Here is a 115,343-nt window from a genome sequence, read left to right as displayed (position 1 = left end):
GCTCACCCAATAACGACGTTTTGGTGGATTCGCTGGTGGGGAAATAATTCCAAGTATATGCCCTGATGTTGCTAACACGTAACGCACGGGGCTTTTGACTAATCCACACATTTTGAACGTTTCTTTCCAAGGTGCGATATGGTCTTGCTCCGCGCCAACAGCATATAGGGGTTGGGTAATTTTTCGGACATCAATGGGACGACCCCCTAATGTAACCCCATTAGGTTGCATGAATTTGTTATGTAAGTAAAATTCGCGCAAGTAGAAGGAGTGCATGGCTTCAGGTAAACGTGTGCTATCCATATTCCATGCAAGGACATCAAATTGTGGCAATTCTTCACCATACAAATAGTTATGGACGTAGTAGTGCCAAATCAAGCTGTTAGAACGCAACATTCGGAAAGAATCGGCTAAGTTATCGCCTGACAAGTAGCCATGTTCACTCATCATTTCTTCAATGTGTTTAATCGTTTCTTCATCGATAAATACTTTGATTTCACCCGGATTCTCAAAATCCACCAGTGTTGCGAATAAGCTCCATGAATGAATTGGGCTGGTAATGTCACCTTGTACGTCTGCATCCAGCCATGCCATCAATGCGGTTAAAATAATTCCACCGATGCAGTAACCTACAGCATGAATATGGGGGGCGTTCGTAATTTGTTTGGCAACATTTGCGGCTTCTAACACGCCTTTGAGCATGTAGTCATCTAGCGAGGTATTCCGCATCGCTTCTGTTGGGTTTTTCCAACTGATGATAAAAACGGTATAACCTTGTGCAACTAGCCAACGGACAAAACTTTTTTGTTCGCCTAAATCCAGTACGTAAAATTTGTTAATCCATGGCGGGACAAATAACAGCGGAATTTGGTGAACATTCTCTGTTTGTGGTTTGTACTGAATCAATTCAAATAAGGGTGAGCGATATACCACAGAACCTGCCGTATTGGCTAAATTACCGCCAACGGTAAACGCGGTATTATCCACCATGCGGATGGTTTTATATTTGGTGTCAGTAATGAAATTTTCTAAGCCCTTAACCAGACTTTGTCCGCCTGTTTCGATAAACCGTTTGACAGCAACAGGATTGGTCCAAAAATAATTACTGGGTGAAATTGCATTTAGCACTTGCCGCATCCAAAACCCTGCTTTATCTCGGGTTTTTTCGGAAATGTTGGGTGTTTTATAAATGCTGTCTTCAATCCAGCGGGTATAAAGCAGGTAAATTTCTTTAATCGTGTCTAAATAAGGGTTTTCTATCCATTCTGGTTCTTGAAAACGTTCATCATATTCATTAACAGGAACAGAATCTTGCACAATAAACCCGCCAAACCGTTCCCATGTTTGCAATTGTACTGCCCAACTGTCTTTACTCAGTTGTAATAAACCATCTGACAGTTCTTTTGGGTGATTAAGCCATGCTTTTTGTACATCTAAATAAGATTGGGTAATCCCAAAAGGGTCAACCGATTTTAATAAGTCTTTAGCGACTTTTTCTGATTTTTCTGAAAAAAGTCCAAAAGGGTCAAAAACATTACCAAATCGTGTCATGAACTCATCTTGGCTTATGCCAAAGGGTTCAAATAATTTACTCATTTGTACCGTTAGTTCGTTGAGTGGCAAGGGGTTGGAATAAGGCATACATACTCCTTGATGGTGATTGATTGTAGTCACTATATATAGTGTATTTTATATTTTTAAATCAAAACACTTAGAATTATCACCGCTTGAGATATAACTTTTTTTATTCTCTGATGTCGTCAAAAAGGTGAGGTAGTCCTCCTGATAATATACGCTTAACCTAAAAGTCACTACAGTTTATCTGTTTTTAATGGACGTGAACGCTCGTTATTGCATACTTAATCAATTTAATACGATGACTTATGAGAATAAAGTTAAGTATGCGTTTAATCGATTACTTTGAGAATAATTAAACACCTTGTGCGAATAAATGCACACTAAATTGATACCAAACAGGTAAAATATTATGAGCGATTTATCAACAGGTTATCTTATTATATTGGCGAGTATTGGCAGTATTGCATTTGTACTGTTGTGGAGCATGATTTTACTACTTATCGCATTTTTAAGCGGTTGGCTGACTTTAGCACGGCATTATGCCGCACCAATCCCGCTACCAACGACAATATGTCATTGGTCATTCCAAAGCATGGCATTACGCTGGTTTTTTTGGGGATATAACAATTGTTTAACGCTGGGAGTAACGGCGGAAGGGCTTTTAATCAAGGTTATTTTACCCTTGCGAGTAGGACATAAACCTTTATTAATTCCTTGGTCAGAAATTCAACAGATTGAAGAATTAACAGTTTTTCTAAAGATAGCGATTATTAAAATTACACTACGCCAATTGCCGACAATTCCCTTATTTTTTCCAAAGAAAATATTGGCTCAGTTACAAATATATTGTCCTGCGGATTGCTTAAATATGTTGACAAAAAACGTTTCTATCGTGGACTCAAATTATAACGCTAATACGTGATACGTTGCGCCTTGTTCAAAAATCTTAACCCCACCGCCTTCGGCAACGGTTTGTCGCAACTGAGTGGGGTTTTCTATTTTCACGCCCGCCAAAAAATCCACGCCAAAGGTAGCTAATTCTGGTAGCCAAGGCACTGTTGCCCCCATCAACACAAGTTTTGCCTGTTTGGATAATTCAGCTAAACGCGGAAAAGTTTTGTTTGGAATAGAGCTTGCGGTTAAAAAAACCCAATCGGCTTCAGGTAGCAGAAATTCGCAGGCAGGGTCGGGATAGTCATCAGCCGTCGGGTTGCGTTCTAAAACGGTTAAATCCATTTGCTGGCTATAACGTTCTAAAAAGGGGTAACGTCCAACGACGACAACTTTTTGTCCTTGCAAATCGGGAAGAAAATAATCAAATACAGCAAGATTCGCCAATGTCGTATTGGGTAAGCGTCGCGCTTGAGTATAAAGCGCGTCTGCACCTGCATTAATCACGGCATTAATCGCGGCCATTCCAATAACCGCTTCATGTGGATTCCATGAGCGCACCCAACTAGCCAAATCCATCGCGTTTTTACCCACCAAACTGCCTGACCATGCCAGTGTGCGACTCAGCACGGGCGGACTCATGGCTAATCCTGTGTAGGTATCTGTACGACACAATGTCCATGTTAAGCCAATCAAGACTTCTTCAATCAAAGCGGAACTGACACGATCTAGCAGACATTCATAAATTGCATGTGGGTTTGTTGTCATGCTAATCCGTTAAAGACGGCAACAAGCGCGGTTCAGTTTTTACTTGGTCACCCCGTCCCCAAGCGGTGACGGCTTCAACAAACCATTTTTCTTGTGAGGGATGGGGACGAACGATATCGTATTCGGCATAAAACGCGCCGTCAGGATAAAACAAAATACTCCCAACGCTATGCCCTTTACCGTTGCGCCATGTCCCTTTTAAACTTTCTTGCCCATCATAGGGGTCACGACTTAACTCAAAATGTGCCATGTCAAACCGACCAACAAGCGTATCAGCGTCTTTAAAACCCATTTTATGTAATTCGTTACACATCGATGCGCGAATTGCTTCACCGAGAATGCGAACTTGTTTTAAGCGTTTTTCTACTTCTTCACTCATCATAGTGTCAATTGTTATAAGTTGTAGGTGCGAACGGATTCGCACGAATTGAAATAGCACAGTGTGCGAATAAATTCGCACCTACAATCTTTCAGTTTATATGACGATAACTTTATGCAGCAAGACCTTGTGGCTCATGCGTATGACAATTCTTTGGACAAACCCGCGCACAGGATTGACAACCAATACAGTCCATTGCGTCAACAATCGCCATGACCATCATGTTATCATCATCTTCGTCCATGTCTTCATCTTCAAGGACATCGCTACGTTCAACTAATTCAAAAACATTGCGTGGACAGACCTTGTAACAGCGTCCACAGCCAATACAGGTGGTTTGATTTAATGCGGTAATAAAGGCAGGCTCCCAAGCTGTGCCGCCACGTGTGATTCCTGTGATGTTTGACATGATTGATTTCTCACTGATATTAACGAATAACTGTTGCAGAATCATGACCTACATCTCATCCGATGCAAGCCATGTTTTTAACAGCAATAACAAAAAACTAACCACCCGCCGCTTTTAATGCCTTGTTTGCTTCTTCCCAGTCTTTACAAGCATCATAAGTGGATTGGGCAATACCGGGGATTTCTTCAAACCCTGCGGGTAAACGGTCTTCTACTAAATCATGCAGTTGAGAAGCCCACTCACTGGCAATGCGTTTTCTTTTTGCAACTTCTTTTTGCAGACTTTTTAATTCTTCTTCACTCATCGGGCAAGCTCCTTAATGCTTATAACTCCGCAACCTCACGATACTTATTCAACCGTTCTACCGCAGCAGCAACAATTTTAGTCGCTTCTTCGTGCATTCCTTCTAAGGTTTTAAAACCAAAACGGTGAATATCACGCAATGTTTTATCAACAACCACTAATTTACCAGTAGTAATAATGGCACGACCAAAACCTTCATGACTTAAATTAATCATGGGAACTGCCATTAAACCATTACTATCCTTTTCAACCAGGCTGGCGATTGCATTGTAATAGGCTTTCACCCGTGACATGGTGATGTCGTCAGGGTCGCCGATAACAGGAATTTCAGCCTTGCGCTCTTTGGTAAGGACGAGTGGGGATAAAATCCGTGCAGGCGACCATTTTTCATACATATCATAGGTATCTAACGCCCGCATTTGTTTGACCATTTCTTTACAGAAATCAGATTCTAACAAGGGATTTTCATCTTCAATGGCTAAGGCTAATCCAGTACTCATTGTGTCATTACTCCTAAGAAGAGATTATAAAAATCAGATTGATATTTACACAAGCACAAAAGCCTGCAAAAACACCTACATTTATTCGTTCCAGCCTTCTGCTTCCATCTCATCAAAGCGATTGTTATTACTATCACCGCTTTTCTGTTGTTTCTGTACTGCTTTGGCTAACCAATTTGTCGGGCCATTGCGTAATTCTGTTTGTAGGCTTTCCAACAATTCATGAATCGTTGCCCCTTCGCTCACTTTGACAGGCTGAATACCCTGTACAGTCAATTGACGAATGGCAGAACCACCAATTGCTTGGCAATAAACAGCGGCACACCCTTCTAATAATTTAAACTTTTCAGCTAATTTATCTTCATTACCATCTTGGGCGTAGGCTTGAAATTGTGCCGCCTCTCTTAGCGTGGCACTGGTTGCAGTGACTGAATAAATCACAAAAGATTCCGATGAACCAAAATGTTGATTAACGGTTTTCATGTCAGTGCTTGCAAAAGCGACTTGAATCGCGCTGGTGTCCATGGCGTGTTCCTCAGTGTTGCAGGCTACTATCCGTAAATGTCGTTGGAGAAGCATAAGCCGACTCCTGATAATCCTGTTTTTGCGCGTAACGGGAATAATAGGGTTTAATTTCATGGTTAGCATGTTGACTTAACATCAAATTTGCTAAATCAAACAAGGTTTGCCGACTGCCTTTATAGCCAATCCATGTGCGTTGATAGCCACCCACAAAATCATATTGTGGAAAACCCGCCCGCAGAATAGGAATGCCTAAACGCGCCGCAGATTCAACCGCATGAGAATTTCCAATTAGGATTTGTGCGTGTTGGGCTTTTGCTGACTTTTCCACATCTTCCAAATCACCCACTTTAACACTTGCGGTTGGGATTTGTTCTAAAATCCCTGTATGCACGTGGCTAGACACGACTGCGGTGACAATTTCCGCGCCCATTCCAACCAAAAACTGGCTAAAGCCATACACTTCATCAGGGTCGCCAGCAACGGCAATGCGGGCTTGTCCTAACATAAAATGCGTATCCAACATCGCATCTTGTAATTGCGTGCGTTGTCGTTCGTATTTTGCGGGAACGGGTGTTCCCGAAATGGTTTGTAATGCGGTTAAAAAACGGTCAACAGCTTCAATTCCCATTAAACTATCAAAGCGATAATCGGGTACGCCTGTTTTTTGTTGCAACAAATTAGCGGCTTTGGTTAAAGAATGTCCAATAACCAACGTTGCAGCAGACATACCCAGCGTTTCAAACTCAGAAACCGCCGTGCCACCCATTGTTAATGAGGTATATTCTAAATATCCATCACTGACATGTCCGTCGAGCGAATCGCCTAAATGGGGAATAAAAACAGGACGTAAACCAAAGCTTTCAATGGTTTCTTCTAAATATTCGACATCACCCGGTGTTAGCGTTGAACCTGCTAAAACAGTGACTTGACGAGGACGCATTGCGGGCTGGGTTTTAGCTTCTTCTGCGGTTGGCACTAAATACTCAATCATTGCCGTCACCGCTAAAGCAAAACCACTTTCTAAACAGCCAACGAAATCGGGGGTATTGACAGGAACAACTTTAACATGATTAAACTCAGGATATTGCTCACGAAAAACTTTTACAGTACGGCGAATATCCGTCCCTTGTGTTTCGGATAAACCCGTTGTTACCACACCGATTAAGGCGGGCTTACTTTTTTCTGCAATCGCTTTCAATCCTTCTACGACACTGTCGTCTGCACCCATAATCGAACTAACTTGGTCCATTGCAGTTGTTTGTAATGGAACAGGTTCACGAAAATGGCGCACAAAAAAGACTTTGCCAAACGCAGTACAACCCTGAGAACCGTGCATCATCGGCATAGATTTTTGAAAGCCGAGAAAAGCGAGCGATGCCCCAATAGGTTGGCTGGTTTTTAAAGGACTGACCGAGAGAGCTTTATTGCGTTTTAGAATCTCAGCCATATCAACAACCCCTTGCTTATTATTACGTACTCATCATTTTTATGAGTTATGAGGTCTGCAATGGATATGCCAATAAAAATATGATATTTTTCAGTTTATTATCGTTTGTCGTTTTGTAAGAAACATGACAATTACCGCGATTATGGCTTGATTGCACCATTATTGAACAGTGGACTGAATAAACTTGTTTACAACAAGATGCGCCTAATACATCTTACAAGGGGGGTGTGGACACGACTGCTTTGCGCGGTATTATCTATTGTTTTTCTTTATTTTTTAGGGTTAATAATAGAGAATACCGACATTTTTTACAGAAATGGTTACACTATTAATAATGAAAAATAACAGTACCAATCATTTAAGCTATTCTCTTTAAAAATTACTTTAATTAAGAGGTTTTAACGATGCGTCATTATGGAAAAATCGCGTGTTGGCTGGTTATTCTGAGTGGCTGGTTATGGGTGCAAACGGCAGCCGCCGCGCTCATTCTTGCTAGTGGAGGCAATCAAACGATTCCTTCTGATGCACCTTCAGAAGTTGTTGTGTTTCGAGCGTTAGATACAACGGGGAATCCTTTAAGCGGGGTTGTTGTTGATTTTACTTTAACAAATATGGCATGTAATCAAGCTAACGGTAGTTTACAGGTCTTTACAGCATTAACCGATGCGCAAGGTGAGGCAATTACTGCGTTACGCGCAAATAATACGCCCGGACGTTACACCCTAACCGCACATCTTGCGGATGACCCCAGTCAGATTGCAGGTACAGGCATTACAGTGAGTGGCGTTGACACAGTATTTTCCGTTGATGGCGTGTGTCAAACCGTTGCGGCGGGGGAAAATTCAACCCCTATTATCTTTCGTGTGGTCAATGCGAATAATGAATTAGCCAGCAATGTGACGGTGAATTTTACCTTAGTTAATGCGGTGGGTATTACGATTAGCAATGGGGTGACTGTTACAACCGCCATTAGTGATGCACAAGGTTTAGTGCGGACACAAGCCATTGCTGCGCAAAAAACAGGAACATATTCTGTGGTTGCAAGCCTTGCGACGAATCCCAGTAAAACAGGGAGCGCGGGCGTAACTTTTCTTGCAGGTGCGCCTGCATTAATCTCTTCATTAACCTCAGATTTTCGTTTACCCGCAGGACAAAGCTCGGGCAATGTTGTCTTTAAACTAACCGATGCTTATGGTAACGCCGTGACAAATCGCAGTTTAAACTTTTCTGTGCTAACGCCAACAGGGACGACGCTAACAACAGGAGTGTCCCCCTCCAACGCGATAACCGATACCAATGGAGAAGCGAAAACCCGTTTTACTGCACCAGAAACACAGGGTACATATAGACTTGTTGCAACACTTGCTAATTCAACCGTTACAGGTAGCGTGATGGTTAATGTTGTTTCTCCTTTATTGGCATTACCCAGTTTGGGGTTTTCTGCCACGTTAAAACCTGATGGCAGTTTATTAAATACCAGTGCGACATTTAGCGGTGGAATTGCCGTTAATGGACAAGCCTACGTGCAACAAGTAGAGCAAGTGTTAAGTGATAGGGTGGTGATTGAAGGCTCTATTTTAGTGCAAGAAGACCACATCGGCGCGACTGCTGATATTTTAGTTATCGCAGGTTATACGCCTTTGCCCATAGAAAGCAGTGCAACCTATTTCTTTATGTTAGAAACGGGGGGAGTCATCGCAAGTTGGGATTTAAACCCGACAACGTTAGAACCGTTTATCAATGATGTGAGTTTAGCCTCTGCACAAGAAGTAAAAATGTACACAGGCTATTTTGTCGGAACAGGCTTATTACAAGTCTTTTTTGGCTATCGTTTGACAGATGGAACGATTGTTTTTAATGCAGAAATTCCTATACGGATTTTAATTAATCCATAAACCTTACTGAATTAAATTAATAAAACAAACCTTCTAAGCCTTTAAAACTTAGAAGGCTTTTGTTTTTACATTTCTAGCGCATGTTCTGCGACAATAACGCCATCCGCATCGGCATAAACATAATGCTCAGGAAAAAATGTAACCCCTGCAAAACTAACAGGGAAATCTTTATCACCGCGCCCATGTTTATAACTTTTTAATGGATGCGTGTTTAACGCTTTAATGCCAATTTGCATTGTGTCTATCATGGCAGAATCGCGGATACATCCATAAACAATGATACCCGCCCAACCGTTATCAACCGCCGATTTTGCGATGATGTCCCCAACCAATGCGCAACGTAAAGACGCACCGCCATCAATAACCAGCACTCTTCCCTCGCCCGCTGTTCCTAATAATTCTTTAACCAGCACATTATCTTCATGCACTTTTAGCGTTTTAATTTGTCCGCCAAAAGAGCGTTTTGCCCCAAAACTGCGGAAAATAGGGTCAGCAACTTTTACCACTTTAGGGTATTTGTCACATAAATCAGCCGTTACATACTCCACAATAATATCCTTTTAAATGAATAGATAAAGATTGTCTGAACCAGAATTTACTGAATTAACAGAATTTTCAGAATTATTAAAGGCAAAAAATTGACGCTTTTAAATTCTATTAATTCTGAAAATCCTGATTCAGACAATCTTGATAAAGATAAAGAAAATACTGTCTGAACCAGAATTTACTGAATTAACAGAATTTTCAGAATTATTAAAGGCAAAAAATTAACGCTTTTAAATTCTGATAATTCTGATAATTTTGAAAATCCTGATTCAGACAATCTTGATAAAGATAAAGAAAATACTGTCTGAACCAGAATTTACTGAATTAACAGAATTTTCAGAATTATTAAAGACAAAAAATTAACGCTTTTAAATTCTGTTAATTCTGAAAATCCTGATTCAGACAATCTTGAAATCCTGAAAATCCAATTTTAAACCCTTTCAATGGCGATTGCGGTCGCTTCTCCACCGCCAATACATAAGGATGCAACACCCATTTTTAAATCGTATTGTTCTAATGCCGCTAGTAATGTGACGATAATGCGCGCACCTGATGCCCCTATCGGATGCCCTAGCGCGCAAGCACCACCATGCACGTTTACTTTTTCAGCGGGCAGTTGCAAGGTTTGCATGGCGGCCATCGTTACAACTGCAAAAGCCTCGTTAATTTCGTATAAATCAATTTGTTGTGCGGTAAGGCCTGTTTTTTGAAATAAGGCATTGATTGCGCCAATGGGTGCAGTGGTGAATAAATTGGGTGCTTGTGCGTGGGTTGTGTGTCCGTGAATGACGGCGAGCGGTTTAATGCCACGCTGTTCTGCGGTGGAACGGCGCATTAATACTAAGGCAGCAGCACCATCAGAAATCGAGCTGGAATTAGCAGGCGTTACCGTCCCATCTTTTTTAAAGGCAGGTTTTAATGAGGGAATTTTGCTGATATTGGCTTTATTCGGTTGCTCATCTTCTGCCAGTAATACATCGCCTTTTTTATCGGTTAATAAATAAGGGGTTATTTCTCGTTGAAATAATCCCTCAGCAATGGCTTTTTGGGCGCGATGTAAAGAAGTAATTGCAAACTGGTCTTGGTCTTCACGGCTAAAGTGATACAGACTTGCGCAATCTTCGGCAAATGTTCCCATTAATCGCCCTTTGTCAAAGTACGCATCTTCTAAACCGTCAAAAAACATGTGGTCGATGATTTGTCCATGTCCTAAACGGTAGCCAGCGCGTGCTTTAGGGAGCAAATACGGTGCGTTGCTCATGCTTTCCATACCGCCCGCAAGGATGATGTCTTGTGTGCCTGCTACTAATAAATCATGGGCTAACATCGTCGCTTTCATGCCCGAGCCACAAACTTTACTAATTGTTGTGCAACCCACATGAACAGGTAAACCGCCCAATAATGCGGCTTGACGTGCGGGGGCTTGTCCTAATCCTGCGGGTAATACGCAACCCATTAATACTTCTTGAATATCGTCAGCTTGCAAGCCTGCACGTGCGACAGCGGCTTTAATCGCTGTGCCACCCAACTCGGGCGCGCTGACGTTGTTAAAAATGCCCTGAAATCCACCCATTGCAGTACGGGCATAACTGACAATAACAATCGGGTCTATGGTCATGTGTTTTTCTCCTTTGGTAATTTTTAGGGATTGTTTTTTATAATCAGTAAATAGGGTTATTTTTCACTTCGGGCTAAATTTAACGCGAGTAATCGCGCTAACACGTCGTCATCACTCAAATGATGTTCCCAGCCGTAAGCGGTGGCGACTGCGTTATCTAATACTTCATGCGCTTTGACAAGCCATTGTGGTTTTAGGTTGTATAAATTAGTCAGCGTGCGTTTTTTTAGTTCTTTTTCGGCTTCGGCGTTCATCGGTAAAATTCGCTCGGGATAACCTGCGACGATTTCGGGAACACGTTGCACCAGATTAGGCGGATTTAGCCAATTATCCCGCAATTCGTTTAAACGTTGCGCGGCTTTGGCTATCGCTTGGGCGTGAGGATTGTCAGCGTATTCGCTGGCGGGAATGTTGGGGCTTAGACCATCGGGAAAGGGGAATGTTTCAAAACATGAATGTGCGTTATAAGTTGGGTCGTTGCCTACACCGTGCCATGAACATGTTTTTAAACTCCATAACTCATGAAAACGACAATGTAAGATTCCAAAAGTTGTATCATCCTCGCGCGCAATCGCATAAAGTCTTGAATCTGGTAAAACAGTTTTGTCCATCCAAATAAAAAGACGGTATTTTGAAACTCTGGAAGTAATAATAAAACGAAATAATGGTTTAAGTGCTAAACGCATTTCTGGGCGACTTCTTTGTAAAATCCACCATTTTTCATTAGCACGCTCTTCTCGCTTACCTACACGTTTTGGTTTAACATTTTTTACAACATATTCAAATGGTTTTTCATACAAACTGGCATCGTCTTCAGACATATTTACGCCAAAATCAATAATCCAAGTATCTGAATAACGACGTACAACATCCATGCCATTTGCCCAAGGACGCAAAACATCACTATTTGGCTTTCCATTAGGATTAAAAGAAGATTTAACCCACTCGCGGGCTAAATCGCCAGCAATATCAAACGCCCCAACTTTTATTGTTCCTTGAAAAGCGACGCTCGCATTTTCTGCCAATGGTTTCGCTTTCGTTAAATCTAAAGTTTGCGCTGTATTCGGCGTGGTCAAATCGCTATAAATTTCAGAAGTTACCTGATTATCTAACGTTGTGATGGGATAAAACTGCTGTTTTTCTGGGCTAGTAAAACAAACCAACGACACCCGCACCGCAGCCCCTTCATTAATCCAAGGTTCATCACTCCACGCCTGAAAAATTTGCCCCGTTTCGCCGATTCTATCCAAGACTTTACGATTACTACCGCCACGAATAGAATTTGTGGAAACCAGCCCGACCGCTTGCACTCGCCCTTGTTCCAACTGCGCCCGCGCTTTTTCAAACCAATAACAAACTAAATCCGCACCACCCGCAACCCGTCCTTGAAACAACGCCCGTAATTGATTAACGTAATCCTCACCCAGAATAGAAATCATTTTTTTATTGCCCAAAAATGGCGGATTACCTACAATAAAATCAACAGTTTTCCAATTTTTTTCTATCCCTGTATGGGTTAATAAAGCATCGCAACATTCAATATTATCCAATTTCTCTAAAATAGGATTTTTTGGTAAATCATAACCATGTCCCAATACCCACTGAATTTGTCCAATCCATACCGTAACGCGCGCTAATTCTGCGGCGTAAGGATTTACTTCAATCCCATTTAAACTTTTTGGACTGACACGCGGAAATTGTCTTTCTAAGCCCATCATTTCTGCATCAATCAATACTTTATTTTCTAAATCTTTTAAGCCTAGCAAAGTTAAATATAAAAAATTCCCAGAACCACAAGCAGGGTCAAGCACTTGCAGATTATTTAACCGCTCTAAAAAGCCATGATATAAGCCATCTGCTTCAAGCTCATTTTTAGATTTTTTTGCCTTGCGCGTTCCTTTACCTATATTTTCTAATAAAGACTGAATTTGTAATTTTATCTGTTCCCATTCTGTATTTAACGGGGCAAAAATAACAGGCTCTAAAATCCGTAAAATAGAATCACGGTCAGTATAATGCGCGCCTAATTGACTGCGTTTATCGGGGTCTAAACCGCGCTCAAACAACGTTCCAAAAATAGAAGGTTCAATATCTTTCCAATCATGACGTGCTGCACGTAATAAATGCTCAACATCGGCTTTTTCTAAAGGTAATGCACCATCATCATCAAACAAACCGCCATTAAACCAGTCGATTTCTTCCAGTCCAAAATCGCCACCTGTTTGCATAATGGCGAATAATTCGCTCATCCGCTGTTGAAAACGATTTTTCCCTGTTCGTATCTGCTTTAAAACCGACTCTAATAAAGTTGTAAATAAACTTTTTGGTAAAATGCCTATATCTTCAGCAAACATGCAAAAAACAAGGCGATTGATAAAATGAGCGACTTGATGCGGGTCATGTCCACGACTGCGTAAACGTTGCGCTAACTCGGTGAATTGCTCCGCCATTTCTAAGGTGACAGCATCGCGGGTTTTAGCAGGTTTAAAAACTTCATCAATTTTGTCTTTATTAAATAAAGTTTTAAGCAGTTTAAACTGTTGTGGGTCGCGTAAATCCTCTAGCTGAATCAGATGAACTTCAGCAACTGTATTTGTAAAATTGGTATGAATTTCTATAGTTTCCATATCGGAAACGATTAATAATGGCGGATTTTCTAAGGCGAGCGCGTATTGTTGTAATTGTACGAAGGCCTTTTTTAAATCTTTGCCTTTTCCTTTATATTCCCAAGCAAAACAGCCTTTTAGCCAGACATCTGCCCAGCCTCGCGTGCCTGTGGTTTTATTCGCGCCTTTTTCAAAGGTAAAAAATACGCCATCGGGGTCAAGTTCGGCGGGGGTTTTTTCGCCTAATAAGTGACAAAGTTGTAAAAAATGTTCTTGCGAAGCAGAGCGTTCTGTCCGTGTAGAATCGCGCCAGATTTGAATAAACTCGTCAACTGTCACAGGATTTCCTTGCGTAAAATTTATTTTAAAAAAGATTGTCTGAATCAGCGTTGTTTTTAATTCTGTAAATTCAGTGAATTAAGATTACATTTAATTTGGTACATTTTTAAAGGTTATCAATGCCAATTCAGACAATTTTTTCGCTTTATGCCGCGATATGACAAGCGGTTTTTTCTAGTAGTAATTGTTTAATTGTCAGCCCTAAGCGTTTAATACCTTCTTCGATAATATGCGCGTCGGCATTGGAGAAGTTTAAGCGTAAGGTGTTGTTACCACTACCATCTACGTAAAAGGCTTTTCCCGGTACAAAGGCAACATTGGCTTTGGCTGCGTGATTAAATAAATCCATTGCACTGAGGGGGTTTGGTAGTGTCACCCATAAAAACATTCCCCCTTCTGGGCGGGTGTAGGTTACTTCGGGCGGAAAATGTTGTTCAATCGCCGATACCATTAAATCTCGTTGTATTCCGTAATGGTGTTTGATAGTGGCAATGTGTGCGTCTAAATCGTTATCAGTAACATATTGATAAACTAGGCGTTGTGATAAGGTGTTTGATTGTAAATCGGTTGCTTGTTTGGCAATGACTAATTTTTCAATAATCTCGTTGTGTGCGCATATCCAGCCTAAACGCAGTCCGGGCGCGACAATTTTAGAAAAAGACCCTAATAAAATGGCGTTGTCGCCTAAGTAGCTTTTTAGGGGCGGTAGGTCTTGCCCAATAAAGCGCAGTTCGCCGTAAGGGTCATCTTCTACAATGATGGTGTTGCGGTGTTGAAAAACTTGTGCAGTTGCACGGCGTTTTGCGTCGGAATAGGTAATGCCTGAAGGATTTTGGAAGTTGGGAATGGTATAAAACAATTTGCTGGGTTGTTGGTCTAGTAACGCGCTTAGTTGTTCTGTATCAATGCCATCATCGCGCAGGGTAGCGGTGTGAAATTGGGGTTCGTATAGGGAGAAGGCTTGTATTGCACCAAGATAGCTAGGTTTTTCTAAGGCGACAAAATCCCCTTTGTTTAGGAAAATTTTACCAATTAAATCTAAGCCTTGTTGTGAGCCGTTGGTAATAAGAATTTCGTTAGGGTTTATTTTTAGGCCGTGACGTTTTGCGTAGCGGTGGGCGATATATTCGCGTAAGGGTGCGTAGCCTTCTGTCGTACTGTACTGTAAAGGATTGGCAATTTTATCTTGCATGACTTTAGCGGTAGCAGCGACGATTGATTCTACAGGGAAAAAACGCGGATTGGGTAAGCCTCCCGCGAATGAAATTATCTCAGGATTTTCGGTTACTTTGAGAATTTCACGGATAAATGAACGGTGCGCGCTACGCATTCTGTCTGCAAATTGGGAATTCATGATGAAATGTCCTACAAAAATAAAGAAACCAGTGCTAACTATAAATTAGTCTGTTGTTGTCGTTAATAACTTAAAATAAAGAAACTTGCATTAGGCTTAATAAACTCGGGAAAATCTTTCTCAATTCCTCTTTTTGAAAGAGGTGGTTTAATTATTGTGGTCTTTATTAACCGTTGTTCTACTCTCATTATAAAATGAAAAAGTAGTTGTGTTTTTGGTAAACTTTCAAACTATCTGTGAAAGGCTGTCTGAATTGGAATGTTATATGTCTTTTAGTTCTGATTTGGGCAGTCTTTCTTGTTTGTGTTCTTCAATTGGAAAATACGTTTATTAAAGGTAATGAAATGACTGAGCAACTTGTACCGACTGCTGAACCGCAAGACGAGAATGAGCAAATTGCGTTAAGACGTGAAAAATTAGCCGCCATCCGTCAAGCGGGTATCGCGTTTCCTAATGATTTTCGTCCTAATAGCACCGCGCAATTATTGCATGATGAATATGCAAGCCAAGACGCATCAACGTTAGAACTCCGCAATGTCCATACTAAAATTGCGGGGCGTATTATGACCCGTCGTATTATGGGTAAAGCGGCTTTTGTGCATATTCAGGATATGACAGGGCGGATGCAGTTGTATTTAAAAAAAGAAGACTTGCCTGAAAATTTGTATGAGACGTTTAAACATTGGGATATTGGCGACATCATCGGCGTACAAGGAACGGTATTTAAAACGAAAACAGGCGAGTTGTCGGTTAAGGTCAGTACAGCCCGTTTGCTCAGTAAAGCCTTGCGTTCTTTGCCTGAAAAATTTCATGGATTAACAGATCAGGAAACTTGTTACCGTCAGCGGTATCTTGATTTAATCATGAATGAAAAAACCCGTAATACGTTTAAATTACGTTCTCAAATCATTAGTTATACGCGGCAATTTTTAATCGAGCGTGATTTTTTAGAGGTGGAAACACCGATGATGCACGTTATCCCCGGTGGCGCGGCAGCACGTCCTTTTGTAACGCATCATAATGCCTTAGATATGCCCTTGTATTTGCGTATTGCACCTGAGTTGTATTTAAAACGCTTGGTGGTGGGTGGTTTTGAACGGGTTTTTGAGTTAAATCGTAATTTTCGTAATGAGGGTGTGTCCACACGGCATAATCCAGAGTTTACGATGTTGGAGTTTTATCAGGCGTATGCGAATTATCATCATTTGATGGATTTGACTGAGGAGTTATTTCGCGGGTTAGCCGAAACGTTGTTAGGTTCAACACTCGTGCCTTATCAAGAGGATGTGTATGATTTTGGTAAGCCATTTGAGCGAATTTCGGTTAAAAACGCCATTTTGAAGCATAATCCTGACATTTGCATAGCGGATTTAGAAAGTTTAAATACTATTCGTGCGTTAGCAAAACGGCTAGGGGTGCATCCGCATGAGAGCGATGGTGTTGGTAAGATTCAAATTGAAATTTTTGATAAAACTGTCGAGCATTTGTTAAAAGACCCAACCTTTGTCACGGAATATCCTACGGAAATTTCACCGTTAGCACGGATGAATGATAAAGACCCAAGCATTACTGACCGTTTTGAGTTGTTTATTGGTGGACGGGAAATTGCGAACGGTTTTTCTGAGTTGAATGACCCTGAAGACCAAGCCGAGCGTTTTCGTCAACAAGTGGAAGCTAAACAAGCAGGTGATGAGGAAGCAATGCATTATGATGCTGACTATATTCAAGCCTTAGAATATGGTTTACCACCCACCGCAGGGGAAGGTATCGGGATTGACCGTTTAGTGATGTTGTTGACGAATCAACCTTCTATTCGTGATGTCTTATTATTCCCGCATTTACGTTTGAAACACGAGTAGCACATCATGCAAGTACGGATTAAATGGGTAGAAAATGCCTGCTTTGTTGCGGAATCAGAAAGTGGTCATGCGATTGTGTTAGATGGTTCACCTGAAATTGGCGGGCGAAATTTGGGTGCGCGTCCTATGGAGTTGTTGCTGATAAGTTTAGGCAGTTGTTCAGCAATGGATGTCGTGAGTATTTTACAAAAATCACGGCAGGATATGACGGATTGCGTTATTGAGGTGCAAGGTGAGCGGGCAGAAACCATTCCTAAAGTCTATACAAAAATTCATCTGCATTATGTTGTAACAGGGCGACAGTTAAAAGAGGCGCAGGTTAAACGGGCGGTGGATTTATCAGCGGAAAAATATTGTTCTGTTTCTGCTATGTTAAAGCTAGCGGCTGAGTTGACTTATGATTATGAAATAGTTGATGAAGTGCCAAAAGCAGAATAAGTAATGGTGTGCATGTAAAGGGGGTTTTATTTGCTTGCATCGCAGTGACAAAAGCATTGCTATTCCCGCCTATTCTGATTAGAATGTTCGGCTCAACTGTTATACCGCAGTATGATTACATGTACATTAAAGTATTATTTTTTTTCTCCTTGCTTTGTCACTGTGATAAAGCTGCATAATCCGTAGGGAGTCTGAATGAAGCATTACGAAGTTGTGTTTCTGGTGCATCCAGACCAAAGTGAACAAGTCCCTGCTATGGTCGAACGCTATCGCGCGATGATCGAAAGCAAAGAAGGGCTGATTCACCGTTTGGAAGACTGGGGTCGTCGCCAATTAGCATACCCCATTAATAAGATACATAAAGCCCATTACGTATTGATGAATATTGAGTGTGGCACTGAAGTATTAAGCGAATTAAAAAGCGCGTTCCGTTTTAACGATGCCGTCATTCGTGATCTGATTATTAGTCGCAAAGCGGCTGTAACTGAGCCATCTCCGCTGTTTAAAGCGAAAGATGAGCGTGAACAGCCTTTAAAAGCTGATGACGATTATGATGCTGATGATTTAGACATAGACGAGGATTACGATGACGATGTATCAGAAGAACAAGTCTCCTAGAAGAAATGCAAGTTCTTCACGGTTTTTCCGTCGTAAGAAATATTGCCGCTTCACCGCCGAAAAAGTTGTGGAAATTGATTACAAAGACCTCAACACGTTGAAAGGTTATGTGACTGAAACAGGTAAAATTGTTCCCAGTCGGATTACAGGCACAAAAGCCCGTTACCAACGTCAATTAGCGAAAGCAATTAAACTTGCGCGTTATCTGGCATTATTGCCCTATACCGATACGCACGAGTAAGGTGAAGCAAGATGGAAATCATTTTACTGGAAAAAGTCCCGAATTTGGGCGGCTTAGGCACGATGGTCAAAGTCAAAGCGGGTTATGCCCGTAATTACCTGATTCCTCATGGTAAAGCGGTTTTAGCCACTAAAGACAACGTTGCAAATTTTGAAGCGCGTCGTGCGGAGCTTGAAAAAGCACAACATGATAAGTTAGCCAGTGCCCAAGATCGTGCTGCACAATTACAAGAAATGACGGTTGTTATTTCTGGTAAAGTCGGTGTAGAAGGCAAGTTATTTGGTTCTGTTAGCGCGGGCGATATTGCGCAAGCTTTAACAGGCGCAGGCATTGCGGTTGATCGTCATGAAATCCGCTTGCAAGAAGGTCCTATCCGTTTCGTGGGTGAACATGAAGTTGCTGTTCATTTACATCCTGATGTCAATGTGTTATTGACTGTACAAGTTGTTTCGGAAAATTAATTCCTAGATAACTCAATGGACAGGGTAAAAAGGGGATGTAAAACTCCCCTTTTTATATGGCTCGTTGTATCATCATCAATCCTGAGTCGTTTTCTTTAGAAAATATCACTCATCAACCTTTAGGTTTCTGATCGCCTTGTTCGTTTATGCAGGAACCACCTCCTTATCCCGATCAAGAATTAGTTTCTTCTCTTAGAGAAACTGTTTCTCCTCATAAAATACCGCCCCATTCTCTTGAGGCTGAGCAGTCTGTATTGGGTAGCTTGCTATTCAATAATGGCGCGTGGTATTCCATTGCTGACCGTTTAGCTGAACGTGATTTTTATCGTCCTGAACATAGACTTATTTTCAAAGCCATTAAAACGTTGTCCGAAATGGGACAGCCTTGTGATGTGATTACTTTATCCGAATGGTTGAGTAAACAAGGTAAGTTGGAAGTTATTGGCGGAATTGGTTATTTAGGATTATTGGCAGACAGCACACCGAGTGCTGCAAATATTGCCGCGTATGCCGATATTGTGCGCGAAAAAGCAATATTGCGGGAATTGGTCAAAGTGGGTTCTACCATTATGGACAGTGCGTTTCAATATAATGGTAACAACCCTTCAGAATTATTAGAAAATGCAGAAAAATTAGTTTTTGAAATTGCCGAACAAGGGGCAAGGATGGGCGGTGGATTTCGGGAAATTAAAGAGATTCTAACCAAAACCTTAGACCAAATAGACTTGTTATATCAATCGGGTAACGCTATCACAGGTGTTCCGACAGGCTTTAAAGATTTTGATGAGCAAACCAGTGGCTTGCAACGTTCTGATTTAATTATTGTTGCGGGTCGCCCTTCTATGGGCAAAACCAGTTTTGCCATGAATATTGCTGAATACGTAGCCATTCAAGCCAAACATCCCGTTGCGGTTTTTAGTATGGAAATGCCTTGCGAACAGCTTGCGATGCGTTTAATTTCTTCTCTTGCCCGTATTAATCAACAAAGTGTCCGTACAGGTAAATTAGAAGACCATGATTGGCCTAATATTACTTCTGCCATCGGTTTATTATCTGAATCCCCTTTATTTATTGACGATACCCCCGCTTTAAATCCAACTGAATTACGCGCCCGTGCGCGACGCTTAGCCAGTGAACACGGTCAATTAGGTCTGATTGTTATCGACTATTTGCAGTTAATGCAAGTTCCTGATAGCCGCGAAAATCGTGCAACTGAAGTTTCTGAAATTTCGCGTGGACTGAAAGCACTGGCTAAAGAATTACAAGTACCCGTTGTTGCCCTTTCACAATTAAATCGTAGTTTAGAACAACGTCCGAATAAACGTCCTGTGATGTCAGACTTACGTGAATCAGGTTCTATTGAGCAAGATGCTGATTTGATTGTTTTTATCTATCGTGATGAAGTTTATAATCAGGATAGCGAAGATAAAGGCACGGCAGAAATTATTGTCGCAAAACAGCGAAATGGTCCTATTGGTACGGTACGTTTAACTTTCTTAGGACATTTAACCCGTTTCGAAAACTTTTCCCCCATGGATTATTATCACGGAGAACATTAAGTATGACACGTCCAACGCAAGCTATTATTTATTCATCCGCTTTGCGTGCTAATGTGCAGAGAATTCGAGAGCTTGCCCCTCAACAAAAAGTAATCGCTGTCCTGAAAGCAGATGGTTATGGTCATGGGGCGGTAAGAGTTGCTAATGTACTAGCAACGTTGGTCGATGCTTTTGCTGTCTGTTCGTTAGATGAGGCATTGGTATTACGTCATGCTGGAATAACGACACCTATCCTGTTGTTAGAAGGTTTTTTTTCTGTTGATGAATTGCCAATTATTGCTGCTCAACAATTGGAAACCGTGGTTCATACTCAGTGGCAGATAGAGCATATATTGGCATCACAATTGCCCGTAAAAGTCTGGCTGAAAGTTGATACAGGAATGCACCGCTTAGGATTTCTCCCTGAAGAAACAGAAGCAATTTGGAAACGTCTCAATCAGTGCGATACCCTCTTGAAACCAGTTCCGTTGATGAGCCATTTAAGTTGTGCGGATGAGCGACAAAATAAAACAACGATTGAGCAACTTTCTGTTTTTAATGAGTTATTACGACGAATTTCAACTGAAGCTTCTTTTGCAAATTCGGCGGGCATTTTAGCATGGCAAGCAACTCATTGTGATTGGGTGCGACCGGGCATTATGTTATATGGTGTATCCCCATTTCCTGATACTGTTGCTAAAGATGAGGGATTACAATCTGTTATGCAGTTACAATCTGCATTAATCAGTGTAAAACAGTACCGTAAAGGGGATTCTATTGGTTATGGCGCAACATGGCGTTGCCCACAAAGTATGCCCGTTGGTGTTGTAGCCGTGGGTTATGCTGATGGTTATCCGCGTCACGCGCCTTCTGGTACGCCTGTTTTAGTGAATGGCAGACGAGTTCCGTTAATCGGACGGGTGTCAATGGATATGTTAGCGGTGGATTTACGATCGCAGCCTAACGCAAAAGTAGGGGATGTCGTGGTGTTATGGGGGAGAAATCTACCCATTGAAGAGATAGCAACACTTGCAGGAACAATTCCTTATCAGTTGCTTTGTAATGTTAGTCAGCGCGTACCCCGTATTGAGCGGACATAAAGTAAAGGCATAGGGTGAGAAATTTTATGTCCACGCATTAAAAAATATCAATATATTGAATTTAAAGGGAGTATTGCAATTAGACGGGCAGTTGTTATACTCTACGCAACTGACAGGCAAGTATCTTATTTAGCTTGTTTGTTGTGGTTTGTTTGTTGCAGTTGTTTTGCAACTCGTCCTGAGTTGGAATAAGGTGATTTTGAATACTTGACTTCGGGATGAAAGGATACTATATTTCTAATCAAATGTTGCACTGCACAAAACACTGTGCTAGTATAACCAGCAAGTAAAGAATTGAGTAAAGCAGATTGCTAAACCAAGCCAGTGTGACGAAGTGAACACTGCGTTGGTAAAAGTAAAAGACTCCTCCATCCTCCTTTGGTGGTTTGGCGTGACTCCCAGTCACGCCCCTTTTTAAGAATTTTATAGTTGTCGTTCCACAAAAACAAAAAAAAGAGGAAACGGCAATGCAGTAACCGACTCCTCCATCCTCCTTTGGTGGTTTGGCGTGACTCCCAGTCACGCCCCTTTTTAAGAATTTTATAGTTGTCGTTCCACAAAAACAAAAAAAAGAGGAAACGGCAATGTAGTAACCGACTCCTCCATCCTCCTTTGGTGGTTTGGCGTGACTCCCAGTCACGCCCCTTTTTAAGAATTTTATAGTTGTCGTTCCACAAAAACAAAAAAAAAGAGGAAACGGCAATGCAGTAACCGACTCCTCCATCCTCCTTTGGTGGTTTGGCGTGACTCCCAGTCACGCCCCTTTTTAAGAATTTTATAGTTGTCGTTCCATAAAAACAAAAAAAAGAGGAAACGGCAATGTAGTAACCGACTCCTCCATCCTCCTTTGGTGGTTTGGCGTGACTCCCAGTCACGCCCTTTTTTATTTCTAAACTAACCTATCTAATACAACGTAGGTGTGTACAACTTGTTTTCTCAACATAATATACAGCTTGTATTTTTATAGTTAAGGCTTCCAGCCTAATTCCTTGTCTTCCCTGAATCTCCTCAATCATCAGTGGTTTGGCGAAACACCCAGCGTGCCTCTTTCTGCGTGCTGGTTCAGCATAACACTTATCCTATACTGTTTAGATCAGTGACTACTCAAATTTCCCATGCTGTTTTTGTTTTACAGGGAAATATCGCCTGATAGTTAATGTACTATCAAAAACACTTCATTTTAACACTTAATCGCCTTAACGAAACACCACCTATAGTTGAAAATATAGGTGATATTTCCTTAAAACCGTTGGCAGTATAACATTAACCAAGTAAATCTGCGATAGCTGAACGCTCTTCTTCTAACTCATTTTGCGTTTTGGTTAGACGATCACGACTAAACTCGTCAATCTCTAAGCCTTGGACGATGCTATATTCACCGTTTGCGGTGGTAATGGGGAAGGAGTAAATTAATCCTTCAGGAATTCCATAGCTTCCATCACTAGGAACGGCCATGCTAACCCATTCGCCATTGCTACCTAACGCCCAATCATGGATATGATCAACTGCAGCGTTAGCGGCAGAAGCAGCACTGGATTTACCCCGTGCTTTAATGATTGCAGCACCACGTTGTTGTACGGTTGGAATAAAATCATTGGCAATCCAGTTTTGGTCAACTAGTGATTTAGCCGCTTTACCCGCAACGGTTGTATTGGTGATGTCTGGGTATTGTGTAGAAGAATGATTGCCCCAAATCACCATTTTCTTAATGTCAGTGACTTTTGTACCTGTCTTGGCAGATAATTGGCTCAATGCACGGTTATGATCGAGACGAGTCATTGCTGTGAAGTTTTTGGGGTTTAAATCAGGAGCAGAACGCATTGCAATGTAAGCATTTGTATTTGCTGGATTACCAACAACTAATACTTTTACGTTACGGTTTGCATAATCGTTTAATGCTTTGCCTTGCGTGGTGAAGATTTTGCCGTTGTCACGCAAGAGGTCGTTTCTTTCCATGCCAGGACCACGAGGTTTTGCACCCACTAATAGGGCATACTCAATATCAGTAAAGGCTGTTTTTACATCATCAGTGGTCACGATGCCATGTAAGAGGGGAAAGGCGCAATCGTCTAACTCCATTGCAACCCCTTTCAATGCTTCCATTGCAACGGGCATTTCTAACAATTGCAGAATAATGGGTTGATCAGGTCCTAACAATTGACCAGACGCAATTGCAAACACTAATGAATAAGAAATTTGACCTGCTCCACCAGTCACTGCGACACGGACGGGTTTTTTCATAGCGAATTTCCTTTATGTTGATGTTGAATAGACAAAAATCATGCGAGAGGGTAAATCAGACTTGAATTCTTTTCGTTTGTATTTCAAGAAAAATCAACTACATTATGCACCTACTTATAAACATTAGGTACTTCAGTTAAGGCTTGATACTGAACCGATATAATACTCTTAAAAATGGTTTCTCTGCTAGAGAATGTATAATGATCATTCACAGTTTATGATAAAATATCGTTATAGTTGCACACAAGCCTTTCGGTCAGCCACTTGCTTAGAGGGAGCATTTGAAGAAATGTCCACACCCAACCCCCAAACTCTTTTATTTAATGCCGCTTTTGTTGATGAATTATATGAAAATTATTTAGCTGATCCTACTCAAGTGAGTGGAGAATGGCGTGCTTATTTCGAGCAATTGCAAAAAGAAGAAAAATTAAGCAAACCAGACGTTCCCCATGCTCCTATCCAAGCCCGTTATTACGACTATAAACCCAGCCGTAATGCAGGAAATGGACAGGGCGGTTGTGACCAAGAATCATTATTTGGTTTTGCACACAAACAAGCTGCGGTACTCAGATTAATTAATGCTTACCGTTTTCGCGGGCATCAATTAGCGGATATAGACCCCTTAAAACTCAATGCAGTTGAACCATTAGAAGACCTAAGTCTTGCCTTCTATGGATTGAGTGATGCAGATATGAACACCGTATTTGACACGGGTTCATTGTATGGCAAAAATCGCGCAACTTTAAAAGAAATTATCGCGTTATTACAAAAAACCTATTGCCGTTCTATCGGTGCAGAATATATGCATATCACCGATACTAAACAAAAACGGTGGTTGCAGGAACGTTTAGAAGGTACTTTAGCAACGCCTTCCTATGTCAGCGATGAGAAAAAACGCATTTTAGAAAAGCTCACTGCTGCGCAAGGCATTGAAGATTACATGCACACGCAATACGTCGGACAAAAACGCTTCTCGCTAGAAGGCGGTGAAAGTTTAATTCCGATGTTAGATGAATTAATTCAACAAGCTGGTAGCAACGGCATGAAAGAAATCGTGCTGGGCATGGCGCACCGAGGACGGTTAAACGTCCTGATTAACATCATGGGGAAACGTCCTAAAGACTTATTCTCTGAATTTGAAGGTAAAATTAAAGACCATCAAGGTTCAGGCGATGTTAAATATCATCAAGGCTTCTCCTCCGAAGTCATGACTCCCGGTGGCTATGTACATCTTGCCCTAGCATTCAATCCCTCCCACTTAGAAATTATTAATCCTGTGGTTGAAGGCTCCGTGCGGGCGCGTCAAGAACGACGTGGCGACAAAGACCGTAATCAAGTTTTACCCATTCTTATTCATGGGGATGCCGCATTTGCTGGTCAAGGCGTGATTATGGAAACCTTAAACCTTGCTGAAACTAGAGGTTATGGCACGGGTGGTACGGTACACATCATTATTAATAACCAAATTGGTTTCACCACCAGTGACCCCTTTGAAGCACGTTCCACCATGTACTGCACCGACGTTGCTAAGATGGTGCAAGCCCCTATTTTCCATGTTAATGGAGATGACCCAGAGGCTGTTATTTTCATTACCCGTTTAGCCTTAGACTACCGCCTAGTTTTCAAAAAAGACGTAGTTATCGACATGGTTTGCTATCGTCGTCACGGACATAACGAAGCTGACGAACCCGCCGCTACCCAACCTATTATGTACCAAAAGATTGCCAAACAAACCAAGGTACAAAGCCTCTATGCACAACAATTAGTCAAAGAAGGCATTATCGGTGTAGAAGAAGGCGAAATGCTGTTACAACAATATCGCGCTGACTTAAAAACCAAAGAAGTCGTTTCCCGTCCTGTGAGCCTAGATTTTCAATTTTCCGTTAATTGGAAGCCCTACTTAGGGACAAAATGGAACGAGCCTGCAAATACCAGCCTTAGCAAAGATGCCGTGAAAAATCTTATGCAACGGGCAAATACCGTTCCTGAAGGCTTTAAGCTCAACCGCAGTGTCGAGAAAATTATTGAAGCACGCAATAAAATGGGGGCGGGTGAATTATCTTTTGATTGGGGTGCTGCGGAAGTTTTAGCCTACGCTGCCCTAGTAGAAGAAGGACACCCTGTTCGTTTATCAGGACAAGACTGCGGACGTGGTACATTCGCTCACCGTCATGTGGTTCTTCATGAACGCGATACAGGTGAATCCTACTTACCTCTCCGTAACCTTTCAGAAAAGCAAGCAAACTTCCTTGTTATCAACTCATTACTATCAGAAGAAGCTGTTTTAGGTTTTGAATTTGGTTACAGCTCCTCCGACCCAGAAACCCTTGTGATTTGGGAAGCGCAATTTGGTGACTTCGCCAATGGTGCGCAAGTCGTTATTGACCAATTCATCAGCTCCTCCGAATCCAAATGGCAACGTATGTGTGGATTAGTCATGCTTCTCCCACATGGTTATGACGGACAAGGCCCTGAACATTCTTCCGCCCGTTTAGAACGCTACTTACAACTGTGTGCAGAAGACAATATGCAAGTCTGCGTTCCCAGTACCCCTGCGCAAAACTTCCACTTACTGCGCCGTCAAGTCCTGCGTCCTTACCGTAAGCCATTAATTATCATGAGTCCTAAGAGCTTGTTACGGCATAAACTCGCTGTTTCCAGCATAGAAGACTTTACCGAAACCAGTTTTCAACCAGTGTTGGATGAAGCCGACAAGAGCATCGTGCCAGAAAAAGTGCGGCGTTTACTCTTCTGTAGCGGTAAAGTTTATTATGACTTGGTTGAAGCCCGTACGGAACACAACATTAAAGATATTGCAATCATTCGTTTGGAACAACTTTACCCACATCCTAAAGAAGAAATTGCCAAAATTGTTGCCCGTTATCCCAACGCAAAAAGTCGAGTTTGGGTACAAGAAGAACCCAGAAACCAAGGTGCATGGTGGTTTATGCGTGCGCACATGGATGTCAACCTGCAAGAGTTTGAAGGCGGACGTATTGAATACGCAGGTCGCCCCTCTTCTGCTTCTCCTGCTGTTGGTTATTTATATTTACACCGTCAACAACTGCAAGAATTCTTGGCAGAGGCTTTAGAACTCAACACCGAAGCCAAGCGCGTTGCCGTATAAGTTTGTCAATTCACTGCTTCTTTCAACAGCAAAAATCTGTTGAAAGAAGATGGTATAAATAATTGTCCATTTATCCTAAACTATTACCGCCAAAAGGAAAATAAACAGTGTCTATCGTAGATGTAAAAGTCCCTGTGCTATCAGAATCCGTTGCCGATGCAACGGTACTAGAATGGTATAAAAAAGCTGGCGATGCTTTACAAGAAGGCGACAAATTAGTTGATATTGAAACTGATAAAGTTGTCCTTGAAGTGGTTGCCCCCAAAGCTGGTGTATTGACCAGCATTGTTAAAGACAAAGGCGCAAGCGTCCTCAGTGAAGAACTCTTAGGTTCCATCGACACCACCGCCACCGCAACAACAACCAGTCCTGTCGCCGCTGCACCCGTTGCAACAGCACCCGCCGCTGTTGCTAGCAGTGCCGACCCTAAAACCAGCCCTGCTGTGCGTAAAATGGCAACTGAGCAAGGCATCAATCCTGCCGATGTACCCCATTCTGGTGACCGTGTTACTAAATCAGACATGTTAGCCGCAGGACAAAAACCCGCAACTGTCGCTCCAAAAGCCCCACCGCTTGTTGGTTCACGCCCAGAAGAACGGGTTGCAATGACACGGATGCGTAAACGGACAGCCGAACGTTTATTAGAAGCTCAGCACCAACATGCCTTGTTGACAACATTTAATGAAATCAACATGAAACCCATGATGGACTTGCGGACAAAATACAAAGACGAGTTCGAAAAGAAACATGGTGCAAAATTAGGCTTTATGTCCTTCTTCACCAAAGCCACCGTTGCAGCATTACAAAAATTCCCGATTGTTAATGCCTCCACTGAAGGCGATGACATTATTTATCATGGTTACTACGACATCGGCATTGCTGTTAGTTCCCAACGTGGTTTAGTTGTGCCTATTCTGCGCGATGCGGATGCACTTTCTTTTGCCGACATTGAAAAGGGTATTGCTGATTTTGGCAAACGCGCCCGTGATGCCAAATTAACCATTGAAGAATTAACAGGTGGCACATTCAGCATTACGAATGGTGGAATTTTCGGCTCAATGATGTCCACCCCCATTTTAAATCCGCCACAAAGCGCGATTTTAGGGATGCACAACATTGTTGACCGTCCCTATGTTGAAAACGGACAAGTCGTTGTCCGCCCTGTCATGTATGTTGCTTTAACTTACGACCACCGCATTATTGACGGACGTGACGCAGTACAATTCTTAGTTGCGATTAAAAACGCCATTGAAGACCCTGCTCGTTTATTATTAGAAGTCTAAGAAAATCCTAAACCCCTCTTCATGAGGGGTTTATAACAACAGAAAACTAAAAAATATCAAGGAGTAAAACAATGGCAGATTTTAACGTCATCGTAATCGGTGCAGGTCCTGGTGGTTATGTCGCGGCTATCCGTTGTGCGCAACTCGGCATGAAGGTCGCTTGCGTAGAGAAATATCTCAACCCTGAAGGACAAAACTCTTTAGGTGGCACATGCTTAAATATTGGATGTATCCCCTCCAAAGCCTTATTAGACTCTTCTCACCATTACTACCACATTAAAAAACATGCGGGTGAACATGGGATTAAAGTCGACAACGTTAGTATTGACGTTGCTACCATGTTAGCGCGCAAAAATGACGTGGTAAAAAACTTAACACAAGGTATTGCTGGGCTTTTTAAAAAAAATAAAGTCACCCGTTTAGAAGGTTCTGCCAGCTTTGTAACGGCTGATAAAATCAAAGTAACCACTAAAGAGGGTGGTGAACAAGAATATACCGCTGATAAAATCATCATTGCCACAGGTTCTGTGCCAACCAATATTCCTGTTGCTCCCATTGATAACCAATACATAGTTGATTCCACAGGCGCTCTCTCCTTTGACAGTATTCCTGCGCGTTTAGGTGTGATTGGTGCGGGTGCTATCGGTTTAGAATTAGGCAGCGTTTGGAATCGTTTGGGTAGTCAAGTGACGATTTTAGAGGCCTTACCCGAATTTTTGTCTGTTGCTGACCGCAAGATTGCAACGGCTGCATTTAAAGAACTGCAAAAACAAGGTTTAAACATCCAACTTAGTGCGAGTGTTACCAATGCTAAAGTGGTTGGTAATGAAGTCCATGTCAGCTATAAAGATGTAAACGGTGCAGAACAACAAACTATTGTTGATAAACTAATTGTTTCCGTCGGACGCAAACCTAACACAGCGGGTTTAAACGCCGAAGCCATCGGTGTAAAAATTTCTGAACGGGGTTTTGTGGTGGTTGATGAACATCGTCAAACCAATGTCCCGAATGTTTATGCGATTGGTGATGTGATTGGTGGCCCTATGCTCGCACATAAAGCCTCAGAAGAAGGCATTATGTTGGCTGAACGTTTAGCGGGTCAAAAAACTGAAATGCACTACGATATTATGCCGTGGGTGATTTACACATGGCCAGAAATTGCATGGGTAGGTCGTACGGAAGAAGAATTAAAAGCAGCAGGCATTGAATACCGTGTTGGACAATTCCCCATGTTAGCTAGCGGACGCGCACGTGCGCATGGCGAAACGGCAGGGATGATACGCATGATTGCGGATGCAAAAACTGACCGTATTTTAGGCGTGCATTTATTTGGTATTTCTGCTTCCGAATTGTTATCAGAAGCGGTATTAGCGATGGAATGTCAAGCTAGCAGTGAAGACTTAGCCCGTACTATTCATGCACATCCAACCTTAGCAGAGGGAATGCATGAAGCGGCGTTGGCGGTTGATGGACGAATGATTCATGCTTAGTTATTAACTAACTATTTTTGAGCAGAAATAAGAGTAGTGCTAAAAGAACATTTCAACATTTATATTGTTAAACTGTTTTAATAACTTTAGCACTACTCTATTTTTTTTAAAAAAAGTATAACCAACTAATTAGATAAAATTAAAACAGGCTTAGTGGTACTGTAAGACATAGGATTTTTAAATGAAGAAAAATATCAATGTATTATCCATAATAATTGTTGTTGCTGTATTTATTGCGGGAGTTATTACTGTTTATCTACCCATTAGTTCTTTTCATGATCTAACAGTAGAGAACGTTTATTTTACACAACCATCTCAATCTCAATTACATACTTTTGATAGTACCCCTCAAGTAAAAGCGCATCGTGTTGTATTAATAACATTATTTCTTGCTATATGCCTTGCGGGGTTTTTATTAAAAATAAAATATATTAAAGACTTAACTTTATCTAGTTATCAAAGGAATATTTGGGGATACTTCGTAGGAGGAGCAATAATAGTAGGGGGAATTTATAATTTATTTCTCTTAGGAGGAGCAGCTAAAACTCAACTGCTATATATGCTAGTTTATGTAGCTTCTTATTTGTTCTTTTTACTAGGAATAAAAAATTTAAATAATTTGACGAAGAAAAATAATTTTTTTTTAATTTTACTGGCTATAGCTGTTTGTATTATCACACTAGCTCTCTCAAATAATATTCTTTATTTTAATGATATTGCTGGATTTATTTTCTTAAATGCCCATTACGATTTAGCTTACTCATCAACAGCACGTCTTGTACATGGACTTAATTTATACGAGGAAATTACTACTAGCGGTTTTGGTATCATAGTGCCTATTTTATTTTCATTTTTTATAAGACTTGGGCTTTCCATAGATTTTCTAATTAATTTAGCATGTCTTTTTTATTTCACTAGTGCGTTAACTATCCTCTATTTATATAACTCAAAAAACACATTATTTATTTTATTTGTCATTTTCTGTGCGTCTATCCTTATTTATACTGGCTTTAGCATTAGATATTTGTGCTTTCCGATTAGCTTAATCATGATTTTTCTTGTAAGGGGAAATATATCTGGTTTTGTTTTAGGTAGCGTATCCGCTTTTTCCGTTTTATGGAATCCTGAAACGGGTGTATCAATTGCTTTTGGCTGTCTAGTATTTCTAATACTACGAGAAAATAAAAAAGTATATACATTAATATTATTATTTATCAAGTTCGTAACAGGTCTTACTACCACATTCTTAATATTCTATTCTATCTTTTACATAATACTTGGATACTTACCAAATCCACCAATGGGATTTCTAACGTATTTGATAGAACGCTCATCAGGATATGGCGGCATTCCTCTTCCATTTAACACTTTGATGTTAGTTATTTTTATACATAGCCTCTATACAGTTACGAATAATACATTGTTATGGTTATCATCAGAGACCCCCTTAAATATCAAACGTAGTTTCAAATCAGCAGTTGCAACTATGTTGCTTATTTGGTTTGCATATTATGTAAACCGTCCAGAAATAACAGCACTCAAATTGAGTATATATTGTTTCTTATATATATTTTTAATAGCTGATATATTTAATACACGTTATCTCTATGTTTTACAAAAAGAAAAAATTTCTTTCAAGTTAATCCACGTTAGTATTGCCATTGTTTGTATACTAATGACATATCTAACATATTTACAAACACGAGAACTGTCTTCTTTTATACAAGAAAATAATATAAAAAAGCTTATTATGAATTCTCCTCTGCAATATAACCCTATTGATGGTTTTACTTCTCGATTTTATCTGCCAAGTGAATTAGTGACTATTTTGAATAAAAAAATAGTCTTTATAAAAAATAGTGTTGAGTCAGAAACGGCATTTCATTTTTCTCTATACGGGGATTTTATTTCTTATTTATCAAAAAATTATCAGCTATTACCATACTATAATGTATATGCAGAAGTAATGAATGAATTAAAATATGACAAACTCGCACAACAGATTGAACTTAAAAAGCCAGAGTTATTACTTTTTGATGATTTTTCTAGTGATGAAAAACAAAGTTTAAGTAAGTTCCATTATGCCAATTTAATGGAAGGGTATGGTATTTTTTATGATCAAGTTACTAAGCGAATGAGTCATACCTATTACTTAGATAAACAAAAAGATGGATGGATTGTTTGGCGCAGAAGGCATTGATTTTTCCACGTATTAAATAAAGATAAGGGTAATGTTTTGTTCATCCCTGTTTTTTGTTTACATTTAAATTTTGTCATTAAATAAAAAACTGTCACGATTATCTCCAATACAACCTATTCCTATACCAAAGCGTTCTGTGTTTTTATGGGTTAGCGTTTCTTTATTCTTTGATTGCAAAAGTTTATAGCGTAAGTCATGGCATTCTTTCCCATACCGTTTAGAATTGCTTATCATCACTGACTTCTTTGGGGTTTACTATAACCATGATGGAAAATGCTACGTTTAACCCTAAACGTTTTTTAGCGACGCTTACCACAAAATCAGGGGTCTATCGGATGTTAGACCAAACGGGTGGCATTCTTTATGTTGGGAAAGCGCGTAATTTAAAAAAACGTGTGGGTAGTTATTTTACCCAGTCCGACCAATCGCCAAAAACCCGCGCCCTTGTTGCCCAGATTGCCGCCATTGAAATTACTGTGACTCACACGGAAAGTGAAGCCTTAATTTTAGAAAATACCTTAATTAAAGCCCATCAACCACGTTATAACATCTTGTTACGAGATGATAAAAGTTATCCGTTTATTTATCTTTCTGCACATACCTTTCCACAATTAGGATTACATCGCGGTACAAAACGCGGTAAGGGAAAATATTTTGGTCCTTATCCACATGCAAAGGCGGTGTATGACAGTTTGAATTTGATGCAGAAAATTTTCCCCATTCGTCAGTGTGATGATAGTTTCTTTCGTAACCGTTCGCGTCCTTGTTTGCAGTATCAAATCAAGCGTTGTACCGCGCCCTGTGTGGGTTTTATTGACGAAGCGAGCTATGCGGAGGAGGTAAAACACGCGACTTTATTTTTAGAAGGTAAAAGTCATGCGGTTATCAGCGAATTAGTGGAGAAAATGAAAACAGCGGCTGATATTTTAGATTATGAAAAAGCCGCGCGTTATCGTGACCAAATTAATAGTTTACGTGTTATTCAGGCTCAACAATATGTTAGTACGGATGCGGGTAATGTGGATATCATTGCGTGTTTAGTCGAGAATGGTATTAGTTGTGTGCAGGTTCTTACAGTACGTGATGGGCGACAATTGGGCAGTCGTGCTTATTTTCCGAAACAAGAAGGTGACGAAGACGCACAAGTCGTGTTAGACGCATTTCTGCCGCAGTTTTATTTGGGTAATGCGCATGATATTCCTGATGAAATTATTTTATTTCCCGCAATAGCGGATACAAAAGCCTTAGCGGAAGCTATCCAGCAACAGCGCAAACGTCAACCGCGCTTTAGCATTCATGTACGCACGACGCGCGCTCGTTGGGTTGAAATGGCTGTGGAAAATGCGAAACAGAGTTTGCAACAACGTAAACCCAGTCATCATCGGGAGCGACTTGCTGCATTAAGTATCGCTCTACATTTAGAAACGCTACCACAACGTTTAGAATGTTTTGATATTAGCCATACGCAAGGGGAAGCAACGGTGGCTTCTTGTGTGGTATTTGATGCGGATGGGGCGTGTTCTGGTGCTTATCGTCGTTATAATATTACAGGTATTACGGGCGGAGATGATTACGCGGCAATGCAACAGGCATTAAGTCGGCGTTTTAGCAAAGTAGTGCAGGGGGAAGGAGCATTACCTGATATACTCTTTATTGATGGTGGTGCTGGTCAGGTGAAAGTAGCGCATGATACACTTATAAAGTTAAGTGTTTTTAACGTTCAGATTATCGGTGTTGCTAAAGGAACGGGACGGAAAGCAGGGTTAGAAAGTTTAATATTTCCTAATGAAGAACACCCGCTTTTTTTACCGAAAGATTCTCAAGCCCTACATCTTATTCAACAAATCCGTGATGAAGCCCATCGCTTTGCTATTGCGGGACATCGACAACAGCGCAATAAAGTCCGTCAGAAATCCGTGTTAGAACAGATTGCGGGCATTGGTGCGAAACGTCGTAAACTGTTACTCAATCATTTTGGTGGCTTACAAGGGGTATCGCGGGCAGGCGTAGAAGAGCTTGTCCGAATACCCGGCATTAGTCGACAATTAGCGCAAAAAATTTACGATTTCTTTTTAACGACGTGACAACTCCTAACGCCCTTACTCTTTTACGTATCGTTTTAATTCCCTTGTTTATTGGTGCTTGTTATTTACCCGGTACATGGGCTAATGAATTAACTACTTTTATTTTCGCCTTGGCTGCGATTACTGATTGGTTCGATGGTTATTTAGCGCGACGCTGGAATCAACTGTCTGCTTTTGGGGCTTTTCTTGACCCTGTTGCGGATAAATTGATGGTGGCTGTTGCCTTGGTTTTTCTGGTTGAAGCGAATCCTAGTCCTTGGATGTCAATTCCTTCCGCAATTATTATCGGGCGCGAAATAACCATTTCCGCACTGCGTGAATGGATGGCTGAATTAGGTCAGCGTGCGACCGTTGCAGTGTCTTATATTGGTAAAGTTAAAACGACTGCACAAATGTTGTCGATTACCTTGTTACTTTATCGTGAACCGTTATGGGATTTTCCCATTTATTATGCGGGATTTGTCTTGTTGTATATCGCGGCGGTGTTGACGATTTGGTCTATGCTGGTTTACCTACGGGCAGCATTGCCGTTGTTGTTAAAAGATGGTTTGTAGTTGGGTGTTATTTGTATCAGGATTTTCAGACCCTCCCTCACTCATGGGGTAGGGAGGGGAATATTTCTTCCACACGTCCTCAATCTGGCATCATGAGGTTAAGCGATTTCAATCGTTACTTCGGTTTTAACGGATTGTCCAATAAAACAATTACGATGCGCACTTTCATGCAATTTTTCTAATTGTTCATGTGTTGGTTGATTATCCCCCATAAAGGTAACGCTAGGGTGTAATGTAACCCGTGTAACTGCCATTTTTCCTTCTGCATTTTTTTCTAAAATACCAATGGCTTGGTCAAGATAATGCGCAAGCTGATAACCACGTTTTGCCGCAACGGCGAGAAAGGTTAGCATGTGACAGTTAGATAAGGCAGCGACTAACAATTCTTCAGGATTGGTACAAGCGGTGTTACCATTAAATTCAGGGGCGGAAGAGGCGTTGATTTGAATACCACTGGGAAATGTAACTGTGTGGTCACGGCTGAAAGAATCCGCATTAAACGCTGTTGTTGGATTTTTCCATTCAATGGTTGCTTTATGTTCTGACATGAGAAACACTCCTTTTTTGTCAAGATGATGGATAAGTCAATGCCTGAATAATGTTTGTATATTGGGGATATTGTGTCAATAAATCATCACGACGCGCTAATGTAAAGTCGCTAAAATCAAATGCTGGTGCAACAGTACACCCTAATAAGGCATAACTATTTGTCTGAACAAGTCGCGCACCAAACCAACAACCTGCAGGAACAACCGCTTGAAAAACTTCTCCAACCGTTGGATTTGACCCTAAAATAATTGTTTGTAATATGCCTTGTATATCAATAATATACAGATTAATGCTTGAACCTGCATAAAAATGCCACAATTCATCAGACTTAATCTGGTGTAATGCAGAAAATTGTTCACCGCAGAGTAGATAATAAATCGCACTGCTGATAAAACGATTTGCTCCGAAACGTGATGGCAATGCTTGTGCGGCTAAAGATTCTGTCGCGCAATAAGTACGGCGATAATATCCGCCTTCTGGATGAGCTTGTAAATTCAGAGTACGAATCCAATAGTGAGCATCTTGCATAAGATTTAATGCCTTATAATGAATGTAAATAATAAGGATTTATACTGCATAGCAGTGGTTTTTTGATAAAATGCGTATGGTTGCTGATTTTTATAAACTGGCATAGAGTTGGCATAATTGAACATTATTCAATTATCCAATTGTTACTTTTTCGAGGTGTTTATCATGAAGTTGAATGTCATTAGTTTGTTTGTTGTTATATCCATTTTTACGATAGGATGTGCTGAAGGCCCTTCTAAACAAACGATGGGTGCTGCAGTGGGGGGGGTTTTGGGCGGTATTGGTGGTTCTCAAATTGGGGGCGGTAAAGGTAAAACAACAGCCATTATTGCGGGTACATTATTGGGCGCAATTATTGGGGGTTCTATTGGACAATCGATGGATACTACAGACCGTCAACAAGCCTATAACACATTAGAAAATGTGCCTGATAACCAAGCTGTCGCATGGAAAAACCCAAATACTACCTCTCAATATACCGTTACGCCAACTAGCACTTATACGGGCAGTAGTGGCAATCCTTGTCGCGATTATTCCACCGTCGCCGTTATTAATGGTCAACGCGAGACAATTTATGGAACCGCCTGCCGTCAACCAGATGGTTCTTGGAAATCCTCTTCTTAATTTACCCTTGTTTCTAGGGAGCTTACTTCTCAAAGCGACTTGTGTTATCAATACGCAAGTCGCTTTTCTCTTTAACCGCCTTATGATAATTATTTGTAAATGATATACGCGCCCTTTTTTTCACATAATTGTCATAAACACTTCTTAGCATAAACACACATGGCTTCTTTCTCTTTTAACACAGGCAAAACAATGTCAACACCAGAATGGGATATTAATCAATCTAAAGCACTCTATAGTATCGAACATTGGAGCGGTGGCTACTTTGATGTGAATAATAAGGGCGAGATACAAGTCACCCCTATCCCGTCTAGACCTGCTATTAGCTTGTATGAATTGGCACAAAACTTTACGGCACATGGCTTGTCATTGCCTGTTTTAGTCCGTTTTCCCAATATTTTACATCACCGTGTCTATACCATCCGTGAAGCTTTTGCACGGGCAATTGCTGAAAATAAGTATCAGGGAGAATATACCGCTGTTTACCCTATCAAGGTAAATCAACAACACCATGTTGTAAAAGAAATTATGAATGCTGGCGTGAATGGTGGTGTCGGATTGGAAGCGGGTAGTAAATCAGAGTTGATGGCAGTGCTTGCGCTTGCCCCCTTGCAAGGTGGAACGGTTATTTGTAACGGTTATAAAGACCGTGAATACATCCGTTTAGCATTAATTGGGCAACAAATCGGATTACATCCCTACTTAGTCATTGAAAAAGCTTCAGAATTACAGATGATTATTGAGGAATCTCGCAGTATGGGCATAGTGCCTCGTATTGGTGTGCGGATTCGCCTTGCCTCTGTCGGAACGGGTAAATGGCAAAATAGTGGTGGTGAAAAATCTAAATTTGGACTTTCTGCGGCAAAACTACTAGACGTTATACAAGCGATAAAAGATGAAGGCTTAATTGAATCTTTACAACTTATGCACTTTCATCTGGGTTCACAAGTTGGCAACATTCGTGAGTTACAAAAAGCCTTACAAGAAGCAGCACGTTGTTATGCGGAACTATTAGCCATTGGTGTGCCTATCCAAGTGGTTGATGTTGGCGGTGGTTTAGGGGTGGATTATGACGGCACACGCTCACGACATTCCTGCTCGATTAACTATTCTGTGCAAGAATATGCAAATAACGTCGTTTATGAACTGAAAAAAATCAGTGAATTACACAACTTACCACATCCCAATATTATCAGTGAATCGGGACGTGCGATGACGGCGCATCATGCCGTATTAATAGTTAATGTCAACGATATAGAACCCGCACCGGGTTTAACCGCCCCGCCCCCCGTCGCGGATGATGCACCAACGATTTTAAAAGACATGGCGGAAAATCTGAAAACCATCAATCAACGTTCAGCGATTGAAGTCTATCACGACGCAATTTACTGGTTAAATGAAGCACATACATTATTTACTCATGGGATTATTAATCTAGCACAACGCGCCCATGCAGAACAATTGTATTATGCTATTTGCCGTCAAGTGCGCGAAATGTTACAAGCAGGCTCACGCACTCACCGCGAAATTTTGGACGAACTAAATGATAAGCTAGCGGATAAATATTTTTGTAACTTTTCATTATTCCAATCAGTACCAGATGCGTGGGCAATTGACCAATTATTTCCGATTGTTCCCCTGCATCGCCTAGATGAATGTCCAGACCGTCGCGCGACGCTACAAGATTTAACTTGCGATTCAGATGGACAATTTGACCGTTATGTTGATGGCGCGGGTGTAGAAACCAGTATGCCTGTACATATTCCTAGAGAAGATGAACCCTATTTATTAGGCGTGTTTTTGGTTGGTGCATATCAAGAAATTTTGGGCGATATGCACAACTTATTTGGCGATACCTTCTCGGTTAACGTGTATGTTACAGAAGATGGTGGCTATGAATTGGTAAACCCAATGGAAGGTGACACAGTGCAAGAGATGTTGCGTTATGTTAATTTTGATACCGACTTTTTACGCAATACCTATCGTAAACGCTTACAAGCCGCTGCCATCACCCCTGAACAACGCGCCGCTTATCAACGCGAAATTGACTCAGGACTAGTCGGTTATACTTACCTAGAAACCTAAATATTCACTTTGTTAAACATTGATTTGTAAAATATTACCGACGGATTAATTACTTTTTACGTCGCATCAACAGACTGCTTGTAAAAGTAGCACGGATACCACCGCCTCAAACGGTGCTATCCGTATTCTTACCTAGTTTTCAGAATAACCCCATTAATATTCCCTACTTTTCATCCAACCGTGTTACGCCTCGCCATAACTCATTGGGTGGATTAGTAATAAAGTATTGGCAACGCTGAATATAAATATTAATGACCTTATCGTCTTGTAAAAAAACTTTCAATGCTAAAAAGTGTTCTAATGCCTCTTCCCATTGACGAGATTTATACAACTGCATTGCGATTTCATAACGGGTTAAATGGGCTAATTTCACCTCGCGCAACGCCAGCGGGTCAACGTCAAACACTTCATAAACCGTAATAGCTTCTTCTTTTCCCTTAACTTGTACGGTGTCTATCTCACGGATTAAAAAGCGTTCAGGATGTTGCAATTGCTGATAAGTAGAAGAAGTAATGCCGATTATAATCCCATACTGTTTAGTCAAGCCTTCCATACGTGATGCTAAATTAACCGTATCACCAATAACGGTACTTTCCATCCGACTTTCAAAACCAATTGTGCCTAAAATCAATGCGCCCGTGTGAATACCCACTCCAATTGACAATGGTTTTTCCCCATTATTTTGTCGATAAGCATTGTACTCATGTAAACGCATTAACATCCCAACAGCCGCCAATACGGCATCATCCGCAACCCCAACATGCGTACCGGGAAATAACGCCATGATGGCATCGCCAATATATTTATCGATAAAACCACCATTTTCTGTGATATTAGGACCAATAAAATCCAAATAATCATTTAAAAAGTGAAAGTTATCTTCGGGAGTCATGGTTTCCGATAAAGTCGTAAATGAACGAATATCCGAAAACAAAACCGACATTGTTTCCTGAGACGCATCCCCTAAAACAACATCTTCGATTTCCTCCCTTCCCAAACGTAATAAAAACTCGGTTGGAACAAAACGTTTAAAGGCAATATTTTTGCGTTCAATTTTTTCATAATTACGCACATTTTCAATAGCGACGGCTGCTTGTGAGGCTAAGGAAAACACGATTTCAATATGGTTATTCGCAAATGGCACACAATCACCCGTTTTCGGGTCTAGCGGATTAATCAGTTGCAATACCCCAACTGCATTTTGTGTACGGTCTAAGAGTGGTACAACTAAAATTTCTTGAATACGATAGCCTTTAAACAGCGTATAAATAGCCTTATCCCTCTCGGGGTCAAATACTTCTTTAAAATCGGCTTTACTGGTTAAAATTTGTTTAGTCCGCGCACTATAAGCAACATATTTCTGCTCATGAATATTAATAGCGGGTAAATCAATTGACTGCGTATAAGCACCGCCTAAAAACAAATTAAGGGATTTATTTTGGATAATTTCAAAGCCCAATTGCTCATCCTCCAAAATATACAATGTTCCCCCATCCGCATTTGTTACATTACGCGCCTCAGACACAAATAACTCTAATAATTTCAGCAGACTATTTTCAGCAGATAAGGCGGTTCCAACACGTGTTAGCGTTTCAACTGTATTCTTAAGAATGCGGTCAGCCTCTTTTTCTTTCGTAATATCCCGAACTAAAATGACCGAACCGATATATTTAGAACCAACATATTCACTGGTTTCTGAAAGGGTGTCTTTTTGAATAATCGCGGTTGCAACGGCTTGTCCCACTCGATTATCTACAAGGCTAATTTCCGCGCCATAAACCTCACCAATACTATTCATGACTTTGCGGGCTAATTCGGCGGCTTCCGCATCATTAAAAATATCTTGGCAATCTTTCCCCAACATATCGCGCCGCTTAGGAAACATCGCCAATAATGCAGGATTATAACGAATAATTTTACCTTGTTTATCAGTTACTAATAAACCATCCGCCATATTATCAATAATGGCTGTCATGTGCGCGAGGGTATTTTGTAATTTACGTGTAGCATCTTGTACCCGTTGCTCTAGTGTATTAAACAACTCCTGTAATTGTCGTGACATACTATTAAATGAACTGGCTAATGTCCCAAATTCATCTTTTAAATCCATAATAATTTCATACGACAAATCGCCAGAAGTAACCCGTCGAACCCCATTAAGTAATTTATAAATAGGAATCAATATACTACGCGCCAGCAAATAACCAAAAATAGAAGCGACAACAATACACAACAACATTAATCCAAGTAGATTAATCACCGCTTGCTTTGTGGTTTCTACATACCTATCAGCAGGAATACTAACGCCTAAAACAGCAATTGGCATTTTATTAATATCATTAATCGTTGCATATTCAGCTAATTGTCCACCATAGCGAATATCAATGTCATGTATTTCTTGCTGCGCACGAATAGTTCTAAGATAATTTTCTGCCCTGATTTGTGGCTTATTTTCTAAATGTTCTGTTGTAAAACTGATAGATTCTGCATCAGCATAAATTGCCGCTGTTACCTCTAACAGATTTTCAATATCAGCGACTAAAATACGATCTTGATTTAACACATAACGGGCTAAAAGTACGCCTATCACTTCGGGTTGTGTTGCTATTGGCGAGTTATTATTTGCACTGCGAACCGCCTCACTTTTAAAAATAGGGCTTGCTACTGAAATCGCTAATAATTTTTGTAAATTATCAATTTCAATTAATTCCGTTGCAGTAATGGTTTCCCGTTGTTCTAAGGCTTTTTTTATTAAAATATTATTGTGTAAAGCCGTTTCTTTTTCCAAACGGGCATAATCTTTCCGTATTGTTTGCGCTAATAGGTTTTTTTGCGGGTCAACAATAATAAGCTGCGATAATTTTTTACTGTCTAATGCATCAGTTAAATATTGATTAATCTTATTTTTAATCAAAAAATTAACTAACACTTGTAAACTTCTATCGGTTGCCAATGTATGCGTTGTACTTTCAATTTCTTTAACCTTATTCTGATAAATTAACTGTGCAACCCGCATATTTTTTTTCATATTTTCAACGGCTTCTACCTCAATTTTGTCGGAGAAGTAATAAATTGAAAAAATAGTTGTAGAGATAGTGGAAATACACGTCACAATAAAAAAAGAAAGTAGTAACTTACTTTTTAATTTGAGATTTTTAAACACAAAAGGTTCTCCCACCGCCACCATATTGAATACCATCGCACGTTGTTATCATTGTTAATTTTTCTGGAAAAATTATTAAATTAAAAGCATCTAGTAAATATGCAAGATACATGCGCTGTTTAATTACGCCAACGATAATACCATCACCAATTAACTCACACTCACTTGGATTATAATACTTATAAATCATACAAATAAATTCACCCTTGTTATAGACTATGAGTTAATATTATCCGATTGATATACAATTTGATGCACTTGAACTGTAAAAATGTGCGTCAATCCATCACTCCTTTTCTGCAAAAGCCTTAATCCTATGCACTATACTATAATTCGCTTTATTAAAAACGTACTAATTTTATTATTTTTAGTAAGTTATGCAGCAATTGCTGAACAAACTAAAACCACTTTTAAAACAGATAAACCTTATGCAAATAATAAAAACCTGCGAGAAACTTTAGTAATTCCCAATGCAGAAGCCTTAGAAGTAACGGTTAAAGGGATGACTGAAGAAAAATATGATTATCTGCTTATTGTGGATAATGCGGGTAATGAACAACGTTTTACGGGTGCTTTTGATACGCGTTTTAGCGTACTTGGTTCTAGTATTCGAGTACAGTTTCGCTCCGATCCTGCAACCGTTGCTGATGGTGTAACGGTGAGTATCGCCCCTATCAGTTTGTTTAAAAAAATAAAGTTTCAATTATTAGCTGCTACAGAGGTTATTTTACGAGAGGGAACGGCGGGGTTAAATGAGCGATTTACAAAAATCACCCAAAATTTAAGCCACTTACGCGAACAAATTGGACAAATACAAGACCTAGATAGTGTAGCAACGCCAGTGAAAGAACAATTAGTGTTGATAGCACAAACTTATCATGACGCGGCAAATTCAGGCGGAGAAATCATAAAAAAACATCAGCAACAGTTTGAGTTATTGAGACAATTACAGAAAATCACGAATGATAATATAGAAAATATACTTAAAAAACAGCGCGAAAATCAAGATCAAGTGACAAACTTTCAAAGTTTATTAAGTAAAATCACTGACCCACTTGAACAGCAAAAGGTGCAGATTTCGCTTGAGGGAACACGCAATATTTTAAGTACCTTAGAAGCACAACGCATTATTTGGACAGATTTTCAGCAGGTAGAAAATGAATTAATTCGCCTCCTACAAGCCCATTCAAAATTGATTGAAGTGTTATTGTATAGCATGAATATTTCAGCACAAGTGTATGACCAAGCAGTAAATGTGGTGTCATTACAAAGTAGCAAGTTGTTGTCATTGGAGCGATTAAATAATTTGAGTGAACTGCAAAAAATCGTCAGTGAAATTCAAAATAGTGAGGCGGCAATTATGCAGATTACTAAACGCATCGAACAAACGGATGCTAATTTCTAAAGAAAATACTATTTTTTCTGCTCTGCACCATTCCATTCTCAATGAGGTGTTTTTATGACTGCTCCTGCGCCCCCCAAAAAATCACTCCCCAAAGAAATCCTGAGTAATACAAAAGGGTTGATGATTCTTGGAGGAATTCTATCGGTTGCTCTACTTATCAGTGGAACAATTTATTTTATATACGATTCAATTTTTGGTACAAATGAACCTGTGGCAAAAGTAGTTCCCCCCCCTAAAGTAGTAGAAACTGCCACAAAACCCGTACCTACACCTGCACCCACAACGTCACCACCCAACAAATCCACTGAACAAATAGAATATGAGGCAAGGATTAATCGTCGTGTTACTGTTAAAACGCCACCCCCAGATATTTACTGGACAGAAGCGAATCAGGTTATTCTCAATTTAGAAAATGAACGGCGCGCATTAATTACTGAACTCAGTGAACATTTAGGGGTTTCGCCTGCACAGATAAACGCACCTCAACCCAAAACAGGTGCTTACTCTTTGCAACAAGCCTCAACACAAGCCCCTGTTCCTGTTGTAGAACCAATATTGGTTACAAGCTCATGGATGAGTTTGAGTGAGCAGCTCATTCAAACAGAAAAACTATGGATAGCACTTGTGAATACGGCGAAACAACGTTTTTCACCAACATTGCCTGTAGAACCAACACCTGCACCTGTTGAAAAAATGGGAAATACTAACGAGTTACATGCGCAAGCGACAACAAATGCAACACTTTTACTACCAACAACCTCGCCCGCAGAATCATCAGAAAACTCGTCAGAAACACAGTTAACAACAATGGGTTATAGGTTAGTTTTGGAGGATATTTCTTTTGAAGCGGATAGTGCTGATTTGCTTGCGGGAACGTTGCATAAACTAAACAAATTCGCGGCCATTCTTGAGCAGTATCCCAACCGTTTTGTATTAATTGAGGGTCATGCAGATGATCAGGGGGATAGCACGCGAAATATAACATTATCACAACAACGTGCTGAAGCAGTAAGGTTTGCATTAATGACTAGCGGTGTTGCTAAAGAACGAATGATTTTAAAAAGTTATGGCGATACATTACCTCTTGCCAATAACAACACGGAAGCAGGACGTTTAAAAAATCGTCGTGTAGAAATAACGCTTTTAAACGAGGGTATTCGTACCCCTTAATTGCAAAAATTTAGCAATTATTTTTTATTTTTCATGTGGTTTAGAGCCACTTAAAAAAGCAGAAATCAAAAATAACCCAAGTATCTGTAAGCAAATAACAAAAAACACTAATGTAACCATGATTTATCTCTTTTTTATATTTTATTTTCATTTTACCTCAAAAAATTGAGGTTTTATAGCATCACTTATGAACAACTTTACGCAATAAAACTGCCATAATATAGAAAATTAGTGAATTGATTTATATAATAATTATTTACATTTCCTACGTAACATAAAGATATATAATTAATTTTATTAAGCAGTTCATTTTTGTTTGTTATCACTTTTCTTTCAGAAAATAAAAATCGGTTGATTACGCTGTGTTTTTTCATTAATAAATCTTTTGCAGATGTAGTATGGATAATATGGCTTTTTTCTTATCTTTGTTTTTCAAGCGGTTTAATGCTTATCTTCAATTTAGGACGATTGAATGTCTATAGAAATAAATGTGCCTGTCGCAGAACAGGAAAATATCTTAGAAAAAATGCTTAATCGACAGATATTATTAACATTACTTGTTTTAGTTGGGTCGTTATTGTTTTTTGAATTAAGTGGTCTTGATATTTGGGTGCAAGATTATTTTTATAATGTTGAGTTATCACAATGGCTTGTGGACAAGGATGCAGCATTAGCAAAATTTATTTTTTATGATGGAATAAAAAAGTTATTTGTTTTATTTGTTGTTGGATTGTTATTAACTTTATTATTCTTTAGAAAAAATAAGTATGTGCAGGCGTATCAACAAGGTTTATTGATTGTGTTTTTTGCTGTGATTTGTGTGCCGTTGGTCATTGGTGTTTTAAAGGCAACAACAAATATCCCTTGCCCTAAAAATATTGTGCATTATCAAGGTAATTACCCCTATATTACTCTTTTTAAGGCTTATCCTAGCGATTTTCATCAAACTGAAAAAATAAAATGCTTTCCCGCAGGTCATGCTAGCGGGGGATTTGCGTTATTGTCTTTGTTTTTTTTATTTCGTTCTCAACGGAATAGACGTATTGCGCTTGTTGTCGCGATGGGAATTGCTTGGAATATTGGCATTTATAAGATGTTAATCGGTGACCATTTTTTGAGCCATACGGTGACGACGATGATAGTCGCTTGGTTGCTAATTTTATTAATCGCTAAAGGGGTTTACGCTTATTTTGAACGGGGACAACCCGTTAATTAATCTAGTCGTGAAACGGGTAGTTGTGCAAAATGTGTTTGGGCGTAGGTTTGCCACGGTTTGCGCCATTTCCACCAATGTTTGATTTGTTGTCGATTTAGAGAGAAAACCCGTTCATCGCAAAAATATAGGTGAATTTGTTGGATTTTACCTTGTTTAACCGCTTGATAGAGTGGTAATAGCCATTCTTTGTCTATTTGTGTCAATCTTGTTGACCCGTCCGTTTCTTGTGTTGGTGTTAAATTGAGTAGGTATTCTCCCGTTTGTTGTGTCATTTGTTGTATGCAGCTTTGTATGCTGTTGGGTACGTCTGCCTGCGAGACGGTGCTGAGTGTTGCTAGTCCACGCACAAAAGGGTCGTTACTCCAGACATATTGCCAACGGGGAGCGGGTGGGGGGGGCAATTTACCCAGTCCCCAAAACCATAGGCTGTTAATGAGTGGCTGGCGTTGTTCTGTACGAGATTGATTAACAAGGTGTTGGTGTAGCAACATTTGTATTTCGTTGAGAATAGCGCACCATTGGCGTTTATCTGTTCCCGTTGGCATAAAGGCTTGAATATCTCGTCCAATCACGTCTAGGAGTGGCGTGGTATTTAAAGCGGGGGTTTGTGTCAGGCGAATATACCAACGGTTGGGCGTAGCGGCATAAAATTGTAAGCCATCTGGTTGATAAAAGGTGTTAAGACTGTTCAGGAGTGCGTCTGTTTCTGTTGTACTGGGTGGGTGGGTGCTAAATACATCAAAAAGAATGAGTTTATCGCGGTCTGCTTGTAAGTAAACGGGGTCAGCGCGTAAGTAAGTGGTGTCTTTTTGTACAGTACCGTAATCGTGTAAGTAGGTTATCGGGGCGACTGGTAAGTGTGTCTCTATGGGAAAGTTAAATAGTTGCCAAAAAAGTTGGTTAGCTGTTGCACTGTAAGGTAATGGCGTAATCAGTGATTTTGGCAACCATGTTGCTAGGGTATCTAAACGCAGGCTTGAATCGCTACGCACGGCATACGCGAAAAAATCGGGAATAATGAGGTGAAGTGTTGTTACATTAGGAGTCATGCGGATTCTGGTATCGATGAGTCGTTGAAAAAGGGGCGGTCAATCAGCGGTTTTTTTATCCTGTTTAACTGACAATCTGTTACATTTCCAACACAATATTTTCATGTCGACATAATTCAGTAAGTGCTTCTTCCATTAAAACCCGTGCTTGTGCAGTTTTGCGATGTAACATGGCATGTATGGCGGCATCTTTCTCATTTTTGTTTTGACAGCGTTGTGAATAGTCTTCAAAACTTTGTAAAGAAAGCACTAAATCTGCTAGGTGATTTGGACATTCACAGTCAACCCCTGATTTAATTTCCTGTAGGCGACTAAGTTCATTGGCACTATAGCGAAACGTGGGAATGGGTGCAGTAGCGATTTTTGGATTCATGGTCGTTGAAAACGTGTTAAATAAGCTGGCTTGTAGTAATCGGAAGTTAATGGGTGCTTTGATGATACGGACACCATTAGTAATTAATTGTTGAATTAATTCCCACTTAGCAAACGCATAAATCACAATAATTGTTGTTGCTTGGGCTTGTTCTTTGAAGGTGTGAATTGTTTCTAAAGGGTTTTCACCTAATAGGGTTAAATCAAGAATCAATAATTCGGATTGATGTGCGCTAATCTGTTGACGAAATGTCGCTAGTTCTTTTTCAGCACAAACAAGGGTTAGTGATGATAATGCGGTTTCATGTTTGGCTTGTTCTGCTAACGCTTCATGTAAGATGGCAAAGGTTGCCATAAAGTTTGTCTCCTATTTGTTTCTCTTAAGAAATGTAAGCATCTATTTTCCTACACCTTACAAACATAACAATAAAATACCACTAATGGCTTGTACCACTCCATCGTGAGGATAATCAGTATGGGTGTGATACCTACTTGTGCAACTATGAAAACTTACACGCAATTATCGCATTTATCTTGGGGAACATTATGTTTTGTTGATTTTAACGGGCGATTAAAACAACTTTCCCCTGCTTGCACACAACAACTACAGCAATTTATCCCGTTAAAGCATAAAAAATCCCTTATGAATGTGTCTTGTTGGACATTTATCCATAAAGCGGATCAGTCTGCTATGCGCCACGCGTTGCAACAATTACAGGATAATCAGCTTGCTAGTTTTGAAACCCGCAGTCTTGATGTAACAGGGCATTGGCGTTGGTTATTGTGGCAAGCGCAACCTAGCCCAACAGAGCAGGGATTTTATGCACAACTCACGGATATTAGTGCTTATAAAACTGTTGCCCCTCTTGAGTTACCCCATATAAATGATGATGCACCTGATATTACAATGGTTTTTGACGCAGTACCAACCATCATTTGTTATAAAGACAAATATAATCGTATTGTGCGAGCAAATCATGCTTTAGCCAACACGTTGAATATGCCACTGTCTGCTATTGAAGGATGTTATTACGATAAATTAGTTTCCCAACAAGAAGCTCAACAAGCCTATGCTGATGATATAGAAATTATACAGACTCGACGGGCGAAATTAGGGGTTATCGAATCGCTCACGATTGCAGGTAAAACCCATTGGTTACATACGGATAAAATCCCTTATTTTAATCAACAGCAAGAAGTTGTGGGAACGCTCATTGTCGCAACGGATATCACAGAGTATCAACAAGTTAATCAATCTGTTCTAGGTGCTGTTGAGAAAAAATATCGTGTTCTTTTTGAACAATCACCCTTTGGGATTTTTCACAGCACAATTAATGGACAACTATTAGATGCAAATCCAGCACTTGCACAAATATTTGGCTATGATTCGCCACACAGTATGAAAACCCATATTCAACACATAGGCAAACAATTATCGATTTACCCCGAGCAAAGCCAACAGATAATTGATTTTATAAAAGATGCTTCACAAACTATCGAACAACGGATGCACTGTTTAGAGATTCATCTTTATCGGCATGATAGAACACATTTAACCGTTAATATGTACTTAAGCGTTGTGCGTGACGCAACAGGTGTACCGCGCTATTTAGAAGGCTTTATTGAAGATATTACCAAGAAAAAACAAGCCGAAATTCAGCTACAAGATAGTGAAGCACGCTATCGTCTGTTGGCTGAAAATGTAACGGATTTATTATCTAAACACACCGCATCAGGGATTTTTTTATACCTTTCCCCTGCATGTATGCCCTTATTAGGTTATCGAGAGGATGAGTTATTAGGACGCAACGCCTACGATTTTATTCATCCTGATGATAAAAATCAGGTACAACAAACACATGCACGTCTTTTTCGGCGCAAAACTAATCAAGCGCAAATCAGCAGCCAAATGGTTACCTTTCGGGTACGAAAAAAATCGGGGGATTATATTTGGTTTGAGAGTAATAATCGGTTACTGCGCTTTGCCAATGGCTTGGTTAAAGAAATTATTTCTATTTCCCGCGATGTGACGGCCCGCAAACTGGCTGAACAAGAAGCCGCACACGCTTATCAAATGCTGTTACAAGTGCTGAATGGTTTAATGGCATTAGTCTATGTTGCTGATTTAGAAAATTATAATATTTTATACATTAATCAATTTGGACGCGAACTATTTGGTGATATCGCGGGTAAAGTTTGTTGGCAAGTGCTTTGTCATCAACCGCCTGAAAACGCACCTTGTCACTTCTGCCGTAAAAATATGCAACATAATGACCCGATTATCAATGATATGTACTTATGGGAACATTATGATTTACAAACTAAACAATGGTATTCCGTTAATAATCGCGGTATTGAATGGATAGACGGGCGCACCGTGCGGTTAGTGATTGCCTATAATATCACCGCGCAAAAACAGACAGAAACCGCCTTACGCATCAGTCAAGAACGTTATAGTCTTGCCGTTAGTGCAGGAAAAACAGGGGTGTGGGATTGGAATATTCGCAATAATAACTTGTATTTAGACGACAATTTAAAAGCCCTGTTGGGCTATACACCTGAAGAATTACCCAGTCGGATTGATGCGTGGATGGCATTAGACCACCCTGATGATGTGCAGGGTGTGTTAGCGGTGTCAGAGGAATATCTCAAAGGACAACGCGATAGTTACGAGTTTGAACATCGGATGCAACATAAAAATGGGCATTATCGTTGGATGTTGACACGTGGAACGTTAGTTGAAAGTGGTCACAACAAACGCATGATAGGCACAAGCACCGATATTACTGAACGTAAACTCGCCGAAGAAAGTGCGCAAGAACAAACCCGTTTACTTAATGGGCTTGCAATGGTTAGCCATTTTCTACTCACTATTCCTGAATATTATGAAGGCATTAAAACCGTATTGAATATTTTAGGGCAGGTGATGAATGTTGACAGAGCCTATATATTTGAAAACTTTACAGATGATTACTCTGCTGAAACGCTTACTCGCCAACGCTTTGTTTGGTTGAATGATGATTTTAAACGCCATTGCTACATTCCCCAACGCCGTTGTTTTTCCTACACGCAGGATTTAAACGGTTGGTACACATCGCTTTCAGAAAATCATCCTATTAAAGGCTCAGTCAACCAACTGTCACCTTTACTTCAAGAGCTATTTAAAGCCAGCCAAATTCAAACCATTTTTATTATTCCTATTCAATCCGAAGGGCGATTGTGGGGATTTATTGGGGTAGATAGTCGACAAGCACACCGAGAATGGTCTGAATATGAAAGCTTTTTTATTCAAACCGTAGGTAATAGCATTCGCAGTGCTATTGTGCGGTATCAAATTAAACAATCATTAGAAGCCAGTGAAAAAAAATTTCGTTCTCTGTTTGAATCCAATCAAGATGCTATTTTTATCATTGATAAACAAGGATTAACTTGTTTTGTGAACCCTGCGGCAGAACGGCTATATAAAGTACCTAAAGGGCATTTACTGGGTAAACAATTGGGTTTACCGACAGAAGCAGACCTAAATACAGATGTCATCTTGATTGATTATGAAGAAAATTATCATACAGTTGAGTTGCAAAGCGTCCAAATTGAATGGGAAGGTGAGCAAGGGTTAATGCTGACTTTGCGCGACCTGACAGAACGTAAACTAGCCGAGCGAAAAATTTTAGAAGGGGAAACCCGTTTAACAACCGTTATTAACAATTTACCCGTTATTTTATTTGCCATGGATATGTACGGGCGTTATACCCTATTGCGCGGTAAAGGCTTGGATATATTGGGATTAAAAGATGATGCTCTACTAGGCACATCCTGCTTTGACAGTCTTAAAAATCCGCATTTATTACAAGATGTTCGTCATGCCTTAAGTGGATTAGCGTTTAACAGTGAAACCCATTTGCGCGGACGTGTTTTTGAAGTCCGTTACAGTCCACAATTCGATAGTTTTGGTAAACAACAAGGGATTATCGGGGTTGCAACAGATATTACAGAACTAAAACAAGTTGAAAAAGCCTTACGCGAAGCGAAAGAAGCGGCTGAAGCAGCAAATCGTTCAAAAAGTGAGTTTCTTGCAACCATGAGCCATGAAATTCGCACCCCGATGAATGGGGTTATTGGTATGACTCAACTGTTATTAAATACCAAGCTAACCGCTAAACAACGCCATTATATTGAAATTATTCGTAGTTCTGGGGATGGATTACTTACCGTTATTAACGATATTTTGGACTTTTCCAAAATTGAAGCGGGCAAGCTGACGTTAGAATTGATTGAATGCGATGTACGCGGCTTAATTGATGAAATGATGAAACTTTTTGCCGCGCCTGCCCAGCATAAAGGCGTAGAATTACTTTACCAATTACCGCCAAACTTCCCCAGCCGTTTACGTTGCGACCCCGTGCGTTTGCGTCAAATTCTAAATAATCTGGTTGGCAACGCCATTAAATTTACAGAAGAAGGACATGTTTTACTACGGCTACACTGTTTAGAAGAAACCATAAATTCCATGCAATTACATATTGATGTAGTGGATACAGGCATTGGAATAAGTCCATTAGTGCGTAATAATTTGTTTCAACCCTTCTCACAAGGAGAGTCTTCTACAACCCGTCGCTATGGTGGTACAGGTTTGGGGTTGGTGATTACCCGTCGGTTAATTGAAATGATGAATGGGACTATGGGAATATGCGATACAGATACGGTAAAAGGGAGTCATTTTTGGGTAAATTTGCCCTTAACTAAAATTCCTAGCCCGCCAGAATTACCGCCTAAAACTGAATTATTAACAGGGTTACGGGTGTTAGTCGTTGAAGATAATCTGGTTCATCAAACTATTTTGCAGACAGAACTTCAATACTGGCAAATTCAAACGACAATAGTCAACAATCCCATTGTTGCATTTGAAGCCCTGATTCAAGGGATGGAAAAGCAAACACCTTACCATCTGATTTTATTGGATGAAACCCTGCAACAGGGAGAAAGTTTGTTGTTTCTTAAATCCGTCAGAAATGACCGACGATTTCATAAATTGCCAATTATTTTAATGGCAACCGTTCAGTATGAATTACAATCAACGATTTCAGAACGGTTAGCTGTTGCCTTAACAAAACCGATACGTCAAATAGAGTTACTCAGTACATTACTCAGTGCCGTTGTTCCCTGCCATACACCACCAGCTTCCCTTCCCTCCACAAAAACAATATCTTTATCCCAACAGTCTTATCGTTTATTGCTTGCAGAAGATAACATAATTAATCAAGAAGTTGCATTAAGTATGCTCAGCCAATTTGGGTGTCAAGTTCATATCGTCAACAATGGACATGAAGCCCTGCAAGCGTTAGAAAAAGAAACGGTTGACCTTATTTTAATGGATTGTCACATGCCTGTTATGGATGGTTTTGAAGCCAGTTTGCGAATTCGGGAACGAGAACGGCGATTAGGATTACCACCCGTTCCTATCATCGCGCTCACCGCAAATGCCATGCAAGGTGACCGTGAACGTTGTTTGAGTGCAGGGATGAACGATTATTTAAGTAAACCTGTGATGTTTCAACAATTGCAAGATATGCTTAATGTCTGGTTACAACCTGCACAACAACCTATTATTAACTCATTAGCGGGTGTAGATACGCAAAGTCTTGCCCAATCTCAAAAAAATAGTCCTTTTAATCTTGTTTACACGAAGGAATTAGTTCCCATTGATAATAATTTAATTGATTATATGCGTGAGCATTCTCAACGGAATATCAATTGGTTATTGGACTTATTTATAAAAGAGTTACCGAATTACTTAGACGAACTAGAACAAGCGGTAATACTAGAAAATAGTGAAACTATTTTTCTGGTCGCACACAAGCTAAAAGGGGCGAGTGCTAATATGGGTGCATACCCATTAGCCAGTTTATGTAGAAGTATGGAGGAATATGGACGGACACAAGAATTTAAACAAGCTGTTGAGTATATGGAGTTAATGCGTTATGAATGTCAGCGGGTTATTCAAGCATTAGAACAGGAAAAAGCGCGTCATTCGTGATTCATAACGGAGACGGATAACGCTGTGTAAGGCTATGATATTGCTCGTTACAAAGTTTCACTTGGTAATGCCTATTCGCCAAGCTCTGCTTGACTGGTACTTGCTTGAACGCCCCACGCTTAAGTCCGCTTGTACTCGGCAAGCGGAGCTTGCAAGGCAGGCATTACCAAGTGAAACTTGGTAACGAGCAATACTTTTTTACGGAAATCTGTTGAATAGGTTATTTCTTATTCTCTTTTTAAAATACGATTACTATAACGGAGGCGGATAACGCTGTGTAAAGCTATGGTATCCGTTTTGAGATATGTCTGAAGGGATTTTCAGACGCTGAAGATGGGATAAATAATGCTGTTGTGTACTTGCTTTAGATAGGCTTTCAGGCGAATAACACCGCGCAACGCGGTGTTATCACAAGATTTACTGATATTTATGAGCCTGATGCGTTTGTTGATTCTATTTCGGCAGAATTAACTAAACAATGTTCGGCACTGAGTGCAACCCGTAACGGGCGTACTTGTTGATTTAAGCGTGCATCAAAAACGCTGGTATAAAAAAGTACGCGACGAACATAAGTGCGTGTTTCATCAAAGGGAATCATTTCAACCCACACATCCGCAGGCAAACAACCATTCATTGCCGCCCACCGTTTTGCCCGTCCTGGCCCTGCGTTATAAGCAGCCGTTGCTAACATGTAATTACCGTCAAAAAAATCTAACATTTGTTTAAGATAGGCCGCACCTAACGCAATATTGTTGTCAATATATAGAATATCTGCATTACTTTTTACAGGTAGCCCTATTTTTTGGGCAACATGACGACCTGTTGCTGGCATGAGTTGCATTAATCCTAATGCACCTGCACCTGAGCGGGCTTCTTGAACAAACGCACTTTCTTGGCGTGTAATACCATAAACCCATGATAAATCAACATCTTGATTTTTTGCCCCTGTAACAATGTTTTGGTAATACGCTAGGGGAAAACGGACTTCTAAATCATCATAAGAATTGGCTTTTGCTGCTGTAAAGATGGCGCGGTCGTACCATTTCCAACGACTAGCCAGTGCTGCGGCAATGGCTTGTTCACGTTGTGGCATGTTATCAGTGACATATTGCCATTCACGCCGTGCTTCAGGAATCATACCCAATTGATAAAATTCGTAGGCTGAGTAGAAGCCTACTTGATTCATTAGGTGTTTTTCTTCAGCGGCAGAAAATTGAATGGGGTGGTGTTTTACGTCGTAGGGGATTCCTAAACGGTCGGCAGCGAGGAAACCGTAATAGTCACGTTCTTTGGCAAGGTGTTGATAAATATCTTTAGCGGTTTGTCCCTCATTGGTTTTGCCATTAATTTGTTCTAGGGCGCGGGCTAACCAGTATTGCCATTGTAAACTGTCGCGTTCTTCTATGGGTAATTCGGTCACAAAATCTGCAATAGCTACCCATTCTTGACGCTTTAGGGCTAATTTTAAACGGGTTTCGGTGATTTCGTCGGTTAAATAGTTTTTATTAACGGCGGTAAGGCGTTGGAGTGCATCGGAACGGTCTTGTTTAGCACTAGCAAGGGCAATATTACGTTGTGCTTCTCCCAGTTGTTCAACGGAAAAAGCATAGCGTTTTTGAAAGTCGTCCCAGTAGCTCAGTGCGCTATTAAAGGTGCTGGGGTCAGTGGCAAGTCGGCTAATGCCATGCACAATAATATCACGCGCAAGTGGAACATCGGCTTGACTGAAGGATGAAAGTGTTGCGCTGGGGTTGAGGTGCATGGTTTGCCATAATCTAAGCCATTGCTTTTCTGAGTCGTTGAGGCGATTGCTTAGGGTATCTGCAACTTTTATATTTCCTGCTTGCATCACAAGGTGAATTCTTTGCCAGAGCAGGGCGTTATTTTGCATTTCTTTGCTGTTATATAAGACGGCTGCAAATAAGGGTTCGCAGGCAGAAGGTTGGGCTTTACTGACTAGGTAGAGTTCTTTGGTTTCTGCCATAAGTTTGGCAGGTGGTGTACCTGTCATTAGTTGTGCATAGAGATAATTACATTGTAGTGCTTGGCTTTTTTGTGGTTTATAGCTGTAGAGAAAGCCTGCCCATTCGTTTTGTGCAGCAAGGCGTGCTAACCATTCTTGTCTTATTTTATTGCCATTAGCCGTATCGCCATAACGTTCTACAAAAGCGAGGATTTCTTCAGGACTGGCGTTTTTTAAGCGGGGGCTTAGTTCTAGGTAGCGGAGGTAGTAATTAAGTGGGTAGTTATCTAGTTGGGTAGAAAGTTGTTCAAACGTCGCCATGTTGCGTGACTTGAGGGCTTGTAATGCCGTTAAAAAAGCCTGTCTTTGTTGCGTAATATCTGTGGCGTGAACAGTGATACTATTTAAACCAATGAATAACATTACACTGGGCAAGAAGAGCGAGATAAGAAAGGAACGTTTCATGGGGTAAACATCCAAAATTTAAGTTTTAAAGAATTAAGTAGTGCCAACGTTGATGAGGATAATCGCCGAATTCCACCGCACCCTCATTCTTTCTGTCAAGAAAAAGGGTATATCAGCACTGGAAAACTTCCCTAATTGAAGGGAGGAAGTTTATTTATTGAACACTATCGAAAATGGGGTTAAGTCAGTCGCAATAGGTTCAGCAAATAATATGCCGTTTTGAAATCAACGCATTAACTTAATGTACACGATGGACAATGACGAGATGACCTTTTTTAAAAGATAATTTGTAAGCGGTATCATTTCGTGGAGTCAACGACTCTTCGATGAATGAGAAGAATGCTTTTATTCGCATTATCCATCACTGTGGTTTTATTCTGTACATCTGCCTACAGAATTGTCTATTCTACACAGCCGTTAGGCATAAGGTAATTGTGTAGAAATTCACACACCTGTGGTTTTATAACCACTTTGTGTGATGTACGTTTATGTTACTTTAAGCAATATTGGATGTTTAACACATAAGCGTTATGCAGGTAAAAAATATGGTTGGTACAAATAAAGTTCGACGGATAACGTAGGCATAACGTTTAATACGGTAAGGAGTTTGACCAATGAAGATGATTTATAAATATTGCATGGTTTGTGCGTTATTTTTGTTAGTGGCATGTACAGAAACAATTTCACATTCAGGTTGTTGGGTTGCCGATGCCTATTTGAATGGACGTTATACGGGTGAGTGTAAAGACGGAAAAGCACATGGCACAGGAACGGCAATTGGCAAGGATACGTATAAAGGACAGTTTTCTGTTGGTGAGTTACAAGGGTATGGTTTATATACTTGGTCGGATGGGGATAGATATTGTGGTAGTTTTAAAAACGGTAAAATTGAAGGGGTTGGTGTGATGTTGTATATCAATGGCTCACGTAAGGAAGGCATCTGGCAAGATGGCAAACTGACTAAAGCCTATGCAACTAATCAAGTGAATTGTAATATTCGTTAAGCAAAACGTTTTAATTATTAATATTCCCTTTATGGCTAAGGATGCTCGATTATGGACAAACCCAGTTCACCGTTTTTTAATTTTTTTCGTAAAATTTTTGATTCGCGCGAGACCAGTACTACACCAACGACAAGTACGCCAACAACGCAAGCAGGTAGGTTTCCAACAACTTACGATTCAAATAATACAACGATGTTGCGTCAGCTAACGGAAGCGAAGAAATATATTACATATATTAATGAAGCTGTTCGTTTATATCCGTTTTTAACCCCCGCTATTTTAGCGGGAATTGGGTCGCGTGAATCACATTGGGGATTAGCATTAACCCCACCAACACCTGCTGGACGGGGTGATTTTGCTCGTCGTGCGCCACGGGGTGGACGTACAACGCCAGAACCACCAGATGGTGGGGGGTATGGACGCGGTTTGATGCAAATTGATTATGATTGGCATGAATTTGCCCGTGTTGGTAATTGGCAATCACCGCGTGAGAATATTTTGTATGCGTGTAAAGTATTAGATGAGTCAAGACGTTTTTTTCAACAACGGGTGAATTTACGCGATGCGGATTTATTGCGTGCAACCATAGCCGCATATAACGGTGGTGCAACCGCAACGTTGAATGCTATTAATGGCGGACAAGACATTGATGCAAATACAACGGGTAAAGACTATTCTAAAGATGTTTTAAATCGAGCTGGTTGGTTTCAATTGCAAGGTTGGAAGTGATAGGGTTGCAAGAGGAAGAGGATGATAAATTGCTATTGAATTAGGCGATAGACATTATCAATCCTAAAAGGTGTAAGGTGGTAGCACAGTTTTAATTAACTGTGCCTGTAGATTGCTTAGTTATAAATTATTAGCAATTAAAATCAGTGTGTTAAATTAGTTATACTAACACTTTAATTTTATTTTAAAATTTTTGCTTGAGTGTATTTTGTGAAATCGTTATTTTACCCTAAGCCATTAAATAAATACTCTTTTCTCTGGGCTATTCCCTGCGTTTCTTTTTTGTTTACTGCGGGGATTTGGTTTATTACCCAGCGGGGCATTGATAAAACGATGCATAGTCAATTCGCATCTCAAATTGAGCGGATAGAACATGCCATTCAGGAGAAAATGGCAAACTATCAGGCGGCATTATTGAGCCGCGCTGGCTTATTTGCTTCTTCTGAGACGATAACGTTGGGGGAATGGCGTAACTATTTACGATACTTAGATGTTAATAATAACAATTATTTAGGGATTAAAATGCAGGGGTATGCACCTTATATTCTAGGGGCAAAAAAAGAGACTTATCTTGCACAAGTGCGTGCAAATACCTTCCCTTATTACATGATTCAGCCTACGGGTGAACGTGACGAATACGCGCCAATTCTCTACATAGACCCGCCCTCCGATTTTATGAAACTATTGGGTTATGACTTGCTCAATGACCCACAACAACAATTGGCTATTCATCAAGCCCGTGATACAGGACTCGTTACATTAAGTGCTTATCAAGTAGCCAATCCACAAGATGAACAATATTCTGATTTTATTATATATTTGCCTATTTATCAACGTGGGGCTTCGATAAAAACCCGTGCAGATAGACAATCTGCTTTAGCAGGATTGCTCTTAGCAACGTTCAAATTACAAGATGTGATGGATAGTGTGTTGACCGCACACACGCAACAAATTGCTTTTAAACTGTATCAAGTAACTAATAACACAGCAACAACACTGTTATATCAATCAGCAGGGCAGAATACTAACGCAGGTCTGGTAGAAAATCGTTATATGTATGTTCATGGGCAAACATGGTTATTTACATTCACAACCCAACCCAGTTTTGATGCTTTATTTAATAGTAAAGTACCTTCTGTTCTCCTTGCTGGTGGAGTTATTGTTAGCTTTCTTCTGCTGTTGGTCGCATGGTCGTTGATAAATACGCAACATCTGCTTATCTCTCTGCGACACAATAAATTATTAGTTGATAAAGCCAACACAAGCCTGCAACAGTTTAAAACCATCTTGGATATGACGGTTGATAGCGTATTTATTTCTGACCCGAACACACTGGCTTTAATCTATGTGAATCAAAGTGCTATTAATGAGTTTGGTTTTTCAGAAGCAGAATTGATGCAAATGTTGCCCAACCAATTGGCAGTTAATTATCAAATTGATAATTTTAAGGTTTTAATTCATCCGCTTCTCACAGGGGAACAAAGGGCATTAACTCAACAAGGGATGATGTATCACAAAACAGGTAGGCTTATTCCTGTAGAAGCAACCTTGCAATATATTCATCAACCAGAGCAAACAGGACATATTGTTTCTATTGTCCGCAACATTAGCAAACAGAAAAAAAATGAGGAAATGCTCCGTAAACAAGAGGAAATACTACGTTGTGTCATTGATAGTATTCCACAAATGGTTTTCTGGAAAGATCGAGAATATCGCTTTCTAGGTTGTAATCAAGTAGTAGCGCAACTGGCTAAATGCCACCCCAGAGATATTGTAGGCAAAACGGATGATGATATGCCTTGGCGAAATCAAGCGGAATATTATCGTCAACTAGACCAACAAGTGATGGAAAGTAATACCGCACAACTGCATATTATTGAAACAGTTGTAACAGCAGAGGGGGCTGCACGCTGGTTAGAAACAAATAAAATCCCGTTACATGACACAGATAATAACGTTATTGGCATGTTGGGTACGGCTGAAGATATTACTGAACGTTTATTGGCAGAACAACGCTTACAAGAAACCAATAAAGCATTACAAGGACGTGAACAACAATTACGCGCAATTTTTGAAACCGCAGGCGAAGCCATTGTCGTGATTAATAACTACGGCATTATTGAATCCTGTAATCCCGCTGTAGAAAAAATGTTTGATTACGCAACTTATGAACTCATCAATAAAAATATCATCATCCTGATGATGCCTGAATATGCAGAGAAACATGATGGTTATTTACAACACTATCGAGAAACAGGTGAACATTGCATTATTGGCACACGACGAGAAGTCATTGGACGGCGTAAAGATGGAACGGCCGTTCCACTAATAATCAGTGTGGGTGAATTTGAAGTGGGTGACCAGCAAAAATTTGCAGGCATTCTTCATGATATTAGTGATATTAAACAACAACAAACAGAACTACAACAGGCGAAGAATGCGGCTGAATTTGCCAACTATGCCAAAAGCACCTTTTTAGCCAATATGAGTCATGAACTCCGTACACCACTCAATGGCATTCTCGGTTATGCACAAATTTTGTTAAAAGATAATACCTTGACTGATGAACAACGTGATGGTGTGAATATTATTTTACACAGCGGTGATTATCTGCTGACGCTTATCAACGACGTATTAGACCTTGCAAAAGTTGAAGCCAATAAAGTTGAAATAGCCCCTGTAGAATTTGATTTGCAAGAGTTTTTATCCAGCATTGTTGATTTATTTACCGTTCGCGCCCGCCAAAAAAATATCGTTTTTACTTATCAGGCCGTCACACAACAGCCACAAGGAATTAAAGCGGACGAAAAACGCTTGCGCCAAATTCTACTCAATTTATTAAGCAATGCGATTAAATTCACTGAACAAGGACATGTAATTCTTAAAATTGGCTATGACGAACAACAGTTTTTACGCTTTCAAATTGAAGATACGGGCGTAGGTATTGCCGAACAAGATTTAGAACATATTTTTCAACCTTTCCGTCAAACAGGTGAGCAACGCTTTAAAGCACAAGGCACAGGATTAGGGCTAACCATTACGAAACGTTTAGTTGAAATGATGGGCGGAGAATTACATGTTGATAGTCAATTAGGACAAGGCAGTACATTCTGGTTTGCACTCCAATTACCCAGCGTAACCCTAGTCAATGCGCGTGATAAAGTTCAACCGCGTATTTTAGGCTACACAGGACAACGTCGCCGATTATTAGTTGTTGATGATAAAGAACAAAATCGGCAAGTATTGAGTAAGCTACTTAAGCCACTGGGCTTTGAAATATTCGAGGCAGAAAATGGTGAAGACGCGATAAAACAAGCTATTGCCTTACATCCAGACCTTATTTTTACGAATTTGGCAATGCCTATCATGGATGGGCTGACAGCCGTGCGTCATTTAAAAACATTGCCTGATTTTTATAACACCCCAATAGTTGCCGTATCCGCAAGTGTATTTGAGCGTCATCAAGTTGATAGCAAACAAGCGGGTTGTACCGCGTTTATTCCACAGCCTGTGCGGGAAAATGAATTATTAAGTGTATTACAAACACAATTACAACTCGTTTGGGATTATGAAGTCATCGTAACAGACGCTGAAACACAAGACGTTTTTGATGCTAAAGCAATTATTCCGCTCAGTGCTGAATTAGCGCACTATTTGCACGATTTAGCCATGATGGGCGATTTAAATGGTTTATTTGATAAGTTAGACGAGATTGAAGTACAAGAGCATAAATTACGTCCATTTGTGCGTCATGCGCGTGAAATGGTTAAAGAATTTCAATTAGATGAGTTAGCTAATTTAATTCAACCGTACATGGGGTAATGCGCACTTATAAAGAATCTATGGTAGTACAGCGGTAGAACGTAACCGCTTTCTACTCTTCTTATTTAATAACAGAGGGATAAAAACGTAAATCCTTTTTGTGAGAGAAAACTTCCCCTGTTGACGAGAGTCGCGGGGAAATTTTTTATCTTGCATTATCTAATGGTGTTCTTTGCTGACACGCCCCATAACAATGCTTTACGCATTTAGCATTTTTAATAAAGAACACCTATTATTCGAACGATTTATGGTTTTTACGCATCAGGCATGATATATGCCTTTCCCGATTTATCACTCCTTACTGAGCTAATAGACAGTTATGCCGCCTGTTACACTGAATGCAATTAAACGCCTGCGTGAAAAAGCCCATTATGTAGAAGCACAAATTAACTTACAGCATGATGCGTCGCAATTATGGCGTTATATTATTAATACTGACATTATCGACAAAAAAATTGGTTTATCCCCCTTAAAATATACATTTGTTCCCAAAGTACAAGGTGGTTCATTGATTTATGTAGAATCATCTGATGGATGGCTTAAAGAAGCTTATCAAGAAATCCCTTATCAATGGTTGCCACCGCATACGTTTTCTGTAGAACGGGCATATTCAAAAGGGCTATTTCGATATTTTCGCGGTGAATGGCAACTAACGAATAAAGCGACGGGCGGTTGTTTATTAACCTGCCGATATTACTATGTTGGAAAATATCTCCTGCCTTTAAAAAAATCTGTTCAGAATGAATTAGATAAAGTTGTTGCTATTTATAAAGATATTGATAAGCGACTACCGTCTCATCAAACTGTAACGACAGATGTTTTTTTTCAACCCGCTACAGAAACCCAAGAGAAAATAAAAGCCTTACAACAAGCATGGGAAACGCTCATGCCTAATAGCATCATTCCTGCTAACGTGGCTGAATATGTTTGCACTGCGCCAGATAAAAAAGTTTTTATCCTTCGCCCGTTTGAAATTGCGGATTATTACAAATTACCGCGTATGGACGTATTACGTTTTTGTCTCTTAGCCACCAAGCAGGGGTTTTTAGAAATGAGCTGGGATATTTTATGTCCTAGTTGTCGGGGTGCGGGTAAACATACTTCACGACTTATCGAATTCTCGCCAACAGCCCATTGTACTGCCTGCAATATTCAATACGATGCGCAATTTGAACAAAATGTAGAAGTTACTTTTAGACCCAAACCGCAATGGCGTACATTAGACACGGCTAGTTATTGCGCGGGTAGCCCTGCTGCAACGCCTCATATTTGGGCGCAAGTGACGATGGACCCGCAAGAACAACGCACTGTGCAGTTAGATTTACCTGAAGGAATGTATCGTTTTACCAGTCCTACGATGCAAGGTGATTTACAAGGGTACGTCACCGATGGTATTGATGATAAACAAGCGATTGAAACACTCAAACTCACCTTAGGCGAGGCTTTTCCGCTACGGCATACACAACGTTTTGCCTCTTCTTTACACGTAGAAATAGAGAATATACAAGACGATTGGCAAATCTTAAAAATTGAAAAAATGGATTATCAGGGGCGTATTGCAACGGCTGCATTGGTAACAACGTTACAAGATTTCCGCGATTTATTTAGCTCGGAAGTGTTGCGCCCCGGTGTGCAACTGGGTATTTCTAACATCACCCTGTTATTTACTGACCTTAAAGGTTCTACGGAATTATATGAAAAACGCGGCGATGCGAGCGCATTTGCGTTGGTGCAAGCACATTTCGACATCATGACAACCATCATTGCGCGTTATCATGGTGGGGTGGTAAAAACCATCGGGGATGCAGTCATGGCAGTTTTTACTGACCATCTTGAAGCCGTACAAGCCAGTGTTGATATTTTACGGGGCTTTACTAGCTATAATCAAAATCATAGTGTAGAAGAGCAGTTAATCATTAAACTGGGGTTACACAAAGGGGCGTGTATTGCGTTAAATCTTAACGAAAAACTGGATTATTTTGGCTCTACTGTTAATCTTGCTGCTCGAGTACAAGGAATAGGCGAAGGGGATGACATTATTTTATCCGCCGTGATTTATCAAGCCGCACAAGCATGGCTAGATACCTGTACTGACCTAACTGTCAACGCATTTACCGCTAGACTCAAGGGTATTCAAGAATCACATACTTTATACCGTATCAGTTTGAAACCGTCTTCTTAAAATAGATTTTAGATAACGTTTACATTTGTTCTGTCTTTATTAAATGTTATCTAACTTAATATTGCTAACTGTAGAATTTAATTATGCAACTTAATATTTTAACACCCTATCAGCGTTTAGGTGGTGAGCCTAAAATTCACGAACTCGTCAATCGTTTTTATGAATTGATGGATACATTGCCAGAAGCCCAGACCATTCGGGCAATGCACGAGCGTGATTTGTCCGCAGTAAAACAAGTCTTGTTTGATTTTTTAAGTGGTTGGTTGGGCGGGCCTAATTTCTACGTTGAAAAATATGGACATCCGCGTTTACGCGCTCGTCACTTACCCTTTGCGATTGGTGAGAGAGAGCGTGATGAATGGTTGCTATGTATGTATCAAGCAATGCGCGATATAGGCTTATCAGAGGAATTACAAAAAGAGTTGCAACTCTCTTTTTTCCGAACGGCTGATTTTTTACGGAACAAAGAAGAAGTCAGCAATACATAAATTGATAGTCAACACTTAATCAGACAGGATGTCTAAGCCGTAACGGATGTAAAGTGCGCTAGACACCTGTTTTTTTACCATAATACATCCGTTTTAAAATTAGCGCGCCCGTTTAGCCTTCATTTCCCCTTCAGCGAACTTCCTACAAAAATAGTACGGACACCACCGCATCAAACGGTGGTATCCATCTTTAAAAGATTGCCTGAATCAAGATTTTGCTCGTTACCAAGCTCTGCTTGGTAATGCCTGCCTTGCAAGCTCCGCTTGCCGAGTACAAGCGGACTTAAGCGGGGGGCGTTCAAGTACCCGCCAAGCAGCACTTGGCGAATAGGTATTACCAAGTGAAACTTGGTAATGAGCAATACTTTTTTACGGAAATCTGTTGAATAGGTCATTTCTTATTCTCTTTTTAAAATACGGTTACTATACAATATTTATCAATAATAGAATCTTATCTATTTCTTATAATTTACAGGGATTTTTGAGAAGAAAACCGACGAGTGCAGTAAAATAGAGCGGGTTCTCGACTCAGACTAGGATTTATTATGCGTTTATCTCGTTTTTTTCTCGCTTCTCCGCTTGCAACAAATACCGTTTTTGACTTACCTAAAGAGGTGTTGCATTACATGTTGACCGTGCTACGTTTGCGTGAGGGCGATAGATTACGAGTTTTTAACGGGCAAGGGGGGGAATATGATGCCTGCTTGATTGACGTAGGCAAAAAATCTGCACGGTTGCGGGTAAGTGAATGGCATACAATAGAACGCGAATCCCCACTGTCTTTAACACTTGTACAAGCTATTTCCCGTACCGACCACATGGATTATGCGTTGCAAAAAGCCGTTGAACTGGGCGTAACTTGTATTGTTCCCATCATGACGGAACGTAGCGTGCGTTTAGACCCTATCACCGCAACCAAACGCACCCAACATTGGCAAAAAATCCTCATTAGTGCTTGCGAACAATCAGGACGCAATCGCCTACCACTGCTTAGACCCGTTACGTCTTTAACACAGTATTTAACTGAACCCGCAGACGGTTTGGCTTATGTCCTTTCTCCTACGGCTAATCAAGCACTGCCCTTGCACATGGCAACGCCACCCACTGCAATACGGGTCTTAATTGGGGCAGAAGGTGGCTTAAGTGACACGGAAATAGCTGATGCAGAACAAGTGGGCTATAAAGCGGTGAGTTTGGGAACACGCATTTTACGCACAGAAACAGCAACTATTTCTATTTTAACCATTTTTCAAATGCTTTATGGTGATTTAAGTTGAGAATAAGTTGCATCAATTTGCGTCATCAGCCAACGGGGATGGGCATTAAAATTTAATGGGCTTTGCTGTCCTGCTTGCAAGCGTAAACAACCCGCTAACGCTATCATCGCGCCGTTATCCGTACAAAATTCAATACGGGGATAAAAGACTTTTACGTTTAATTCTTGACCCAACACTTGCAATTGATGCCGTAATTGTTTATTTGCCCCCACGCCCCCCGCGACAACCAGCCGTTGCAAGCGCGTTTCTTTTAAAGCACGGCGACATTTAATGACCAATGTATCAACTACTGCATCTTCAAATGCGCGGGCAATATCAGCACGTGTTTGTTCTGATGGATTTTCCTGACTTTTCCAAGCGGTTAAAACATGGGTTTTTAAGCCACTAAAACTAAATGCTAAACCCGGACGATTCGTCATTGGGCGGGAAAAATGAAACACATTAGGATGACCTTGCTCGGCTAAATGCGCTAGTGCAGCTCCCCCCGGATAGCCTAAACCCAGTAATTTAGCTGTTTTATCGAATGCTTCCCCTGCGGCATCATCCACCGATTCACCCAATAATTGATATTCACCCATTCCACGCACAGCGACTAATTGCGTGTGTCCCCCTGATACTAATAATGCTAAAAAAGGAAAAGTGGGCGCGGGGGTTTCTAACAGAGGGGCGAGTAAATGCCCTTCTAAATGATGCACGCCAATGGCAGGCACTCCCCACGTCCACGCGATGCTACGCCCAACAGATGCACCCACCAATAACGCGCCAATCAGTCCGGGCCCTGCGGTATAAGCAACCCCTGCTATTTGTTGTGGACGTGTTGCTGTTTTTGCTAATAATGTTGTTAATAAGGGAATAATTTTGCGCACATGGTCACGCGAAGCTAACTCAGGCACAACCCCGCCATATTGTGCATGTAGTGCTACTTGGCTATATAATTCATGTCCTAACAAGCCCTGTTCACTGTCATACAGCGCAACCCCTGTTTCATCACAAGATGTTTCTATACCTAACACACGCATAATTGAGCAATCTATTGATTAAAAGAAAAGGCGTAGTGTATAGCGCACAAGCACTTTGCGCTACTTATTGACCCCAACCCATGAGGTACATAACAATGAAAAGTATTAGCGTATTTACTGGTGCGAATAAAGGCAGCCATCCTAATTACAGCCATGCCGCACAGACGTTAGGTAAAGCCTTAGTTAAACGCGATATAACACTGGTTTATGGCGGTGGCAATATTGGTTTAATGGGGGTTTTAGCGGATGCGGTACTGGCTGAGGGCGGCAATGTTATTGGTGTGATTCCCGAGTTTCTTGTTGCTAAGGAAGTTGCTCATCAGGGGCTTACGGAGTTAATTATTGTCAACAGTATGCATGAACGCAAAGCAAAAATGATGGAATTATCCGACGGTTTTATTGCAATGCCGGGCGGGTGGGGAACATTAGATGAATTATTTGAGATACTCACATGGTCACAATTAGGGCTACACAATAGCCCTTGTGGACTCCTGAATATTGCAGGATATTTTGGCTATTTATTAGAATTTTTGGAACATGCCGTTGCACAAGGTTTTTTAAGAAGTGAACACTTAGAAAGTTTACTTGTTGAAGAAAGACCTGAACGCTTATTACAGGCATTTGAAGATTATCACGCCCCGACAATGGATAAATGGATAGACCGCGTTTGATAGATTGCGCAGTGTTATCCATCTTAAAACCTGTTTGAAGCAGAATAAACGCGGGTTATCTAATCACCTTAAAAATTCTGCTTCAAATAGTTTTTTAGCCTATTTCATTTTCATCCCAAACAACGTTGTACCTTCATAAAATAAAACGCTCGTGCCTTCATGACATAAACGCATTGAAGTACGAATAAAGGGGTCTTTAATCGTTTTCATGGCATTCGCCTGACGATGGAAAATGTGCATTTCCCCTTCTTCGGGAATATGGATAACAACGCCATTATCCAATGTTACAAAGTTACTTTCTAAAATATCCCGATTTTCTAAAACGCGGACATCGTACTGACTGTAGTTATCGTTAAAACGAATAATTATTTCATCATATTGCCCATTCTTTCGCCCCATCAACATTACAACCCCTTTATCATGTTTTGCATTAATGAGTTTATAACCCATTAATTCGGGGACAGCCAAGATGGCGCAAGATTGTTGGTAAGGGATGACTAAATAAGGCTTACCCAGTACATTTTGATAAATAATCCCTTGAAAAACTTGGTGTGAATTGGGCATGATTTGCCATACAGTCCCACTGCTGGCGAATAATTTATCATTGACTTGACGTAGCTGAATGGTGATAAGTTTGTCATATTGCACAACATATAAATTATTATTAACGCACAATAATTGCTCTGCATTCAACGTAAGGGCAAGCACTTCTCCTGTTGATAAAACCGTGAGTTGTAATTGTTGTTGATGAATCGTTGCGGCGAGTGCTGTTAAACTGCGCGGTTCGTAAATAATTTGTGTTGTCGTATTTTGTAAAGAAAAAGGCTGTTTTTGTATATAAACCGTATTTTTTACAAAAATGGTATTTAATCCATTGTAATAATGATGTTCCCGAATAGGTTCTTTATAATCGTGTAACAGCGTCACCGTAAAATTATTTGTTCCCTGTACAACATGTACACGTAGCGCAGGTGCGGGTAATTTACCTGATAATAGTGGCGGTGCAAGGCGTTCTCCCTTTTCAAACAAACGGATAAACCAATCTTGCCATGTGCTGGGAATAATGGCGAAATCACGCACCGCAGCGGGTAGGGAAACTGTGGCGTTAAAAATGGAAATATTGGCTTTCATCCGACTTTCTAAGCCTTTATGATTGGCGTGTTTACCTTTATAAGGATGTATGCCAACCAGCAGTTGACAGGCGACGATAGCAAAAGCAAACCAATCAGTTAGTGGGCTAAATCCTTGTGTATGATAATCTTTAATAGATGGCATTAATGCGGTGGCTGGAAAATGGGGGGTTTGATAAGAATCCACATCTATAAAATACGGCTTTTCCCATGTTTGGGTATCTACTAAGTAATTCATTTCATTTCCATCAACCATTAAACAATGGTGTTGATGGATAAAATGGATAGTTTCGTGCATTTTTTCTAATAAAGCGAAAATCATCGAATCGCTAATATTTTGCTGTTGACGAAAATCGTTGGTAAATAAACGTGGTAGCGATTGGGTATTAACCGCTTGTAGCATGGTAAAACCGACAGGTTGATTATTTTTGTCCAGCAACAGTGCTAATGGGCGAACAATGCAAGGATGGTCTAACACATTGAGTTCTTGAATCTTAGCAACAGGCATTACGCGGGCAATGTCGGTGTAAATTTTGTAAACTGTTTTATTCTTCACATAAATCTTGCCTTCTCCCCCTTCAGCAACAAAATCGGTATCGACCAGTTTTACTTTTCCCCCGCCTTGCATGTAATAGTCCATTGTGATGTGCCTATATGCAGTGTTATGGTTAATTATTAGTTTATCATGTTGTTATCGGGTGTTTTGCAGAATGCTCAATATGTTCAAGCAAGGATAAGAAAACATCGCCCCTTAAATGTCCGCGTCAATGAGGGAATACAGGGGAAAAATCTGTTTTATTACCATCATACGTTGAATGTTAATAGACCGTTGCAAGCCTATAAATAAACGGATAATACCGTGCGATGGAAAAGTATCTCGCTTACTTTTGCCCAATATAATGCAGGTCTAGCTTGTGATACCTGACTTATCTGCTCACATAATGCTACTATTTCACTTAGATAGTCTGAACACTGTCTAAAACGGCTAGGGGTGTTTTTAGCAATGCGCTGAAAACTGAGAAAGACCCTTTGAACCTGAACTGGTTAGTACCAGCGGAGGGATGCGCGTTTAGATAACCGCTTGTTATTCCTGCGCTGTTTGTTTTAACCCTTTAAATAAGACTGAGAATAATGAGCGTATCATCACCTGCAATTATCCCATTGAGCGAATCTGTTCAACTCGATGCGACTACCCTAACTCCTTTTCCTCACTCACGTAAAATTTATGTTGAGGGCAGTCGCCCTGATATTCGCGTGCCTATGCGTGAAATTAGTTTATCAGATACCCAGTTGTCCACAGGGGAAATAGAGCATAATCCAGCCGTTACAGTCTATGATTCTTCAGGTGTTTATAGTGACCCTGCGGTTAAAATTGATGTGCGTCAGGGAATCTCTGATGTGCGTAGCAATTGGATTATTGAACGTGGCGATACTGAGGTGTTATCAACCGTATCATCCCGTTATGGTAAAGAGCGTTTAGATGACTCACGCTTGCAATCATTACGTTTTGCCCATCAAATGCGTACCCCGCGCCGTGCAAAAATGGGGCGGAATGTCAGCCAATTACATTATGCACGTCAAGGAATTATCACGCCTGAAATGGAATACATTGCCATTCGGGAAAATCAACGGATAGAAACATTATCGGTTGCTGATTTAGCCAATCGTCATCAAGGTGAATCATTTGGTGCAAGCATTCCTCACGTTATTACGCCTGAATTTGTCCGTGCAGAAGTCGCACGTGGTCGGGCAATTATTCCCGCTAATATTAATCACCCAGAAGTTGAGCCGATGATTATCGGGCGGAATTTCTTGGTTAAAGTAAACGCCAATATTGGTAACTCGGCGACAACTTCATCTATTGCTGAAGAAGTTGAGAAAATGGTGTGGTCGATTCGCTGGGGTGCGGATACGGTGATGGATTTATCCACAGGTAAGCATATTCATGAAACCCGTGAATGGATTTTACGCAACTCGCCTGTTCCTATTGGTACAGTCCCTATTTATCAGGCCTTAGAAAAAGTAGAGGGTAAGGCAGAGGAACTAACATGGGAAATATTCCGTGATACGCTTATCGAGCAAGCGGAACAAGGCGTGGATTATTTCACCATTCATGCAGGCGTGCGTTTAGCGTATGTGCCATTAACCGCAAAACGAACAACGGGGATTGTGTCGCGTGGTGGGGCGATTATGGCGAAATGGTGTTTAGCGCATCATCAAGAGAGTTTTTTATATACCCATTTTGGCGACATTTGCGAAATCATGCAGGCGTATGATGTTTCTTTTTCATTAGGTGATGGATTACGCCCCGGTTCTATTGCTGATGCAAACGATGCAGCACAATTTGCCGAGTTGGAAACACTGGGCGAATTAACCAAACAAGCATGGCAACAAGATATACAAGTGATGATAGAAGGGCCAGGACATGTACCCTTGCATCTTATTAAAGAGAATATGGACAAGCAGTTAAAAGAATGTGATGAAGCCCCTTTTTATACATTAGGACCTTTAACAACAGATATTGCACCGGGTTATGACCATATTACATCAGGCATAGGCGCGGCGATGATAGGTTGGTATGGTTGCGCAATGTTGTGTTATGTCACGCCAAAAGAGCATCTTGGTTTACCGAATAAACATGATGTACGTGAAGGGATTGTGACATATAAAATTGCAGCACACGCCGCTGATTTAGCCAAAGGACATCCAACGGCACAAGTGCGTGATAATGCAATGTCTAAAGCGCGGTTTGAATTTCGTTGGCAAGACCAATTTAGTTTAGGCTTAGACCCATTAAAAGCCCAAGAATTTCATGATGAAACATTACCTAAAGAATCGGCAAAAGTCGCCCATTTTTGCTCAATGTGTGGTCCACATTTCTGTTCAATGAAAATCACTCAAGACGTGCGTGAATATGCCAAACAAAAAGGCATTGTCGATGTAAAGATTGCAGTAGAAGCAGGGTTAGCGGAAAAAGCGGAAGAATTTACCGCACAAGGTGCAAAGTTGTATCGTTAAATCATTATTTTTTATGTGGTAATGTAAGTATTACCAAATCGCACGGATAACATCGCTTTAAGCAGTGTTATCCGTTTTTTATGATAGTGGCTAAAAATCAATCCAGATAAACACCTACTAATATATTCATTTTCCTCATTATTGATTGCTTTTATAAAGGGCTTGTTTTAGAGTGTCTGACATTCCATTCTGTGCATACATAACAGTGATGCTTTACTAACCTGTGAATAATGCTTATGAAAATTCTGACAACCATTTTATTAGGCTTTATCGTCACGTTCTGTTCTCCAGAACCCACGTTGCTAGAAACAATCAAAACACAAGGTGAATTAGTCGTTGTCACCCGCCAAAGTCCGACGACTTATTATGTAAACGTTGATGGGGAAACAATGGGGCTTGAATATGAACTTGCTCAACAGTTTGCAACGGAGTTAGGGGTACAATTAAAGTTAGTAGTTGCACAGCGTTATGCCGATATTTTACCGATGGTTGTGAGTCAACAAGTCCATTTTGCCGCCGCAGGATTGACTATTAATAATGAACGCCGTTCACAAGTGCGTTTTAGTCCTGCTTATCAAAAAACAACGCATCAATTGGTGTACCGTAAAAATACGCCAAATGTGCCTCGCAGTTTGGCGGATTTAAATGAAACGACCACGCTCGTTCTTATTGAGGGAACAAGCCAAGTTGATTTGGTCACACGCTTGCAACAACAAGATTATCCACATTTAACATGGCAAACCGTTGATTTATCGCCAGCTGAAGTATTAGAAAAAATCAATACGGGTGAAATTAAATTTTCTTTATTACATGCGAGTGAAATCACGCAGATACAACGCTTTTTTCCTGAATTGCAAGTTAGTTTTGAAGTTGCTGAGGATGAGTTGATTGCGTGGGCATTTCCGCGCACAGTGGGTGATGATAGTTTATATATTGCGGCAATGCGCTTTATTAATCGTTTGCGTGCGTCAGGTGATTTAGACCGTTTAATTGACCGTTATTATGGACATATTGATTTTACTGAGTTTGATTATGTTGATACCCGCACGTTTTATCGTCATGTGGAAGAGCGGTTGCCTTTTTACCGTAAATATTTTGAACAGGTGGGCTTGTTGTATAACTTAGATTGGCGGTTGTTAGCGGCTATGGGTTATCAAGAATCTCACTGGAATCCTGAAGCGGTTTCTTACACAGGCGTGCGGGGCATTATGATGCTGACACATGCAACCGCAATGGAAGTGAATATTCAAGACCGCGAAGACCCCTATCAAAGTATTGATGGTGCTGCACGATATTTTTTGATGTTACGGGGTAAAGTGGATGAGGATGTGCCTGAACCAGACCGTACTTGGTTGGCTTTAGCGGCTTATAATGTGGGTTTAGGGCATTTATATGACGCGCAACAATTAGCCCGTCAACAAGGACACGACCCGAAACGTTGGATAGACGTTAAAAAAACCTTGCCATTGTTGAGCGAGCCGACTTGGTATCGTCGTACTCGACACGGTTATGCGCGGGGCAGTGAGCCTGTGTATTTCGTTAATAATGTTCGACGGTTTTATGACAAATTATTAGCTTCATTAGACACATTACATGCAGATGACCACGAAATTCGTATTTTTTCACCACAACAACCCACACAATATTTATCGCCCGTGCAAACACCCATGTTATAACTCATGCTCGTTGCGCTAATCCCCATGCGTACAAGGTATTTTTACTAACGCCAGTGATTTCGCTGGCGAGTTTTGCCGCTTGTTTTAGAGGGAGTTCAGTTAATAAAATCCGCATTGTCCGTTCTGTTTCTGCTGTTAGCTGTTGCGTATCTATGGGTTCTGCACCTTGTAAAACAATGACAAACTCTCCTTTTTGTCGTTCCGCTTCTGCGGTAAGCCACGTTAATAAGCCTTGTAAATTATCTCTATAAATAGTTTCAAATAACTTGGTCAATTCTTTGCAGAGTGTTCCTACCCGTTGTTCACCAAAACATTGCACCATGTCAGTGATACACTCCACAATGCGATGCGGGGCTTCATAAAAAACCAACGTGCGGGTTTCTGAGAGTAATGTTTGTAATTGCTGTTGGCGGGCGTTAGATTTTGCAGGTAAAAAACCGGCAAATACAAATTTATCCGCGCTCAATCCTGCAACCGATAATGCACTGATTAATGCACTTGCACCGGGAATAGGCACAACTTGAATACGTGCGTTATGCGCGGTTTCAATTAATAGCCGTCCGGGGTCGCTGATGAGGGGTGTGCCTGCGTCGCTAATTAAGGCAACAGATTCCCCCGCTTGTAAGCGGTTTAGTAATGTTTCGGTTGCTTGTCGCTCATTATGTTCATGTAATGCCTGCAATGGTGTATTAATGCCAAAGTGCGTTAGCAAATGTCGACTATGACGGGTATCTTCTGCGGCGATTACCTGAACTTTTTCTAAAACGGCTTGGGCGCGGTGGGTAAAATCCGCTAAATTACCGATAGGGGTTGCAACAACATATAATACCCCGTGTGTATTTGACACTGAATCTCTCCTGTAGATGCGTTATGATAAAAATCTGCTTGTGTTAAACAAGGCGGGAACATTATTAAATAACGTTCTTAATAAGGAAACTTTACGCTACTACAGAGAGCATTAGAGAGAAATTAAATTCTGCCTCTACCCTTGCTGCTTTAGCACAAACAAAAATTTTTCATGATTAATAATCTTATAGTGAATAAACGAATAAGGACACTACAGCCTGTTCTCCACATCATCCTTTTAGTTACATCCATCAACCTCTTCTAAGACACAATTCTATGCTACTTCGTCAACTAACCTTACTTATGCTGGTCTTAGTAACGCTAATGGGCTGTCAAAACATTGCGTTATTTCCCGAAAAAAACCGTACAGCAACCACCCCCACGATTGTCGACCCCACTCAAGCAGCAAAACGCCTAGAAACGCAGGGTAATTATACAGGAGCTGCCCGCGAGTATTTGCGTCTTGCAAGTACACAGGCTGCCCCACAACGACAAACTTATCAATTATTAGCGGTTAATACATTGATTAATGGGGGGCTATTAGAACAAGCAAAAACAGAACTGGGAAAAGTCAATGCCAGCTCTGCAACATTACAAATGCAAATTGAATTAGCACTCGCCCGTATTGCACTGGCAGAAAATCGCTTGGACGAAGTTAATAACCGTTTAACACGCATTAATCCCGATACACTACCCAACAGCATTCGCGCCCAATACTACCAATTACAAGCCGAAATTTTAGCCACACAAGGCAATCGCCTAGAAGCTGTGCGGATGCTCGTTCAAGTTGATGACCTATTAGAAAAAGACCCTTTCGCAGGGCGAAATAATCAACAAAATATTTGGCGCACACTCTCCATGATACCCACGCCAGAACTGACACAAGTATCACAATTACAAGGAGATGCCTTTTCAGGCTGGATTGCTTTATCCCTCATTACACAAACCACCCCAGCCGACCAACTTAACCAATCACTCAACACATGGCGCACCAGTTATCCTAACCACCCTGCCAATCGCTATATCGTCGCAACCCTGACACGGGGAGGGGCTGTTGCAAGTAACCCTAATATTCCCCCAGTAAATGACATGGCGGGCAAACAAATTGCGTTATTACTTCCTCTTTCAGGCAACTTTAAATCACAATCTGAAGCAATTCGAGATGGCATCTTTGCGGCTCTTTACAACACCACAGGACAACAACCACGCATTAGCGTTTATGACACTAATACAAATAATGTATTACAAATATATCAACAAGTTGTTGCTAAAGGGGATGTAAGTTTTATTATTGGACCACTAGAAAAAGAAGCCGTTAAACTGCTTGCAACCAGTCAAACTCGCCTCGCTGTCCCAACACTAGCACTAAACTACGTTGATATTCCTGTTAATACAGCAAACTTTTATCAATTTGGACTCTCACCCGAAGATGAAGCCAGCAACGTTGCCAGTCGCGCATGGTCAGACGGCTATCGCTCGGCAGCCATTCTATTTCCTGATAGCGAATGGGGAACACGGGTTGTTAATGCCTTTCGCATAGAATGGCAAAAACGGGGTGGACAAGTTATCTCAGCAGAATCCTACAAAAATGACTTTAGCGCGCCTGTAAAACGGATAGCCGCAAACCCCGCAATTAACATGGTCTTTATGGCAGGATTTGCCCAACAAGCTCGACAAATTCGTCCTTATTTTGACTACTACGCAGCTAACCGCTTACCAATTTACAGCACCTCCCACGTATATACAGGTATGCCAGACCCACAAGTAGATAAAGACCTCAATGGGGTTATTTTTGGCGATATGCCTTGGATTATCGCGCCCGATGCACAAGCGCAACAACTACAAGCGGCATTAAATAACCAAAAAGCGGCACAATTTAAACGTCTGTATGCTTTTGGCGTTGATGCTTACCAACTCACACAACAACTAATAACACTGGTCAATCAACCTTATCGTCAATGGCAAGGACAAACAGGATTACTTTCTGTAGATACAACAGGCTCTGTACGTCGACAACTGGTGTGGGCGCGTTTTGTGAATGGTGTACCGACCAGTTTACAAGGTGGTTATAGTCTGCAATGAGTTCGCCTACTCGTGCTGATAAAGGACACTGGGCAGAAGAGCTTGCCCAGCAATACCTTATACAACAAGGGTTAATACCTATTACGCAAAATTATCGCTGTAAATTTGGAGAAATTGATTTAATTCTGTGGGAAAAAGCGATACTGGTATTTGTAGAAGTGCGTTATCGCCAAACCCAGCATTATGGTGGTGGCATTGCAAGTATTAACAAGCAAAAACAACAGCGTATTGTAACAACTGCCAGTTTATATTTACAGCAACAACCATTTCACCCGCAACCCACTTGTCGTTTTGACGCAATTATCCTCAGCGGCAATATCAATACAACACCTGATATTCAATGGCTTAAAGATGCATTTCGCGTGGGTTGATGGTTTAGAAGAAAGAATATAAACAGATGGATATCACTGCTTCATGCGGTGATATCCGTTTTTTTAACTAAACCTGAATTCGGTGAGAATCTTCTTGATACCTTGAAGACTCAAGAGATTGATTTAGTTATATCTGTGCGTAACAAGATATAAATGCTTTTGATAAAGCGACATTGCGAAAACGTTCACTACATGAAAACGGTCATTGCTCAACTCGGAAATATTTCACAGATTGAACATCATATTTTGAATTTATACGCTAAACCTAAACTTGATGATTGCCTAAAATTACAACGTTCTTCTCAAATCCTGTTCAGAAAAGCATTAATTTTATCACTGAGATTTGGTTAGAATAGTATTTTTTAGGTACAAAAAATTTACAATTTTTCGTGTAATTTTAATAAACGCAACCCTTCTAAACGTAAGGCTTCGGGGTAAAGGGTTTTATAAATATTACAATGTGGACTTTTGATGTCCCAGCGTCCTGTTACACGATGAGTTTCAATAGGACACCCGCCTGTACAACGATAGCGAAACTCACATGTTTGGCAGTCTGTTTTATCTTGAATAGGCAAATTACGGATAGTGCTAGTTGCTAGTGTAGGCAAAACTGCAATTGCAGTAGCAAGCTTAGAAGGAATAGTTTGATTTATTTGCATTTGACATTGAGAAAATTGCCCATGATGGTCGACAACTACATAATTTTTACCAACACCACATGTATGGGTGTGTGCTGTCGATTGCATTTTATCCAATAAGTTATTCAGAAAAGGGTAATTTGGTAAATTTTCCTCAATAACTTTGTAAGCAGCTCTTATTCCATTGATAACGTGCTGTTGCTCTAATGTTAAATTTTCTTTTAACAAAGGAGTAGGAAAAATGGAAGGATGTCTATAAAGATTAAGATGAAAAACTAATTTATTATGAAGAGCCCATTCGACTACGTTAGCAATAAAATTGGCATTGATTCCTGTGACAGTGATGCTAATTTCAGGTTTTATCTCTAATGGTAAGAGAATTTCATATATCGTTTTTTGAATTCGCTGGAATGAGCCTTTGCCTCGTTTATCAGGACGTTGCTCGTCATGAACCGTACCAATTCCATCTATAGAAATCATTAACTTAATATCTTCTTGTTTAAGCCAGTTAGCCATCTGCGGAGTGATAGCGACACCATTACTTAATATTACTGCACTTAATGTTATTTGTTCTTTTTGCGCAATTTTTTGAGCATATTCATGAATTTTTTTAATAAACTTAAAATGTAATAATGCTTCCCCACCTGCATATTTTAAACGTAGGTGTTTAAATTGTTGTGTTTGTGCTATTGCAAATAATTTATCAATTGTTTGTTTACCTATATCTTCATCCATATATTCAGAGGATTTTTGGATATAACAATAGGCGCAGTCTAAATTACACGCGTTTGTAACATGTAACCACACTGACAATTGTGAAGGCGCTGTATCTGAAATCTCAGGAGTATGGTTGAGGGGAACAATTAAATTTTGCTGCGCAAATTGTTTATCTATTTCCAAACTTATTGGCTGGGGGCTTTGAAGAAAACATTGGTAACGTTCAAATGCTTCTTGATTTAAGACACTAGGTCCAGCGGGCGCATAAGGGCTAAAACCTAAGTAAAACTCATCATTGAGTTTTGTAAAGTAATTATCTTTAATCGCAGTGAATTGAGTATCACTTGAATAATTTTTAGTTTCAAAAGATGTCAATGTTGCTTCGGAACAAGCACAATCGTCACATTGTTTTAAGTGAGCATTTTCTGTAAAAAAGAATAGATAAGATAGTTGCATAATAATTAAAAAAAGTCGTCTAAGGCATAGTCTTCTATTATTTTTTCAATAGCTTCATCCTTTATAAGATATTCTTTTCTAGGCACTCTAGACAACTTAGTTGCGTCAGCTATATTTTTTTCAATGTCTTGACTGATTTTCTTTCTCTGGTCATCAGTAATCTTTTCACTCTCAGGGTAAGCTGCAACTATTTCTTGAATAGATAAATATAAATACTGTTGTGCAAATGCTCTTGCTGCGTTTATTTTATATAAAAATTCATGTGGTTGACTCCTGTTAATAGTTTCAAATTCATAACATTCTTCTACTAAGTCAACTAACATGGATTTTGCATCTTTGAGGAGAGATAAATAACTCCCTTCCGTAGAGAATAATTCCATTTTTTTTAACAGCAACTTCCTTACTAAAGCATCCGTATAAAAAACAGAAATACCTTCTGACATTTCATCTTCAGCCCGTTCACAAATTAATTTTGCCTCTGTTAAGAACAATAAAATGTCAATATCATTGCTAATCCTTTTTAATTTTTTCATACCTTCGACCATTGATAAATTGAAACGACTAAAAATGCTCAATTGCTCAAAAGCAGGTATAAATTTATCCGCCAAGTCAGCATCATTATCACCAAGATGACTTCCTGATACCATAAATATCTCAATAAGATGTTTTTCTAAAATTTCTTTAAATAAATCTTGTTGTTCTTTTTTACTGCTTGCAAAAGAAGCACGATATCCATCCTTACTTAATTTATCCACCAGGGCCTTTATAATTCCGGGGTGTCCACAACTTAACTTAGCGATTCTGTTAGCCCATTTTTTAATATCATAATCCGGGATTTGGGTTATATCATTGGAGTCAGGATGAGACTTAGAATGAGCTGTTCTAATAAAATCGTAAACTTCTTTTTCAGTTAGTGTGGATAATTTTTTCTTGTGTGTTCTCGCATTTAATCCAAGTGTTTTAGCAATAGATGGAGCTTTTTTAATATCCAGATATCTACCAGCTAAGACGGCATAACACATAGCTTGTCTTGCATCCTTTAACTGATATAAAAAATGTTTTAACCATACTAATGTTTCTGGACTTGCATTTTCTAAAGAATCAAACAGAAAAACTCGATTTCTACCAAAAACGCTATACTCTTTTTCCAATGCTAAATGATTGATGTGGATATAAAGACATTGATAACCTTTGTCAGCATAGTTGGCTGAAATCTTTTTTAAAATTGCAGATTTGCCATAACCCGCTGGAGCTGAAATATAAAAAATACGTTCTATTTCTATATTATCAACAATGTCTTTAAAAACCAAATTTTGATTATGAAAACCATACTTTAAATCAGGAAATTGATCTACAGCTACTACAAGTTCTTCTTCTTTATTTAACTGAGATATTGAATAAGATTTACGTTGCTCAAGCTCTTCAAGTTGTTCGATTGCATTTTTAATAACAAGATATTTCTTATCATTTGTATCTACTTGCTTTTGCCATCTCTTTAATATAGAAATAACTTTTCCAAAATCAATCTGTTCTTGACAAATGTCTGAATGTAACTCTTCAATATCGGGTGGCATTACAAAAACCAAAAGAGGATTTATAATGTCCCATCCAGCTTGTTGAATATTTGTATTTCCAGCAACATGTCCCATGTTTATATCTTTACCAAGCATAATCTCAAACCTTTTCAATACCTGTTATGGCAATAACAAAACTTATCCTTTCAGTTTCAGAAATTTCGGTTTGCCAGCATTGCAATAAATATTGAATATATTTTACTTTATCCACTAATGGATATGGATTAAACATGTCATTAATTAACCATTCTTGCCAATAACTATACAAAAGTTCTCGTTTAGCTGGTGTTATGTCCACTTGATCAATAGCATTTTCGCATTTTTGGCACAAAGTAATTACAGAGTTAGCTGCATTCATAAAAGCTTCTTCATAGGCTTGTTCTTCGTACAATATACTTGCAAGTGTGCGTTGAATACGACTAAGGATGTAAATACTAGGTAAGTGTTCATCTTGTATTAGTTGAATGGATTGTAAACAAACATCTTTCGCTTTCTTAAATGTTTCTTGCTTTTCAATATTTTCTTTTTCAAATTTAGCTAATAAATATAGAGTAATTGCTATGTCTTTTTTAATCTTTAGTGAAAATATAATATTACTATTTTCTATTGCTAACTTTTCTGCATACTCTAATGTTTCTAACGCTTGATAAAAACCTTCAGGCTTAAATTTAAAACTTGACTGTTTACGAAGTAAACGTCCTTTCTCATATAACGCCTCAATAAGGGTAGAACGATCTGTTCTTTCCATAATATCAACCGCATTATTTAACATATTTTCTGCTTTCAAAAGCTCTGCTTCTGCTGATTGTCGTACAGTATCCACTTGTTCTGATAACATTTGTCCATAAGCAATATAAACCAATCCCTTACCACGTTCAGAACCCGCTTGTTCAAAACAATTTAATGCTTGCTCAAAATAAGCAACAGCACGAGCTTGGCGATAGCTACCAGACTCTATAATGCCTAATACGTTATAACTGAGACCCAGCTCATAAGGGATATTCAATTTTTGGCGGGTACGTAATGCATTAGAGCAATATGCGAATGCTTCTCTATCTCGCCCTAATTGATGTAATAAATAACCCAAGTTATTTTCAGTGCGGGCAATCTGCTCAAGATCATCTTTAGTATAAAATCTCAGTGCTAATTGATAATGTTTAATTGTTTCTTGATAATTTGCTTTTTTTCTATAAGCATATCCAATCACTGAATGTAATTCACCAATCAATGTGTTGGAGGAGATTTTTGATAATAAATCAAGCCCTAAATTGATTGCCTGTTGAGGTTCTCCACTATTCACATAGGAAGTAAGCAAAAGAGGATAAATAGTTTGATGCTGTTCCTCAGTAGATTCTCTCCGTAAGTTATTCGCAAGTTCTATACATTGTTTATATTGTCCACGGGCATAATAAATTTCAGTTTGATAATGTTGGTATATTATTTTTATTGCTGGAAGATGAGATAAGAATTTCACTTCTTGTTGTAATGCTTCTTTTGTTTCGGGGTTTTTAGCTTCTTGCATCCAATGTTGCCATAATTGAAAACCCTTACCACGCTCAGCATATAATTGATAGTATAAATAATCCTTTTGTAAAGTTAGTTTCTCTTGTTCATCAGATTCTGTTTCAATACATTGTAAATAATAATTAGCTAGACGAGTGCTATGGTTTTTTTGTAGGTTGCCTACAGGATCAATGCTTACCCATATATATTTCTCTATAAGATCATATACCTCATCATGCAATAATATACTTTCCACTCCATTAGGAGTATGACGATACTTCACAAAAGAAAATTTTCTCAACTGTTTTAACGTTGTATCAATATGGCTTTTATATGCGGGAGATAAGTACGTTAGGATAGATTCATTACAACGACGATGACAATGCGCTATCATCAACAAAATGGCATCTTGCGGGGAATTAAGAGATTTTATATTTTCAACCATTGCCTGTTTAAAACTTTCGGGAGTGTCGTATTTAATTAACTCCTCAATTTCACTTCCGTTCTTATGCCAGTCTACAAACAAACCGATTAGAATTGGCTTACCTTCAGACAGAGAATATAACTTATCTAATATTTCTGGAGATAATTGAATACCTATTCGATCATCTTCAAAATACTCGATTACCTCTTGCTTAGATAAACTACTTATAGATTGTTGGGTTACAAATTCATCTGGCAAAAAATCTAAGGGTTTTCTCCCTGCTGCAATAACAGAAGTATGAGGTTTAACTCTCTTTAATCTTAATAAAGTTTCTGTAAAGAATTTTTTGGCTGAGTCAGTAATTTTTTCTGTGGTATCAAATAGAAGAATGATATGGTCTTGTGGTAAATTTGCGTAATTGCGTATAAAAGCCTCTCTCACCTGCTGTAGCCTATCGGGAGTTTGAAGCGTGGCATTTAATTTTAAATAAAAGTTTTTGAATATATTATTTTGATTTAAATTATCAGCAAGACTTTTTAATATCCCTAGTTCTTGTTCATGCCGTGAAAAATAAAAATCAACGGGCTCCTTTACACACAGAAAATGTTCATTTTTAGTACTACTTTCATAAGCATATTCCAATAAAAGCGTTTTACCGAGTCCCCCTTGACCTTGAAAATGTAAAATCCAGCTTTTCTGAGTTATTGGCGGATATAACATATTAACAATAAGTGCTTTTTCACGAAGTTTGCCAATAAAAATACGGGGGCTAGTAACATTTGATTCGTTGTTCAACAAAATAGCTTTAGAAATATCTGTTTCAGATGAGCAATTGATAAATTGCTTTACATGTTCGGCTAATCCTTCTAATCCAATATCTACGTTGCTTTGTGTTAGGACTTTGATAGAAATTTGAGATAAAATTGTCTGGAATTTCTCTTGATTGTGTTTCTTGAATGAATCCGTAAATATATTGTCAACAATAAGTGGCAAAAGTTCTCTTGTCATTTCACCAGCAATATAAGCTATTTCTATTTTATCGAATCCTGTTTGTTGCAAGGCAAGATTTCCTGTTTTCGCGCCGTAAATTGATAAAAACATCTTTAACGCAACAACACAGTTTTCATTTGTGGATAATAATGCATTTTCAATAATTTCTTTTGCCTTAAGCAAATCACAACCAGATGTTATAAACTGGTAAATTTTTTCAAGTCCATTATGCGTTAATATATTTTCGTAACTTACAGGTGAATAAAATTTTTGGAAAAAAGCAAGTAATTGTGTTTCATTAGGTGTTCTAGGAGCAAAATCAATATGTCCTCCTTCTAACGGGATAACGGAATAGCATTTTTGTTCGGTATTCCAGTTTAATATTGCTTCACCTAAACCATTTCCTGTTGCCGCAATTAAAACCCTACTAGCTTGTTGTTGAGATGATAGAGTGGAAGGACTTAAAAAAGTAAAGGCATTATCTGATAACAAAGGTAAACCATAGGCAAGAGCCTCCATATCGTTAAATATTTTAACTTGAGGAATATTCAAGTAGGCAGCTAAACGATTGGAATAAATTCGTTCAAATGCAGATACATTGGTTAATTTAACATGTTGACCTGTAACTTCATCCTTTTCGACTGGACCTGCAACACCAAAAGCAGCTATGTTAATCTTTTCACTTAAAAGATACTTTTTAACTTCAGATAGTTGTTTAAACTCTAAGATAATATCTTCTAAACGGTCATGGCTCGGTGTAGAGAAATCATGTTTAACTAATAGTCCAGTTAATTTGGTTTCAGAAAAAAGTGCAATCGTTGAAACACTGACATCAATATAACCAATTAATATCATGAATATTCTCCTGTATGAATATAATGTGCTGCTCCTAACATTCCTATTTCTGGATTAGTTAGCACTTTGATAGGAATCTGTTTTAGCAACGCTGCAAATTTTTCAGGTTTATCTAAAAATGATTCCAAAAAAAATGTTTCTTGTAATTTAGGTAAAATTGCAGGCGCAATACCACCACCGAGATAAATACCATTTAACGTTAAATGCTCTAAAGCAATATCAGCTATTTTAGATGCACAAAGAGCTGCAAAAAAATTGATAGTGGCTTCGCAAAGTGTTTCTTGTTTTTTTAATCCTTTTTCTATTAAAACTTTTGTAAAATCTTCTTTTTGTAAGAAATCAGAAGTACAAACATATTTTGGATTCTGTTTGCAGAAAAAACTATATATCATTTTTAAGCCAGAACCCGATAAAATATTATCATAAACAGTTTTCTGCTGTTGTTTTAATAAAAAATCCAAAAAGGCTAAGTGTTGTTGATTTCGAGGTGCAAAATTAGTATGTCCACTTTCTGTAGGCAGCACAAAGAAACATTCACCTTGCTTTTCCCAAGCTAAAATAGCAAGACCAAATCCCGTTCCTAACGTAATGATTGCGATATTTCCTTTCTCAGTAGTAGATGCATAGGGATTAATATCAATATATTCCACATTGGTATACAAAACTCCATACGCTACAGCCTCTAAATCATTAATTAAGTAAACTTCTTTACAATTAAAAAAATTTTGCAACTCGTTTTGTTGAATTGTCCAAGATAAATTAGTGATATGACATTGCCCCTGATATACAGGACCTGCAACACCTAGACAAGCTGCTTTAATATCAGTTAGGGGAATTTGGCTGTTGTCAAAAAAAGCAGTTAAGAGAGAGATTAAGGAAGAAAAGTTTTGACTTGCTAATTTTTTCTCATGAATTAGCTGAAGTTTAGAAGTTTGCCGTTGGAAAATGCCTAAGTGGCTTTTTGTGCCACCAATGTCACCTGCTAAAATATACATTAAAGTTATCTCTAACTAAGTAAAGTAACGATACTTAAATTATCGCATATCTATCTGTGGATTATAACCAGAATATGGTAAAAACAATAAATTAAACTGAATTCAGCGGTAATCTGTAAAAAGCTAAATTGCTGAATAAAGCTGTACTCATTAAGGTACGATGAGCGGAATGATTCGCCTTCTCGAGAGTTTGTCTTAATCTGCTTGTTAAATTGAAAAATATTAATTTATCACTAACTAAACACAAGTTAATTAACCCTGATTGCTTGCCCGACTTTGTAACCGTTTAATATACCGTTCTATTCCTATCCATAATATTTCCCCTAAGGTTTGTGCAGGGCTTTTTAACGTTACAAAAGCGGTTTCTCCTGCGTAAATTGTGTGTTGTTCGTCAGGGGGAAGGGTTAGCGTTGCCGTAAAACGGGGGGTTAGGTATTCGTAGTTTTCGCTATTATCTGTACTATTTTGTTGTTTATGTTCGGTTTGCTGTGCTTTGGGTTTTACAGGGAGTTCGCCACCTGCTAATACGGTTAGGGCGGGATGCAGAATGGTTTGTGTCGCGCTGGGGTTGACGCGGGTTAAGGTTGCATTCATCGCGTGGGATGGTTGGCTATGCCGATAAAGATGAACCGATTGACCTTCATTTGCCCGAAATGCGTCTATGTCCATTTGTGGGATGGAGGCTTTAACTTCTAGTTGTTGGGGATTGGCAAGGGTTAATATTTCTGTACCCCGTTGTAAATAAACGCCTAGTAGATTGTCTAATTCTGTTGCGATAATCGTTCCTGTTTGTGTTGCTTTGATGTTGAGGGCGGTAATTTGGAGATTTTTTTCTTGGAGTTGGTGTTGTAAGTCTTGGAGTTTTTCATTTTCGCCTTGTGCATCGCTTAGTTGTCCTTGTGTTGTGGCATGTTGGCGACGTAGTTCGCGGGTTTGAATTTGTAGTTGTAAATCTCTTTGTTCTTGATATAAATCAGGGTTATCCAGTGTTAGTAAAATGTCGCCCGTCATGACATTATCACCTGATTTTATATAGATTTTTTTGATAAATCCTGCGGTTTCAGTACGGATAGTTTGTGCATCAGCATAATCAAACACGGCTGGCACGGTTATTGTGCGAGACCAGTAAACTTGTGTGAGTAATAGACCGCTGAAAAGACTAAAAATAAGAAGTAAAAGACTAAGATGGCGCAATATTGCACCACGATTAGTGTCTTTATATAATCCAATGAAAAATCTAGCTAATGGTAAGGCTAACATGCTAATACCCGCCATTGTCGCTAAAATAACGCCCGCGCCGTAAAATAGGTGGTTTGCTGCAATCAGTAGGCCTATTACAACTAGCCATCGCCAGATTAAAGAGGCAAAGGCATATCCTTTAATAATGGTTGTACGTTTTCCTGTCCATGTGGGACGGGTGATTTTACGTCCTTGTATATAGCGTTGATTTAAGTAGCGAATATAGCGTTGCCCAGAGATGTATAAATTGGGAATATTCAGTAAGTCGCTCAGAATATAGTAGCCGTCAAAACGCATTAGTGGATTGGCATTAAATAATAGGGTGGAAATACTGGTAATAATCACTATGTTATAGCTTAGATAGTTTAATGCCCCTGTATCGCTATAGGCCCATATCCATGCAGCAATGCCTGCAACAAATAGTTCTGCATACATGCCTGCTAAGGAAACGTGTATCCGTTGCCAGCGTGAGGTTAATCGCCAACTGGCGTTAGCGTTCATGTATGCACCGATTGGTGCGAATAAAATCAGCATGATGCCTGCTTGGTGAATATGTCCACCGTATTTTTTACAAACCAGTCCGTGGGCGGTTTCGTGTAGTACTTTAACAATTATCCATGCTAGTAAAAGCCATAAGGCATTGTGTGGTAATAGTAAACTGCTTGCGCTATGGATAAAGTGGTCGATATTTGCCATGACTAGGTAAAAACCACTGCCACAGATGAGTAGCCAAAGGACAAAAAACGCCCATCCAAGCAGCCAGCGTGTGTAAGGTAAGAGTTGTTCTAGCCAATAATCAGGACTGCCCAAAGGGATTTTGATAAATAGTGCATTTAGTCGTCCTGCCCATTTTTGCATGGGGTCACGTGGGGCATGGGGTAAAAACCAGTTGCGTTGTTCTACGTTCCAGATGTAAACCAATTGTGATTGGATTAGCCAATAACTGATTTGTTGAATTTGGGTTGCATCAAGTTCGGGTGCGACTTTTGCGGCATCGGCAACGCTGTTGTGTCCATCTAGTTGTTGTATAAAGGTGTATTCAGCAAGTCCGATTTGAAAGTAATTGCCATATAAGGGGTCTTCAATCAGGTAACAGGGACGTTCGCCATAGCTTTGAAAGGTAAAAATTAAATCGTCACGTAATTTAATCTGCAAAGCGGGTTGTTGCGTAGCGGGCGCGACGGGTTGGGGTATTTCTGTGAGTGTTAGTAGAGCCATCGTAATATCGTTTCCCATACTTTGTGAAAAAGTACCCAGCCGAGTAGTTGTTGATCAGCCGCAATTTTCCCTTCGCCTTTCATACCGGGACGTAATTTATTGTCGGTATTGTTTAAAATGCTTTCTATAATAAAAACAGCTTCGCTATCGCGTACTGTTGCACGGGGTTGAATGCGGCTTGCGGTGAGTTGCCAACGTTGTTGCGGATAGGCATCTAATTCCATCTCTAGGGGCATATCTACGCGAACATAGGCGATGTCGTCAGCAGGGATGGCGAGTTCTACGCGCATGGTTGCGAGGGGAGCAACTTCAAATAAGCTTTGTCCTTTTTCCACAGGGCTGCCTTGTACCCGTTGTAAATCGCCGCTGATAACTAAGCCGTCAATAGGGGTTTTAATTTCTAAATTGGCAATTCTGTATTCTAAAAGTGCAATTTGTGATTCTGCGCGTTCTTTTTCTAATTGTGCCAGTTGGGTTGCAACGGTATCTTTTGCTGCGGCACTGGCATCTTTTTGTTTAGCAAGGCGATTACGTTCAGCGGTTAAACCTGTTAATTCCAGTTGAATTTCGCGCTCGTCTAGCTGGGCTAAAATATCGCCTGTTTTAACAACATCGCCTGCTTCGCGTTGGGTTGTTTTTAAAATACCTGCAAATGGTGCTGTAATAAAACGGCGTGTGTCAGGTTGAATCGTCACTTTGCCCGCAATGGTATGTGTAACGGGGATGAATAAAGGAATTAGTAGGATACTAACAAGTAGGCTGCCCCAGATGAGTCGCCGCTTGAGGGTATTTAGGATTTGTTGCCATCGTCCTTGTTTGGTACGACGTAAGGTTGTTAATGCGATGCCTAATACGTTACTTAGTTGAGTGAGCAGGGGGGGGACGTGATGCGCAGGGGGGGTTGTCCACAGTAAAACAAGGGCGTAATGCGCTGGTAGTTGTTGATGGTGTGGTAAGGGTAGGCTCCAAATTTGTTGGGTGGCGGTTAGTCCTAAGATTTTTTGTAGGTGGGGAGATACTCGATGAGCATCGTTAGTAGTGCCGATAAAGGCTTGTTTTGTTTGTAGGGTGTCGTCCATCAGCGATTCTATCGCATGGCTTAAATCCACATGTCGTGGTGCATCTGGTAATTCAGACATGGCTTGAATGCGACAATGGTGTCCTTGACGATACCCTAAAATGACTCGTTGACACCCGCACGCAGTTTGTAGGCGATTTAATAGGTGACGTTCGGCTTGTTGCATATCACCTAAGTGCAGTAATTCTAATAATAAGTGTAATACTTGTTGTTGTGTGCGGTTTTGGGTGTGGTCAATGCCTGCATAACTGGCAACCAGTTGTAAAATTGTTACAAATGTTTCTAAGGTTTGATAACCGCCTAGCAGTAAAACGAGTGTGATAGCTTCTGGATGTTGTGTTTGTGGCACGGGGGCGGCAATCAACCAAATTTGGCGGTGCTGGTCAAGTTGGGTTAAGCGAACACGATTTTGTTCGCAGGCTAGTTGCATTTCTTGTAATAGTAAATTTTCTAAATCAGACCGCCAGTCTAGGGCTTGACGTGACAAAATACGGGGTGCAAGGGCTAATTTACCTGTGGTTTTATCAGGCAACGCATACGCTGCACCGGCCGCATTGGTTAAGCCTAATAAAAGTTGCAATAATTCCAACAACCACGCTTCACGCTCTGTTTGTTTATCGCGTAATTGTTGTAGTTGCGTATGCAGGGTTAGCAGGTCTATTGGGGGTAATTGCATAATTGCGCTTAACTATTTAATGTCGGTAAACGGGCAGCACCACTGGACACGGTTTCTGTCGTTCCACTACTGGCGAGTGCTTGGTTTAATAGATTTACTAAGCGTTTTGCGCCATCAGGTGATAAGGCAATACGGGTGTGAACGGGCAAATGTGCCTCGCCTGTTGCGGGGTCTGGTAAACTGCCAGAGGAGAAATTGACGATAACTTCTTCACCGGTCACGCTTAATACAAACTGTGACGCATAAATTGCTGTCGTTTGTTCATAGCGGACACGGACTTGTTGGGGCTTTTTATCGGTGGGTTTGTTACTCATGGGGTTTCGCTGGGTCGGGTGAAAAGAAAGATAAGCAAGGGATACTATTGCTTTGCGTGGTGTTATCCGCACTACACTTACGGGTTGTTGCCTGAGCGTATTGGAATGTACCCGTTATTTTAGTGGCAATCTATATCGGTTTTCCATTATAGAAAAGCAACTATTAGATTATAAAGCAGTTAATAATTATAAAATTTGGTTAATCTTGAAAATGTTGATTCAGATGGTTAATGATGCTCGTAGCTGGACACCACCGCTTGCAGCAGTGGTATCTTTGTGGTTTAGTTAGTTTAATTACAGTAATATTAAGTTATCTCTATGAATTAATTCAGGTTCATCTACATACCCTAATATCTCTGCAATGCGATTGCTGGCTTGTCCCTTGATTCTTGTGGTTTCTTCTGCACTGTAATTAACAATACCGCGTGCGATTTCTTGCCCGTCTAGTGTTAAACAAGCAACCATATCACCACGTGTAAAATCTCCTTTGATTTGTTTCACGCCAACCGCTAATAAACTTTTTCCCGAACTGCGTAAAACATTCACCGCGCCATCGTCTAAATATAACTCACCACGCATTTTTTGATTTGCACCTAGCCATTGTTTACGCGCTTCAACGGGGGGTTGGGCGGGCAATAATAAGGTGCCAAGATTACCGCCATTGGCGATTTTGAGTAAAACATCAGGAATTCGTCCTGATACAATCCATGTTGCTGTGCCAGAACGTGCAGATACTCGCGCTGCACGTAGTTTAGTTGCCATGCCACCACGTCCTAAACGTCCGCCCGTACTGCCTGCCATTGCTTCTAAGACAGGGTCCCCTGCGTAGCCTTGAGAAATTAATTTAGCGGTTGAATCTAAACGTGGGTCACGTTCATAAAGTCCTTGCTGGTCAGTCATAATCACTAAAACATCTGCTTCAACCAGATTGGAGACTAAACCCGCTAAGGTGTCATTGTCGCCGAAGCGAATTTCATCGGTTGCAACCGTATCATTTTCATTAATAACGGGAATAACTTTTAAATTGATGAGTGTTTTTAGCGCACTACGTGCATTTAAATAACGTTTACGATTTGCTGCATCGTCATGTGTTAATAAAACTTGTGCGGTATGAATGCCGTAGTTTTTAAAGCAAGTTTCGTAGGTTTGCACCATGCCCATTTGTCCAACGGCGGCGGCGGCTTGTAACTCGTGTAACGTCGCGGGGCGTTCTGTCCAACCTAAACGATTCATTCCCTCAGCCACTGCACCAGAGGAAACTAACACAACTTCTTTACCTTGTTGACAGAGCGTTACTATTTGTTTTACCCAGTTTTCAATGGCGATTTTATCTAAACCACGTCCTTCATTGGTTAGCAACGCGCTACCGATTTTAATAACCCAACGTTGGGATTTACTAATTTCTGTCTGTTTACTCATATTTTTTCAGGTAGTTAAAAACGAAGAAAGTCCAAATCAAGAGGGATTTGGACTTATTAACAAGACTGTTTGCATCAGGTTTTTTAGACACACAGAATTTTCTGGTTGTTGGCAAGTTCTGATTCAGACAATTTTTATATTTTTACTTTACGCGCATTCCTGCTTGCGCTCCTGTATCGGGGCTTAATATCCATAAGCCTGACCCATCACCAGCAGCTAATACCATTCCTTCGGACAATCCAAAGCGCATTTTACGCGGGGCAAGATTGGCAACCATTACGGTAAAACGTCCGATTAAGGCTTCAGGGGCATAAGCGGATTTAATGCCTGCAAAAACGGTGCGTGGCATATCTTCACCAATATCCAGCGTGAGTTTTAATAACTTTTCTGCACCATCCACCTGTTCTGCATTAACAATTTTTGCAATGCGTAAATCAATTTTTGCAAAATCATCGTAATTGATAATTGGTTGCAAAGGGTCGCTTAAGGTTTTATTAGCAGGGGCGGTCATTTGTAAATCTTCTTTAGAGGCGGTTACAATGGCTTCAATTTGTTTGGGTTCAATCCGTTGCATTAAGGCTTCATACGGATTAATCGTATGCGTTAATAATGCGACTGGTTGCCAAATGGTGGGCGCATTGAAAAAATCCGCCACTTTTTTCGCCATAACGGGCAAAATCGGGGCTAAATATCCCATTAATACACGGAATAAGTTTAATCCTTGCGTACAAACTTGTTGTAATTGTTCGTCATTACCTGCTTGTTTTGCAATTACCCATGGTTTTTGCTCATCAATATACTGATTCGCTTTATCCGCCAATGCCATGATGTCACGAACAGCGCGATGGTATTCACGACTTTCATATTGGGTTGCAATTCCTTGTCCTGCATCAATAAATGTTTGATATAAAGCAGTGTCGGCTAATGTAGTCGATAATTGTCCTGAAAATCGTTTACTGATAAAACCCGCGCAACGGCTGGCAATATTCACCACTTTACCCACTAAATCGGCATTTACCCGTTGGGAAAAATCTTCTAGGTTTAAGTCAATATCATCAACTCGATTGCCTAATTTTGCCGCGAAATAATAACGTAAGTATTCAGGGTTTAATTGGTCTAAATAGGTGCGCGCGGTGATAAAAGTCCCGCGTGATTTGGACATTTTTTGTCCGTCAACGGTTAAAAAGCCGTGTGCAAATACACTGCTTGGCGTTCTAAAACCCGCACCATGCAACATAGCGGGCCAGAATAGGGCATGAAAGTAGAGGATGTCTTTACCAATAAAATGATATAGTTCGGCTTTACTTTCGGTTGACCAGAATTCCTCAAAGTTTAATCCGCGTTTATCACACAGATTTTTAAAACTCGCCATGTAGCCGACGGGCGCGTCTAACCAAACGTAAAAATATTTATTGGGTTGGTCAGGGATTTCAAAGCCAAAGTAGGGTGCATCGCGGGAAATATCCCAAGGGCGTAAACCTGCGGTAAACCATTCGGTTAATTTATTCATGGTTTCCGCTTGTAACGTGCCACTGCTGGTCCATGCTTGTAAAAAGGCTTCAAAATTCGCCAAATTCATAAAGAAATGTTCGGATTCTTTCTCAATAGGCGTAACCCCAGATAATACTGAAACAGGGTTTTTTAAATCCGTAGGATTATAGGTTGCACCACACACTTCGCAATTGTCGCCATACTGGTCTTTTGCACCACAGCGAGGACATTCACCTTTAATAAAACGGTCGGGCAAAAAAAGATTTTTAACAGGGTCAAAGGCTTGTTTAACGGAGCTAGACGTAATATGTCCCGCATCGCGTAGCCGCTTATAAATAAGATTAGAAAATTCTTTATTTTCAGGTGAATGTGTTGAATGATAATTATCAAATTCAATGGAAAAATCGGTAAAGTCTTGAATATGTTCTTGGCGAACACGGTCAATTAAGGTTTCTGGGCTGATGCCTTCTTTTTCTGCCCGCAACATGATTGCTGTGCCGTGCGTGTCGTCTGCACAGACGTAATAACAGGTATTTCCCAATAATTTTTGAAAACGTACCCAAATATCAGTTTGAATATATTCAACTAAATGTCCTAAATGAATTGAACCATTAGCATAAGGTAAAGCACTGGTTACTAAAATCTTACGTTGCGTCATGATTATAATTTTTTAACGGAATTGAATGGTTGTTAAGTTTAAATGAATTTTACTGAGTTTGGGGTATTACTGATGAACGTTTATTTTATTATAGTAGGTAATTAATTGATTTTAAAATAAAGTTAAGTTATTTTCTCTTCTTGAAATAAGTAAATAAAAAGAGAGTTTTTGGTATTTTTAGGCATAGATAGTGCATAAAATCGGGGTAGCCATGCCCAGATGACACCTACCTAATCTGGTGTATGGGGAGGTAATCTGGGAGTCACGTTACCTAGATTTACCGTTAGCATTTGAAGGGGCGATTCCTCGCGGAACTGCCCCTCTTTTTTTGGGCGTTTGAGTATTATCTGAATAAAAATTGATTAAAAAATAATTAATTGATTACGAATTAACTTCTGAGATATGAATTAATTTACAGCCTAGTGTTGTTTCAAGATTCGCTAATTGTTCATTAGTGACATTCATCGAATCACCGGGATCAGGCAACCATAATTTAAACCGTGCAAAACCCGCATCGTAGGGAAAACGAATATTTTCTGCGACTACCGCCTGATTGCAACAAGGCATGAGTATTTGCGTTGCGATGGGATTATCTGACTCGCTCAATTTTTCGAGAAACACATACCACCATTCTTCATCCCAATCATCATCATTTTCTTCTTCAGACGCTGATTCAAAAGACTCTAATTCAAAGCGATTAACCGTCTCGCCACAGGCAGGGCAAATCATCTCTTCAAAAGCATCACGCCCTTCAATAAAAAAGGGTTTTTCCCAAGTACAAGATTTAACATCATCACCTCGGTCAGGGAAATATTTTTCCATTAGTAACTTAGCTGCCATAATCGCTTCTTGGGAAGGGATAAAATAGTGATCGGCTGGAATTAAAACGGTTGTAAATTTAGCCATAGCGCACCTTTAATTTTATAAATTATAACAATGCATTATAGCAAGCATAGCGTTGTTAGCGTAGTGTAACGTGTCATTCCATTCTAACGTTATTTCAAAACAAGGTAGGTAATGGCTCATCGCACAAAGCAAAAAACCCCTGTAACGGGGTTTTTAATATTTATAAAAAGCTAAAACAAAAACAGCTTTTTTAAACGCCTAGAGTAACAACGCTTTCCGTCTGTTTTCCATCATTCTTTCTACAATGGGCGTAAAAATAACTTGTAGTGCAAAGGCGATTTTCCCGCCCGGAATCACTAGCGTATTTGGGCGAGACATGAATGAATCATGAATCATCTTGAGTAAATAAGGATAATCTTGGTCACGATATTTGTTAAAGCGAATCACGACTAGACTTTCATCGGCTGTTGGAATATCCCGTGCAATAAATGGGTTGGAAGTATCCACTAGTGGGACGCGCTGAAAGTTGATATGTGTGCGCGAAAATTGTGGCACGATGTAGTTAATGTAATCTGGCATACGGCGCAAAATGGTATGCACAATCGCTTCTGGTGAATGTCCACGCTCGGCAATATCGCGGTTAATCTTTTGAATCCATTCTAAATTAATACTGGGGACGACACCGATGAGTAAATCAACCCATTGTGTGACATCAATGTCTTTGGTCACAATACCGCCATGTAACCCTTCATAAAATAACAAATCGGTATCTGTGGTAAGTTCTTCCCAATCGGTGAATGTTCCGGGGTCTTGATTGTAGGGGGCTGCTTCTGACTCGTTATGTAAGTAGTAACGTCTTAATCCTGTTCCTGTTTGTGAATATTTTACAAACAACTCTTCCAGTTTGTGGAATAAGTTTGCATCAGGCCCAAAATGGCTCATGATGCGCCCTTCAGCCTCTGCTTTCGCCATCGCTTCTTTCATTTCTATGCGGTTATAGCGATGAAAACAATCACCTTCTACAACCCCCGTTTTGAGTTTTAAACGACGGAACATATTTTCAAACGCCTTCTTGACGGTTGTTGTTCCTGCACCTGATGAGCCAGTGACTGCAATAATCGGGTGTTTGACTGACATAAACGCTCTCCTCGTCCATCACAAATAATTGTTGTTTATTATATTTTAGTTAAAAACCATCACAGTAGTGTCATATCACTGTCTGTAAAACACGCTTGTTTCCCTTGTTGTGTTGTACAAGATATTGCTGTGCGTGGGCTAACTTGACAAGTTGTATTTTTTTATTTCATTAATAATAAATTTTAATTATTAATTTTTATAGTATAAAAATAAATAATCATTAAGTTATTTAGGTAATTTTTAATCATGCAAGATTATTTCGTGGTCTTATTTTTATAAAGTTAATAACATTATTTATATATTTAATGTTTGTTATGTTAAACACATTAATAGCGTTTTATTATTGCTATTACGTAATGTAAATAATTTATGTGAGGAAATCAGGCGAAAAATTAAGCGGTTTTTTTGCGCCACTGGAAGGATTTTAGTGTTGCTAAATCGTGTGAAAAAGAAAGGAGAATAAGGCTATTTCTGTATTGGACTTATTTTAAGACTGTGTTATTATTTTTATATAATAACATGATTTTTATTAAAAATAATGGTTGTTTTTATAATCTACACTGAATCTACATAATATAAATTTTTTATAAAAAATGCTTATTTACTATGTTATTAAGCTAGTAAACCAACTAATTGCCCCTTAGTTGTTAATCTACATTTCCCGCTATTTATCCCCCTTATTTTCTCCTCGTAATACTCGCCATTTGGTACGCAATAAACGCAATTTTCTTCTAATTTTTTCTCATTTCACGCGCTAGGTTTAGATTCAAAAAAAGAATAGAATTTTTCTAGCAAAATTAAAAACGCTATTAACATTTATAACGTAAAAAATACTAAATACGTTTTAAACACTAATAGCGTTTATATTTTTTCTACACCCGTTCTAATAATCTATTGCCAGCTTCTATTATTTGTCCAAAACTCATACCACCATCATTGCAAGGAAGTTGTGTTGGTAAAAAAACCTCAAAACCGACGGCATTTAATTGGGCAATAACTAACTCGGTTAAGTATCGATTTTGAAAAACACCACCCGTTAAACCAATTTGTCCGACAGTTTTTTCTGTGCGAATTTTTAGGGCTTGTTGCAATAATGCTTGTGCCATTGCTTGATGAAACCCTTCAGCACGGATTTGTTGACTACTTTGTGTGGTTTGCAAATAAGGTAGCAAGGGAGACCAATCGCTTTCCCATAAGTCACCAACCCGAGACAACGGTAACATAGGAATATCGTGAGATATTTGTGAGCAACACAAGGATTCTAAAAACATGGGGGCTTGTCCTTCATAACTCACAACAGGTGAAAAACCAATCAGCACAGCGGCTGCATCAAACAAGCGACCAACAGACGTGGTTGTTACGCAATTTAAGCGTTTTTGCCAAGCGTGATAGAGCAAATCACTATCAATTGTAGCCACAGAAAACGGTAATCCAACTTCCCAACATAAACCCGCTGCACTGCGATAGGGTTCACGCCCCACCTTATCCCCCCCTAACAAAGAAAAAGGACGCATCCGTGCCACCCGTTGCCATGCACCTGCTTGTCCATAGAGTGCATCGCCGCCCCACAAAGTGCCATCTTGCCCTAACCCGACACCATCCCATGTAAAAACAAGCCATGGTAATGCTTGTGGAAATTCGCCCGCAATGGCTGACGCATGAGCATGATGATGATAAACAGAATGCACAGGTAAACCGCTTTGTTTTGCCCAACGACTACTTGCATATTGTGGGTGTGCGTCGCAAATCACGGCCGTTGCGGACACCGCATATAAGCGTTGTAAATCATTAATTATTTGATTAAAAACATCTATACTCCGCGCTGTCCCCAAATCTCCAATATGCGGCGACATCACAACGCGCTGTTCCCATGCTAACGCAATCGTGTTTTTTAATTGTGCGCCAACGGCTAACACAGGATAAGGCAGCCGAAAAGGCAGGGTTAATTCTAATGGCGCAAGACCGCGCCCAATTCGTAATGGTCGCGGTTGTTGGTGAATTACCCGCATAACCGAATCATCGGCTGGGCGAATAATCTCACGGTTATGATGTAAAAACGCATCTGCTACTGTTTGCAAGCGTTGTTCAACTAATTGATTATCTGTTAAAACAGGTTCACCACTCAGGTTTGCTGAAGTCGCTACGATAGGCTCAGCCAATGCTGTCAACAATAAGTGATGCAAAGGGCTATAAGGCAACATTGCCCCAATTTCATTTAATTGCGGTGCAAGAAAAGCGGATAAATTGCAATCTGTACGACGGGGTAATAAAACAATTGGACGGACAGGGCTAGATAAACAACGGGCAGCAACAGGACTCACCTGTAATTGTTGACGTATAAACGTTAAACCGTCTTTACCATGTATAGGAAACATAACGGCTAATGGCTTATCGGGACGCGCTTTACGTGTGCGTAAGCGTTGGATGGCAGTATCTGAACGGGCTAAACAAAGTAAGTGATAACCACCAATCCCCTTTATAGCAACAATTTTTCCTGCTTGTAGTGCCTGAACACAAGCAGATAATGCCGTTGCAGTTTGTCTTGCGTTATAAATAAACGGTGTTGTCGCGGTTTGTGCCTCTCGAAAACAAAGCCCCACACCGCACGCAGGACACGCCAATGGCTGCGCATGAAAACGCCTATTACTGGGATTATCATATTCCGCCTGACAATCTGCACATAAAGGGAAATTTGCCATGCTGGTATCCGCACGGTCATACGGCAGACGCTGAATTAAGGTGTAACGCGCCCCACATTGGGTGCAGTTAATAAAGGGGTAGTGATAATGTCTATCGCAAGGATTATGTAGCTCGTGCAAGCAATCGTCACAAATAAAATAATCTGGCGGAACATGAATATCGGCTTGCGTTTGCAGGCTGGATGCAATGCTAAAGGAGTTTACCGCAACCAGCGCGCAAGCAGTATGTTGTAAAATGAAAGGTTTTGCTAAGGGCGGGGGATGTTTTAATAATTGAGTAGCGAAAGTATGTAATTGGGTTTCTGTGCCTTGCACATGGATTTCAACTTGTCCTGATAAATTTTTTACCCATCCTAACAAGCATAATTCTGTTGCCAGCCGATAAATGTAAGGACGAAAACCAACGCCTTGTACTTGCCCCCCAATAAGCCAGTAATCTGCTTGCATATCATTATCCTAACATCAACCCAGTTAAGGGTTGTCTAAATCAGAGCTTTCAAAATTAACAGAGTTTACAAGCAAAAAACACTATTTTTAAAACGCCGATTCTAATAATTCTGATTTAGACAAGCTTTACGGCAGGGTCTAAAAATCTTCCCAATCATCCTCTTTTTTTACCTTTGCGCGGGTGGGCGAAGAATAAGTAGAAGAAGCTAATTTTGAAGCTTTTTTTGCATTTTGCTGTGCGTGTAAGTTCTCAAGATGTTGATAATGAACTTGTTTAACACTTGGGGTGTTTATCTTTTTAACAGGCTTTGTAACCTGTTCAACGGTTGTATTATGGGTAGGGGAAGGCAACTCTGTTGTACTTAACCGAAAAAATGCCGTGTGTTTCATCAATTGGCTAGCTTGCTCACGCATGATTTCACTCGCTTCTTTAGCTTGTGAAACCATATTGCTATTTTGTTGTGTCATTTCATCCATTTGGCTGATGGCTTTATTGACTTGATGAATACCTGCCGCTTGTTCCTGACTCGCTGCTGTAATTTCCGCAATAATATCACTAACTTTTTTGACGGCTAGAAAAATACGTTGTAATGTCGCACCAGATTGATTAACCAATACAGACCCTTCATTGACCTTGTTCACACTGTCTTCAATGAGGGTTTTGATTTCTTTGGCTGCTTCTGCGCTACGCTGAGCGAGATTGCGAACTTCCGCAGCAACGACTGCAAATCCACGCCCTTGTTCACCTGCTCGCGCAGCTTCAACAGCCGCATTAAGGGCCAGCAAATTCGTTTGAAATGCGATGTCGTTAATCACGCCTATAATATCTGTCACACGTTTACTACTGGTATTAATATTGACCATTGCGGCAATCGTCGCGTTGACAACATCGCCGCCTTCTTGAGCATCTTTCCGCGCATTCATGGCTAGTTCATTCGCTTGCCGCGCATTTTCCGCATTTTGTTGAACAATACTGGTCATTTCTTCAATACTTGCAGCGGTTTCTTCTAATGCAGCAGCTTGTTCTTCTGTGCGCTGGCTTAAACTCGTATTTCCTTGTAACAGAGATTCTGCAACAGAATCAACCATATTTGCTGACTTTTGAATTAACCCCATCACCTCCGTTAATTTACACACCGTTGCATTTGCATCCATTTTTAATTGTGCAAATTCGCCCACATACAGTGTGTTAATGGTTTGTGTTAAATCCCCTTTTGCCAATGCCGCAAACATCCGCATGGTATCTTTGATGACTTGTTGATTTAAATCCATAATTTGATTAAGGCTTTCGCTAACCGTTTTGAAAAAACCAGCCTTATCTGTCAAGCGAATGCGTTGTGTAAAGTTACCCTGTGAGGCAGTGTGGATAACTTGATTAATCTCTTGTTCTGTCGCAAATTCCTGAGTACGATTGTTAAATTCTTTTACAAACCCTAGTCGCTCGCCATTACCATTTATAACGGGGGTTAGCATATATTCTATGACGAGGCTATCAAGGTCTAACTTTGCTTTTTCAGTTGCTTTTAGATTTTTCAATAAATTACGATGCGCCTGTGGGTTTTTATGTAGTATATCAACAGGTTCGTAAAGAAGTTTATCAGGGTCAAACAAGGGTAATTCACGGCGCAATTTCTCCGCTTCTTGTTGGAATAATGTTTTTAATGCATTATTCATATAGATGATTTTATAGTTATTATCTGCAATCAATACACTGGTTGTAACGCTATCTAGGGCCTGATTAATACGCAACGCTTCTTCTGTAATGCGTTTTTCTTCAGCGATTTTTCCACGAAGTTGGGTTTGCATCCGTTCCAATGCTTGTAATAATTGTCCGCTCTCATCATGGTTTAACACGATTATTTCATTATTTAAATTACCGTTTGCAACCGCATTGGCAATAGCAACCGCTTTGTTAAGTGGTCGGATAATTAATTTTGCGGTGTAAAAATTAAATACAGCAACCAATAACACCAATACAACTAAGGCAACTAGTGAAACGGTTAATGTTGAATAATAAGTTGCATTTGCATTTTCTTGAATTTGTTGTGCTGTTTTCGTGTACTCAGTTACCCACTGATGAAAAACATCGAGTAATACATCAAATTGTTGTCGTTCTGCACCGCTTGCATTCATAAAAGCAGCTTCTCGATAGCCTTCCAATAAGGTTTCCGTAGTGTAAGAAGACAGTTTTTTATACTGTTGCCACGCCTGCTCAACCTGTGTGACCCTATTTTGCTCTTTGGCTGTCATAACATGGTCATGCCATACTTTAATAGTGTCATCTATTTGCTTTATCAGTTTTTTTTGTTGCTCGTATAAATCAAGTTGCATTTTTTGATGCGGAACAGTAACAATCAACAAGGACAATTGATGAACCTTATTTAAAGGCTCACCCATCTCAAATGCAATATGTTGAATATCTTGTGCAGTGTTGTACACATTCCCAACCCACGCAAATGTAGCGCGAATGTTATATAAGCCATACAAACCAATACTAATAATGGCGATAATAGAAAAAATGGCCAATATGATAAACTTTTTACCAATACTAATACTTTTCATATCGATACCTTGTTAATTAAGTGTAAAGTTACAAACTTCTAACGAGTTGTACTTTCAAATAAATCAGTAATAGCTCAATCCACAACACCAAAAAAAAGGTAATAATCCCAATGTGTTTATCAACAATCACACGTGGCATCAGTAAACGAGTCAACTTTAACGCAGGTAACGTAATGATTTGTAATAGTGTATAAAACGGGTTGTGCTGGCGTGTTTGACCTGCCAACAGATATAAAATTCCCTGCCCTAGTAACGCAAATAAGGCAATCTCCACCAAGCCCTTTAAAATAATAATTATTTGTAACATATTCTTATATCCACTTTTATAAAAACCTAAACAATTAACTCACTCCATTTTTGTGCCAACCAATCCTGCTTTTCTCGATGAAACGCATAATTAGGGACAACGAAATGTGTAGGGATTGCCAATTCTGCTGGAGACAGTCCTAGCGATTGTTGTGCGATAACGGGTATCACATGCAAGTACTTTGCTAAACGTGCTTGTATCGCAGGTTGACACATATAATCTATAAAAATTAGAGCTTCCGCTTGTCGCGCACTATTTGCGGTTACTGCCCAATATTCCGCATCCACAACCACACCCTCTTCAGGAAAAATACTATTTAATGCAATACCATCTGCTTGCGCGAGTAAAGCCGCATCATGATAAAACTGACCTTTTGTAATTTCGCCCTCATGCAACGCAATCGGAAATTGTTCTGCATCTCGATACCACAAGGTCACTTGTTCTTTGAGGGTTTGTAACTTGTCAAATACTTTCAGCAACCCTTCTTCTGTGTTGAGGATATCGATACCCCCAAAAAAACTTAATGCTGTAATCTCTAATAAAAAAGAGTTATTAACCAAACACATAAGCCCTAACTTATCTTTTTTCGTGTTATCCCATAAACTTGCCCAATGTGTTGGTGCGGTTGGATAAACGCTTGCGTCGGTTACAAGGGAAATTGCCCGCAACATTGCACCAACCCCATAAACTTGTTTTTGTGTTAAATCCTGAAACAAATGTGGCGCGACCAATGGCACTGTAGATGACGCTGTAATATCCAAATTCGCCCACACATTAATAGCTTGCCCCTCTGCCATTCCCATTTGTGACACCAATGAAACATCGGCAGGTATAAAATGATTCCGCAAGGCAACTTCTAACTGTCCAATCCATGCCTCACTGCTCGGAATAGCAATTGAATTAACATCGATTCCTGTCGCTTGCGTAAAATCGGGGTAAATATATTGGTCAAAAATCTGCTTAAACGCCCCGCCATAAACGGCAATGGTTAATGCTTGACGCGCTTGAACCAACTTGGGCATTGTCATCATTGCACCCGTTAAAACAAGAGATTGCTTTAAAAATTGGCGACGAGTTGTAACTTTATTGATAACTGACATAGTGGTGTAACTCGGAAACAGTGAAATTTTTCAGGATTATAAAGCAAAATGACTGGACTAGAGAAAATGAGCATTTCTCATACCAATAAAATTCTTTACACGAAAGGAAAATGACATAATGCAACAAATTGTTTTACCAAAAATTATTGCACATCGCGGTGCATCAGCTAATGCGCCTGAAAATACCCATAGCGCGTTGCGTTTGGCGGCAGAATATGGCGCGCGTTGGGTAGAAATTGATGTAATGCTTGCTGCTTGTCACACACCGATTATTTTTCATGACGATACGTTAGAACGTTGTAGCAATGGAACTGGACGATTGATAGACCAACCTTATACGGTTTTACGTCAATTAGATGCAGGGGCTTGGTTTGCACCCCAGTTTGCAGGAGAACAGATTGCAACCTTAACGAACACGGTAGAATTATTAATCCAGTTGAATATGGGGTTAAATTTAGAAATAAAACCTTTACAAGGATTAGAACAAGTAACCGCACAAGCCGTTGTAACTGCTTTACAACAGATTGATATACATCGTTTACCCTTATTAATATCTAGTTTTAGTCCACGCTGTTTAGCGATTGCGCGTGACCAACTACCCAATATTCCACGCGGCTTTTTAACTGAAAAAATTCCCCCGCATTGGCAATCTTTATTACAAGAATTACGTTGCATTAGCCTACATTGCGATTACACAACACTCACCGCATCACAAGTACAAGCAGTAAAAACAGCGGGTTATCAAGTATTAACATTTACAGTTAATCAACCACAACAAGCCAGACAATTATTTGCTTGGGGAGTTGATGCCGTTTTTTCGGATTATCCACAATTACTTATTAACGAACTGTTGTAAATTGTTGATGAATACATTTCAATCCTTGACAAATATCCTCCCCTAAAGGAATTGCACCTGCTTGCATAATCTCATCATGATAAACACTTGAACCTTGCCCCCCTATCCAGACAGGAACATTAACATTTTTTACCAATTGCGGTAATTCTGCTGTTAAAACAGAGGCTAAAGAAGAAACTCTACTAGATAATACAATCGCATGGCTATGAGAACGTTTAGTTGCTAAGGGTAATTCTTGCAAAGGGATATTTGCCCCTAATACCACCGTTTCATACCCCTGCGCATTAGCCGCTAGGGCAAAAAATAATAATCCGAATTCATGATATTCACCAGAAACACAAGCACATAATAAACGAAAACCATTACTCATCCCTGAATGATGATGAAAACGCGCACCTAATTTATTCCGTAAATAAACTGAAAAAAAATGCTCCTCAGCAACACTACCCTCCGTATTTTCCCAACGCTTACCCAAGAGTTGTAATAACGGCAAAATTAACTTATTCGTAAATACATCAATAGAGTATAAAGACAATACTTCATTATAAGTCGCCTCTAAACAGGCTTCATCTAAACGACTAATGGCAACTAACATGTGTTGTAAATAACATCCCCACATATTTTCTGCTTTTACCTCAGTTCCTTGCGCTGACCGTTGGCATAAAGCCTGTTTAACTTGACTAATCGGGATACCTGCCTCAAGTAAATCGACCACCCGACAAATTAAATCAATATCCTGTTGCGAATAAAGCCTATGCCCTTTCGCTGTTCGATAAGGTGTCATTAACCCATAACGCCGTTCCCATGCGCGCAACGTGATTGGATTAACCCCTGTTAAACTAGCTACAGTTCGGATGGGGTAGCGATACTGATCAATCGTTAAGCTATCTGTTGTCATCATGAAAAATCTTATATAAATCTTACTATTAAAAAACTAGATAGTTCTCATTTATTACAAATGAATCCACAAAATAAAATATTAATATAATGTTACTTTCTCAAGCTATTGCTTATTTTCACCACGAAAAAAACTTGCATTCCCTTCATAAGCTCCTATCATCATCATTCATTCGTTTGTAAAAAACCGCTCTTATGCCTATACGCGCCATTTGCTTTGATTTAGACGACACTTTGTGGCCTATTGACCCTGTTATAAAACGGGCTGAAAAGTCACTGTTTGCTTGGTTACGCCAACATTATCCGCACATTCCCAAACAATTCAGTATTAATGAACTCGCCAAACGACGACAAAAACTATTAGAAACGCAACCTGATTTACACTATAACCTAGGACTCTTAAGAAAATTAGGACTTGCACAAGCGGCTGTCGAAGTAGGTTATCAAGCAGAAATGGCAGAAATAGCGTTTGAAGTTTTCCAAACAGCACGCCATCAAGTAACCTTTTACAAAGACGTTCTACCCGTTCTAAAACGACTACAAGGACGGTATATTCTCGGCACATTAACCAATGGTAGCGCAGATATTCACCGCGTTGGCTTAGGGGACATTATGAATTTTTCCCTGATGGCAAGCGATGTTAACGCAGCTAAACCACATCCCGCGCTATTTGAAGCCGCTTGTCAACGGGCTAATGCTTCCCCTGAAGAAGTTATCCATGTAGGCGATGATGAAGAATGCGACATTGCGGGCGCGTTAGCCATCGGTATGAAAGCAGTATGGATTAATCGCTCATACAAATCACCCTCAGGTAAATATCACCCCCATGCCATTATTAGCAATTTAGTCGAATTAGAACGCCTGTTAATCGAGTGGGAATAAGCGCGAACAGCGATATCTATAACGCCACATCAATAGCGGTTAAACTATCCCTATCTTTGAAAAAAATAGATAAAAGCACATAATTAACACTTAAATAAGTTTTCACAAATTAAGGTCATGATATATGTTTGATAATTTAACAGAACGGTTAGGAAAAACCCTTAAGAACCTACAAGGTCAAGGACGCTTAACCGAGAAAAATATTAAAGAATCTTTACGTGAAGTTCGTATGGCTTTTTTAGAAGCTGACGTTGCGCTACCCGTTGCAAAAGCCTTTATTGAACGAGTGCAAACGCGCGCAATTGGACAAGAAGTTATTGGCAGTTTAACCCCCGGACAAGCCCTGATTCGTGTCGTGCGTGATGAATTAATCGCACTCATGGGCGACAGTGAAGAATTAAACTTTAATGCCGTGCCACCCGTCGTTATCCTAATGGCAGGTTTACAAGGCTCAGGGAAAACAACCACCGTTGCCAAACTAGCCCGCTGGTTAATTGAACGCCAAAAGAAAAAAGTCATGGTCGTTAGCTGCGATATTTATCGCCCTGCGGCAATTCAACAATTAGAACGCTTAGCTAGCGAAGTTGGCGCAACCTTTTTTCCCAGCGATACCACCCAAAAACCTGTAGAAATCGCCCAAGCCGCCATTGTTCAAGCCCGAAAATTAGGGATTGAAGCCTTACTCATCGACACCGCAGGACGCTTGCATGTCGATGAACAAATGATGAAGGAAATTAAAGAATTACACGCCGCCGTCAAACCCACCGAAACCCTATTTGTGGTGGACAGCATGACAGGGCAAGACGCGGCAAATACCGCAAAAGCCTTTAATGACGCGCTCCCCCTCACAGGTGTTGTGTTGACAAAAACCGACGGAGACGCGCGCGGTGGTGCCGCATTATCCGTCCGTTATATCACAGGCAAACCCATTAAATTTATCGGCGCGGGAGAAAAAACGGCCGCCCTTGAACCCTTCTATCCTGACCGTATTGCCTCGCGTATTATCGGACAAGGCGATGTTTTAAGCCTAATTGAAGAAGTGGAACGCAATGTTGACAAAGAACAAGCTGAAAAACTGGTAGGTAAACTAAAAAAAGGTGGAAAAGGCTTTGACTTAGAAGACTTCCGCGACCAACTAGTACAAATGCGCAATATGGGCGGTATCGCCAGCATGATGGATAAATTACCGGGAATGGGACAAATCCCCGTTAATGTTAAAAGTCAGGTGAATGATAAAGAATTCATTAAAATGGAAGCTATTATTAACTCCATGACCTCTCAAGAACGGCGTTTTCCCTTATTGGTAAAAGGCTCGCGTAAAGACCGCATTGCCAGAGGTTCAGGAACACAAGTGCAAGATGTCAATCGCCTGCTAAAACAATTTACCCAAATGCAAAAAATGATGAAAAGCATTACAAAAAAAGGTGGCATGATGGGAATGTTAAAAGGTCTAAAAGGGAAATTACCCCCCGGTATGCAGTTCTAAAAACCCAATAGTAGGGAAAAGTCCATTATCCCTACTGTTGGCTAAACTATCGGCAGTGCTAAAACAATGCAGGATGAAAAAATCGGCTCAATTCTGATTATTTTGGCACGGTATTCTCTGTTATTTTTGGACAAGTTGGCACCGTTTGACAACCGCATCCCTGCGCGTCAAAAAAAGGATAATATCCTGTTTCACACTGAAAAGTTGCTGTTTGGCAAGCAGCAACTGTATTAAATAAATAACGGCGACGTGGTTTTAACGCGGTTTGCAAATAATGCTCGTCTGCTGTCCGTGTCGCTAATGTTGTTAATATTCCCGTTGTCATTTCTGCACAATCTGTTGCATTCACCCGCTGACAACCACAGCCTTGCTGATCAAAAAATGGGTAAAATCCCTCTCGACACGTAAACTCAAGCGTGGAACACTTAAGCGCATCTGTACTGTAATAAGGTGGTGCGGTTTTTAATGCCGCTTGTGCCAATTCACACCCACATCCTTGTGCATTAAAAAAAGGTTGCTGTTGCTCAGGACACGCAAAGCGCAAAACCTCACAGCGAAGTGGATCATCACTCAAATAATGACGTGTAACCTCTTCTGCATTTGCACAAAGACCATAAGATAAACCAAGTAAAACATAGAAAAAGCGATAAAACGAGCGTAGAGTCATCATCATTTATGGGCGGTTGCGTTAGAAAAAGGGTTTTACTATAACAATATAGGCACTAAATAAGAACAAAGCGTGAGTATATGAAACTAAGGTAGGAGCGTGTTCAGGATTATCTTAAGCACCAAATAAGCAAAGTTAAGGCATTTGAGTAAAAAGACTCTGAATCAACATTCACGATATTTTCAGCACTTAATATTATAAGGGAACATTTCATGAGGTCTCTCAAATTTAAATTGACCATTGTTGCAGTTGTTTGTGTTGCCATTAGCATCTCGGCTTCACTATTACTCCTGAGTCGCTCCTACTATCAAACCATAGATATTATTGCCGAACGTACTATTCAAAACGCATCCCTTACTTTTCAAAATTTAGAAAAAGATGATATAGAGAAATTATCCTCTACCCTACTAAGTCTATTAGATAATCCACAATGGCAAGCAGCATTTACACAACAAAATCGTGATGCCTTATACAAAATAGCACTGCCCTTATTTGAACAATTAAAAAATCGTTATCGTATTACCCATTGGTATTTTCATTTACCAGAAGCCTTTAAAACCGTTTTTTTAAGAATGCACAATCCTGATTTATATGGCGATACCGTGCAACGACCGACTTATCGTCAATCAGTACTCACTAAAGATTTTGGGATTGGCATAGAATTGGGTAAAACCGCGTTTGCGTTGCGTGTCGTACACCCTTATTACATTGATAAAACCCTAGTAGGTTATTTAGAACTGGGCGAAGAAATTGACCATTTTTTAACAGCCATGAAAAACCAAATTGGTGATGAATATGGTCTATTTGTGTATAAACAATTTATTGATGAGCAAGCATGGCAAGCCTTGCAAAAAAATAAAAATCAGCGAAATAATTGGGCTGACGACCCGAATATTTTACTCATAGACAGCACTATTAAAGACCCCGACTTATCAGATATACAACGGAGTGTTACCAACATTCCAAACAAACCCCATGTTTTAGGTATGCAAACCCTAGATAATGGCAATGTGTATATCAAAGGCATTTTTCCCATTTATGACGCATCCCAACAACAAGTGGGTGGTGTCTTTGTTTTACACAACTTCACCACACTTCATCAAAATTTCGCAGTAACACAATGGTATTTAATATGTTTTGGTATTTTTGCCATTATCATTATTTCCATTTCATTCTTTTTTATCCTAAATTATTTAACCAAAGCCCCTATCCAACAATTAAAAGCCATTTCCCAAGCCATTGCACGGCTCGGCTCGGGCGATTTAGAACATCGAATTGAGGAAGATTCTTACCAAGAATTAGGCGAGTTTTCACAGATATTTGAACAAATGCGGTGTAGTTTACAAAAAATGCTACACAAACTCCGTTCCGAAATTTTAGAACGGGAAACAACTCAAAAAAAGCTAGAACTTTCACAAGCAGAACTAGAACAACGGGTTATAGACAGAACGCGCGCATTAACCCTTGCAACCAACGCCGCAGAGCAAGCCCGCGAAAGTGTAGAACTCATGAATCAAGAGCTGCGTGAAAGTGAATCACTCTTACGTTCCGTCCTAGAATACTCCGCGTTAGCCATTGATTTTGTTGACCCAAAAGGACGATTTTTTGATTGTAATCCTGCATTTGAAAAATTACTAGGCTATGACCGTAACGAACTATTCCGTATGACATTAACCGAAGTCACTTATCCGCCCGATATAGACAAATCAGTCGCACAATATCAAGCGATGATTGGAGGTAAGGTTGACACATATCAACTTGAAAAACGGTTTATTCACAAACAAGGTCACATCATCTGGGCAACCGTGACAGTTTCTATGATTAAAGACAACAAAGGCAATCCACATTTTGCCGTTGGCATGTTAGAAAACATCACCGAGCGCAAGCACACAGAAGAATTGTTAAAAGAAAAACTCGCTGTTATTTCAAGTTTTAAAGCCTTAGCGGATAACACCAGCGATTTTATCAGTTACAGTGATTTATACGGCAATATTCAATATATTAATCCCGCTGGTTTGCGCATGATTGGTCGTACAGGTTGTAACCCTAAAGAAATTACACTGGATAATTATATCCCTGCAACCTTGGTAAAACCGTTAATGGAGGAATACATTCCAATAGCGATTGAACAAGGGATTTGGTCAGGAGAACATTGTTTTCAACAAGCGGATGAAACCTTGCTCCCTGTTTCACAAGTAATAATGCCCCTATTAGATGATAATCGCGAACTCATTGGTGTTGGTACAATCGCCCGTGATATTAGTGGACGCAAACAAATAGAAGCCGAATTAAAACGGGCAAAAGAACATGCAGAAATGGCAAATAAAGCAAAAAGTATATTTTTAGCCAATATGAGCCACGAATTACGCACCCCTTTAAATGGTATTTTAGGCTACGCCCAAATTCTACAACGCGATAAAACCCTAAGTTCTCAACAACTAGATGGAATTAACATCATCCAACGCTCAGGTGATTACCTACTCACGTTAATTAACGATGTCTTGGACTTATCAAAAATAGAAGCCAACCGTGTTGAATTGTACGAAACCGATATTCCATTTGGCAGTTTCTTAGAAGGCATTACTGATTTGTTCAAAATGCGAGCCGCACAAAAAGGCATTGCATTTACCTTCTCGACAATTTCCACCCTGCCCAATGTCATTCACTGCGATGAAAAACGGTTGCGACAGATATTAATCAACATCATTGGCAATGCCATTAAATTTACCGAAGCAGGAGAAGTCAACCTGATTGTCGCGCGAGCCAGTACAGGACAAATGCACTTTATTATTAAAGACACAGGCGTTGGGATTAAAACCGAAGATATCGATAAAATATTTAATCCTTTCCAACAAGTTGGTGAAGATAAATTTCGCGGTGAGGGAACAGGATTAGGCTTAGCCATCACCAAAAAACTGGTTGAAATGATGGGGGGAACATTAAGTGTAGAAAGCGAAATCACCAAAGGCAGTTGTTTTATTATTAAAATGCCACTAACCATCAGCACATCTGCGGGACTTTTTATAAAACCGAAAGATGACAGCTATCGTATTACGAGCTTTAACCCTACCCCTAAACAGGTACTCATTATTGATGACAAATGGGAAAACTGCTCAGTGATTAGTAATCTGCTAAAACCACTTGGGTTTGAAACACACGAAGCAAACAATGGTGATGCAGGGCTAAAACTCGCATTAGCCGTTTTACCCGATATTGTCCTGATGGAAGCTGTTTTACCACAACAAAATGGGCTAGACATTATTAAACAGTTTAAAACCCACCCTGCGCTACACCATATCCCTGTTATTGTTGTTTCTGCCAGTGTTTTTGAACAAGACCAACAACACTACTATGATGCGGGATGTGATGGATTTATTCCTAAACCCATTCATGCAACAGAACTTTTTAATTTATTAGAAATATTACTACATATCACATGGTGCTATGAAGTAGAAAACGCCACAGAAACTACACAGGCAAGCGTATCGCAAGAAATAACATTACCCACGCCAGAACAAATCAAGCGTTTAAATGAACTAGCAATGCTCGGTGATGTAGGCGGAATTCAAACCTATTTAACCGAATTAGAAAATCAACCCTCATTACATGCTTTTATAGAAAAAGTAACAGGATTAGTGAAAGAATTTCAACTAGATGAAATTATCGAATGGTTAGCAGAGAAAAACTAATCATGAAGTGCAAGCCCCATTAAACAGACTAAAAGACTTGATTTTTATAAGATTGCCTATATTATCCGAAATAATATACGGTTACAAAACCACTTATTTGGTAATGCCAACATTATTTGAGAATAATGGCTGAATTTAACCCGCGTATAATCACAAAGGGTTTTTCATCCCTATCGGTTTGGCACCCCCCTTTATTTTAACCAACAACAATAAGGAAATTGATAATGCAACACCACAGAAGACATCCTCTACTTGTTACTGTTACCACACTGGTCGCGGGGTTTTCCATATCAACAGGCTGGGCTGATACACCAACGGGCTTTGTCTCTCCCCAACATGAAATCCAATTACAAAACATGACCCCTGCGGTAAAAAACTTTACCATTCAAACACGTGGTTCAGTATTAGTTGAATCCCAACTCAATGCTGTACAACAAATGGTAAGGGATATTATCCGTCACAGTAAAATTAATGTCGTGCGCGTTCCTGTTTCTGGAGAAAGTGCTGTTGTTTCAGGGAGTAAAGTCTATGAGAACCTAGAAATTCTGATAGAAATGACACGTCCCGAATCAGATGGTATGCCTTACAAAGTGGATATCACCTTACAAGAAGCAGGCACAACAGACAAACCACAAGCATTTGATTATGACAACAATAATCCAATGCCGTTTAAAGAAGCCATTAAAGCCTACTTGGTTAAAAATCTCAATTTAACCCCGCTAGACAGCTCAGGAATGCCTGAACCCATGATGCCTACGCCTGAACCCGTAGCACCATCCACTAAAGCACCCGTTATGCCATCTATGCCTGCAACACCACCGCCCACCGTTGTTTATACCGATACTCCCGCAGGCACAGTATCAGGTAAGAACGAAGTGCAACTGCAAAACGCCAGCCCCTCTGTAAAAACGATTAATATCAAAATACAAGGTTCTGTCCTCGTACAAGACCAGCTCAATACCATCAGCGAAATGGTGCGCAATACCATTCAAAGCTCTAAATTGCGTGTTGAACGGTCGGCTGTTTCTGAACAAGCAGAAGTTATGGCAGGGGCGAAAGTCTATGAAAATTTAGAAGTTATCATAGCTGCGGAACGCCCTGAAAGCGAGGGGAAACCGTATAAAGTTGGGATTACTCTACAAGAAGCGGGTACAACAGGAACAGCAGAATTATTCGATTATTACCCTGAAAAATCTGCCGAATTTAACAGCTCATTAGATGCCTTTTTAATGAAAAACTTAGATTTACGTCCTCGTTAAACAGGCTAGACAAACCACAACAGCAAGTCACCCTCTCCACAAAGCAAAACATCCCCCATTTACGGGGGATAGAGAGGGACACTTGCAAAAATAATACTTTTTAATGCTAAAAACGCAATAAATTCTGATTCAAACAACGACAGATTTAGCTTGTAAACATCCCCTAGCCTATTTCCAAGCGTACCCGTTCCCATTGTCCTAACAGCCCCCATTGCTCTATCGCAACGATACGTGACTGTGCAACTTCCAAATGATGTATTGCGCTATCTGTCGCATGAGTATAATGAGCGAGGCGCGCGCCCAGCAATGAAAGCTCGGCTAACCGCAATCGATAATTCATTTCATATACTAAACGCGATGTTTGCCGATATAATTCTTCTGCTTGCGTTAGCGTATTATCGCCCACGCCTTGCCCAACCAAGCGCGTCACAAAATAATTACCCGTCGGTTGTTGCAATGCATACTTATCCAATAACAAATTAGCTAACAATAAGCTAGCTTTAACTTCATACAAAGACATATTACTGCGTTTAGCAATGTCTAACACTTCCTCTACATCCCGTTTAGCACTATCCCAATGATTAAGCCGTTGATAAGTCACTGCTCTAGCTAACAACGCCTCAGGAATGTATAAAAATACTTCTGCTTGACGCAACTGTTGTAATGCCGCATTCAAGGCAAGTAAACTTTCCTCATAACGCTCTAATACATTAAATACTTTACCTAATGTCAACCGTCCAAACGCAATACTTACCAAGCCTAATTGTTCTTCTGCAATGGCTAAAGACTTCTGCGCACGTAATAAAATTGTCCCGTGTTCCACAGCATTTTGTGCTGTATCAAGCAATAAATCACAATATTGAGAACCAATAAGTGAATACAATTGTCCATCACTAGGCTGGTCTTCAACTTGCAACATTTCGGCTAACTCAAACGCCGCGTGGCTGTAATCTAACTCGCCTAATTGATGCAATAAATTCCCAAATTTTGCATGACATAACAAACGGGTAAAATTATGCTGGCTGGTTTCCGCTAACTCAATGGCCGCCTGTGCAACCTCTTCAGCCTCACTCAAACGACCTAATGTCAACAATAAATCAGCGCGATTATTATGCGCTTTAGCCGCATTTTTCCAATCCTGTCGCGCTTTACACAACATCGCCGCGCCTTTTAACGGCATCAATCCTTCTTCTAATTGTCCTAACGCCATCATATAAAAGGCAGCCTGCGCCAACAGCCAACTTTGATCAGCAATAGAAAGATTGGTGATGGGTTTTGCCCAATTACTGGCTTCAAAAAAGTTCGCAATGACCGCTAAATCCGCCGAAAATGCCCCCAATTGCTGAGTACTATAATACTGGTCGCCTCGTAAAATGCGCTCTCGATATAAACGCAATGCCGCCTCATATTCCCCCGCCAAACAGCCATGTGTAACGGCTCTATATAAGGGTTCTAAAGAAATTAATGTATCTGGTTGATTAGATGGGGGTAATGTTTGTAAATGCTCGAACAATACATGATGCGCTTCTTGCCATAATTCTGCCTGCTGAGTACGTAATTGCTCACGAAAATAATGACGTACTAAGGCATGAGTGTCCCATGCTTCGGGATTTTGTTGCGGATGGGTTTGTACCAACCCCAATTTATTCAGATGAAAAATGACCCCCGCCCATTCTAACTCACTGAGTTTGCGCACGGGTTTAGCCAATTGCGTATTCTGTAACAACAACGTTCTTTCCGCCAGTGTCAACGGACGGTCTAATAAACTCAATAACTGCAAAAAAACCCGTTCAGGGGCGTTGACAGTCCAAAATTTTTCATCATAAAACCGTATCACCCGCAAAGCTTGCCCACCCTGCTCTTCTGCAACGGATAGAGCAGGCAATCGGGCATGTTGTGTAACATCTCCTGCATAAACATCTACACATAAGTTACCCAACAATATCAAGGCAAGTGCATGACCACTATATGTTTTTGTGACAGGAATTAATTGCCAAGGCGAACCTTTAATACCTAATAATTTCAATAAATTCGCGCTTTCGCCCGCATTTAAATTATCTAAGGTTAAATTATCATAGCCTTTATGCTCAATATCGGTCAGCTCAATGATTTTTTGGCGTGATGTGAGAACGACTAAATGTTGCGCACCCAAGTGCTGGGTTTTTAAGATTTGCAAAAAGGTTTTTAGCCCCAAATCAGCACACGCGCCCTTACGCACCAGTGGCGAGTATTGTAAGGCTTCCACGCCGTCCAAAACTAAAATCATTGGTTTTTCACGGAGTAAGATAGCTAAGCGTTGCGCTTTTGCATCATCTGTTAATGGCAACTCCCCCGTATGTCCAAAAAATCGCAAAGCATGGGTTAAAAATAAACTCGACGAAACACTCGGTTGTTCATCAGACTGACCATAAAAAGACCAGCCAAACACATGCGATGCTCCCAGATAATGAGGAGCAATTTTTTCTAACCACGCATTCACTAACGCTGATTTACCCACGCCAGCAGGGGCAGTAATACTAATAATAAACGTGTTTTTATTATCAAAAGCATTCGTTAAGTCTTTTGAGGCTTGACGACGACCCACCAGCGGTGTGTTGGTTGCGGGCAAATGTTGTAAATCAACCGCAATGGATACCTCATTAGGTGCAGACAATTGTTCAGCACACCAACGACTAATCCGTTTTACAATGGCTTGCCATTCCTCTGCGGGATATAACACCCGTTCCAGTGGAATATCGCCTTTCGGCAAGGCTTGCGTTTTACAGAAATCCAAAACACCCCAATTTGTCGCACTCAAAATCAAAGGAACAACGCGCTTACCTGCAAGGCTTAATTGCCTAAAAAGACGCAATAACGCAGGCATAGCAACAAACCGTGATTGCATAAAATCAGGACTCACTAATAATAAAATCACCCCTGCCTGTTGCAATTCTGCTTCTAAGACACTGATACGTAACTGCCCTTCGTGCAAAGCAGTATCTTCCCACACCGTTACCGCTTTTTGTTGACGTAAATCCTGTAAATGGGCTAGCAGGGTATCTTTAAACGTCGCGTCTTGATGGGCGTAACATATTAATAATTTTAGGTCTGTAGCCATTGGTGGTCTTCCAGTGGTGTGGGTTAATTTCCTGTATTAAACGTCATTCACTTATGAGTTAGCCCCGATGTCATTAAGGTAAATACGCTTCATTTAAAATAGAAATAACATAAATGAAGTTCTTCTCGCTCATTATCGTGTTTAACTTAGTGGCATTGAGCGTTAGCCCAGTTATTGTGTTATTAAATTGGCTAGACGATTATTTTTTATTCTAGCATGTTCCTTTCTACTTCGATAAATATCCACCGCTTTCCCCTTTCTTTTTCAAGAGGATTCTTAAATGTACGCTACAATCAACACACTATTAATTTTAACCAATACCGCACGCCATAATGCAGGGCTTGCCGCAGTAGAATGTCACCCCATTCTAATGAACAGTGCGCAAAAACACGCAGAAGAAATGGCACAACACAACTATGTTGACCACATTGATTTGCACGGCTGGGCATCTGGCGATAGATTAAAAGCACAGGGTTATGAATATCGGTTTGCGGGGGAAAATATCTCAGCAGGCATCAATGAACCCATCGCTATGATGAATGGCTGGATGAGCAGTACAGGACATCGCGCCAATATTTTAAAACCAGAATTCACCGTAACAGGTTTTGGCTATGCTTATTGTGAAAATAGCAGTTATAAACATTATTGGGTTCAAGTGTTTGCTTCTCCGTTATTCTAAAATCAATGCGCAACAGCCATGCACATTGATTTTACGCATGACATTAACTATTTTTCCCTAGCGAAAAGAAACTGACATATTCTTTCAATTTTTGTGCCTGTGAACGCATGGATTCACTGGCGGCTGCGGATTCTTCGACTAATGCCGCATTTTGTTGCGTCATCTCATCCATTTGGCTAACCGCTTTGTTCACCTGATGAATACCTGCGGATTGCTCCTGACTAGCGGCAGATATTTCTGCAATAATATCATTAACTTTCTTTACAGCAAGCACGATTTCTTCCAACATCAGCCCAGACTGATTTACCAAGCGCGTTCCATCCTCAACTTTTTGCACACTATCGCGGATTAAATTCTTAATTTCTTTTGCCGCACTCGCACTGCGTTGTGCTAAATGCCTCACCTCACTTGCAACAACCGCAAATCCACGTCCTTGCTCGCCCGCCCGTGCTGCCTCAACGGCGGCATTCAATGCTAACAAATTAGTCTGAAAAGCAATTTCATCAATAACGCCAATAATATCAGAAACCTGCCTACTACTACTACTAATTTGTCCCATAGCCTGCACAGCTTGATTAACCACCGTTCCACCCGCATTTGCGCGCTCTTGTGCAGTAATCGCTAACTGTATTGCCTGACGGGCATTATCCGCATTTTGCTGCACTGTACTGGTCATCTCCTCCATACTAGCGGCTGTTTCTTCTAAAGCGGCGGCCTGTTCCTCTGTACGCTGGCTTAAACTGGTATTACCTAACATAATTTCTTCAGAAGCGGTATTAACCATATCAGCGGATTCTTGAATCAGACGCATAACCGCTGTTATTTTTATAACTGTTGAATTAATATCATTTTTTAACGTATCCAATGCACCCAAATAATCATTTTCTACCGTTTGGCTTAAATCCCCTTTTGCCAAAGCAGAAAAAATGCGCATTAAATCTTTAACAGCCAATTGGTTATAGTCCATAATGACATTAACCCCAGCACTAAACGTATTAAAAAAGCCAAGTTTATTTTTTAAATCCACGCGCTGCTCAAAATCCCCACAAGAAGCGGATTGAATAACACTGTTAATTTCCTTTTCAGTTGCGACTTCTACAGTTCGGTCAAAAAACTCCTGTACATAACCTATTCGCTCACCTTGTTCATTAAAAACAG

82 protein-coding genes and 1 riboswitch (2 of these 83 only partly in view) are annotated in these 115,343 nt (G+C 40.1%); of the genes, 39 read left to right on the top strand and 43 right to left on the bottom strand.

Annotation, left to right across the window (positions count from 1 at the left end; genetic code table 11):
* Window positions 1-1,641 carry the 5' portion of a PHA/PHB synthase family protein gene (locus tag AL038_RS03420; protein WP_083991413.1) on the bottom strand. Its footprint begins 189 nt before the window's first position, so the window shows 1,641 of its 1,830 coding nt (coding positions 1-1,641); its start codon is at window positions 1,639-1,641; its stop codon lies beyond the left edge, outside the window.
* A gap of 346 nt (window positions 1,642-1,987) precedes the next feature.
* On the opposite strand from AL038_RS03420, the gene AL038_RS03415 reads away from it, so the two are divergent.
* Window positions 1,988-2,500, top strand: coding sequence for a hypothetical protein (locus AL038_RS03415; RefSeq protein WP_062149059.1), 513 nt, complete (start codon window positions 1,988-1,990; stop codon window positions 2,498-2,500).
* Here the strand turns inward: AL038_RS03415 and AL038_RS03410 are convergent.
* The 7 genes from AL038_RS03410 to nifN all read right to left on the bottom strand — a co-directional run bounded on the left by AL038_RS03410 (window position 2,482) and on the right by nifN (window position 6,800).
* Entirely contained in the window at window positions 2,482-3,237 is a 756-nt protein-coding gene (locus tag AL038_RS03410) for a DUF364 domain-containing protein (RefSeq protein ID WP_062149056.1), read from the bottom strand. The two genes, AL038_RS03415 and AL038_RS03410, sit on opposite strands and share 19 nt — an antisense overlap.
* A gap of 1 nt (window position 3,238) precedes the next feature.
* Entirely contained in the window at window positions 3,239-3,619 is a 381-nt protein-coding gene (locus tag AL038_RS03405; RefSeq protein ID WP_062149053.1) for a hypothetical protein, read from the bottom strand.
* Window positions 3,620-3,728: 109 nt separating this feature from the next.
* Window positions 3,729-4,025: a ferredoxin III, nif-specific gene (fdxB, locus tag AL038_RS03400; protein WP_236839449.1), complete on the bottom strand. Its 297-nt coding sequence runs from the start codon at window positions 4,023-4,025 to the stop codon at window positions 3,729-3,731.
* 97 nt (window positions 4,026-4,122) lie between these two features.
* On the bottom strand, window positions 4,123-4,329 hold the full coding sequence (locus AL038_RS03395) for a CCE_0567 family metalloprotein (RefSeq protein ID WP_062149052.1): 207 nt from the start codon (window positions 4,327-4,329) through the stop codon (window positions 4,123-4,125).
* Window positions 4,330-4,348: 19 nt separating this feature from the next.
* Window positions 4,349-4,828: a NifX-associated nitrogen fixation protein gene (locus tag AL038_RS03390; RefSeq protein WP_062149049.1), complete on the bottom strand. Its 480-nt coding sequence runs from the start codon at window positions 4,826-4,828 to the stop codon at window positions 4,349-4,351.
* An 81-nt stretch (window positions 4,829-4,909) separates the two neighbouring features.
* A complete protein-coding gene (locus AL038_RS03385; RefSeq protein ID WP_236839447.1) occupies window positions 4,910-5,353 on the bottom strand; it encodes a NifB/NifX family molybdenum-iron cluster-binding protein in 444 nt (147 codons plus the stop codon).
* Window positions 5,354-5,363: 10 nt separating this feature from the next.
* The gene (gene nifN, locus AL038_RS03380) at window positions 5,364-6,800 is read right to left on the bottom strand and encodes a nitrogenase iron-molybdenum cofactor biosynthesis protein NifN (protein WP_062149044.1); all 1,437 of its coding nucleotides are present in this window, start codon (window positions 6,798-6,800) and stop codon (window positions 5,364-5,366) included.
* Between the two features lie 404 nt (window positions 6,801-7,204).
* Here nifN and AL038_RS03375 point away from each other — a divergent pair, with 404 nt between their 5' ends.
* Complete coding sequence (locus tag AL038_RS03375) at window positions 7,205-8,695, top strand: Ig-like domain-containing protein (protein WP_062149041.1); 1,491 nt, start codon at window positions 7,205-7,207, stop codon at window positions 8,693-8,695.
* 65 nt (window positions 8,696-8,760) lie between these two features.
* On the opposite strand, the gene rraA is transcribed toward AL038_RS03375, so the two are convergent.
* The 4 genes from rraA to AL038_RS03355 all read right to left on the bottom strand — a co-directional run bounded on the left by rraA (window position 8,761) and on the right by AL038_RS03355 (window position 15,158).
* Window positions 8,761-9,243 carry a ribonuclease E activity regulator RraA gene (gene rraA, locus AL038_RS03370; RefSeq protein WP_062149038.1) on the bottom strand — a complete coding sequence of 161 codons (483 nt, stop codon included), beginning with the start codon at window positions 9,241-9,243 and terminating at the stop codon, window positions 8,761-8,763.
* Between the two features lie 428 nt (window positions 9,244-9,671).
* The gene (locus AL038_RS03365; RefSeq protein ID WP_062149035.1) at window positions 9,672-10,859 is read right to left on the bottom strand and encodes an acetyl-CoA C-acyltransferase; all 1,188 of its coding nucleotides are present in this window, start codon (window positions 10,857-10,859) and stop codon (window positions 9,672-9,674) included.
* Between the two features lie 56 nt (window positions 10,860-10,915).
* Complete coding sequence (locus AL038_RS03360; protein WP_062149033.1) at window positions 10,916-13,804, bottom strand: class I SAM-dependent DNA methyltransferase; 2,889 nt, start codon at window positions 13,802-13,804, stop codon at window positions 10,916-10,918.
* Window positions 13,805-13,949: 145 nt separating this feature from the next.
* A complete protein-coding gene (locus AL038_RS03355) occupies window positions 13,950-15,158 on the bottom strand; it encodes an aminotransferase-like domain-containing protein (protein ID WP_062149030.1) in 1,209 nt (402 codons plus the stop codon).
* 344 nt (window positions 15,159-15,502) lie between these two features.
* Between AL038_RS03355 and lysS the strand changes: the two genes are divergently transcribed.
* The 7 genes from lysS to alr all read left to right on the top strand — a co-directional run bounded on the left by lysS (window position 15,503) and on the right by alr (window position 21,413).
* Window positions 15,503-17,017, top strand: coding sequence for a lysine--tRNA ligase (gene lysS / locus AL038_RS03350; RefSeq protein ID WP_062149026.1), 1,515 nt, complete (start codon window positions 15,503-15,505; stop codon window positions 17,015-17,017).
* A 6-nt stretch (window positions 17,018-17,023) separates the two neighbouring features.
* Complete coding sequence (locus AL038_RS03345; protein WP_062149023.1) at window positions 17,024-17,455, top strand: OsmC family protein; 432 nt, start codon at window positions 17,024-17,026, stop codon at window positions 17,453-17,455.
* Window positions 17,456-17,650: 195 nt separating this feature from the next.
* Entirely contained in the window at window positions 17,651-18,073 is a 423-nt protein-coding gene (gene rpsF / locus AL038_RS03340) for a 30S ribosomal protein S6 (protein ID WP_062149020.1), read from the top strand.
* Entirely contained in the window at window positions 18,048-18,314 is a 267-nt protein-coding gene (rpsR, locus tag AL038_RS03335; protein WP_062149017.1) for a 30S ribosomal protein S18, read from the top strand. The genes rpsF and rpsR overlap by 26 nt, the downstream gene beginning before the upstream one ends.
* Before the next feature lie 11 nt (window positions 18,315-18,325).
* On the top strand, window positions 18,326-18,775 hold the full coding sequence (rplI, locus tag AL038_RS03330) for a 50S ribosomal protein L9 (protein ID WP_062149014.1): 450 nt from the start codon (window positions 18,326-18,328) through the stop codon (window positions 18,773-18,775).
* A gap of 146 nt (window positions 18,776-18,921) precedes the next feature.
* Window positions 18,922-20,334, top strand: coding sequence for a replicative DNA helicase (gene dnaB / locus AL038_RS03325; protein ID WP_062149011.1), 1,413 nt, complete (start codon window positions 18,922-18,924; stop codon window positions 20,332-20,334).
* Between the two features lie 2 nt (window positions 20,335-20,336).
* Window positions 20,337-21,413 (top strand): alanine racemase, encoded by a 1,077-nt coding sequence (gene alr / locus AL038_RS03320; RefSeq protein ID WP_062149007.1) that lies wholly within the window; start codon window positions 20,337-20,339, stop codon window positions 21,411-21,413.
* A 1,263-nt stretch (window positions 21,414-22,676) separates the two neighbouring features.
* Here alr and AL038_RS03315 read toward each other — a convergent pair.
* Entirely contained in the window at window positions 22,677-23,654 is a 978-nt protein-coding gene (locus AL038_RS03315; RefSeq protein WP_062149001.1) for a malate dehydrogenase, read from the bottom strand.
* A gap of 289 nt (window positions 23,655-23,943) precedes the next feature.
* On the opposite strand from AL038_RS03315, the gene AL038_RS03310 reads away from it, so the two are divergent.
* The 6 genes from AL038_RS03310 (at window position 23,944) to pgsA (ending at window position 34,392) form a co-directional block, all read left to right on the top strand.
* Window positions 23,944-26,781, top strand: a complete 2,838-nt coding sequence (locus AL038_RS03310) for a 2-oxoglutarate dehydrogenase E1 component (protein ID WP_062155314.1) — start codon at window positions 23,944-23,946, stop codon at window positions 26,779-26,781.
* A 107-nt stretch (window positions 26,782-26,888) separates the two neighbouring features.
* Window positions 26,889-28,064: a 2-oxoglutarate dehydrogenase complex dihydrolipoyllysine-residue succinyltransferase gene (gene odhB, locus AL038_RS03305; RefSeq protein WP_062148998.1), complete on the top strand. Its 1,176-nt coding sequence runs from the start codon at window positions 26,889-26,891 to the stop codon at window positions 28,062-28,064.
* A 71-nt stretch (window positions 28,065-28,135) separates the two neighbouring features.
* On the top strand, window positions 28,136-29,554 hold the full coding sequence (gene lpdA / locus AL038_RS03300; protein WP_062148994.1) for a dihydrolipoyl dehydrogenase: 1,419 nt from the start codon (window positions 28,136-28,138) through the stop codon (window positions 29,552-29,554).
* A gap of 181 nt (window positions 29,555-29,735) precedes the next feature.
* Window positions 29,736-31,754, top strand: coding sequence for a hypothetical protein (locus AL038_RS03295; RefSeq protein ID WP_062148991.1), 2,019 nt, complete (start codon window positions 29,736-29,738; stop codon window positions 31,752-31,754).
* Window positions 31,755-32,017: 263 nt separating this feature from the next.
* Window positions 32,018-33,838: an excinuclease ABC subunit UvrC gene (uvrC, locus tag AL038_RS03290; protein WP_062148988.1), complete on the top strand. Its 1,821-nt coding sequence runs from the start codon at window positions 32,018-32,020 to the stop codon at window positions 33,836-33,838.
* Window positions 33,835-34,392 carry a CDP-diacylglycerol--glycerol-3-phosphate 3-phosphatidyltransferase gene (gene pgsA / locus AL038_RS03285; RefSeq protein WP_062148985.1) on the top strand — a complete coding sequence of 186 codons (558 nt, stop codon included), beginning with the start codon at window positions 33,835-33,837 and terminating at the stop codon, window positions 34,390-34,392. Before uvrC ends, pgsA begins: the two co-directional genes overlap by 4 nt.
* 98 nt (window positions 34,393-34,490) lie before the next feature.
* On the opposite strand, the gene AL038_RS03280 is transcribed toward pgsA, so the two are convergent.
* Together AL038_RS03280 and AL038_RS03275 are read right to left on the bottom strand one after the other, a co-directional pair.
* A complete protein-coding gene (locus tag AL038_RS03280; RefSeq protein ID WP_062148983.1) occupies window positions 34,491-34,940 on the bottom strand; it encodes an OsmC family protein in 450 nt (149 codons plus the stop codon).
* Window positions 34,941-34,959: 19 nt separating this feature from the next.
* Entirely contained in the window at window positions 34,960-35,469 is a 510-nt protein-coding gene (locus AL038_RS03275) for a cupin domain-containing protein (RefSeq protein WP_062148980.1), read from the bottom strand.
* 165 nt (window positions 35,470-35,634) lie between these two features.
* Between AL038_RS03275 and AL038_RS03270 the strand changes: the two genes are divergently transcribed.
* Together AL038_RS03270 and speA are read left to right on the top strand one after the other, a co-directional pair.
* The gene (locus AL038_RS03270) at window positions 35,635-36,093 is read left to right on the top strand and encodes an RT0821/Lpp0805 family surface protein (RefSeq protein WP_062148977.1); all 459 of its coding nucleotides are present in this window, start codon (window positions 35,635-35,637) and stop codon (window positions 36,091-36,093) included.
* Window positions 36,094-36,285: 192 nt separating this feature from the next.
* Complete coding sequence (speA, locus tag AL038_RS03265; RefSeq protein ID WP_062155312.1) at window positions 36,286-38,178, top strand: biosynthetic arginine decarboxylase; 1,893 nt, start codon at window positions 36,286-36,288, stop codon at window positions 38,176-38,178.
* Between the two features lie 163 nt (window positions 38,179-38,341).
* On the opposite strand, the gene AL038_RS03260 is transcribed toward speA, so the two are convergent.
* Both AL038_RS03260 and AL038_RS03255 read right to left on the bottom strand, forming a co-directional pair.
* Window positions 38,342-41,341, bottom strand: a complete 3,000-nt coding sequence (locus AL038_RS03260; protein WP_062148974.1) for an adenylate/guanylate cyclase domain-containing protein — start codon at window positions 41,339-41,341, stop codon at window positions 38,342-38,344.
* Complete coding sequence (locus tag AL038_RS03255; RefSeq protein WP_062148970.1) at window positions 41,334-41,531, bottom strand: hypothetical protein; 198 nt, start codon at window positions 41,529-41,531, stop codon at window positions 41,334-41,336. Before AL038_RS03255 ends, AL038_RS03260 begins: the two co-directional genes overlap by 8 nt.
* A gap of 126 nt (window positions 41,532-41,657) precedes the next feature.
* Between AL038_RS03255 and AL038_RS03250 the strand changes: the two genes are divergently transcribed.
* From AL038_RS03250 to AL038_RS03240, 3 genes are all read left to right on the top strand, one after another.
* Complete coding sequence (locus AL038_RS03250; RefSeq protein ID WP_062148967.1) at window positions 41,658-42,746, top strand: hypothetical protein; 1,089 nt, start codon at window positions 41,658-41,660, stop codon at window positions 42,744-42,746.
* Between the two features lie 54 nt (window positions 42,747-42,800).
* Window positions 42,801-43,916, top strand: coding sequence for an OmpA family protein (locus AL038_RS03245; RefSeq protein WP_062148964.1), 1,116 nt, complete (start codon window positions 42,801-42,803; stop codon window positions 43,914-43,916).
* Between the two features lie 472 nt (window positions 43,917-44,388).
* Window positions 44,389-45,132: a phosphatase PAP2 family protein gene (locus tag AL038_RS03240; RefSeq protein WP_083991411.1), complete on the top strand. Its 744-nt coding sequence runs from the start codon at window positions 44,389-44,391 to the stop codon at window positions 45,130-45,132.
* On the opposite strand, the gene AL038_RS03235 is transcribed toward AL038_RS03240, so the two are convergent.
* Window positions 45,129-46,181, bottom strand: coding sequence for a hypothetical protein (locus AL038_RS03235; RefSeq protein ID WP_062148961.1), 1,053 nt, complete (start codon window positions 46,179-46,181; stop codon window positions 45,129-45,131). The two genes, AL038_RS03240 and AL038_RS03235, sit on opposite strands and share 4 nt — an antisense overlap.
* A gap of 79 nt (window positions 46,182-46,260) precedes the next feature.
* Window positions 46,261-46,908 carry a hypothetical protein gene (locus tag AL038_RS03230; RefSeq protein WP_062148958.1) on the bottom strand — a complete coding sequence of 216 codons (648 nt, stop codon included), beginning with the start codon at window positions 46,906-46,908 and terminating at the stop codon, window positions 46,261-46,263.
* Between the two features lie 120 nt (window positions 46,909-47,028).
* On the opposite strand from AL038_RS03230, the gene AL038_RS03225 reads away from it, so the two are divergent.
* Together AL038_RS03225 and AL038_RS03220 are read left to right on the top strand one after the other, a co-directional pair.
* Entirely contained in the window at window positions 47,029-52,587 is a 5,559-nt protein-coding gene (locus tag AL038_RS03225; RefSeq protein ID WP_062148956.1) for a PAS domain S-box protein, read from the top strand.
* A 40-nt stretch (window positions 52,588-52,627) separates the two neighbouring features.
* Entirely contained in the window at window positions 52,628-52,771 is a 144-nt protein-coding gene (locus tag AL038_RS03220) for a hypothetical protein (protein ID WP_161575419.1), read from the top strand.
* Window positions 52,772-53,014: 243 nt separating this feature from the next.
* Here the strand turns inward: AL038_RS03220 and AL038_RS03215 are convergent, their stop codons facing one another.
* Window positions 53,015-55,015, bottom strand: coding sequence for a transglycosylase SLT domain-containing protein (locus AL038_RS03215; RefSeq protein ID WP_062148953.1), 2,001 nt, complete (start codon window positions 55,013-55,015; stop codon window positions 53,015-53,017).
* Between the two features lie 614 nt (window positions 55,016-55,629).
* Between AL038_RS03215 and AL038_RS03210 the strand changes: the two genes are divergently transcribed.
* The 5 genes from AL038_RS03210 to AL038_RS03190 all read left to right on the top strand — a co-directional run bounded on the left by AL038_RS03210 (window position 55,630) and on the right by AL038_RS03190 (window position 63,240).
* Window positions 55,630-56,019 carry an MORN repeat-containing protein gene (locus AL038_RS03210; protein ID WP_062148950.1) on the top strand — a complete coding sequence of 130 codons (390 nt, stop codon included), beginning with the start codon at window positions 55,630-55,632 and terminating at the stop codon, window positions 56,017-56,019.
* Between the two features lie 51 nt (window positions 56,020-56,070).
* Entirely contained in the window at window positions 56,071-56,748 is a 678-nt protein-coding gene (locus AL038_RS03205; protein WP_062148947.1) for a lysozyme family protein, read from the top strand.
* 333 nt (window positions 56,749-57,081) lie between these two features.
* Entirely contained in the window at window positions 57,082-60,570 is a 3,489-nt protein-coding gene (locus AL038_RS03200) for a PAS domain S-box protein (RefSeq protein ID WP_145917048.1), read from the top strand.
* 319 nt (window positions 60,571-60,889) lie between these two features.
* A complete protein-coding gene (locus AL038_RS03195; protein WP_062148942.1) occupies window positions 60,890-62,752 on the top strand; it encodes an adenylate/guanylate cyclase domain-containing protein in 1,863 nt (620 codons plus the stop codon).
* Window positions 62,753-62,835: 83 nt separating this feature from the next.
* Window positions 62,836-63,240, top strand: coding sequence for a group II truncated hemoglobin (locus tag AL038_RS03190; RefSeq protein WP_066246087.1), 405 nt, complete (start codon window positions 62,836-62,838; stop codon window positions 63,238-63,240).
* Between the two features lie 170 nt (window positions 63,241-63,410).
* Here AL038_RS03190 and AL038_RS03185 read toward each other — a convergent pair whose 3' ends face one another.
* Window positions 63,411-63,635, bottom strand: coding sequence for a hypothetical protein (locus AL038_RS03185; protein WP_062148935.1), 225 nt, complete (start codon window positions 63,633-63,635; stop codon window positions 63,411-63,413).
* A 150-nt stretch (window positions 63,636-63,785) separates the two neighbouring features.
* Here AL038_RS03185 and AL038_RS03180 point away from each other — a divergent pair, with 150 nt between their 5' ends.
* Window positions 63,786-64,517 (top strand): 16S rRNA (uracil(1498)-N(3))-methyltransferase, encoded by a 732-nt coding sequence (locus AL038_RS03180; RefSeq protein ID WP_062148932.1) that lies wholly within the window; start codon window positions 63,786-63,788, stop codon window positions 64,515-64,517.
* Here the strand turns inward: AL038_RS03180 and tsaD are convergent.
* Window positions 64,499-65,536: a tRNA (adenosine(37)-N6)-threonylcarbamoyltransferase complex transferase subunit TsaD gene (gene tsaD / locus AL038_RS03175; RefSeq protein WP_062148929.1), complete on the bottom strand. Its 1,038-nt coding sequence runs from the start codon at window positions 65,534-65,536 to the stop codon at window positions 64,499-64,501. The two genes, AL038_RS03180 and tsaD, sit on opposite strands and share 19 nt — an antisense overlap.
* Before the next feature lie 95 nt (window positions 65,537-65,631).
* Here tsaD and AL038_RS03170 point away from each other — a divergent pair, with 95 nt between their 5' ends.
* Entirely contained in the window at window positions 65,632-66,207 is a 576-nt protein-coding gene (locus tag AL038_RS03170) for an LOG family protein (protein ID WP_062148926.1), read from the top strand.
* Between the two features lie 99 nt (window positions 66,208-66,306).
* Here the strand turns inward: AL038_RS03170 and AL038_RS03165 are convergent, their stop codons facing one another.
* Window positions 66,307-67,977 (bottom strand): protein kinase family protein, encoded by a 1,671-nt coding sequence (locus tag AL038_RS03165; protein WP_145917047.1) that lies wholly within the window; start codon window positions 67,975-67,977, stop codon window positions 66,307-66,309.
* Between the two features lie 337 nt (window positions 67,978-68,314).
* Window positions 68,315-68,416: riboswitch (TPP riboswitch) on the top strand.
* 52 nt (window positions 68,417-68,468) lie between these two features.
* On the opposite strand from AL038_RS03165, the gene thiC reads away from it, so the two are divergent.
* Both thiC and mltF read left to right on the top strand, forming a co-directional pair.
* Window positions 68,469-70,355, top strand: a complete 1,887-nt coding sequence (thiC, locus tag AL038_RS03160; RefSeq protein WP_062148919.1) for a phosphomethylpyrimidine synthase ThiC — start codon at window positions 68,469-68,471, stop codon at window positions 70,353-70,355.
* A 236-nt stretch (window positions 70,356-70,591) separates the two neighbouring features.
* Complete coding sequence (gene mltF / locus AL038_RS03155) at window positions 70,592-72,031, top strand: membrane-bound lytic murein transglycosylase MltF (protein ID WP_062148915.1); 1,440 nt, start codon at window positions 70,592-70,594, stop codon at window positions 72,029-72,031.
* Between the two features lies 1 nt (window position 72,032).
* Here mltF and rsmI read toward each other — a convergent pair whose 3' ends face one another.
* A complete protein-coding gene (gene rsmI / locus AL038_RS03150) occupies window positions 72,033-72,878 on the bottom strand; it encodes a 16S rRNA (cytidine(1402)-2'-O)-methyltransferase (protein WP_062148912.1) in 846 nt (281 codons plus the stop codon).
* A 275-nt stretch (window positions 72,879-73,153) separates the two neighbouring features.
* On the opposite strand from rsmI, the gene AL038_RS03145 reads away from it, so the two are divergent.
* Window positions 73,154-74,959 carry a penicillin-binding protein activator gene (locus AL038_RS03145; protein ID WP_062148909.1) on the top strand — a complete coding sequence of 602 codons (1,806 nt, stop codon included), beginning with the start codon at window positions 73,154-73,156 and terminating at the stop codon, window positions 74,957-74,959.
* Window positions 74,956-75,330, top strand: a complete 375-nt coding sequence (locus AL038_RS03140) for a YraN family protein (RefSeq protein ID WP_062148906.1) — start codon at window positions 74,956-74,958, stop codon at window positions 75,328-75,330. Before AL038_RS03145 ends, AL038_RS03140 begins: the two co-directional genes overlap by 4 nt.
* A gap of 377 nt (window positions 75,331-75,707) precedes the next feature.
* On the opposite strand, the gene AL038_RS03135 is transcribed toward AL038_RS03140, so the two are convergent.
* The 15 genes from AL038_RS03135 to AL038_RS03065 all read right to left on the bottom strand — a co-directional run bounded on the left by AL038_RS03135 (window position 75,708) and on the right by AL038_RS03065 (window position 100,673).
* On the bottom strand, window positions 75,708-77,141 hold the full coding sequence (locus AL038_RS03135; protein ID WP_062148903.1) for a radical SAM/SPASM domain-containing protein: 1,434 nt from the start codon (window positions 77,139-77,141) through the stop codon (window positions 75,708-75,710).
* A 5-nt stretch (window positions 77,142-77,146) separates the two neighbouring features.
* Window positions 77,147-78,811 carry a hypothetical protein gene (locus AL038_RS03130; protein WP_062148900.1) on the bottom strand — a complete coding sequence of 555 codons (1,665 nt, stop codon included), beginning with the start codon at window positions 78,809-78,811 and terminating at the stop codon, window positions 77,147-77,149.
* A 4-nt stretch (window positions 78,812-78,815) separates the two neighbouring features.
* Window positions 78,816-82,487, bottom strand: coding sequence for a glucokinase (locus AL038_RS03125; RefSeq protein WP_062148897.1), 3,672 nt, complete (start codon window positions 82,485-82,487; stop codon window positions 78,816-78,818).
* The gene (locus tag AL038_RS03120; protein WP_062148894.1) at window positions 82,484-83,482 is read right to left on the bottom strand and encodes a glucokinase; all 999 of its coding nucleotides are present in this window, start codon (window positions 83,480-83,482) and stop codon (window positions 82,484-82,486) included. The genes AL038_RS03125 and AL038_RS03120 overlap by 4 nt, the downstream gene beginning before the upstream one ends.
* 252 nt (window positions 83,483-83,734) lie before the next feature.
* Window positions 83,735-85,939, bottom strand: a complete 2,205-nt coding sequence (locus AL038_RS03115; protein ID WP_062148891.1) for a site-2 protease family protein — start codon at window positions 85,937-85,939, stop codon at window positions 83,735-83,737.
* On the bottom strand, window positions 85,927-87,693 hold the full coding sequence (locus AL038_RS03110; RefSeq protein WP_161575418.1) for an efflux RND transporter periplasmic adaptor subunit: 1,767 nt from the start codon (window positions 87,691-87,693) through the stop codon (window positions 85,927-85,929). The genes AL038_RS03115 and AL038_RS03110 overlap by 13 nt, the downstream gene beginning before the upstream one ends.
* 8 nt (window positions 87,694-87,701) lie before the next feature.
* Complete coding sequence (locus AL038_RS03105) at window positions 87,702-88,007, bottom strand: DUF3467 domain-containing protein (protein WP_062148883.1); 306 nt, start codon at window positions 88,005-88,007, stop codon at window positions 87,702-87,704.
* Between the two features lie 294 nt (window positions 88,008-88,301).
* Window positions 88,302-89,426, bottom strand: coding sequence for a glutamate 5-kinase (proB, locus tag AL038_RS03100; protein ID WP_062148880.1), 1,125 nt, complete (start codon window positions 89,424-89,426; stop codon window positions 88,302-88,304).
* Between the two features lie 142 nt (window positions 89,427-89,568).
* Window positions 89,569-91,575, bottom strand: a complete 2,007-nt coding sequence (gene metG / locus AL038_RS03095) for a methionine--tRNA ligase (protein WP_062148877.1) — start codon at window positions 91,573-91,575, stop codon at window positions 89,569-89,571.
* Window positions 91,576-91,956: 381 nt separating this feature from the next.
* Window positions 91,957-92,481, bottom strand: a complete 525-nt coding sequence (locus AL038_RS03090; protein WP_062148874.1) for a hypothetical protein — start codon at window positions 92,479-92,481, stop codon at window positions 91,957-91,959.
* 198 nt (window positions 92,482-92,679) lie between these two features.
* Window positions 92,680-93,558 (bottom strand): phosphoribulokinase, encoded by an 879-nt coding sequence (locus tag AL038_RS03085; RefSeq protein WP_062148871.1) that lies wholly within the window; start codon window positions 93,556-93,558, stop codon window positions 92,680-92,682.
* Between the two features lie 872 nt (window positions 93,559-94,430).
* Entirely contained in the window at window positions 94,431-96,704 is a 2,274-nt protein-coding gene (gene hypF, locus AL038_RS03080; RefSeq protein WP_062148868.1) for a carbamoyltransferase HypF, read from the bottom strand.
* Window positions 96,705-96,842: 138 nt separating this feature from the next.
* A complete protein-coding gene (locus AL038_RS03075; RefSeq protein ID WP_062148865.1) occupies window positions 96,843-99,266 on the bottom strand; it encodes a methyl-accepting chemotaxis protein in 2,424 nt (807 codons plus the stop codon).
* A 28-nt stretch (window positions 99,267-99,294) separates the two neighbouring features.
* Entirely contained in the window at window positions 99,295-99,573 is a 279-nt protein-coding gene (locus AL038_RS03070) for a hypothetical protein (RefSeq protein WP_062148862.1), read from the bottom strand.
* A 26-nt stretch (window positions 99,574-99,599) separates the two neighbouring features.
* Complete coding sequence (locus tag AL038_RS03065) at window positions 99,600-100,673, bottom strand: extracellular solute-binding protein (protein ID WP_062148858.1); 1,074 nt, start codon at window positions 100,671-100,673, stop codon at window positions 99,600-99,602.
* Window positions 100,674-100,791: 118 nt separating this feature from the next.
* On the opposite strand from AL038_RS03065, the gene AL038_RS03060 reads away from it, so the two are divergent.
* Window positions 100,792-101,529, top strand: coding sequence for a glycerophosphoryl diester phosphodiesterase (locus AL038_RS03060; RefSeq protein WP_062148855.1), 738 nt, complete (start codon window positions 100,792-100,794; stop codon window positions 101,527-101,529).
* Here AL038_RS03060 and AL038_RS03055 read toward each other — a convergent pair.
* Window positions 101,513-102,430, bottom strand: coding sequence for a MerR family transcriptional regulator (locus AL038_RS03055; protein WP_101539112.1), 918 nt, complete (start codon window positions 102,428-102,430; stop codon window positions 101,513-101,515). The two genes, AL038_RS03060 and AL038_RS03055, sit on opposite strands and share 17 nt — an antisense overlap.
* A 191-nt stretch (window positions 102,431-102,621) precedes the next feature.
* Between AL038_RS03055 and AL038_RS03050 the strand changes: the two genes are divergently transcribed.
* Together AL038_RS03050 and ffh are read left to right on the top strand one after the other, a co-directional pair.
* Complete coding sequence (locus AL038_RS03050; protein WP_062148849.1) at window positions 102,622-103,308, top strand: HAD family hydrolase; 687 nt, start codon at window positions 102,622-102,624, stop codon at window positions 103,306-103,308.
* Window positions 103,309-103,432: 124 nt separating this feature from the next.
* Window positions 103,433-104,794, top strand: coding sequence for a signal recognition particle protein (ffh, locus tag AL038_RS03045; protein ID WP_062148846.1), 1,362 nt, complete (start codon window positions 103,433-103,435; stop codon window positions 104,792-104,794).
* A gap of 97 nt (window positions 104,795-104,891) precedes the next feature.
* Here the strand turns inward: ffh and AL038_RS03040 are convergent, their stop codons facing one another.
* Complete coding sequence (locus AL038_RS03040) at window positions 104,892-105,467, bottom strand: hypothetical protein (protein WP_062148843.1); 576 nt, start codon at window positions 105,465-105,467, stop codon at window positions 104,892-104,894.
* Window positions 105,468-105,673: 206 nt separating this feature from the next.
* On the opposite strand from AL038_RS03040, the gene AL038_RS03035 reads away from it, so the two are divergent.
* A complete protein-coding gene (locus AL038_RS03035) occupies window positions 105,674-109,150 on the top strand; it encodes a PAS domain S-box protein (protein WP_062148840.1) in 3,477 nt (1,158 codons plus the stop codon).
* 224 nt (window positions 109,151-109,374) lie between these two features.
* Complete coding sequence (locus AL038_RS03030) at window positions 109,375-110,409, top strand: hypothetical protein (RefSeq protein WP_062148837.1); 1,035 nt, start codon at window positions 109,375-109,377, stop codon at window positions 110,407-110,409.
* Window positions 110,410-110,572: 163 nt separating this feature from the next.
* Here the strand turns inward: AL038_RS03030 and AL038_RS03025 are convergent, their stop codons facing one another.
* Window positions 110,573-113,506 (bottom strand): TIR and AAA domain-containing protein, encoded by a 2,934-nt coding sequence (locus AL038_RS03025; RefSeq protein ID WP_062148835.1) that lies wholly within the window; start codon window positions 113,504-113,506, stop codon window positions 110,573-110,575.
* A 280-nt stretch (window positions 113,507-113,786) separates the two neighbouring features.
* Between AL038_RS03025 and AL038_RS03020 the strand changes: the two genes are divergently transcribed.
* Window positions 113,787-114,185, top strand: coding sequence for a CAP domain-containing protein (locus AL038_RS03020; RefSeq protein WP_062148833.1), 399 nt, complete (start codon window positions 113,787-113,789; stop codon window positions 114,183-114,185).
* 43 nt (window positions 114,186-114,228) lie between these two features.
* Here the strand turns inward: AL038_RS03020 and AL038_RS18730 are convergent, their stop codons facing one another.
* Window positions 114,229-115,343: the 3' portion of a methyl-accepting chemotaxis protein gene (locus tag AL038_RS18730; RefSeq protein ID WP_062148830.1), read on the bottom strand. The gene runs 1,090 nt beyond the window's last position; only the last 1,115 of its 2,205 coding nucleotides appear in the window; its start codon lies off the right edge, out of view — the gene reads right to left on this strand; its stop codon occupies window positions 114,229-114,231.

Origin of the sequence: Beggiatoa leptomitoformis (genome assembly GCF_001305575.3) — a bacterium.
In the GTDB taxonomy this organism is placed as follows: Bacteria; Pseudomonadota; Gammaproteobacteria; order Beggiatoales; family Beggiatoaceae; genus Beggiatoa; species Beggiatoa leptomitoformis.
The sequence above is the reverse complement of the archived record's forward strand: the minus strand, read 5'-3'. Positions and strand labels throughout refer to the sequence as shown.

Excerpts from the sequence above, each read along its gene's own strand:
- AL038_RS03390 (WP_062149049.1), bottom strand. The coding sequence starts at position 4,828 with ATGAGTACTGGATTAGCCTTAGCCATTGAAGATGAAAATCCCTTGTTA.
- AL038_RS03205 (WP_062148947.1), top strand. The coding sequence starts at position 56,071 with ATGGACAAACCCAGTTCACCGTTTTTTAATTTTTTTCGTAAAATTTTT.
- AL038_RS03125 (WP_062148897.1), bottom strand. The coding sequence starts at position 82,487 with ATGATATTAATTGGTTATATTGATGTCAGTGTTTCAACGATTGCACTT.
- AL038_RS03140 (WP_062148906.1), top strand. The coding sequence starts at position 74,956 with ATGAGTTCGCCTACTCGTGCTGATAAAGGACACTGGGCAGAAGAGCTT.
- AL038_RS03130 (WP_062148900.1), bottom strand. The coding sequence starts at position 78,811 with ATGCTTGGTAAAGATATAAACATGGGACATGTTGCTGGAAATACAAAT.
- AL038_RS03195 (WP_062148942.1), top strand. The coding sequence starts at position 60,890 with ATGCCGCCTGTTACACTGAATGCAATTAAACGCCTGCGTGAAAAAGCC.
- fdxB (WP_236839449.1), bottom strand. The coding sequence starts at position 4,025 with ATGTCAAACATCACAGGAATCACACGTGGCGGCACAGCTTGGGAGCCT.
- AL038_RS03415 (WP_062149059.1), top strand. The coding sequence starts at position 1,988 with ATGAGCGATTTATCAACAGGTTATCTTATTATATTGGCGAGTATTGGC.
- rpsR (WP_062149017.1), top strand. The coding sequence starts at position 18,048 with ATGTATCAGAAGAACAAGTCTCCTAGAAGAAATGCAAGTTCTTCACGG.
- AL038_RS03275 (WP_062148980.1), bottom strand. The coding sequence starts at position 35,469 with ATGCAAGATGCTCACTATTGGATTCGTACTCTGAATTTACAAGCTCAT.
- AL038_RS03190 (WP_066246087.1), top strand. The coding sequence starts at position 62,836 with ATGCAACTTAATATTTTAACACCCTATCAGCGTTTAGGTGGTGAGCCT.
- alr (WP_062149007.1), top strand. The coding sequence starts at position 20,337 with ATGACACGTCCAACGCAAGCTATTATTTATTCATCCGCTTTGCGTGCT.
- AL038_RS03085 (WP_062148871.1), bottom strand. The coding sequence starts at position 93,558 with ATGTCAGTCAAACACCCGATTATTGCAGTCACTGGCTCATCAGGTGCA.
- lysS (WP_062149026.1), top strand. The coding sequence starts at position 15,503 with ATGACTGAGCAACTTGTACCGACTGCTGAACCGCAAGACGAGAATGAG.
- AL038_RS03230 (WP_062148958.1), bottom strand. The coding sequence starts at position 46,908 with ATGGCAACCTTTGCCATCTTACATGAAGCGTTAGCAGAACAAGCCAAA.
- AL038_RS03030 (WP_062148837.1), top strand. The coding sequence starts at position 109,375 with ATGCAACACCACAGAAGACATCCTCTACTTGTTACTGTTACCACACTG.
- AL038_RS03180 (WP_062148932.1), top strand. The coding sequence starts at position 63,786 with ATGCGTTTATCTCGTTTTTTTCTCGCTTCTCCGCTTGCAACAAATACC.
- dnaB (WP_062149011.1), top strand. The coding sequence starts at position 18,922 with ATGCAGGAACCACCTCCTTATCCCGATCAAGAATTAGTTTCTTCTCTT.
- AL038_RS03090 (WP_062148874.1), bottom strand. The coding sequence starts at position 92,481 with ATGGCTAAATTTACAACCGTTTTAATTCCAGCCGATCACTATTTTATC.
- AL038_RS03165 (WP_145917047.1), bottom strand. The coding sequence starts at position 67,977 with ATGGACTATTACATGCAAGGCGGGGGAAAAGTAAAACTGGTCGATACC.
- AL038_RS03355 (WP_062149030.1), bottom strand. The coding sequence starts at position 15,158 with ATGAATTCCCAATTTGCAGACAGAATGCGTAGCGCGCACCGTTCATTT.
- AL038_RS03375 (WP_062149041.1), top strand. The coding sequence starts at position 7,205 with ATGCGTCATTATGGAAAAATCGCGTGTTGGCTGGTTATTCTGAGTGGC.
- AL038_RS03200 (WP_145917048.1), top strand. The coding sequence starts at position 57,082 with ATGCATAGTCAATTCGCATCTCAAATTGAGCGGATAGAACATGCCATT.
- AL038_RS03020 (WP_062148833.1), top strand. The coding sequence starts at position 113,787 with ATGTACGCTACAATCAACACACTATTAATTTTAACCAATACCGCACGC.
- AL038_RS03050 (WP_062148849.1), top strand. The coding sequence starts at position 102,622 with ATGCCTATACGCGCCATTTGCTTTGATTTAGACGACACTTTGTGGCCT.
- rpsF (WP_062149020.1), top strand. The coding sequence starts at position 17,651 with ATGAAGCATTACGAAGTTGTGTTTCTGGTGCATCCAGACCAAAGTGAA.
- AL038_RS03410 (WP_062149056.1), bottom strand. The coding sequence starts at position 3,237 with ATGACAACAAACCCACATGCAATTTATGAATGTCTGCTAGATCGTGTC.
- AL038_RS03070 (WP_062148862.1), bottom strand. The coding sequence starts at position 99,573 with ATGTTACAAATAATTATTATTTTAAAGGGCTTGGTGGAGATTGCCTTA.
- AL038_RS03115 (WP_062148891.1), bottom strand. The coding sequence starts at position 85,939 with ATGGCTCTACTAACACTCACAGAAATACCCCAACCCGTCGCGCCCGCT.
- mltF (WP_062148915.1), top strand. The coding sequence starts at position 70,592 with ATGAAAATTCTGACAACCATTTTATTAGGCTTTATCGTCACGTTCTGT.
- AL038_RS03145 (WP_062148909.1), top strand. The coding sequence starts at position 73,154 with ATGCTACTTCGTCAACTAACCTTACTTATGCTGGTCTTAGTAACGCTA.
- hypF (WP_062148868.1), bottom strand. The coding sequence starts at position 96,704 with ATGCAAGCAGATTACTGGCTTATTGGGGGGCAAGTACAAGGCGTTGGT.
- AL038_RS03385 (WP_236839447.1), bottom strand. The coding sequence starts at position 5,353 with ATGGACACCAGCGCGATTCAAGTCGCTTTTGCAAGCACTGACATGAAA.
- AL038_RS03210 (WP_062148950.1), top strand. The coding sequence starts at position 55,630 with ATGAAGATGATTTATAAATATTGCATGGTTTGTGCGTTATTTTTGTTA.
- AL038_RS03120 (WP_062148894.1), bottom strand. The coding sequence starts at position 83,482 with ATGTATATTTTAGCAGGTGACATTGGTGGCACAAAAAGCCACTTAGGC.
- AL038_RS03025 (WP_062148835.1), bottom strand. The coding sequence starts at position 113,506 with ATGGCTACAGACCTAAAATTATTAATATGTTACGCCCATCAAGACGCG.
- AL038_RS03405 (WP_062149053.1), bottom strand. The coding sequence starts at position 3,619 with ATGATGAGTGAAGAAGTAGAAAAACGCTTAAAACAAGTTCGCATTCTC.
- AL038_RS03060 (WP_062148855.1), top strand. The coding sequence starts at position 100,792 with ATGCAACAAATTGTTTTACCAAAAATTATTGCACATCGCGGTGCATCA.
- AL038_RS03365 (WP_062149035.1), bottom strand. The coding sequence starts at position 10,859 with ATGACCATAGACCCGATTGTTATTGTCAGTTATGCCCGTACTGCAATG.
- AL038_RS03215 (WP_062148953.1), bottom strand. The coding sequence starts at position 55,015 with ATGAAACGTTCCTTTCTTATCTCGCTCTTCTTGCCCAGTGTAATGTTA.
- lpdA (WP_062148994.1), top strand. The coding sequence starts at position 28,136 with ATGGCAGATTTTAACGTCATCGTAATCGGTGCAGGTCCTGGTGGTTAT.
- AL038_RS03255 (WP_062148970.1), bottom strand. The coding sequence starts at position 41,531 with ATGATTTATAAGTATTATAATCCAAGTGAGTGTGAGTTAATTGGTGAT.
- AL038_RS03310 (WP_062155314.1), top strand. The coding sequence starts at position 23,944 with ATGTCCACACCCAACCCCCAAACTCTTTTATTTAATGCCGCTTTTGTT.
- AL038_RS03270 (WP_062148977.1), top strand. The coding sequence starts at position 35,635 with ATGAAGTTGAATGTCATTAGTTTGTTTGTTGTTATATCCATTTTTACG.
- AL038_RS03040 (WP_062148843.1), bottom strand. The coding sequence starts at position 105,467 with ATGATGATGACTCTACGCTCGTTTTATCGCTTTTTCTATGTTTTACTT.
- rplI (WP_062149014.1), top strand. The coding sequence starts at position 18,326 with ATGGAAATCATTTTACTGGAAAAAGTCCCGAATTTGGGCGGCTTAGGC.
- AL038_RS03105 (WP_062148883.1), bottom strand. The coding sequence starts at position 88,007 with ATGAGTAACAAACCCACCGATAAAAAGCCCCAACAAGTCCGTGTCCGC.
- AL038_RS03075 (WP_062148865.1), bottom strand. The coding sequence starts at position 99,266 with ATGAAAAGTATTAGTATTGGTAAAAAGTTTATCATATTGGCCATTTTT.
- nifN (WP_062149044.1), bottom strand. The coding sequence starts at position 6,800 with ATGGCTGAGATTCTAAAACGCAATAAAGCTCTCTCGGTCAGTCCTTTA.
- proB (WP_062148880.1), bottom strand. The coding sequence starts at position 89,426 with ATGAGTAAACAGACAGAAATTAGTAAATCCCAACGTTGGGTTATTAAA.
- AL038_RS03240 (WP_083991411.1), top strand. The coding sequence starts at position 44,389 with ATGTCTATAGAAATAAATGTGCCTGTCGCAGAACAGGAAAATATCTTA.
- AL038_RS03225 (WP_062148956.1), top strand. The coding sequence starts at position 47,029 with ATGGGTGTGATACCTACTTGTGCAACTATGAAAACTTACACGCAATTA.
- AL038_RS03110 (WP_161575418.1), bottom strand. The coding sequence starts at position 87,693 with ATGCAATTACCCCCAATAGACCTGCTAACCCTGCATACGCAACTACAA.
- AL038_RS03135 (WP_062148903.1), bottom strand. The coding sequence starts at position 77,141 with ATGCAACTATCTTATCTATTCTTTTTTACAGAAAATGCTCACTTAAAA.
- AL038_RS03280 (WP_062148983.1), bottom strand. The coding sequence starts at position 34,940 with ATGTCAGAACATAAAGCAACCATTGAATGGAAAAATCCAACAACAGCG.
- AL038_RS03295 (WP_062148991.1), top strand. The coding sequence starts at position 29,736 with ATGAAGAAAAATATCAATGTATTATCCATAATAATTGTTGTTGCTGTA.
- AL038_RS03235 (WP_062148961.1), bottom strand. The coding sequence starts at position 46,181 with ATGACTCCTAATGTAACAACACTTCACCTCATTATTCCCGATTTTTTC.
- thiC (WP_062148919.1), top strand. The coding sequence starts at position 68,469 with ATGAGCGTATCATCACCTGCAATTATCCCATTGAGCGAATCTGTTCAA.
- speA (WP_062155312.1), top strand. The coding sequence starts at position 36,286 with ATGTCAACACCAGAATGGGATATTAATCAATCTAAAGCACTCTATAGT.
- AL038_RS03055 (WP_101539112.1), bottom strand. The coding sequence starts at position 102,430 with ATGATGACAACAGATAGCTTAACGATTGATCAGTATCGCTACCCCATC.
- metG (WP_062148877.1), bottom strand. The coding sequence starts at position 91,575 with ATGACGCAACGTAAGATTTTAGTAACCAGTGCTTTACCTTATGCTAAT.
- AL038_RS03250 (WP_062148967.1), top strand. The coding sequence starts at position 41,658 with ATGCACTATACTATAATTCGCTTTATTAAAAACGTACTAATTTTATTA.
- uvrC (WP_062148988.1), top strand. The coding sequence starts at position 32,018 with ATGATGGAAAATGCTACGTTTAACCCTAAACGTTTTTTAGCGACGCTT.
- tsaD (WP_062148929.1), bottom strand. The coding sequence starts at position 65,536 with ATGCGTGTGTTAGGTATAGAAACATCTTGTGATGAAACAGGGGTTGCG.
- AL038_RS03315 (WP_062149001.1), bottom strand. The coding sequence starts at position 23,654 with ATGAAAAAACCCGTCCGTGTCGCAGTGACTGGTGGAGCAGGTCAAATT.
- AL038_RS03345 (WP_062149023.1), top strand. The coding sequence starts at position 17,024 with ATGCAAGTACGGATTAAATGGGTAGAAAATGCCTGCTTTGTTGCGGAA.
- AL038_RS03035 (WP_062148840.1), top strand. The coding sequence starts at position 105,674 with ATGAGGTCTCTCAAATTTAAATTGACCATTGTTGCAGTTGTTTGTGTT.
- ffh (WP_062148846.1), top strand. The coding sequence starts at position 103,433 with ATGTTTGATAATTTAACAGAACGGTTAGGAAAAACCCTTAAGAACCTA.
- AL038_RS03245 (WP_062148964.1), top strand. The coding sequence starts at position 42,801 with ATGACTGCTCCTGCGCCCCCCAAAAAATCACTCCCCAAAGAAATCCTG.
- AL038_RS03185 (WP_062148935.1), bottom strand. The coding sequence starts at position 63,635 with ATGACCTATTCAACAGATTTCCGTAAAAAAGTATTGCTCATTACCAAG.
- AL038_RS03065 (WP_062148858.1), bottom strand. The coding sequence starts at position 100,673 with ATGTCAGTTATCAATAAAGTTACAACTCGTCGCCAATTTTTAAAGCAA.
- AL038_RS03395 (WP_062149052.1), bottom strand. The coding sequence starts at position 4,329 with ATGAGTGAAGAAGAATTAAAAAGTCTGCAAAAAGAAGTTGCAAAAAGA.
- AL038_RS03170 (WP_062148926.1), top strand. The coding sequence starts at position 65,632 with ATGAAAAGTATTAGCGTATTTACTGGTGCGAATAAAGGCAGCCATCCT.